Annotated in this window: 107 protein-coding genes, 3 tRNA genes, 3 pseudogenes and 1 other annotated feature (1 of these 114 running past the window's edge); of the genes and pseudogenes, 44 read left to right on the forward strand and 69 right to left on the reverse strand. The window is 51.9% G+C overall.

The genetic code is table 11. From position 1 onward, the window contains the following. From J4728_RS17630 to J4728_RS17645, 4 genes and pseudogenes are all read left to right on the forward strand, one after another. Window positions 1-805: pseudogene (locus J4728_RS17630) on the forward strand (biotin/lipoyl-containing protein); the annotation flags it as partial. Between the two features lie 15 nt (window positions 806-820). Then, window positions 821-2,122: an oxalacetate decarboxylase subunit beta gene (locus tag J4728_RS17635; RefSeq protein ID WP_208212153.1), complete on the forward strand. Its 1,302-nt coding sequence runs from the start codon at window positions 821-823 to the stop codon at window positions 2,120-2,122. A gap of 134 nt (window positions 2,123-2,256) precedes the next feature. Then, a complete protein-coding gene (locus J4728_RS17640) occupies window positions 2,257-3,876 on the forward strand; it encodes a sensor histidine kinase (RefSeq protein ID WP_031622268.1) in 1,620 nt (539 codons plus the stop codon). Window position 3,877: 1 nt separating this feature from the next. Continuing rightward, complete coding sequence (locus J4728_RS17645) at window positions 3,878-4,564, forward strand: response regulator (protein ID WP_000377406.1); 687 nt, start codon at window positions 3,878-3,880, stop codon at window positions 4,562-4,564. 21 nt (window positions 4,565-4,585) lie between these two features. On the opposite strand, the gene rihC is transcribed toward J4728_RS17645, so the two are convergent. The 8 genes from rihC to J4728_RS17685 all read right to left on the reverse strand — a co-directional run bounded on the left by rihC (window position 4,586) and on the right by J4728_RS17685 (window position 13,021). Beyond that, a complete protein-coding gene (gene rihC / locus J4728_RS17650) occupies window positions 4,586-5,506 on the reverse strand; it encodes a ribonucleoside hydrolase RihC (RefSeq protein ID WP_208212154.1) in 921 nt (306 codons plus the stop codon). Between the two features lie 15 nt (window positions 5,507-5,521). Continuing rightward, window positions 5,522-6,724, reverse strand: coding sequence for an XAC2610-related protein (locus tag J4728_RS17655; protein ID WP_208212155.1), 1,203 nt, complete (start codon window positions 6,722-6,724; stop codon window positions 5,522-5,524). A 199-nt stretch (window positions 6,725-6,923) separates the two neighbouring features. After that, a complete protein-coding gene (gene ispH, locus J4728_RS17660) occupies window positions 6,924-7,874 on the reverse strand; it encodes a 4-hydroxy-3-methylbut-2-enyl diphosphate reductase (RefSeq protein WP_001166422.1) in 951 nt (316 codons plus the stop codon). A gap of 2 nt (window positions 7,875-7,876) precedes the next feature. Continuing rightward, entirely contained in the window at window positions 7,877-8,326 is a 450-nt protein-coding gene (fkpB, locus tag J4728_RS17665) for an FKBP-type peptidyl-prolyl cis-trans isomerase (RefSeq protein WP_208212156.1), read from the reverse strand. Window positions 8,327-8,480: 154 nt separating this feature from the next. After that, a complete protein-coding gene (gene lspA, locus J4728_RS17670; protein ID WP_000042736.1) occupies window positions 8,481-8,981 on the reverse strand; it encodes a signal peptidase II in 501 nt (166 codons plus the stop codon). Next, window positions 8,981-11,815, reverse strand: a complete 2,835-nt coding sequence (gene ileS / locus J4728_RS17675; RefSeq protein WP_001674865.1) for an isoleucine--tRNA ligase — start codon at window positions 11,813-11,815, stop codon at window positions 8,981-8,983. Before ileS ends, lspA begins: the two co-directional genes overlap by 1 nt. Window positions 11,816-11,859: 44 nt before the next feature. Then, on the reverse strand, window positions 11,860-12,798 hold the full coding sequence (gene ribF / locus J4728_RS17680; protein WP_000767311.1) for a bifunctional riboflavin kinase/FAD synthetase: 939 nt from the start codon (window positions 12,796-12,798) through the stop codon (window positions 11,860-11,862). A gap of 7 nt (window positions 12,799-12,805) precedes the next feature. Next, window positions 12,806-13,021, reverse strand: coding sequence for a DUF2575 family protein (locus tag J4728_RS17685; RefSeq protein ID WP_001538903.1), 216 nt, complete (start codon window positions 13,019-13,021; stop codon window positions 12,806-12,808). A 105-nt stretch (window positions 13,022-13,126) separates the two neighbouring features. On the opposite strand from J4728_RS17685, the gene rpsT reads away from it, so the two are divergent. From rpsT to J4728_RS17700, 3 genes are all read left to right on the forward strand, one after another. Further along, the gene (gene rpsT, locus J4728_RS17690; protein ID WP_001518655.1) at window positions 13,127-13,390 is read left to right on the forward strand and encodes a 30S ribosomal protein S20; all 264 of its coding nucleotides are present in this window, start codon (window positions 13,127-13,129) and stop codon (window positions 13,388-13,390) included. Window positions 13,391-13,846: 456 nt separating this feature from the next. Beyond that, window positions 13,847-15,220, forward strand: a complete 1,374-nt coding sequence (locus J4728_RS17695) for an MFS transporter (protein WP_000099989.1) — start codon at window positions 13,847-13,849, stop codon at window positions 15,218-15,220. Between the two features lie 39 nt (window positions 15,221-15,259). After that, a complete protein-coding gene (locus J4728_RS17700; RefSeq protein ID WP_001647565.1) occupies window positions 15,260-17,299 on the forward strand; it encodes a TIM-barrel domain-containing protein in 2,040 nt (679 codons plus the stop codon). A 54-nt stretch (window positions 17,300-17,353) separates the two neighbouring features. Here the strand turns inward: J4728_RS17700 and nhaR are convergent, their stop codons facing one another. The 8 genes and pseudogenes from nhaR to J4728_RS17740 form a co-directional block, all read right to left on the reverse strand. Continuing rightward, the gene (gene nhaR, locus J4728_RS17705; RefSeq protein ID WP_000062872.1) at window positions 17,354-18,253 is read right to left on the reverse strand and encodes a transcriptional activator NhaR; all 900 of its coding nucleotides are present in this window, start codon (window positions 18,251-18,253) and stop codon (window positions 17,354-17,356) included. A gap of 61 nt (window positions 18,254-18,314) precedes the next feature. Further along, complete coding sequence (nhaA, locus tag J4728_RS17710) at window positions 18,315-19,481, reverse strand: Na+/H+ antiporter NhaA (protein ID WP_000681340.1); 1,167 nt, start codon at window positions 19,479-19,481, stop codon at window positions 18,315-18,317. 162 nt (window positions 19,482-19,643) lie between these two features. Further along, window positions 19,644-19,871: pseudogene (locus tag J4728_RS17715) on the reverse strand (arylsulfatase); the annotation flags it as partial. Next, complete coding sequence (locus J4728_RS17720) at window positions 19,793-20,050, reverse strand: hypothetical protein (protein ID WP_000528983.1); 258 nt, start codon at window positions 20,048-20,050, stop codon at window positions 19,793-19,795. The gene J4728_RS17720 and the pseudogene J4728_RS17715, both read right to left, overlap by 79 nt. Window positions 20,051-20,168: 118 nt before the next feature. Beyond that, window positions 20,169-21,422 (reverse strand): hypothetical protein, encoded by a 1,254-nt coding sequence (locus J4728_RS17725; protein WP_000457885.1) that lies wholly within the window; start codon window positions 21,420-21,422, stop codon window positions 20,169-20,171. A gap of 17 nt (window positions 21,423-21,439) precedes the next feature. Continuing rightward, the gene (locus tag J4728_RS17730; protein ID WP_001189145.1) at window positions 21,440-22,636 is read right to left on the reverse strand and encodes an anaerobic sulfatase maturase; all 1,197 of its coding nucleotides are present in this window, start codon (window positions 22,634-22,636) and stop codon (window positions 21,440-21,442) included. Between the two features lie 103 nt (window positions 22,637-22,739). After that, window positions 22,740-24,233, reverse strand: coding sequence for a sulfatase (locus J4728_RS17735; RefSeq protein WP_000754366.1), 1,494 nt, complete (start codon window positions 24,231-24,233; stop codon window positions 22,740-22,742). 20 nt (window positions 24,234-24,253) lie between these two features. Continuing rightward, window positions 24,254-25,018, reverse strand: coding sequence for an outer membrane protein OmpK (locus J4728_RS17740; RefSeq protein ID WP_000052612.1), 765 nt, complete (start codon window positions 25,016-25,018; stop codon window positions 24,254-24,256). Between the two features lie 440 nt (window positions 25,019-25,458). Between J4728_RS17740 and J4728_RS17745 the strand changes: the two are divergent. Further along, a pseudogene (locus J4728_RS17745) lies at window positions 25,459-25,856 on the forward strand (5'-nucleotidase C-terminal domain-containing protein); the annotation flags it as partial. Between the two features lie 137 nt (window positions 25,857-25,993). Here J4728_RS17745 and J4728_RS17750 read toward each other — a convergent pair. After that, window positions 25,994-26,185 carry a hypothetical protein gene (locus J4728_RS17750; protein WP_012218477.1) on the reverse strand — a complete coding sequence of 64 codons (192 nt, stop codon included), beginning with the start codon at window positions 26,183-26,185 and terminating at the stop codon, window positions 25,994-25,996. A gap of 747 nt (window positions 26,186-26,932) precedes the next feature. On the opposite strand from J4728_RS17750, the gene J4728_RS17755 reads away from it, so the two are divergent. Continuing rightward, a complete protein-coding gene (locus J4728_RS17755) occupies window positions 26,933-27,382 on the forward strand; it encodes a transcriptional regulator (RefSeq protein WP_001248820.1) in 450 nt (149 codons plus the stop codon). 99 nt (window positions 27,383-27,481) lie between these two features. On the opposite strand, the gene J4728_RS17760 is transcribed toward J4728_RS17755, so the two are convergent. The 12 genes from J4728_RS17760 to J4728_RS17815 form a co-directional block, all read right to left on the reverse strand. Further along, window positions 27,482-27,769, reverse strand: a complete 288-nt coding sequence (locus J4728_RS17760) for a hypothetical protein (protein ID WP_000839832.1) — start codon at window positions 27,767-27,769, stop codon at window positions 27,482-27,484. 38 nt (window positions 27,770-27,807) lie between these two features. Then, the gene (locus J4728_RS17765; RefSeq protein WP_000291399.1) at window positions 27,808-28,653 is read right to left on the reverse strand and encodes a DsbA family protein; all 846 of its coding nucleotides are present in this window, start codon (window positions 28,651-28,653) and stop codon (window positions 27,808-27,810) included. Between the two features lie 64 nt (window positions 28,654-28,717). After that, entirely contained in the window at window positions 28,718-29,449 is a 732-nt protein-coding gene (gene bcfG / locus J4728_RS17770; protein ID WP_077910634.1) for a fimbrial chaperone BcfG, read from the reverse strand. Further along, window positions 29,415-29,933: a fimbrial protein BcfF gene (locus J4728_RS17775; protein ID WP_001243234.1), complete on the reverse strand. Its 519-nt coding sequence runs from the start codon at window positions 29,931-29,933 to the stop codon at window positions 29,415-29,417. The genes bcfG and J4728_RS17775 overlap by 35 nt, the downstream gene beginning before the upstream one ends. 15 nt (window positions 29,934-29,948) lie before the next feature. Further along, on the reverse strand, window positions 29,949-30,494 hold the full coding sequence (locus J4728_RS17780; protein WP_001082042.1) for a fimbrial protein BcfE: 546 nt from the start codon (window positions 30,492-30,494) through the stop codon (window positions 29,949-29,951). Continuing rightward, a complete protein-coding gene (locus J4728_RS17785) occupies window positions 30,495-31,502 on the reverse strand; it encodes a fimbrial protein BcfD (protein ID WP_000701247.1) in 1,008 nt (335 codons plus the stop codon). It lies immediately after the preceding gene. After that, entirely contained in the window at window positions 31,503-34,124 is a 2,622-nt protein-coding gene (gene bcfC, locus J4728_RS17790; RefSeq protein WP_001245867.1) for a fimbrial usher BcfC, read from the reverse strand. Between the two features lie 4 nt (window positions 34,125-34,128). Then, window positions 34,129-34,815, reverse strand: a complete 687-nt coding sequence (bcfB, locus tag J4728_RS17795) for a fimbrial biogenesis chaperone BcfB (RefSeq protein WP_000742551.1) — start codon at window positions 34,813-34,815, stop codon at window positions 34,129-34,131. A 100-nt stretch (window positions 34,816-34,915) separates the two neighbouring features. Further along, a complete protein-coding gene (locus tag J4728_RS17800; protein WP_000743357.1) occupies window positions 34,916-35,458 on the reverse strand; it encodes a fimbrial protein BcfA in 543 nt (180 codons plus the stop codon). A gap of 429 nt (window positions 35,459-35,887) precedes the next feature. Then, a complete protein-coding gene (locus J4728_RS17805; RefSeq protein WP_000738617.1) occupies window positions 35,888-36,592 on the reverse strand; it encodes a winged helix-turn-helix transcriptional regulator in 705 nt (234 codons plus the stop codon). 280 nt (window positions 36,593-36,872) lie between these two features. Further along, entirely contained in the window at window positions 36,873-39,869 is a 2,997-nt protein-coding gene (locus tag J4728_RS17810; protein WP_208212157.1) for a chitinase, read from the reverse strand. Window positions 39,870-39,960: 91 nt separating this feature from the next. After that, on the reverse strand, window positions 39,961-42,051 hold the full coding sequence (locus J4728_RS17815) for a glycosyl hydrolase family 18 protein (protein WP_208212158.1): 2,091 nt from the start codon (window positions 42,049-42,051) through the stop codon (window positions 39,961-39,963). Window positions 42,052-42,431: 380 nt separating this feature from the next. Here J4728_RS17815 and J4728_RS17820 point away from each other — a divergent pair, with 380 nt between their 5' ends. Next, complete coding sequence (locus J4728_RS17820) at window positions 42,432-42,875, forward strand: transcriptional regulator (RefSeq protein WP_000860681.1); 444 nt, start codon at window positions 42,432-42,434, stop codon at window positions 42,873-42,875. A 16-nt stretch (window positions 42,876-42,891) separates the two neighbouring features. Next, window positions 42,892-43,425 carry a glycoside hydrolase family 108 protein gene (locus J4728_RS17825; RefSeq protein ID WP_001068132.1) on the forward strand — a complete coding sequence of 178 codons (534 nt, stop codon included), beginning with the start codon at window positions 42,892-42,894 and terminating at the stop codon, window positions 43,423-43,425. A 60-nt stretch (window positions 43,426-43,485) separates the two neighbouring features. Here J4728_RS17825 and J4728_RS17830 read toward each other — a convergent pair whose 3' ends face one another. The 4 genes from J4728_RS17830 to dnaK all read right to left on the reverse strand — a co-directional run bounded on the left by J4728_RS17830 (window position 43,486) and on the right by dnaK (window position 48,326). Then, window positions 43,486-43,830: a phage holin family protein gene (locus J4728_RS17830; RefSeq protein ID WP_000026889.1), complete on the reverse strand. Its 345-nt coding sequence runs from the start codon at window positions 43,828-43,830 to the stop codon at window positions 43,486-43,488. A 126-nt stretch (window positions 43,831-43,956) separates the two neighbouring features. Then, window positions 43,957-44,904: a LysR family transcriptional regulator gene (locus tag J4728_RS17835; RefSeq protein WP_000534911.1), complete on the reverse strand. Its 948-nt coding sequence runs from the start codon at window positions 44,902-44,904 to the stop codon at window positions 43,957-43,959. 280 nt (window positions 44,905-45,184) lie between these two features. Next, the gene (gene dnaJ, locus J4728_RS17840) at window positions 45,185-46,324 is read right to left on the reverse strand and encodes a molecular chaperone DnaJ (RefSeq protein ID WP_001119009.1); all 1,140 of its coding nucleotides are present in this window, start codon (window positions 46,322-46,324) and stop codon (window positions 45,185-45,187) included. Between the two features lie 85 nt (window positions 46,325-46,409). After that, on the reverse strand, window positions 46,410-48,326 hold the full coding sequence (gene dnaK, locus J4728_RS17845; RefSeq protein WP_000516125.1) for a molecular chaperone DnaK: 1,917 nt from the start codon (window positions 48,324-48,326) through the stop codon (window positions 46,410-46,412). Window positions 48,327-48,674: 348 nt separating this feature from the next. Between dnaK and J4728_RS17850 the strand changes: the two genes are divergently transcribed. The 3 genes from J4728_RS17850 to satP all read left to right on the forward strand — a co-directional run bounded on the left by J4728_RS17850 (window position 48,675) and on the right by satP (window position 50,544). Next, window positions 48,675-49,079 (forward strand): DUF2541 family protein, encoded by a 405-nt coding sequence (locus tag J4728_RS17850; protein ID WP_001258090.1) that lies wholly within the window; start codon window positions 48,675-48,677, stop codon window positions 49,077-49,079. A 35-nt stretch (window positions 49,080-49,114) separates the two neighbouring features. Continuing rightward, on the forward strand, window positions 49,115-49,828 hold the full coding sequence (gene msyB / locus J4728_RS17855) for an acidic protein MsyB (protein ID WP_001103477.1): 714 nt from the start codon (window positions 49,115-49,117) through the stop codon (window positions 49,826-49,828). Between the two features lie 149 nt (window positions 49,829-49,977). Beyond that, entirely contained in the window at window positions 49,978-50,544 is a 567-nt protein-coding gene (gene satP / locus J4728_RS17860) for an acetate uptake transporter (protein WP_000528527.1), read from the forward strand. Between the two features lie 56 nt (window positions 50,545-50,600). On the opposite strand, the gene mog is transcribed toward satP, so the two are convergent. After that, window positions 50,601-51,191: a molybdopterin adenylyltransferase gene (gene mog, locus J4728_RS17865; RefSeq protein ID WP_000380373.1), complete on the reverse strand. Its 591-nt coding sequence runs from the start codon at window positions 51,189-51,191 to the stop codon at window positions 50,601-50,603. Between the two features lie 110 nt (window positions 51,192-51,301). Beyond that, window positions 51,302-52,255 (reverse strand): transaldolase, encoded by a 954-nt coding sequence (gene tal / locus J4728_RS17870; protein WP_000130175.1) that lies wholly within the window; start codon window positions 52,253-52,255, stop codon window positions 51,302-51,304. A 268-nt stretch (window positions 52,256-52,523) separates the two neighbouring features. Between tal and J4728_RS17875 the strand changes: the two genes are divergently transcribed. After that, a complete protein-coding gene (locus J4728_RS17875; RefSeq protein ID WP_208212159.1) occupies window positions 52,524-53,954 on the forward strand; it encodes a sodium:alanine symporter family protein in 1,431 nt (476 codons plus the stop codon). 78 nt (window positions 53,955-54,032) lie between these two features. After that, on the forward strand, window positions 54,033-54,806 hold the full coding sequence (gene yaaA / locus J4728_RS17880) for a peroxide stress protein YaaA (RefSeq protein WP_017466062.1): 774 nt from the start codon (window positions 54,033-54,035) through the stop codon (window positions 54,804-54,806). A gap of 93 nt (window positions 54,807-54,899) precedes the next feature. Here yaaA and thrC read toward each other — a convergent pair whose 3' ends face one another. The 6 genes from thrC to yjjY form a co-directional block, all read right to left on the reverse strand. Continuing rightward, window positions 54,900-56,186, reverse strand: coding sequence for a threonine synthase (gene thrC, locus J4728_RS17885; protein WP_001748841.1), 1,287 nt, complete (start codon window positions 56,184-56,186; stop codon window positions 54,900-54,902). 3 nt (window positions 56,187-56,189) lie between these two features. Further along, a complete protein-coding gene (thrB, locus tag J4728_RS17890) occupies window positions 56,190-57,119 on the reverse strand; it encodes a homoserine kinase (RefSeq protein ID WP_000241685.1) in 930 nt (309 codons plus the stop codon). Window position 57,120: 1 nt separating this feature from the next. Continuing rightward, a complete protein-coding gene (gene thrA / locus J4728_RS17895; protein ID WP_001264677.1) occupies window positions 57,121-59,583 on the reverse strand; it encodes a bifunctional aspartate kinase/homoserine dehydrogenase I in 2,463 nt (820 codons plus the stop codon). A 25-nt stretch (window positions 59,584-59,608) separates the two neighbouring features. Next, window positions 59,609-59,729, reverse strand: a sequence feature (Thr leader region). Beyond that, window positions 59,665-59,730, reverse strand: coding sequence for a thr operon leader peptide (thrL, locus tag J4728_RS17900; RefSeq protein ID WP_001575544.1), 66 nt, complete (start codon window positions 59,728-59,730; stop codon window positions 59,665-59,667). (Overlaps the previous feature by 65 nt.) A gap of 213 nt (window positions 59,731-59,943) precedes the next feature. Next, a complete protein-coding gene (locus tag J4728_RS17905; RefSeq protein ID WP_001266769.1) occupies window positions 59,944-60,630 on the reverse strand; it encodes a tRNA/rRNA methyltransferase in 687 nt (228 codons plus the stop codon). A gap of 399 nt (window positions 60,631-61,029) precedes the next feature. Further along, window positions 61,030-61,170, reverse strand: coding sequence for a protein YjjY (gene yjjY, locus J4728_RS17910; protein WP_001541509.1), 141 nt, complete (start codon window positions 61,168-61,170; stop codon window positions 61,030-61,032). 95 nt (window positions 61,171-61,265) lie between these two features. Between yjjY and arcA the strand changes: the two genes are divergently transcribed. The 8 genes from arcA to sthE all read left to right on the forward strand — a co-directional run bounded on the left by arcA (window position 61,266) and on the right by sthE (window position 69,541). After that, window positions 61,266-61,982, forward strand: coding sequence for a two-component system response regulator ArcA (gene arcA, locus J4728_RS17915; RefSeq protein ID WP_001194359.1), 717 nt, complete (start codon window positions 61,266-61,268; stop codon window positions 61,980-61,982). A 266-nt stretch (window positions 61,983-62,248) separates the two neighbouring features. Further along, entirely contained in the window at window positions 62,249-62,563 is a 315-nt protein-coding gene (locus J4728_RS17920) for a hypothetical protein (protein ID WP_000749514.1), read from the forward strand. A gap of 384 nt (window positions 62,564-62,947) precedes the next feature. After that, the gene (locus J4728_RS17925) at window positions 62,948-63,619 is read left to right on the forward strand and encodes a winged helix-turn-helix transcriptional regulator (RefSeq protein ID WP_000811635.1); all 672 of its coding nucleotides are present in this window, start codon (window positions 62,948-62,950) and stop codon (window positions 63,617-63,619) included. A 338-nt stretch (window positions 63,620-63,957) separates the two neighbouring features. After that, the gene (locus J4728_RS17930; RefSeq protein WP_000482239.1) at window positions 63,958-64,503 is read left to right on the forward strand and encodes a fimbrial protein; all 546 of its coding nucleotides are present in this window, start codon (window positions 63,958-63,960) and stop codon (window positions 64,501-64,503) included. Between the two features lie 70 nt (window positions 64,504-64,573). After that, window positions 64,574-65,257 carry a fimbrial biogenesis chaperone SthA gene (gene sthA / locus J4728_RS17935; RefSeq protein WP_208212160.1) on the forward strand — a complete coding sequence of 228 codons (684 nt, stop codon included), beginning with the start codon at window positions 64,574-64,576 and terminating at the stop codon, window positions 65,255-65,257. Between the two features lie 45 nt (window positions 65,258-65,302). Then, window positions 65,303-67,840: a fimbrial outer membrane usher protein gene (locus tag J4728_RS17940; protein ID WP_001160707.1), complete on the forward strand. Its 2,538-nt coding sequence runs from the start codon at window positions 65,303-65,305 to the stop codon at window positions 67,838-67,840. Window positions 67,841-67,857: 17 nt separating this feature from the next. Continuing rightward, entirely contained in the window at window positions 67,858-68,415 is a 558-nt protein-coding gene (locus tag J4728_RS17945; protein ID WP_001056984.1) for a fimbrial protein, read from the forward strand. A 40-nt stretch (window positions 68,416-68,455) separates the two neighbouring features. Then, a complete protein-coding gene (gene sthE / locus J4728_RS17950; RefSeq protein WP_001253761.1) occupies window positions 68,456-69,541 on the forward strand; it encodes a fimbrial major subunit SthE in 1,086 nt (361 codons plus the stop codon). A 57-nt stretch (window positions 69,542-69,598) separates the two neighbouring features. Here the strand turns inward: sthE and creD are convergent, their stop codons facing one another. Genes creD through creA form a run of 4 tightly spaced genes read right to left on the reverse strand, consistent with a single transcriptional unit; the run spans window position 69,599 to window position 73,605 of the window. After that, the gene (creD, locus tag J4728_RS17955; protein WP_000920394.1) at window positions 69,599-70,948 is read right to left on the reverse strand and encodes a cell envelope integrity protein CreD; all 1,350 of its coding nucleotides are present in this window, start codon (window positions 70,946-70,948) and stop codon (window positions 69,599-69,601) included. A 57-nt stretch (window positions 70,949-71,005) separates the two neighbouring features. Then, the gene (gene creC / locus J4728_RS17960) at window positions 71,006-72,430 is read right to left on the reverse strand and encodes a two-component system sensor histidine kinase CreC (RefSeq protein WP_208212163.1); all 1,425 of its coding nucleotides are present in this window, start codon (window positions 72,428-72,430) and stop codon (window positions 71,006-71,008) included. After that, window positions 72,430-73,119 carry a two-component system response regulator CreB gene (gene creB, locus J4728_RS17965; protein ID WP_001187046.1) on the reverse strand — a complete coding sequence of 230 codons (690 nt, stop codon included), beginning with the start codon at window positions 73,117-73,119 and terminating at the stop codon, window positions 72,430-72,432. Before creB ends, creC begins: the two co-directional genes overlap by 1 nt. Before the next feature lie 12 nt (window positions 73,120-73,131). Then, entirely contained in the window at window positions 73,132-73,605 is a 474-nt protein-coding gene (gene creA, locus J4728_RS17970; protein ID WP_000875811.1) for a protein CreA, read from the reverse strand. A 211-nt stretch (window positions 73,606-73,816) separates the two neighbouring features. On the opposite strand from creA, the gene robA reads away from it, so the two are divergent. Further along, entirely contained in the window at window positions 73,817-74,686 is an 870-nt protein-coding gene (gene robA, locus J4728_RS17975) for an MDR efflux pump AcrAB transcriptional activator RobA (protein WP_000371685.1), read from the forward strand. Here robA and gpmB read toward each other — a convergent pair. Then, window positions 74,683-75,330 carry a 2,3-diphosphoglycerate-dependent phosphoglycerate mutase GpmB gene (gpmB, locus tag J4728_RS17980; RefSeq protein ID WP_000942363.1) on the reverse strand — a complete coding sequence of 216 codons (648 nt, stop codon included), beginning with the start codon at window positions 75,328-75,330 and terminating at the stop codon, window positions 74,683-74,685. The two genes, robA and gpmB, sit on opposite strands and share 4 nt — an antisense overlap. Before the next feature lie 48 nt (window positions 75,331-75,378). On the opposite strand from gpmB, the gene yjjX reads away from it, so the two are divergent. Continuing rightward, complete coding sequence (yjjX, locus tag J4728_RS17985; RefSeq protein WP_000554310.1) at window positions 75,379-75,894, forward strand: inosine/xanthosine triphosphatase; 516 nt, start codon at window positions 75,379-75,381, stop codon at window positions 75,892-75,894. A 101-nt stretch (window positions 75,895-75,995) separates the two neighbouring features. Here the strand turns inward: yjjX and trpR are convergent, their stop codons facing one another. Both trpR and sltY read right to left on the reverse strand, forming a co-directional pair. After that, window positions 75,996-76,322, reverse strand: coding sequence for a trp operon repressor (gene trpR / locus J4728_RS17990; protein WP_000192003.1), 327 nt, complete (start codon window positions 76,320-76,322; stop codon window positions 75,996-75,998). Between the two features lie 57 nt (window positions 76,323-76,379). Beyond that, complete coding sequence (gene sltY / locus J4728_RS17995) at window positions 76,380-78,317, reverse strand: murein transglycosylase (protein ID WP_208212165.1); 1,938 nt, start codon at window positions 78,315-78,317, stop codon at window positions 76,380-76,382. A 208-nt stretch (window positions 78,318-78,525) separates the two neighbouring features. Here sltY and ettA point away from each other — a divergent pair, with 208 nt between their 5' ends. Beyond that, window positions 78,526-80,193, forward strand: a complete 1,668-nt coding sequence (gene ettA / locus J4728_RS18000) for an energy-dependent translational throttle protein EttA (protein WP_000046770.1) — start codon at window positions 78,526-78,528, stop codon at window positions 80,191-80,193. Between the two features lie 117 nt (window positions 80,194-80,310). Here ettA and nadR read toward each other — a convergent pair whose 3' ends face one another. The 3 genes from nadR to serB form a co-directional block, all read right to left on the reverse strand. Continuing rightward, complete coding sequence (gene nadR, locus J4728_RS18005) at window positions 80,311-81,543, reverse strand: multifunctional transcriptional regulator/nicotinamide-nucleotide adenylyltransferase/ribosylnicotinamide kinase NadR (RefSeq protein ID WP_001519486.1); 1,233 nt, start codon at window positions 81,541-81,543, stop codon at window positions 80,311-80,313. A gap of 150 nt (window positions 81,544-81,693) precedes the next feature. After that, window positions 81,694-83,076 carry a DNA repair protein RadA gene (gene radA, locus J4728_RS18010; RefSeq protein WP_001029720.1) on the reverse strand — a complete coding sequence of 461 codons (1,383 nt, stop codon included), beginning with the start codon at window positions 83,074-83,076 and terminating at the stop codon, window positions 81,694-81,696. An 83-nt stretch (window positions 83,077-83,159) separates the two neighbouring features. Beyond that, window positions 83,160-84,128 (reverse strand): phosphoserine phosphatase, encoded by a 969-nt coding sequence (serB, locus tag J4728_RS18015; RefSeq protein ID WP_001132984.1) that lies wholly within the window; start codon window positions 84,126-84,128, stop codon window positions 83,160-83,162. A gap of 116 nt (window positions 84,129-84,244) precedes the next feature. Here serB and J4728_RS18020 point away from each other — a divergent pair, with 116 nt between their 5' ends. Together J4728_RS18020 and lplA are read left to right on the forward strand one after the other, a co-directional pair. Next, on the forward strand, window positions 84,245-84,889 hold the full coding sequence (locus J4728_RS18020) for a YtjB family periplasmic protein (protein ID WP_000090067.1): 645 nt from the start codon (window positions 84,245-84,247) through the stop codon (window positions 84,887-84,889). Window positions 84,890-84,922: 33 nt separating this feature from the next. Then, the gene (gene lplA / locus J4728_RS18025; RefSeq protein ID WP_154023194.1) at window positions 84,923-85,939 is read left to right on the forward strand and encodes a lipoate--protein ligase LplA; all 1,017 of its coding nucleotides are present in this window, start codon (window positions 84,923-84,925) and stop codon (window positions 85,937-85,939) included. A 4-nt stretch (window positions 85,940-85,943) separates the two neighbouring features. Here lplA and yjjJ read toward each other — a convergent pair whose 3' ends face one another. The 5 genes from yjjJ to deoC all read right to left on the reverse strand — a co-directional run bounded on the left by yjjJ (window position 85,944) and on the right by deoC (window position 91,879). Beyond that, a complete protein-coding gene (gene yjjJ, locus J4728_RS18030; protein ID WP_208212167.1) occupies window positions 85,944-87,272 on the reverse strand; it encodes a type II toxin-antitoxin system HipA family toxin YjjJ in 1,329 nt (442 codons plus the stop codon). Window positions 87,273-87,450: 178 nt separating this feature from the next. Then, window positions 87,451-88,170 carry a purine-nucleoside phosphorylase gene (gene deoD / locus J4728_RS18035; protein ID WP_000224865.1) on the reverse strand — a complete coding sequence of 240 codons (720 nt, stop codon included), beginning with the start codon at window positions 88,168-88,170 and terminating at the stop codon, window positions 87,451-87,453. Between the two features lie 209 nt (window positions 88,171-88,379). Next, window positions 88,380-89,603, reverse strand: coding sequence for a phosphopentomutase (gene deoB / locus J4728_RS18040; protein WP_208212170.1), 1,224 nt, complete (start codon window positions 89,601-89,603; stop codon window positions 88,380-88,382). Window positions 89,604-89,654: 51 nt separating this feature from the next. Next, entirely contained in the window at window positions 89,655-90,977 is a 1,323-nt protein-coding gene (gene deoA, locus J4728_RS18045; protein ID WP_208212172.1) for a thymidine phosphorylase, read from the reverse strand. Window positions 90,978-91,099: 122 nt separating this feature from the next. Further along, window positions 91,100-91,879 (reverse strand): deoxyribose-phosphate aldolase, encoded by a 780-nt coding sequence (gene deoC / locus J4728_RS18050; RefSeq protein ID WP_208212174.1) that lies wholly within the window; start codon window positions 91,877-91,879, stop codon window positions 91,100-91,102. Window positions 91,880-92,138: 259 nt separating this feature from the next. Here deoC and J4728_RS18055 point away from each other — a divergent pair, with 259 nt between their 5' ends. Continuing rightward, window positions 92,139-93,689 (forward strand): YjjI family glycine radical enzyme, encoded by a 1,551-nt coding sequence (locus J4728_RS18055; protein ID WP_208212176.1) that lies wholly within the window; start codon window positions 92,139-92,141, stop codon window positions 93,687-93,689. Beyond that, window positions 93,661-94,524 (forward strand): YjjW family glycine radical enzyme activase, encoded by an 864-nt coding sequence (locus J4728_RS18060; RefSeq protein ID WP_208212178.1) that lies wholly within the window; start codon window positions 93,661-93,663, stop codon window positions 94,522-94,524. Before J4728_RS18055 ends, J4728_RS18060 begins: the two co-directional genes overlap by 29 nt. 32 nt (window positions 94,525-94,556) lie before the next feature. Here the strand turns inward: J4728_RS18060 and J4728_RS18065 are convergent, their stop codons facing one another. The 8 genes from J4728_RS18065 to J4728_RS18100 form a co-directional block, all read right to left on the reverse strand. Beyond that, window positions 94,557-95,330 carry a metal-dependent hydrolase gene (locus tag J4728_RS18065; RefSeq protein WP_000119005.1) on the reverse strand — a complete coding sequence of 258 codons (774 nt, stop codon included), beginning with the start codon at window positions 95,328-95,330 and terminating at the stop codon, window positions 94,557-94,559. Beyond that, window positions 95,327-96,400, reverse strand: a complete 1,074-nt coding sequence (locus tag J4728_RS18070; RefSeq protein WP_000531546.1) for a patatin family protein — start codon at window positions 96,398-96,400, stop codon at window positions 95,327-95,329. The genes J4728_RS18065 and J4728_RS18070 overlap by 4 nt, the downstream gene beginning before the upstream one ends. 123 nt (window positions 96,401-96,523) lie before the next feature. Next, window positions 96,524-96,685, reverse strand: coding sequence for a DUF1328 domain-containing protein (locus J4728_RS18075; RefSeq protein ID WP_000490276.1), 162 nt, complete (start codon window positions 96,683-96,685; stop codon window positions 96,524-96,526). A gap of 128 nt (window positions 96,686-96,813) precedes the next feature. Beyond that, window positions 96,814-97,431 carry a molecular chaperone OsmY gene (gene osmY, locus J4728_RS18080; RefSeq protein ID WP_000178962.1) on the reverse strand — a complete coding sequence of 206 codons (618 nt, stop codon included), beginning with the start codon at window positions 97,429-97,431 and terminating at the stop codon, window positions 96,814-96,816. A gap of 401 nt (window positions 97,432-97,832) precedes the next feature. Next, window positions 97,833-99,422 carry a peptide chain release factor 3 gene (gene prfC, locus J4728_RS18085; RefSeq protein ID WP_000175966.1) on the reverse strand — a complete coding sequence of 530 codons (1,590 nt, stop codon included), beginning with the start codon at window positions 99,420-99,422 and terminating at the stop codon, window positions 97,833-97,835. 91 nt (window positions 99,423-99,513) lie between these two features. After that, window positions 99,514-100,191 carry a pyrimidine 5'-nucleotidase gene (yjjG, locus tag J4728_RS18090; protein ID WP_000870686.1) on the reverse strand — a complete coding sequence of 226 codons (678 nt, stop codon included), beginning with the start codon at window positions 100,189-100,191 and terminating at the stop codon, window positions 99,514-99,516. 21 nt (window positions 100,192-100,212) lie between these two features. Further along, entirely contained in the window at window positions 100,213-100,659 is a 447-nt protein-coding gene (gene rimI / locus J4728_RS18095) for a ribosomal protein S18-alanine N-acetyltransferase (protein WP_079798440.1), read from the reverse strand. Beyond that, the gene (locus J4728_RS18100) at window positions 100,604-101,041 is read right to left on the reverse strand and encodes a DNA polymerase III subunit psi (RefSeq protein ID WP_000203998.1); all 438 of its coding nucleotides are present in this window, start codon (window positions 101,039-101,041) and stop codon (window positions 100,604-100,606) included. Before J4728_RS18100 ends, rimI begins: the two co-directional genes overlap by 56 nt. A gap of 102 nt (window positions 101,042-101,143) precedes the next feature. Between J4728_RS18100 and rsmC the strand changes: the two genes are divergently transcribed. From rsmC to J4728_RS18120, 4 genes are all read left to right on the forward strand, one after another. Next, complete coding sequence (gene rsmC, locus J4728_RS18105) at window positions 101,144-102,172, forward strand: 16S rRNA (guanine(1207)-N(2))-methyltransferase RsmC (protein ID WP_001272273.1); 1,029 nt, start codon at window positions 101,144-101,146, stop codon at window positions 102,170-102,172. Window positions 102,173-102,362: 190 nt separating this feature from the next. Further along, a tRNA-Leu gene (locus J4728_RS18110) sits at window positions 102,363-102,449 on the forward strand. A 27-nt stretch (window positions 102,450-102,476) separates the two neighbouring features. Next, window positions 102,477-102,563, forward strand: a tRNA-Leu gene (locus tag J4728_RS18115). 31 nt (window positions 102,564-102,594) lie between these two features. Then, window positions 102,595-102,681 (forward strand) — tRNA-Leu (locus J4728_RS18120). Window positions 102,682-102,712: 31 nt separating this feature from the next. On the opposite strand, the gene J4728_RS18125 is transcribed toward J4728_RS18120, so the two are convergent. After that, the gene (locus J4728_RS18125; protein ID WP_000941876.1) at window positions 102,713-102,949 is read right to left on the reverse strand and encodes a DUF1435 domain-containing protein; all 237 of its coding nucleotides are present in this window, start codon (window positions 102,947-102,949) and stop codon (window positions 102,713-102,715) included. Window positions 102,950-103,199: 250 nt separating this feature from the next. Between J4728_RS18125 and J4728_RS18130 the strand changes: the two genes are divergently transcribed. From J4728_RS18130 to J4728_RS18140, 3 genes are all read left to right on the forward strand, one after another. Then, entirely contained in the window at window positions 103,200-104,264 is a 1,065-nt protein-coding gene (locus J4728_RS18130) for a GGDEF domain-containing protein (protein WP_000211207.1), read from the forward strand. Between the two features lie 120 nt (window positions 104,265-104,384). Beyond that, window positions 104,385-105,173 (forward strand): siderophore-iron reductase FhuF, encoded by a 789-nt coding sequence (gene fhuF, locus J4728_RS18135; protein WP_000331539.1) that lies wholly within the window; start codon window positions 104,385-104,387, stop codon window positions 105,171-105,173. A gap of 150 nt (window positions 105,174-105,323) precedes the next feature. Beyond that, window positions 105,324-105,782: a YbaK/EbsC family protein gene (locus tag J4728_RS18140; RefSeq protein ID WP_000058276.1), complete on the forward strand. Its 459-nt coding sequence runs from the start codon at window positions 105,324-105,326 to the stop codon at window positions 105,780-105,782. A gap of 50 nt (window positions 105,783-105,832) precedes the next feature. Here the strand turns inward: J4728_RS18140 and bglJ are convergent, their stop codons facing one another. Continuing rightward, complete coding sequence (gene bglJ / locus J4728_RS18145) at window positions 105,833-106,507, reverse strand: DNA-binding transcriptional activator BglJ (protein WP_000431553.1); 675 nt, start codon at window positions 106,505-106,507, stop codon at window positions 105,833-105,835. Further along, entirely contained in the window at window positions 106,468-107,193 is a 726-nt protein-coding gene (locus tag J4728_RS18150; protein WP_000936657.1) for a response regulator transcription factor, read from the reverse strand. The genes bglJ and J4728_RS18150 overlap by 40 nt, the downstream gene beginning before the upstream one ends. A 712-nt stretch (window positions 107,194-107,905) precedes the next feature. Between J4728_RS18150 and J4728_RS18155 the strand changes: the two genes are divergently transcribed. The 6 genes from J4728_RS18155 (at window position 107,906) to opgB (ending at window position 113,611) form a co-directional block, all read left to right on the forward strand. Next, window positions 107,906-108,682 (forward strand): threonine/serine exporter ThrE family protein, encoded by a 777-nt coding sequence (locus J4728_RS18155; protein WP_001674846.1) that lies wholly within the window; start codon window positions 107,906-107,908, stop codon window positions 108,680-108,682. Continuing rightward, the gene (locus J4728_RS18160; protein WP_000511329.1) at window positions 108,673-109,146 is read left to right on the forward strand and encodes a threonine/serine exporter; all 474 of its coding nucleotides are present in this window, start codon (window positions 108,673-108,675) and stop codon (window positions 109,144-109,146) included. Before J4728_RS18155 ends, J4728_RS18160 begins: the two co-directional genes overlap by 10 nt. Before the next feature lie 92 nt (window positions 109,147-109,238). Beyond that, entirely contained in the window at window positions 109,239-109,778 is a 540-nt protein-coding gene (gene dnaT, locus J4728_RS18165) for a primosomal protein DnaT (protein WP_000098578.1), read from the forward strand. Between the two features lie 2 nt (window positions 109,779-109,780). Further along, entirely contained in the window at window positions 109,781-110,518 is a 738-nt protein-coding gene (gene dnaC, locus J4728_RS18170) for a DNA replication protein DnaC (RefSeq protein ID WP_000799929.1), read from the forward strand. 57 nt (window positions 110,519-110,575) lie between these two features. Continuing rightward, window positions 110,576-111,037, forward strand: coding sequence for a DUF2501 domain-containing protein (locus tag J4728_RS18175; protein WP_001090314.1), 462 nt, complete (start codon window positions 110,576-110,578; stop codon window positions 111,035-111,037). Between the two features lie 282 nt (window positions 111,038-111,319). Continuing rightward, window positions 111,320-113,611, forward strand: coding sequence for a phosphatidylglycerol--membrane-oligosaccharide glycerophosphotransferase (gene opgB / locus J4728_RS18180; protein WP_208212180.1), 2,292 nt, complete (start codon window positions 111,320-111,322; stop codon window positions 113,609-113,611). Between the two features lie 133 nt (window positions 113,612-113,744). On the opposite strand, the gene J4728_RS18185 is transcribed toward opgB, so the two are convergent. Continuing rightward, the gene (locus J4728_RS18185; RefSeq protein ID WP_208212182.1) at window positions 113,745-114,755 is read right to left on the reverse strand and encodes an SIS domain-containing protein; all 1,011 of its coding nucleotides are present in this window, start codon (window positions 114,753-114,755) and stop codon (window positions 113,745-113,747) included. A gap of 17 nt (window positions 114,756-114,772) precedes the next feature. Further along, window positions 114,773-115,343: the 3' portion of an SIS domain-containing protein gene (locus J4728_RS18190; protein WP_208212183.1), read on the reverse strand. It continues 491 nt past the right edge of the window; the window shows 571 of its 1,062 coding nt (coding positions 492-1,062); the start codon falls outside the window, past its right edge; it ends in the stop codon at window positions 114,773-114,775.

Genomic DNA, 115,343 nt, shown 5'->3' on the forward strand with positions numbered 1-115,343 from the left:
AAATCCCCCGCGTGCGCGAGGACCTCGGCTTTATCCCGCTGGTGACCCCGACCTCGCAGATTGTCGGCACCCAGGCGGTGCTCAACGTCCTGACCGGCGAGCGCTACAAAACCATCGCCAAAGAAACCGCCGGGATACTGAAGGGCGAATACGGCCACACGCCGGTGCCGGTGAACGCCGCGTTACAGGCCCGCGTGCTGGAAGGGGGCGCTCCGGTGACCTGCCGTCCGGCGGATTTACTCAAACCGGAACTGGCTGAACTGGAAGCCGACGTCAGGCGCCAGGCGCAGGAGAAGGGCATCACTCTGGCGGGAAACGCCATCGACGACGTGCTCACCGTGGCGCTGTTCCCGCAAATCGGCCTGAAGCTCCTTGAGAACCGCCACAACCCGGCGGCGTTTGAGCCGGTACCGCAGGCGGAAGCCGCGCAGCCGGTGGCAAAAGCAGGAAGCCTGCCGCTTCCGGTATCTACACCGTGGAAGTGGAAGGCAAAGCCTTTGTGGTGAAGGTCAGCGACGGCGGCGATATCAGCCAGCTCACTGCGGCTGCACCTGCAGCCTCTTCTGCTCCTGCCACCGCCCCGGCAGGCCCAGGCACACCGGTCACCGCGCCGCTGGCGGGCAATATCTGGAAGGTGATTGCCGCTGAAGGCCAGACGGTGGCCGAAGGCGATGTGCTGCTGATTCTGGAAGCCATGAAAATGGAAACCGAAATCCGCGCCGCGCAGGCCGGGACGGTACGCGGTATCGCGGTGAAGTCCGGGGATGCGGTTTCCGTCGGCGACACCCTGATGACGCTGGCGTAAGGACGAGGAGCGGAAATGGAAAGTCTGAACGCCCTGCTTCAGGGCATGGGGCTGATGCACCTTGGCGCAGGCCAGGCCATCATGCTGCTGGTGAGCCTGCTGCTGCTGTGGCTGGCGATAGCGAAGAAGTTCGAGCCGTTACTGCTGTTGCCGATTGGCTTCGGCGGTCTGCTCTCCAACATCCCGGAAGCGGGTATGGCGCTGACCGCGCTGGAAAGCCTGCTGGCGCATCACGACGCCGGGCAGCTGGCGGTGATTGCCGCGAAGCTTAACTGCGCGCCGGACGTGCACGCCATTAAAGAGGCATTAGCGCTGGCGCTGCCGTCGGTGCAGAGCCAGATGGAGAACCTGGCGGTGGACATGGGCTACACGCCGGGGGTGCTGGCGCTGTTCTATAAAGTGGCGATTGGCTCCGGTGTCGCGCCGCTGGTCATCTTTATGGGCGTCGGCGCGATGACCGACTTCGGCCCGCTGCTGGCCAACCCGCGCACCCTGCTGCTCGGCGCGGCGGCGCAGTTCGGCATCTTCGCCACCGTGCTGGGGGCGCTGACGCTGAACTACTTCGGCCTTATCAGCTTCACCCTGCCGCAGGCGGCGGCCATCGGCATTATCGGCGGCGCGGACGGCCCGACGGCGATTTATCTGTCGGGCAAGCTGGCCCCGGAGCTGCTGGGAGCCATCGCGGTGGCGGCGTACTCGTATATGGCGCTGGTGCCGTTAATCCAGCCACCGATTATGCGCGCGCTGACCAGCGAGAAAGAGCGGAAAATCCGCATGGTGCAGCTGCGCACGGTGAGTAAGCGGGAAAAAATCCTCTTTCCGGTGGTGCTGTTACTACTGGTGGCGCTGCTGCTGCCGGACGCCGCGCCGCTGCTGGGGATGTTCTGCTTTGGCAATCTGATGCGCGAAAGCGGCGTGGTGGAGCGTCTGAGCGACACGGTGCAGAACGGGCTGATTAACATCGTGACCATCTTCCTCGGGCTGTCGGTGGGCGCGAAGCTGGTGGCGGACAAGTTCCTGCAGCCGCAGACGCTGGGCATTCTGCTGCTGGGGGTGATTGCGTTCGGTATCGGGACGGCGGCCGGGGTGCTGATGGCGAAGCTGCTGAACCTGTGCAGTAAGAACAAAATCAACCCGCTTATCGGTTCGGCGGGGGTGTCGGCGGTGCCGATGGCGGCACGCGTATCGAACAAAGTGGGCCTGGAATCAGACCCGCAGAACTTCCTGCTGATGCACGCGATGGGCCCGAACGTGGCCGGGGTGATTGGCTCGGCGATAGCCGCCGGGGGGATGCTGAAGTACGTGCTGGCGATGTAATAGTGGATGGGATACGCATGTCGTATCCCATTTTCATCCAAATTTTTTCTGAAAGAAAAGTAAGTATGAACTGGTTCAGGTTCCGGTGATGCCGAATGCAAGAAAATACCGTAATTAAATATCTAAATACCAATATGTTTATACGGGAAATTACACGCTGGTTTGCCAGACGCTCGTTTCAAAACCGGATATTTCTACTGATCCTGTTTACATCCACCATCGTGATGCTGGCAATCACCTGGTATCTGACCGATATCACGAAAGAACGCCTGCATTATCAGGTGGGCCAACGTGCGCTTATTCAGGCAATGCAAATATCCGCTATGCCAGAATTAGTTGAAGCCGTAGAGGCGCATGATTTGTCACGCATCAAAGCGTTGATTGACCCAATGCGCTCGTTTTCGGATGCGACTTACATTACCGTTGGCAACGAAAAAGGTCAGCGACTGTATCACGTCAACCCGGATGAGATCGGCAAATATATGGAGGGCGGCGATAGCGACGACGCGCTGTATAATGCTAAAAGCTACGTATCGGTGCGCAAAGGTTCATTAGGCTCTTCCTTGCGTGGTAAATCCCCGATTCAGGACAGTACCGGTAAAGTCATCGGTATTGTTTCCGTCGGCTATACTCTGGAACAGCTGGAGAGCTGGCTTAACTTACAAATCAGCTCGTTGCTGTTCCCGATGGCGATACTGTTGCTGGTGCTGTTGTACTGCGCCCGCCGCTTCTCGCTGCATATTAAAAAGCAGATGCTTAACATGGAGCCGCAGCAGCTTTCACAACTATTAATTCAGCAAAGCGTGTTATTTGAGTCGGTATTTGAAGGGTTGATCGCCATTGACTCCCATCACCGTATTACCGCCATTAACCAAACGGCTCGCCGCTTATTGAATCTGAGCCAACCGGAATCTGAACTCATTGGCTATGCAATCCACCATGTCGTGTTGCCGGAGGCCTTCTTTTACGATGCGCCGCAAAAAAACAAAAAAGATGAGATCGTCACCTTTAACCAAATGAAAGTCATCGCCAGTCGCATGGCGGTCATTATTGACAACCAGCCTCAGGGCTGGGTTATTAGCTTTCGCAACAAAGACGATATCAATACACTCAGCCTGCAGTTAAGTCAGGTGCGGCAATACGCCGATAACCTGCGCGCCGTGCAGCATGAGCATCGCAACCTTATTTCCACCATTGCCGGACTGCTGTTCCTGAAGCGCTACGATAATGCGCTGGCGCTGATTCAGCAGCAGTCGGAAAGCCACCAGAAAGTACTCGATTTTATTTCCCATAATTTCCGCGACCACCACCTTGCGGGGCTATTAATCGGTAAATATTATCGGGCAAAAGAGCTGGGGCTGGAGCTGATTTTCGATCCTTCAAGCTTTGTTGAACACCTGCCGTCATCGCTCTCGCATAATGAATGGATTTCGATTGTTGGCAATTTATTGGACAACGCCTATAACGCCACCCTGCTCAATCGCGAAGGCTCGCGACAGATTGAGTGCCTGATCAATAGCGAAGGTAATGAAGTCATTATTGAAGTTGCCGATCAGGGATGTGGTATTGACGAAAATATCCGCCAGCATATTTTCGAGCGTGGAGTGACCACCCACAACAACGGCGATCACGGAATTGGATTATGGTTGGTGCACAGCTACGTCAAGCAGGCCAATGGTGACATTATCGTCGATAACAATAATCCTTTTGGCACCATTTTTACCCTCTATATCCCTTTTACCAGAGAAGAATAACATGGATAGCATTACGACACTCATCGTTGAAGACGAACCGATGCTAGCGGAAATCCTGGTGGACACCATCAAGATTTTTCCCCAGTTTTCAATCGTCGGCATCGCAGACAAACTGGAAAGTGCGAAGAAGCAAATACGCCTCTATCAACCACAGTTAATTCTATTGGATAATTTTTTACCCGATGGCAAAGGGATCGATTTAATTCGTCATACCATCAGCACCAATTACACGGGGCGAATTATTTTCATTACCGCCGACAATCATATGGATACCATCAGCGATGCCTTACGCATGGGCGTATTCGATTACCTGATTAAGCCGGTACATTATCAGCGCCTGCAGCATACCCTGGAGCGGTTCACCCGTTACCGCAGTTCGTTACGTTCCAGTGAGCAGGCAAACCAGACGCACGTTGATGCCTTATTTAATATCCAGGCCAAAGAACAAACCGCAGAACCGAATAGCGGACTGCGGGGAATTGATGAAAACACCTTCAACCGGGTACGACAAATATTCGCCGACCCGCAGGCAGTACATACAGCAGACACTCTGGCGCAAATTCTGGGCAGCAGTAAAACCACTGCCCGACGCTATCTGGAACAAGGCGTGAAAAATAACTTTCTCGAAGCGGAGATCAGCTACGGGAAAGTGGGCAGGCCGGAGAGACTCTATCGCGGCAAAGTATGAGATTATGGCGCCAACATGTAATTACGGCGCATAGGCAAACACCTCAGCCACCCACTGACGAAAACCGTCCACATCCAGCGCCAGCGCCACCTGCGCGTTGGCGGGCTGCCCCAGCCGCCCTTCAATATCAACGACCGTCGTGCCTGCGGTATATTCCCCCTGCGTTTCCACCGCCACAAAGCAGGGTTTAAGAGTAAATAATTCCGGACGCACCAGCCAGGCGATCGCGCAAAGATCGTGCATCCGGACGCCAGTGCGCATACTACCGCTGCGATAATTGTTGAACAGGCTGTGCAACATCTTACCGGTACGATTCAGCGCGGGCAGTTTATTCAGAAAATCTGGCGAGAGCATTGCCTGATTCGTGACGTCCAGCCCACACATCACAATCTCAATGCCGCTACGAAATACGTGGGCGGCGGCCTCCGGATCGACAGCAATGTTAAATTCAGCATTAGGCGTAAAATTGCCGCGCCCTGCGGAACCGCCCATCAACACCAGACGGCGAATGTTACACGCACACTCCGGATAGTGCATCAGTAGCAACGCAATATTGGTCAATGGCCCAATCGCCACTAATGTCATGGGCTCCGGGGCGTTCATCAACACATCCCGGATAGCGATAAACGCAGGCTTCGCCAACGGTTGGCGCTGATGGTCGACAAAATCATAGCCTTCCATACCGGATTCGCCGTGGACGTATGCCGCATCGCGTAACGGACGCAGCAGCGGCGTCGCGGCCCCTTGTGCAAGTGGCACATCGGCGTCCCAGAAATGCAGAAGCTGCAACGCATTACGGGTGGTTTTTTCGACCGAAACGTTGCCGGCAACGGTGGTTATTAGTTGCAGATCCAGCTCGGGGGCGAACAGCGCAGCGGCAATCGCAGCCGCGTCATCAATGCCCGGATCGGTATCAAGAATAATGTGTAGGGATGCTGTCATTAACGCTCTCCTGACCTATTGTTTTATATCTTCATACTCAGCGCGACTGATACAGGTATCAGGCACATCGTCATCCGTCACCAGACGCGGACTTAGCTTATCACCTTCGATAAACGGAACTAATGGGCAAAAACGCCCTGGCGATGCTTTGTTTTCCTGCCACTGAATCTCAAGCGATTCGGGCTCAGCGCCGGGTTTTTCTGCCTGAATCACGGTACGAACATTACCGGTTAGCCAAAAAGGTTGACACGTCCCATCAAGGCTAAGAGGCGGCGTCAAATGACCATTTTTACGTACTAGCGGATAAATAATACGCCCATCAGCGTAGGAAGGTGTCATGTAGCAGTTATACATTTTGCCTTTACTTATCACAGGCTGAAAGTAGCTTTCACCGCGCTCGATCAGTTCAATCGTTTTTCCTTTCCAGCGATACACATTGACGCCATGGCTGCAGCAACCGCCGCGCCAATAGCTGACAATCTGTTTATGTTCAGCATCGATCTCTGGTGAAGTGATTTCCTGATAAGACGCTGGCGCATCAACATAACGCTGTTTGGCGGGGTCATAGAGCCATGTTTGTACTGGAGCATCCGGCCCAGCAAGTAACTCTGTTACAATCGATAGATCCGGGTAGCCATCAAAATTGACATCCCCCCATTGAGGCATAAACGGGCTACAAGTGCCCACCGAGGCGGTATCTAAGGTCTGTATGAGTTTACCATCACGGTATAATTTTATCGCCGAAATGGCCGGCGTATTGCCGCAATCAATCTCTTTGGAAGGGTCGTAACCCCCTGCATCATTCGTGTTCGTGACCAGCACAATATCAGGGGAGTTTTTAGGTTTGTAATAGATAAGGGCAACAGGAAAATGTCGTTTTTTATCTGCGGACGTCCATTCGCCTTTAATCTCACTGCTGGAGATTTCCGCATTCCAGTAACCCGAAAGCGCCTTTACGCGTTCTTCAAGATGCACCTCTTTATCCTGGAGTGAGCCGCGTAGAACAATCACTGCCTTGTGCTGATTGCAAGGTTCATAGCAGTAATACCCATTAAGAGAGTTACCAAATCGCGTGATATTAACGTTTACCGGTTTCCCCGCGATAGTCCCGGTATAGTTTCGCTCCCAGGCAGGTAGCTCCAGCACCGTGGCGCTTGTTGCGTCCATCCAAAAGCCGATGGCGAGTAACGTTGGCAATCCATATTTTATTTTGCCCATTTCCCTTATCCCTGTAGGCATTACAACCAAAAAACCAGCAACGATTGTGCTGGTTTTTCAGATGAATAGCAAAAAGGTGGGGCATTAGCAACGGATGACGACTACGCCTTATTCTTCCTGTCGCACATTGAATATCAAAAGAAATTCTTAAGATCTGGTCAACGTAGCGTCATCAGGCAGATTTCTGAATTATGAAATCTTATTCGACCTCACGAACATCCACACGCAGCTCTTTCGGCACTTCAAAAACAATATTTTCTTCGCGCCCCTCAAGCGTGACGGCTTCGCCGCCGCCAAACTCGCGCAGACGCGCAATAACATTCTGCACCAGAATATCCGGCGCGGAAGCGCCAGCAGTGACGCCGACGCAGGCGGCTTCTTTCACCCACGCCTCCTGGATATCCGCCGCATCGTCGATAAGAAACGCGGTTCTTCCCATCCGTTGGGCCAGTTCCGCCAATCGGTTAGAGTTAGAAGAGTTTTTCGAGCCGACCACCAGCACTACGTCAGCCTGCTCCGCAAGCGCCCGCACCGCTTCCTGACGATTAGTTGTGGCATAGCAAATATCGTCTTTGCGCGGGCCGACGATTTTCGGAAAGCGTTTACGCAGCGCATCAATCACATCGGACGTATCGTCCACGGAAAGCGTGGTTTGCGTCATGAAGGAGAGCTTGCCTTCATTTTTGACATTCAGCGTCCAGACGTCCTCTGGCGACTCCACCAGGTACATCCCCCCTTCCGGGTTGCTGTACTGGCCCATGGTGCCTTCCACTTCCGGGTGCCCGGCGTGGCCGATGAGAATAGATTCTTCACCGCGACGGCTGGCGCGCGCCACTTCCATATGGACTTTCGTCACCAGCGGGCAGGTGGCGTCAAAAACGGTAAGATCGCGGCTTTTCGCCTCGTTACGCACCGCCTGGGAAACCCCATGAGCGGAGAAAATCAGAATGGCGCCATCCGGCACTTCGCTAATTTGTTCTATAAAGATCGCCCCGCGCTTGCGCAGGCTGTCCACTACATAGCGGTTATGCACGACTTCGTGCCGAACGTAAATTGGCGCGCCGTAAATGGCGAGCGCATTTTCAACAATGCTGATAGCGCGGTCTACCCCGGCGCAAAAACCGCGTGGGTTGGCCAACAGGATCTGCATGTTTATGCCTCCAGCGCCGGATCGATTTCCAGCACTTCAATATCAAAGTGAACGGCATGCCCGGCCAGCGGATGGTTAAAATCAACGGTAATCGAGTCGCCGTTGATTTCGCGAATCACGCCAGGCATTTCGCTGCCATCCATTGCGGTAAAAAGCATAATCGCCCCGACTTCCGGTTCGCCCGCCGCCATAAACTCACGGCGCGAGAAATACTGGATCAAGTCCGGACTGGGGACGCCAAACGCGGCGTCAGGCTCCAGCGAAAACGCTTTCTTTTCCCCTTCTTTCAACCCCAGAAGCTGCTGCTCCAGACCTTCGGAAAGCGAGGTATCGCCAAGGCGGAACAGGGCTGGCTTGCCGTTATTGCGGGTAGATTCCGCCGTTGAGCCATCATCCAGTTTCAGGGTGAAGTGAACGAGGATCGCGCTGTTGCTCTGTACGGATTTAGACATGCAAATTGCTCACGTGTTTTGCCCGGAGGCATAAAGAACGATAAAACCGTAGGCCGGATAAGGCGTTTTCACCGCCATCCGGCACCACGTTTGCCTGATGGCGCTGCGCTTATCAGGCCTACAAAACCGGATAAGCGCCACCCGGTATTTACGCTTATGCCTGTTCTTTCGCTGTCGGCTTCGGCAAAAAGCCTTCCAGTACAATCAGCGCCGCGCCGATACAGATCGCGCTATCGGCAAGGTTGAACGTCGCGAAATGCCAGTCGCCGACGTAAAAATCGATCATATCGACAACAAAGCCGTGCCACAGGCGGTCGAACAGGTTACCCAGCGCGCCGCCGATGATTAACGCATAAGCGATGTTATTCAGCTTCTGCGTCGCTTTCGAGCGATACATCATCACCAAAAGAATTACGCAGATCCCTATCGCAATCCCGGCAAAGAACCAGCGCTGCCAGCCGCCGCTATCCGCCAGGAAGCTAAAAGCCGCGCCGTAGTTACGCGCATAATGCAAATTAAGCGACGGGAACAGCCCTACCGTATCCCCCAGAGCGAAATTCTGGAGGATCAGGTATTTGCTGCCCAAATCGATAATCAGCACGACTACTACCAGCCATAGCCAGCGTAGTCCTGTTGAACAGAGTGGTTTACTCATCAGGCAAATTTACGTTGTTCGCCATTACCGGCGATGTTGCTGACACAGCGTCCGCAGATATCTGCATGTTCCGCCACCTTGCCGACATCAGTAGTGTAGTGCCAGCAGCGCGGACACTTATCACCCTCGGCACGCGTTACCACTGCCTGAACTGTCGTATTACCAGCATTGTACTGAATATTTTCATCATCAATACCCCCCGCTTGCTCAGAAATCACGAACTGGGAAGTAATGAAGATAAATCTGACCTCTTCACCCAACAGTTTCAGCTTCTTGATCGTACCGTTAGCATCGTCAGCATATTTCAGCGTCACTTTTGCTTCCAGGTTCGATTTGATGCCATTGGCTTTCTGATTTTCCAGCTCTTTGTTGACCTGGTCCTTGATATAGCGGACATCGTCCCAGAATGCGTCATTAAATTCTTCATTCTCTTCCAGGCCAAACAACCCGTCGTACCATTCGCCGGTGAAGACATATTTTTCACGCTCGCCCGGCAGGTAGCCCCAGATTTCATCAGCCGTGAAGGACATGATCGGCGCCATCCAGCGAACCAGCGCCTCTGCGATATGATACAGCGCAGTCTGGCAGCTACGACGCGCGACGCTATCGGCCTTCGCGGTGTACTGGCGGTCTTTGATGATGTCGAGGTAGAACGAGCCCATTTCAACGGAGCAGAAGCGCATCAGGCGCTGTACCACTTCATGGAAGTCGTAAGCTTCGTATGCCTTCAGAATCTCTTGCTGCGCCGTTTTCGCGCAGCCCACCGCCCACCGGTCCAGCACCACCATCTCTTCCGGTTTGACCATATCGGTGGCCGGATTGAAGCCATTGAGGTTCGCCAGCAGGAAGCGCGCGGTATTACGGATACGACGATAGCTGTCGGCAGCACGTTTCAGGATTTCGTCAGAGACCGCCATTTCGCCGGTATAGTCAGTAGACGCTACCCACAGACGCAGGATATCCGCGCCCAGTTTATTCATCACATCCTGCGGCGACACGGTGTTACCGATAGACTTGGACATCTTGCGCCCCTGACCATCGACGGTGAAACCGTGAGTCAGTACCTGGCGATATGGCGCTTTGCCTTTCATCGCCACGCTAATCATCAGGGAGGACATAAACCAGCCGCGATGCTGGTCAGAGCCTTCCAGATACATATCGGCAGCGTGACCGGCGAATTCCGGACGTGCATCAACCACGGAATAACTGGTGGAACCGGAATCAAACCAAACGTCCAACGTATCCGGAACTTTCTCGTATTGATCAGCATCTTCGCCGAGGATCTCTTTCGGGTCGAGATCCCACCACGCCTGGATACCGTCAACTTCGACGCGTTTCGCCACCTCTTCCATCGCCGCCAGAGTACGCTCAATCGGCAGCAGCTCCTGCGTTTCTTTATGCACGAACAGCGACATCGGTACGCCCCAGGTACGCTGACGTGAGATACACCAGTCAGGACGGTTAGCGACCATTGATTCAATACGCGCCTGACCCCAGTCCGGGATCCACTGAACGCCTTTGATCTCTTTCAGGGACTGTTGACGAAGCCCTTCTTTATCCATGCTGACGAACCACTGCGGGGTCGCGCGGAAAATGATCGGCGTTTTGTGACGCCAACAGCACGGATAGCTGTGCTGCATTTTTTCGACATGCAGTAGCGCGCCTTTTTCTTTCAGCAGTTCAATAACGATATCGTTCGCCTTGAAGACGTTAACACCGTCAAGCGTTGGATATGTGCCTGGCAGGTAAGCGCCGTCCGGCCCAACCGGGTTAGCCGTTTCCAGGCCATACTTTTGGCCGATCACGTAGTCATCCGGGCCGTGACCAGGGGCGGTATGTACCGCGCCGGTACCGGCGTCCAGGGTGACGTGATCGCCGAGGATCGCCGGCACGTCAAAGCCCATAAACGGATGGGTAAAGCGCAGCAGTTCCAGCTCCGCGCCTTTAACGGTGCCGAGAATGGTGTATTCAGCCGCGCCAATACGCTGCATGACGCTTTCAACCAGATCTTTCGCCAGAATCACCGCCTGGCCGTCAATCTGCACCAGCGCATAATCAAAGTCCGGCGCCAGGGAGATGGCGCGGTTAGCCGGGAGTGTCCACGGCGTGGTGGTCCAGATAACCAGCGACACAGGGCCGCTCACGCCCGGCAGACCGAACTTCGCTTTCACCGCATCCTGATCGACGGCGCGGAACGCCACGTCGATAGACGGTGAAGTTTTGTCGTAATATTCAACTTCCGCTTCCGCCAGCGCGGAACGGCAGTCAACGCACCAGTGCACCGGCTTAGCGCCTTTGTGCAGATGACCGTTTTTGATAATTCTGCCCAGCGCGCGGATGATGTTGGCTTCGGTTTTGAAGTCCATGGTCAGGTACGGATGCGACCAGTCGCCCAACACGCCCAAACGAATGAAGTCTTTACGCTGGCCGTCAACCTGCGTAGCGGCATATTCGCGGCACTTGGCGCGGAATTCAGCGGCAGTGAATTTCTCGCCCGGCTTACCGAACTCCTGCTCGACTTTCAACTCGATAGGCAGACCGTGACAGTCCCAGCCCGGCACGTAAGGCGAGTCAAATCCCGACAGTCCTTTGGACTTCACGATAATGTCTTTCAGAATCTTGTTAACTGAGTGACCAATATGAATGCTGCCATTCGCATATGGAGGGCCATCATGCAGAATGAAGGTTTTTTTGCCTTTTTTGGCCGCACGAATGATGCCGTACAGATCATCATCGGTCCAACGCGCCAGCATTCCCGGTTCACGCTTGGCGAGGTCGCCGCGCATCGGGAACCCTGTTTCCGGCAAATTCAGGGTCGATTTATAGTCACTCATCAGATTCTCGGTTCCGTATTTCGGTTTGATAAACACCGTCAGGGTTACACCTGCCCGGCTAGCCCAAAAAACTTGCGGGCCGTTAACTCATCGCGTGCGATTTGCGCTTTTAGCTCATCAAGCGACGCAAATCGCTGCTCATTACGTATCTTTTTACGCAGTATTACATCTATATGGCGACCGTAGAGGTCCATTACAACGTCCAGCAGATGCACTTCCAGTTGTTGACGCACGCCAGCCACCGTTGGACGAGTGCCAATGTTCGCTACGCCGGGTAACGGCTTATCGCCAAGCCCGGTGACTTCCACCGCATAGACCCCTTTGACCGGGGAGACCTGACGGCGCAGCGGTAAGTTCGCCGTCGGGAAGCCAATGGTACGCCCCAGCTCGTCGCCATGAACGACACGCCCGGAAATAGTAAAGGGATGTCCCAGCAGACTTTCGGCAAGCGCCAGGTTATCCTCCGCCAGCGCCTGTCTCACTGCGGTACTACTGATACGCACGCCGCCTTCACAAAAGGTTTGGGTGCTGGAAACCGCAAAACCATACTCCGCCCCCGCCTTCTGTAATAACAAGAAATCGCCCGCACGGCTAGCACCAAAGCGGAAATCATCGCCGACGGCAAGAAATTGCACGCCAAGTCGCTCCACCAGCAGTTCGCTGATAAACGTTTGCGCCGTCAAAGCGGCAAAGCGGCGATCGAATTTCACGCACAGCACATAGTCCACGCCGCACTGCGCAAGGTAATGCAGTTTTTCACGCAGGCGCGTCAGGCGGGCGGGCGCTTTATCCGTCGCGAACAGCTCCAGCGGCTGCGGTTCGAAAATCATGACCACCACCGGCAGACCGCGTCTGCGTCCTTCTTCCTGCAAACCCTGCAGTAGAGCGCGATGCCCCCGATGTACGCCGTCGAAATTACCAATGGTCAGCACACACCCATGCGGGGCCTGACTGAGATTATGTATGCCGCGTATCAGCTTCATGTCTGACTCAAAACAGTGAAAATCGCAAGAGTATACCTTGTACAGCGGTCAAGGTTAACCGACTATTGCCCTGAGGAAACATAAAGAAGATGCTTTTCATCGCCATGCGGCAAACTCCGCCCCAAAACCCGCCGCTTAATGCAATTTTTCTCATGGAAAGGCTGTATTCACAGCACGCAAGCTGGTAGAATCCTGCGCCATCACTACGCAACGAGTGCTGCAATTTAAACGGCGCTTATTTGCACAAATCCATTGACAAAAGAAGGCTAAAAGGGCATATTCCTCGGCCTTTGAATTGTCCATATAGAACACATTTGGGAGTTGGACCTTGGCTAATATCAAATCAGCTAAGAAGCGCGCCGTTCAGTCTGAAAAGGCTCGTAAGCACAACGCAAGCCGTCGCTCTATGATGCGTACTTTCATCAAGAAAGTATACGCAGCTATCGAAGCTGGCGACAAAGCTGCTGCACTGAAAGCATTTAACGAAATGCAACCGATCGTGGACCGTCAGGCTGCTAAAGGTCTGATCCACAAAAACAAAGCTGCACGTCATAAAGCTAACCTGACTGCACAGATCAACAAACTGGCTTAATCGCCTGCTTGTTATCAGCTTTGTAGAAAAACCCGCGTAAAGCGGGTTTTTTTATGCCTGCTATCTGCCGCTTTTCTCGTCAACCGCTGGCCGCTGACCTCACTCGTTCACGCTCTTCCTGACCAGCCGATTTTTTCAGCTACCCCTCCCTTAGTCACGTAATACTTGAAAGTTATTTTCTTTCACTATTTTCCTTTTTTTATTTCATTACTGAAAAAATTGTGACCACCTTAGCAAATAAAAACATCGCTCATTCAAAAACTAATAAACGCAATCCTGATGTAAGATTTAATAATTGATTGATGCCGTCGGGTTAACTACTTTTCATGTACACCTTACTTACTCATTTTAATCTGAGGTTAAATTCAAAAACGACATAAAAATAATATTCAAAACTTGCTTAGAAAGTAGAGGTTGTTTTTCTGGGCGTATCGTACCAATATCGGAGTTATCATTATGAGTTCTGTCATTGAGGATACCCAGCCTTCCGGGTCAGCATCATTGTCTTTACTACAGCGTATTAGCTACGGCTCTTTGGATGTGGCGGGTAATCTGCTGTACTGCTTCGGTTCAACGTACATTTTATATTTCTACACAGACGTTGCGGGCATTAGCCTTGCCGTAGCAGGCGTTATCCTGCTGCTGGCGCGTATTATCGATGGCATAGACGCCCCCATATGGGGGATCATCATCGATAAAACGCGTTCACGCTACGGTAAATGTCGTCCCTGGTTTTTATGGTTACCGCTGCCTTTTGCGGTATTCAGCGCGCTGTCATTTTGGTCTCCTGATATCAGTATGACAGGAAAAGCCATCTATGCAGCAATATCTTATATGATTGCCAGCATTCTATTTACCGGACTTAATACACCACTCAGTGCAATATTACCCCTGATGACCTTATCTCCCAAGGAAAGACTGGTTTTAAATTCCTGGCGAATGACCGGTGGGCAAATTGGGGTTTTATTAATGAACGCGACCGCCTTGCCGTTAGTCGCTTTTTTAGGTAACGGTGATGATCACGCTGGTTTTATTTATACGGCAATTACGTTTGCCATTATATCCTGCGCGCTAACGCTCTTTGCGTTTAAAAACATTCGTGAAATGGATACGGATAAAATACAGCATGAACCTAAGTTGCCGATGAAAAAAAGTTTCGCGGCGATGAAAGGTAACTGGCCGTGGATCCTGATGGTGCTGGCTAATCTGATCTTCTGGATTGCCCTACAGCAGCGCAACACGACCATTGTCTATTATCTGACCTACAACCTCGACCGTAAAGATCTGGTACCGCTGATTAACAGCCTGGCGACGATTCAGATCCTGTTTATCATCGCTATCCCCTTCTTTAGCAAATACCTGGCTAAAACCTGGATATGGGTAGGCGGTCTGCTGGTCGCCACGTTTGGCGGCGTCATGATGTGGCTGGCAGCGGACAACATTACTTTCCTCATCGCCGCCTGGATACTCGGCAATATCGGCAGCGGTATCGCCTGCTCAATGCCGTTTGCCATGCTGGGCTTCGCCGTCGATTTCGGCGCCTGGAAGACCGGTATTAAGGCTACCGGCATTCTTATCGCCTTCGGCAGCACCTTCTGCATCAAGATGGGTAGTGGCCTCGGCACCGCTTTCGCCGCCTGGATCATGAACAGTTTTGGCTATGTCCCCAACCATGCCCAGAGTGCTGCGGGTCTGGAGGGCATTATCTGGGCCTTTATCTGGGCACCCGCCCTACTCTTCGCGCTCGCAGCGATCCCACTACTTTTCTTTCGCAAATACGAAGCGATGGAAGAGAAGATTCGCCACGATCTGGAAACCGTCAACTCATAACGTTCTTTACCTTCACCCTCGAATATGGGAGGCACCACCATGCCATTTATGCAACAAGACCCGCGTCGTCTGGTCTGGCAGCAAAACGATCGCTATTTATGGATTGAACCCTGGGGCGAGAACAGCCTGCGCGTACGCAGTGGCCGTCATCTGCCGGTAATGAGAAATGAAGACTGGGCATTGACTGAGCCAGTCGCAGAAAGCCAGTGCCACATTGATTATGAGCACCACCAGGCAACGCTGACCAACGGCAAAATTATCGCTATCGTCAATCAAAAAGGACAAGTTACCTTTTACCGCCATCCACACAAACCCCTGTTGCAGGAGTTTTGGCGCCTGCGGGGCGAAATTGGCGAGGATGAATCATCTCACGGCCAGTACGTCAGCGCACTCAACCTTGAGGGACGCGAGTTCCGCCCGATTCAGGGTGGGAAATATTCACTGAAAGCCCGCTTCGAAGCCACCGAAGGGGAAAAAATTTATGGCATGGGGCAGTATCAACAGGCCAACCTGGATCTCAAAGGATGCGTGCTTGAGCTGGCGCAACGTAACTCCCAGGCCTCAGTACCATTTATGCTCTCCAGTCTGGGCTACGGATTTTTATGGAACAACCCGGCAGTCGGACGCGTAACCTTTGCCCAAAACGTTACCGAATGGGAAGCGCAGGTCAGCGAACAGTTAGACTACTGGATCACGGCAGGCGATACCCCGGCAGAAATTAGCCGGGCTTACGCGCTGGCTACCGGCACGCCGCCGATGATGCCGGACTACGCCATGGGCTTCTGGCAGTGCAAACTCCGTTATCGTACGCAGGAAGAGCTGCTGGAGGTCGCCCGCGAATATAAGCGCCGCAATCTGCCTATCTCAGTGATCGTTATCGACTTCTTTCACTGGCCGAATCAGGGTGACTGGATGTTCGATGCGCGCGACTGGCCCGATCCTGATGCCATGATTGCCGAGCTGAAATCGCTGGGAATTGAGCTGATGGTCTCCGTCTGGCCGACGGTGGATAACCGTACCGAAAGCTATCGGGAGATGCGCGAAAACGGCTGGCTGGTACAAACGGAACGTGGCTTGCCGATCAATATGGATTTCCTCGGCAATACCACTTACTTTGATGCGACTCATCCGGGCGCGCGCGACTACGTCTGGGGCAAAGCCAAACGCAACTATTACGATAAAGGCGTGAAGTTATTCTGGTTAGATGAAGCCGAACCTGAGTTCAGCGTTTACGACTACGACAACTATCGCTACCATGCCGGGCCGGTACTGGAAGTGGGCAATATCTACCCACGTATGTACGCTAAAACCTTTTTTGACGGCATGAAAGCCGATGGCGAAGACCAGGTTATCAACCTGCTACGCTGCGCCTGGGCCGGCAGTCAGAAGTACGGCGCTCTGGTCTGGTCAGGGGATATTCACTCCTCGTTTAGATCGCTGCGCAACCAGTTTGCTGCCGGACTCAATATGGGAATCGCGGGGATACCGTGGTGGACGACGGATATCGGCGGTTTTCATGGTGGCAATATTCACGACCCAAAATTCCATGAATTGCTGATTCGCTGGTTCCAGTGGGGCGTCTTTAGTCCGGTGATGCGTCTGCACGGCAACCGCGATCCGCAGATTTTACCCGCGCAACCGTACCGGGATGGCATTGCTCAATGCCCTACAGGTGCGCCGAACGAGGTCTGGAGCTACGGTGAGGAAGTATGCGAGGTACTGACAGGTTGCCTGGCGTTGCGAGAAAAACTCAAGCCCTATATCAAAGCGCTGATGGAGGAAACCCATAAGCACAATACGCCAGTGATGCGCCCCCTGTTCTTTGAATTCCCCGAACAGGAAACAAGTTGGGCAATCACCGACCAGTATTGTTTTGGTCCTGACCTGCTGATCGCCCCCGTCATGCATGAAGGTATGCGCGAACGTGATATCTGGCTACCGGAAGGGGAAACATGGACGGATCTTGCGACCGGTGAAAGCTATTCAGGAGGGCAGACGCTGCAGTACGCTACGCCACTGAACAGAATTCCGGTGTTTATCCGCGAAGGTGGGCAGTACCGTAGCCTGCTGAACTTGTAGAATGATTCCGGCTGCGGGTTAGTACCGCAGCCGGAAGTATTACGGTAGGTATGTCTACTGTAGTTTAAACAATGCCGAGTAGTCCGCATTGCAAATACGCTGCACCGCCGGATGCTGGATCATTCTCTCGGCAAAAATCGCATGATATTCTTCCATGACATTCTCCACGCGCCCAATCTCTATTACCGACTCATCGGCATAAAAATCCAGTGAATAAAGGCTCGGCGCCACAAAAATCGCATCGTGCGTCGCGCCAAACGCCTTCATTAAGGCCGCGTCATCAAATTCACCGAGGATCTCAACCTGCAACCCCTGTGAATTAAACCAGTTCAACAACTTACGCCCCAGCATTGAGCGCCGTCCCGGCACCAGCAACCGTCGCTCTTCCAGGCAGGCAGGGAACGCTTTTTCGGGAAGCGGATTCGTACACCAGAAACTGACGCTGCATTCGCCGATTTTGACTGAGAATAGCCCCTCCTGCTGCGTGGAATCTATCGGGCAGTCGGAGATAATCATATCCAGCTTGTGCTGGCTGAGCTGTTCGAGCAACATTTCGTGCGTCGACTCAAAGCAACGCAGATGTATGGGTTCATCCACCACCACCGCCGCATCCAGAACGCTGCTGACCAGACGCTTGGATAAAGCATCGGCGACGCCGACGTCAAACAACAGGTTTGATTCTTTGCGGTAATTGACGATATCCAGCATCTCCTGGCTTAGCGTAAACATTTTATCCGCATAGCGAAAAACCAGCTCGCCCAGTTCGCTGGGCTCAAGACCGCGTCCCTTACGTTTAAATAGCTTCCCCTGTAAACGCTCTTCCAGGGCTTTAATTTGACCAGTAATGGTTTGCGGCGTCAGAAAAAGCGCCTCTGCGGCGCCCACGACAGAACCTTCTTTATAGACATGCCAGAAGTAATAAAGATGGTTGTAGTTAATATGAGACATGCTCATTCCTCTCCCTGTTCAATGTCGTAAGGGAGCGATACATCGCTCCCCCTTTCCTTCGTACTGGTTATGCCGGCGCGTTCAAACGCGCGCGCAACCAGCTATACCCCACCACTGCGGAGAGCAATGAACCAATCAAAATGCCCAATTTCGCCCAGTTAATAAGTTCCGGATCGACATTGCCAAATGCCAGGCTGGCGATAAAGATGGACATCGTAAAGCCAATGCCACACAAAATGCCGACCGCCATGATTTGCTGATAAGTGGTCCCCTGCGGCAGATGCGCCAGCTTGAAACGCAGCGCCAGCCAGCAAAACAGACTAATCCCCAGCGGCTTACCAATCAGCAGACCGGCAATAATTCCCAACGGCAGCATGGAGGTCAGACCGTCAATCGTGACGCCCTGAAGAGAAACGCCAGCATTCGCAAAAGCGAAGAGCGGCAGGATCAGGTACGCGACCCACGGGTGCAGAACATGCTCCAGACGCTTCGCCGGCGAGCGACCGTGTTTTTCTTTCAGCGGAATAAAGAAACCGACAATGACGCCTGCCAGCGTCGCGTGAACGCCGGACTTCAGTACCGCCGTCCACAGCACTGCCCCGACCAGAATATATACCCCAGTCCGTCTGACGCCGCACAGGTTCAGCAGCGCCAGCACGGCAATCGCGAACGCCGCCACGCCCAGCGAGACGATAGAAAGATCGCTGGTATAAAACAGTGCGATAATAACGATGGCGCCGAGATCATCGATGATCGCCAGCGCCATCAGGAAAATTTTCAGCGCCAGCGGAACCCGGCTGCCCAACAGCGCCAACACGCCCAGCGCAAAGGCGATATCCGTCGCGGCAGGAATAGCCCAGCCCTCGCGAGTGACCGGATCGGAGTAGTTAAAGGCCAGATAGAGCAATGCCGGTACAATCATCCCGCCGATGGCGGCAATCACCGGAAAAGCGGCCTGGCGCAGACTGGCTAACGAGCCTTGCATCAGTTCGCGCTTAACTTCCAGGCCAATCAACAGGAAAAACACGGCCATCAGCGCATCGTTGATCCACAACAGCATGTTTTTGTTGATCTCAAGCGCCCCAACCCGTAGCTGAACCGGCGTCTCCAGAAAATCATGATACCATCCACTGGTCGCGCCCATATTGGCCATCAGCATAGCCAGCGCAGCGGCGATGATGAGAATGATGCCCCCAGAGGCATCGCTGCTAAAAAATCGGTGCAGATGTTTCACTTTTTATTCTCTCAATCAGGTGAATTCTTCGGATCTACTATCTTACCTCGCCTGACTCATCGTTAAAATTAGATTATATATGATGAATAGCTCGTTTTTTACGAAATGAAGTCCGACTTACGCCGGACTTTTTTAGTGCAGTCAGTCATTGATGATAGACCGCTACGCGTACAGATCCATTTTATACACCCGGAAACTGGTAATATCGTAGCGATAGCCTTCCCCGTTCGTTTCCGCGTTTTTGTAGTAACCTGACGTCATGGTCGCTTCAAAAAGCACGGTTTTCTCCGTAGGCGCAATCTCCTGTAAAATTAGCAGCCCCATCGCCTCGCTGCCCGCCTGCGGATCGATAATATCGCTCTCGCCAGGCTGGCAAGAGATGGCGCGGCCATAAGCGGATTAAGAATAATCAGCGCATTTTGTACTGTATTACTTTCTGTAATCTGGCTGAGGCTGTGCTCATAAATCGCCGTATGGTTGAGCACCATCGCATTTTGCTTATCAAGCCTCTGATTGACGGCAAGACACGGGGCAGGAAGCGTATTCTTTTGATGTTTGAACGGCCCCATGATCTCTCCAGTATATCGTTGTCGTTCCTTGCTGGAACAACGAAATAGATACGCTGGAGAGGGTTGGGCTGATAATCAAAAGCCATCGACTCAGCTCTATCACACGGCATGCGATGCGTTATCCGACCTTACGGGATTGATTATATTCATACTTCAGATAATCCAGCGTTGCCGTCACATTTGCCGGTGACAGACGATTAAGCTGCGCCAAAAAAGGATGCGCATACAGATAATTAATGAACGCCGTCGCGCCTTGTAACGTAGCATAACGTTGCTGGGTAATTTTTTTATTACCGGTGAGATTACACACCGCCATAGCATAATCGCGGGTAGAAAAAGTACGCCAGACATTGTTACGGATACCGCCGCTTAAAAACAGGCGTGGCGGAATATCTTTTTGCAGCGGCGTCGTACCGCGTTCTTTGACAAATGAAATATGGCAACGGCCCTGATGGACATGCGGCATATTCGCCATCATGCATCCCCCCAGAATAAAGCATTCATGATCGAGGTAATGCTGAACGTTTAAGGAGCGTTCGTCCGTCAGCATCCGCACCAGTTCAAAATGGCGGTAGGCAGGCAACACCGGCTTTACGATCATTCCGGAGTCATTCTTATATAACGAGGCCGGACCGTAGTCGATATCAAATAAAGTTTCGCGGCGCGCTGTAATCGCTTCCTTACGTTGCACCATATGCGCCAGCGTACCCGGAGGTAGCCGTTCTTCATAATACGACTGATACTGCCAGGCTTTATCCAGCGGCTGTGCTGAATAATTTGACGAAATCGCCACCACCCTTCCGCTTTGTTCTTCTGCCGTCACCAGAACATACAGGCTGCTGTCTCCACCGTTATAGTTCACCCTGAAAGCGCGGGTGCTGAGTGCGATATCGAAGGCCGGAAACTGCTGGCATCGCTCTGCAAGGTTTGCATTACGGGATAGTTTAAACAGCGCCCGGTTAAGACCTGTGCTGTCTAATTTCAGCTGTGAGCGGATCCCGGCAAGCGACGTCCCTTCCTCAATTAGGGTTGCCAGCTCGTCCTGTCGGCAATCGCTTTTTGCCTTTTCGGGGACGATGAACGTTTTCCGACACTGACTACACGCCATGCGGTGTTCGCCCTGAGTCGAGAAGCCGTATTTCTTTAATGAGGTGCTGCCGCAGGCAGGACACTGTTTGACCAGGCCTTTCCATCCCCGGTTTACCGTGTGGCGAAAAAGATTTAACGCCCCAGCGGAAATAACAGGAAACAGGAAACCACATTCCCGACAAAGAACATCTTTTCCCTGGCGGACATAATCCGGACTGTTCAACACGCCCAGATTTTTACATCCCGGCGTTTTACAGCAGTCCACATTAATATTGGCAAACATGCGTTCCTCCTTGAGCATTACTTAAAAAAAACAGACCGGATCTCCGCCGGTGACAGGTTATTTACGTAAAGGGTTTTCATCGCTTTCATCATTGGCGCGGTATGAGAGAAAAAGCACTGATAGCCGGCACAAAGATAGTTTTGCTTCATCGGTCCGCAAGCCGAAGGCAAAAAGCGGTGTTTAGGGCAACCGCCATAACAGGCGAATTGCCACGGGCAGGTATGGCATTCCTGCGCCATCGTGCGGCTTTTATCGAGACCAAACTGCTGGTTTTGCGCGCTATTATTCATCTGACGCAGCGGCGTGTCGTTAATATTGCCGAGCTTATATTGCGGGTAAACGAAATGATCGCAGTTATACACATCGCCATTCATTTCCATTGCAAAAGCGCTACCGCAAACGGGCGCAAAAACGCAAACCTGAGGGGGGAGTCCACACCATGCCGCCAGCGTTTGTTCAAAGAGTTGAATGCCGATATCACCAATATCTTCGCGGATCCAGATATCAAAAATGGCATTCAGGAACTTTCCAAACTGTAATCCGTCCACTGACCAGGGGGTTACTGCGGTTTGCTCGTCCTGCGGATGCGCCAGCATTCCGTCTTTATTTGCCGCTCTTTCCACTAGCGGAATAAACTGCATATAGCGGCTGCCGATAGATTTCAGATACGCATAAACCCGCTGCGGGTGCAGCATATTGCTCTGACTCACCACCGTGAGAGTATTAAATTCAACGCCATGACTCGCCAGGCATTTTATCGCCTGTTCAACTTTATGATGGGTAGGTTGCCCTGCGCGAGTTACTCGCCATTCGTCGTGCAGCGCCGCATCGCCATCAATCGAAATACCAACCAGAAAGTCATGCGCCCTGAAGAATCTCGCCCATTCATCATCAATCAGAATGCCATTGGTCTGAAAAGTATTAACGATGGCTTTTCCATTAGCATAACGTTGCTGGAGCGCTACAGCCTGGCGGTAAAATGGCAGCCCCATCAGCGTCGGTTCCCCACCCTGCCACGCAAAAATCACTTCATCCACGTCCTGCGCCGCAATATGCTGTTGCACAAACAACGCCAGCGTTTCTTCCGTCATCTTGTAATGGTTTTTTCTATCGGGATAGAGCATTTCCTTTTCCAGATAGAAGCAATATTTACAATCAAGATTACACACCGACCCGGTCGGTTTGATCATTACCTGACAGCTTTTCCGTTGCATATTTTCCGTATCCCTAAAATAAAAGAACCTGACTCAGCACGAGGGCGCTGAATCAGGCGGGCAGAGCCCTAAGTGGCATACTTAATTTTTTATAATTATCCTTTTAGCCCCAGGTCACCGGCGTTGGTTTGTCGCCACGGGCTTTCATTAATGAGTCGTTATCGATGTCCTGTTTCATTTTCAGGAACTTGCCATACAGCTGTTTTTCAATTTCAGGCTGTTTGCCAATTTGGTTCAGCGTTTCGAACCGATCTTTTTTCAGGTTATAGAGGTATTTAGGTTTATTTTCACGATCGATGATCATTTTCCAGTCACCGTCGCGGATCGCCCATTCATCGGTCGGATCATCCTGGAACGGCATATCAATACCGAAGATCAGCGGCTTATTACGTTTTAACGTTTTCTGCTCCAACAGCGGAACCAGCGATTGCCCGTCGTATGTACGATCAGTAGGCAGTTTGAAATCCATCATGTTCGCCAGCGTCGGCATCCAGTCCAGACCATACACAGGCGTATCGGTAACGACGCCCTGTGGAATGTGTTTACCGTATTTGATAATTGCCGGAACGCGAATACCGCCTTCCCACAGGTTATCTTTACGTCCGCGCAGACCGTCAGTCTCGCCTGCGAGGTTCAGCTCGTAGACTTTACGCGCTTCACGCGTCACCGGGCCGTTATCACTGGTGAAGATGACAATGGTATTATCTTCTTCCCCCATCGCTTTAATTTTATCCAGTACTTTACCGACTTGCGCATCCATATAGCTGATATTGGCGTAATATTCACCGGTACCGCGCCACGGTTTATCCGCCCAGTCGCCGTAGAACAGATCGGGATGCTGCTTCTGGTATTCGCTCATGTATTGTGAATACATATCGAGGTATTTTTTCGGCGAGGCCAGTGGGCTGTGAACTTCCGTAAAGGCAACGTATAAGAAGAACGGTTTGTCGTCTTTCTTGTTATCTAGCCAGTTCACCACTTCAGAACTGACAAATTCGCCGCTGATGCTATCGGCACGATCAATATGTTTGCCGTTACGCATCCAGCCGGTTGGGTGGACGACGCCGTAACGCGGGCGCTCTTTGGCATTATCCAGCGTAGCATCGGTCACAAAGCCAGCCGGGTTCACCAGAGAGTAATCAAAACCTAACTCTTTCGGCTGCGGCTGATCGGTACGATCGCCCCCGGCGTTGAGATGCAGTTTACCCATCATCGCGGTATCGTAACCCTGCTGTTTCAGCAGATTGGCTATGGTCAATTCGTTACGTCCAATAGAAACATTAGTACCTTCAGGGATCCAGGAGCGTACACCGGTGCGGAAGGGCATACGGCCTGTTAACATCCCGGCGCGGGAAGGAGAACACAAAGGAGCCGGCGCATAGTATTCAGTGAATTTGACCCCTTCTTTCGCCAGGCGGTCAATATTCGGGGTTTTCACTATCTGGTGACCGTAAGTCGCCAAATCACCATAGCCAAGATCATCTGCCACAATAAAAACTAAGTTCGGGCGTTTTTCGGCAGCCGCGTGCACGACAGATAACGTACTTGTCGCACAAAGCGCCAGTCCAATCATGCTGGCAATGACTGTTTTTTTCATTTCAACTCCTTTGATTTTATTTAAAATGAATATCCGACCATATAAATCATCTGGTCTCCATATCCGTCATAACCTAGTTTGTTCGCGAAATAACGATATGTCACAGTAGCTTTCCAGCGGGGATAAAATTTCCATGCCAGTGTTAATCCACCATTTAATCCATTTCGACCGAATTGCTGCTCCGTATAAGCGTCATTTCTATCTAGTTCGATTTCATTCCAGTCAGATAAAACAAAATCTTCACCAAATAAATTAAAATTATAGGCTGCAGTCCAGCCAATAACATAGCCATTCCAGCCGCTTGTCTGCCCATATTTCTGCGAGACATAATCACCAGATTGATTATGCAGACCAATATAGGGTTTGAAGAACCCCCAACTCCCGCTCCAACCTAAATACCCCGCTCCATAAAACATATCGAGGTCATCGCCCCATGAGTTATCCCATTGACCATATATCTTACCGAAGAAAGTATAATCTGAATCAAAGAGTCGTACATGAGTCATGGCAGAAACAGTATGATTTCTTCCAGCAACAGCGTGATTTAACACGTTGCTTTCAATAAATGAATAGAATTCTGCCTCTTTGAAATTGACACCAAAGTCAGCAGTTACTTTCCACACCTCCCCACGATGTACATTGACGAATCCACTATTCCAGTCAGCATAACCGGCATTAATTGATCCAAATGAATTCTTATATTCCAGTGCATGTACAGAATGGCTAAAAACAGTAGATATTGTAAGTAAGAGACTAAATAATACTGTTCGCTTTATCAGAGACATTGAATATATTTCCCATAGTTATATTTTATTCATCAATGAATATGTTTTACTCCGGTGTCGAAGTTTAACCAAATCTAGTTATAGAATAGTGATATAAATCTCACATCACGCAGGATAAAAGTATTTAAAAATAATGTGTCGAGAAATGTTTTTTTATAAAAAATAACTCAATGTTTATTATTAAATCAACACTTCATCTTTTTAGGTCATACCGCAGATTTAGTGTTGTACTAAGCTTTACCTTTTGGATAACTGATAGCAAAGATTGATGTGATTTGCCCCGCTGTTCCGTAACTCAGGGGGTGATCCGAAACGGTCATTTCCCCCTCAGGAGTGCAACTCTATCGCTGTAAGCAATACCTGAAAACCTGCCAGCACAGCCATCACAACAACGGTGCCCTCCATCACACCATTATTGATATGACGATGATTACCTGCTCGGCGATGTTCTGAGTATGTATCCTTTTACTAACGACGTAATGAACGTGGAAATTAGCGGTAAAGATCTGAAGGCGATGATGTCTCATGCAGCCGATCCGAAGAACGGCATGCTGCATGTGTCGAAAACGGCCAAATTCAAACACTACAACACAAAACCGCTGGGACAGCGTATTGTCGAATTTGATATCAAAGGTAAACAGGTCGCAGACAAGATATTCAGTACCGTCGCGCTGACTCCTTTATCGGTAAAGGCCGTGGCGGATTTGACTTCACGAAAGGTAAAAATGTCAAAGACATTAAAGGGCTGTAAACCTCGCAGGCAATTGCTGATTATATGGAACATATCAATAACATCGTTCCGGATCACACCATGCGTGTTGACGACATCAGTAAATAAAACAACTCTCATGCGGTCGTTACCCGGTGGCGGCAGATTGATATTATCTTCGCGGAAACGGTAATTACCGTTGTCAAAAACCAGAAACTCCACGATACCCGGTTCGCTGCTTTCAACTCAGACACCAGGATAAAGGCTTAACGGCGCGGTGCCATAAGGATTAAGGTAATAACGGCATGTGTATATGTATTGTCATCACGAATTTGGTCGAGGAGCTGTTGGTATATGGCGTTATGGTTTTGCACCATCGCGTTATCGGTATCAATTTTCTGATTCATCGGCGCTCTTGGTGCAGGCATGGCGAGTGAGGACTGTTGGTTTACGTACATAATGCTCTCCAGACTATACGTTATGAGACTTCTGCAATGCAGAGGCAATTTCTCTGCCCGTCCAACGTAATATTCCGAAGATGTTCAGCATAGTTATCATGTATAACGCAATAACAAAAAAAATCATAAAAATATTTTATATCGCCATCTACTCATAAAATTTCATCCTGAGAAAGCAAGTCATCATCGAATATTTATTTAGTTCTTTTTACCTATATCCTATAGCATCCATAAGACCGACCAATAGGCCGAAATAAAAGTTACACCAGATAACATAAATTATCATTCAAGCACATAAAAAATGCTTAACCTAAAATCATAGCACCACTTAATAAAATTAATCATAAACGGTGGCAAAATATTATTTTTATGTCCTTTTTTGTAACTAACCGCATTTTCAAATTAATGAATCACAACAGACAATTCTCATCAACTGAATAAAAAATAATGACATACATATTATTTACCGCTCAAAAACATGGTTTGAGAATCCTTAAACGACACGTTATATGCATACCTCATTAAATATTGATAAAACAGAATCAACATGCTTATAGAAAGAACACAAAAACAATAACACAATAACATTTATTTCACTTAAACAATTTAGCCAATTTAATGACAGTTGATTTTTCAGGCCTGTCGCCCCAACCTATCCTTGCTCATAGCATAGCGGACACGTTGCAACGATGCTGACTATACGGAACAAGTGGGATGTCATGGCCTGAAAGCACAAATGGAGTAATCATGAGACAGCATAAAATAAATAATGAGTTTATTTACAATGAATCATTAAGGGAAATCACGTCCTTGCGCAGCAATGCAGCGTTCAAAATGACATTTATGCGGGCCTGGTGCCTGAGCTATTTAATAGAAAACGCACATCAGGAATTGATTATCCGTGAAGGTGTCGCGTACGCAGTTTGGGGAGAGCGAAGTCAATTTGTTAGCGATGCTAATTTGACGCAACTTCTTTATCTGCTGCGACGAGATTTACAACAAATCGGGCTTTTCGAACTGTTCGTTACGCTCCCCAGGCAGGGGATAAAAATCGATGAAAGATTTATCATTGACGCTGCTGACATACCGCCACAAGCTATTCAATATCATACTCACCGATGTAATAAAATTATATCTATTGGTATTCCCATCCTTTTTTTATTGATGGTACTTTTCTTTTTAGCGCCGTTTATCTGAAGATAAAGTCTGTAGACCGTGTCCCGGGAAGGTGAGAACATTTTTCATAATATCCTCACACGACACTGACGGGACACTACCTGCGGTCTGCTACGCGGTTCAGTCATAGACAATGCGTAGCACTGTTAATTGCTTATCTTCATCCAAATAATCTCGTTTTACCATTGCATGAGGAGATGATATCGGCGTGATAATATTCTCGACAATAATATAACGTTCAACTCCCTCTTTATTATGGCATTGAATTTCTAAGGTTCCCACGTCATTCCAGCAGCCTGCCTCAACAACCGATCCCATAAAATGAATCTGAGCGGTCGGTTTCGCTGTCCCTTCATGAACGATAAAGGAAAGTAAAATCACCGGTATGACGCAACGCATAGACTTCATTTTACTTTCACTCCTGTGCGTTCTCCTCTGAGCGAATATCACCCCTTCGCTTTCTGAATCGCCATTTGCAACATATCCTGAGTCGTGCTTCCCGGGATCACGGTCACCCGTTTTACATCACCGTTTTGCGTTTGAGGCATGACGACAAAAGCAGGCGTGCCGCTAAAGTCCATATGCTGCGCCAGTGCCTGGTTAGTGAGGAGCGCATCATGTACTGCACCGCTGCTTTGCGCTTCTTTTACGGCGGCCAGCTGCGTCGGCGTTAGATAATGTTGCGCCAGGGTGTAGACATCGTGTTCCGTTAACGCGCCTTCCACCTTCCCTGTGGCATAAAGCGCATTATGCCAGTCGAGATATTTCGCCCCGCCCTGTGTAAGCCATACCTGTTCGCCGACTCTTGCCGCCAGTCCGGATACCGGCCAGCGGGAGGAAAAAATAGGAAACTCTTTGAAAATAAACCGAGTATCCGGGTTCGCCTTAATCAGGTTTTCGACCACAGGCGCCATTTTGCTGCACCACGAGCACTGGTAATCAAAGAACATTACCACCGCCGCTTTTGCCTCGCTGGGCCCAACGGAAGGACTGCTGCTACTGAGCAACTCAGCACGATACTGTAATGCCAGTTGAACATACGCCTGTTGTTGCGCAATCTGCTGACGCTGATGCAACGTCTCGCTGGCGGCGACCAAAAATTCCGGATGTTCGGCCAAATACGTTGCCACCACCTCTCCCACTTTATCCGGATGACTGACGATGTAGGCTTCCGCCGTCGGGCCAATTTGCGACGTCGGGGCAGAATCGGCGGCGATTGCCGAGGCGGATACGGCAACGCCTGCCAACGTCAACATCGCCAGTCGGGAAAGTTTTAACGCGTGATAATACATAATAAAAGTCTCGTTCGATAAGATCGGAAAGCCTCCCGCTATCGGGAGACGCCTGAAAAATAGGTTAATGAATACGCGTCAGATCCACGGTTTGCGCTGTCATTACCCGCCCATAGTCATTAATACTTTGCCAGCGCACAGTGCAGCGAACCGCGTGCCGGCACCAGTCCGTTTGACGCGTTGCAAAGGGAGCCACGACCCCGGCGTTGTCCTGGGCGCGCTCGTTAGCGCGTAATAAAAAGAGCGTAACGTAATAGGGTGTCGGATTGCGTACCGTCGCGCCATCGGGGGTAAGCGACCAGATCAGATGCCGGTAGGCCTGCTGCGGATTGCCGGCGAGTCCCTCAGGGCGATAGAGCAATTTTAAAGCCGAACGAAACGCCATTTGTACACGGTTCGCTTCCGGTTTACCGGAGGGAATAGCGGCGATACTCAAGGTAAACAGACTTTCCCTGTCGGCGGGTAGCGGTGCGCCGGTATAAACCACCCGCATTGAGTTTTCCTGGCGCGCTGAAAGCATAAATAATGGCGGCGTGACTACGAAGGGCGTGATATTCCCTTCGTTTTTGGTTCCGGGCCAGCGGCCGCCTGGTAAAATATGCGTATCGATTAACCAGGACGCTTCTGAATGGTTACTTACCGGTACGCTTAATGCCGGGGCGCCCGCATGATAGATAAAGCGAGTACCGCCAATTACCACGCCAGCCTGCGCCCATGATATGGGAAGCAAGCACCAATATATCGCGCAGCGTAAAAAGAACTTATTCATAGGCAAGAATGAAGGTTGCGGAGGCATTGGCGTCCCCGGGCGTTACCGTGCCGCCATCGGCAAGATAACGCGCGTAAAATTGCAGATGCGCCGACGCCTGGCCCGGACTGAGCGTCACCACATCACTCTCCTGCCCCAGTGGGATTAAAGTTTTATTTTGATCATAAAGCGCAATCCCAATGCCTGAAGCGTCGCTTTCCCCTGCGGTAAGCGCCAATAAATCCGTATTACGACTGTCCGCCGCACCGCTAAAACTGACCGTTACGCCGCTGGCAGTGCTGCCGCAGTTCTGTAAATCGATAGCAAAAGGTTGCCATGCGGAACCGTCGCCCGCGCGATAAAACTGCCGTTGAGAAACCGCGCCCATCGCCACGTTAATATTTTCCGAGCCTGGAGAGAGCGAACACGTATTGTCCGTGATGGTTCCGGAGACATAGACCCGGCCATCGTGCGCCTGGACGCCGGATGCCGCCAGCAGCATCCCGATGCCGTACAGGATATCGTTACGCATAATTACGATGGCTCCTCATTCATACTGCATATCGAAATACATGACCGCCGTCGCGTTCCCGGACGTGACCGTCGGCCGGGTCGATTTATAGCGAATATAAAAAGACAGCGTGTTGCGTCCGGCTTTCAACGGATAGACCACTGAGTCGGCATTATTGATACTGATGGTATCCTGATCATCATTCAGAATTTCCACCCCTACCCCGCTTGCTAACATGTTTCCGCTTCCCATTCCGGTATCGGTTATTGCCAGTAGCGCGGGATTGTCCGGATCGGGTTCGCCGGTAAACCAGATCTTCGCCCCGGTAATTCCTCGGGAACAATTTTTGAGGTTGATATTAAAGGGCTTAAATTTTGTCGTTGTTCCTGTCGAAGGAAAATCGCCAACTGCAAACTGCCCTAAATCAATACTTTGACTGAGGCTGGAAATATCTATGTCGCAAGTTTGCGCCACAATAGTGCCGGTAAATTCGAGGTTATAAGCGAGGTCGTCAGCGCTGGCATTGATTTGTGGACACAGGATTAGTCCCATGACAAAAAGAGCGCAGTGTGATCTGTTCATTTAGTCAAAGTCCACTCGCAGGCTGGCCAGGGCGGTAAACGCCCCTTCCGCTGGCGTTTCACCTGTTGTACTCACCGGGTAGGCTTGCAATGTGATGTTAGCGCGTCCGGCGCTATCGGTGATAAAAGGCGCGACGCTCTGTACATCATTGGGGATAAGCGCGTTTCCTTCATCGGTTTCGACCACTACGCCGACATCCGCATTATCCGAAGCGATAGCCTGGGGAACGTGGCTATCCGGCGTAGCGATAAGACGCATTGTTAAATTGACCTGCGAATCCAGACCGCTGCACTTTACCGGTACGCTGAATTTTTTCGCTCGTACCCCCTCCGGCTTTTGGCCTGCATGGTTGAAATTGCCGCTGTATAATGCGCCGAAATTCACCAGAATCGTTTGTCCGGCGTTGATTTCGCAGCTTTGCGGAACGGTCACCGTTCCACTATAAAGAATGCTGTACACGACATCTGTCAGCGGATCGCCTGCGGCGGTCATGACATAAACATTGAACATAGTCTTAGGACTAATATTCACCGTGCCGACGAACGGTTTAACAATTTTGAGCTGAAACTCCAGATTTGAGTCACGAACGTAAAACGGTTGACCCGCTTTCACATTTTCATCATATCCCATCAGGACATTGTTCATTGGCGGATAGATATCGCCCGCCGAAGAATCCTCAATTCGCATTCCGCCTTCAAGGTAGTCCGGGTCCAGCTTTAAATATTTCCAGTTACCGCTCGTTTCTACGACCGGATATGGCGACACATAGGAGCGATAAGTCTGGCTATAGGTCGACGCGCCGGCGGGACACACCGCCTGTACATTAACTTCCTGGCTTTTTTCCAGTTGAACCGTCTTTCCCACCTGGTTTTGTTCTGCCGTCAGAGTGGTCGTTAAATCGTAATTAATACTGGAAGGTACACCGTTAACGTTTTTACACACGTCTGCGAAGGCGTACTGCGATACGACACTTCCCGCCAGCAGAGCAAATAAAAGAGGTATTTTCATTTAATGACACTCCGCATGTTGTCGACTCAGAATCTGACGGGAGGAAGAGAGATGATAGGACGCGACGCACTGTTGATCCGGTAGGTTCCCCCAGCGAACGTGCAGAACGCCTTGCGCTGACAACCCGGAAAGATAGACCTCCCCGGCCTCGTCAACAATCGCCTCCGCATGGCGATCATTCACCGTCACCGTTGCGCCAAAGGGTACAGGCTTACCGTTATGATTCAGCGTTACCAGGGCACGCGCGCCGACTCGCGCTTTAAATCTGGCCAGAACCAGCGCGCCTTCGGTCGGCACAACGCGAGTCACCGCGTCATCAATATCGACATCATCAGCCATGGCGTTAACGTCCAGCGCCATACGGTTTTGGCGATATGTCGTCGCATACGGCACCACCGCATAGCCACGCGCGTCCGTATGAATACCCGGCTGGTCGACAACGCCGACATTGGCTGCGCCCGGCGCGGCAATCAAAATATTGGTATTGCCTAACGGCTGGCTTAGCGTCACTCCATGCGCGTGCGCCACCAGGCCGCCGCTCAGGCCATAATTCACCTGCTGGTAATCGCCGTTATCGCTAACGTTATAGCCAATGTTGGCATTGCCTTTCGCGCCATCGTATTCCAGGCTGGCGGCGCCGCTTTCGCCAATACCGTGATTCTGATAGCCTTGCTGTATGTTGTAACTAAGATTGTTTTCGTCCAGTAGTGTGCCGCTAAGGCCCGCATTCTGCGTAACGTTATGCTGTTTGTCCGTACTGGTGCTAAAGGTAGCGTAAACATTGTGATGGCGCGTGACCTCATCATCGTGTTGCAGCCATTGACTTAGCGGCACCGAGATATTCAGCGCGAAAATTTGATCGCGCTCCGCATCGCCTGCGGATTTGTTATTGTTGTAAGAAACGCTCCATGCAATACCCGCCAGCGTATCGCTGTATCCCACCTGCAACAAAGAATCCTTTTCATCAGTGTGCCAGTAACTTTGCTGGCTGCCGGTAATAAAAAGCGATCCCAACCCGCCTAGCTGTTGATTGATATCGAGTTGTACTTTCCCCCTCCTGGTGTAATAAAGGTTGTAATAATCCGCCCATTCCGGCCTGCTTTTATCGCTGTCAGTCCGACTGTCATCGTCATAGCCGCTCATCCGTTTCCACGTGGTATCATCCAACGTGTAAAAGCCCGAGGTTGAATAGCGATAGCCCATAAGCTGTAAATTGGTTCCTGACTGTGCAAGCGATTTGGCATACAGGAAACGCAGCGATTGCCCCTGGTAGGTGTTATTATCCGCCAGCGTACTGGTAGCCTGGGTGACATCCAGCGACACCGCGCCCCAGTCGCCCAGATTTGCGCCGCTGCCGATCGCCAGCGCGTGATAATGACTGGAAAGTTGTGTTCCGCCATACAGCGTAAAACCATGCGGTAACCCCCATATCAAGGTCGCCTGACTGAATTTCACCTTCTCTTTTTGACTACTCTCGCTGCGATACTCCGCCACCGTCGCCGCATACTTCAGCCGCCCTTCTCGTTGTAGAATCGGCACGGCGGAATAGGGCACGTTATAACGATTAATAGAACCGTCGGACTCTTTGACTTCCACAGTCAAATCGCCGCTGGCGGCGGTAGGATAGAGATCATTAATAGTAAATGCCCCGGGCGGCACATAGCGCTGATTAATGATGTAGCCGTTTTGCCGAATGGTCACTTGCGCGTTGCTTCTGGCAATGCCGTGAATGGTCGGCGCGAAGCCCTTCATGCTGTCTGGCAACATATTGTCGTCAGACGCCAGTTGTAGCCCGCGAAAAGGAAGGCTGTCGAATAATGCGGAGGGGGTATAACTATCGCCTGCCGTCAGTTCTCCCTGCAAAAAGACCACATCACGTTCCAGATAAGTACTGATGTGCTGCCAGTCGCTGTCGCTATTCTGATCGCCGCTATTCGCGTTCCATGTGGAGTAGTCGCGTAACCGCCAGGCCCCCAGATTAAGGCCGCTATTCAATCCAAGAAAATAGCTGTTCTCCGCACTGCCGCCTGGGCTCCGATCCTGACTATTCGCGCCGGTAAAGGTGTAATTCAATAGCAACGCGTTAATACCTTCATCCCAGTATTGCGGTGGGATATAGCCTCTGGCGCTGGCAACCATCGCCGCCTGCGGGATGCTAATGTCGAGACGTTGCTGCGCAAAATCAAAGCGGGTCCGGGCGGCCGGTATCGCACTGGCGAGATCCGGGCAACTTCCCGCCGCCGCCTTCGCCAACAGTGGAAACGCCCCGGTGTTTACCCCCATATTTTTAAGCATTTCAGGCGTCAGGCAGGCGCGTAATCCGCTGTCATCGGTGGGCGCGCTTTTTCCCGTCGTTTTCACCGCCTGGAAGGCAATGTCTCTGGTCGCGAGAAACGTATTGTTCAGGTAAACGTCAACGCGATACATCCCTGCCGCCTGGGCATTACGGGAAAAGGTCGATAGGTCGGCCACCGCAGACGGGTCGTCAGACAGAAATGCCGGGTTGAAATAGTTTTCCGCCCACCCCGGCGCAGGCGCCAGTGCGATAGCCAACGCCAGCGGGGTTAATACGGGTTTAGTTACGCTGGAGTAATATCGCGTCATGAAAAGCTGATTACGCATAACATCATGAAGCTGGACAAACGCGTGCTGGCGTCGTTGCGCCAAAATCGTTTACCGTGCGCAAAGATACCTGGCCGGGCGTCGCCGGGAGAGTGATCGCGCCTTTCGGCGGAACCATAGTATTCGGCAGTTTTTTCCCCGCGCTGTACAGTTCAACCATCGAAACGTAGTACGGCGAAGGGTTAGTAATCGTTAGCTGGCCGCGCTCGTTACGGCAGCGAAGCGTCGACGGGGCATGAGCTGGCGCCTCCGCCAGATTTTTCGGGCGGATAAATAGCTTAATCACGCTTTGCGTCGCAATTTGCAGGGAGTTGCCGGTCAATTTATTTTTATCGACAGAGGGTATCGCTTTACTGTTTAAATAAAATACGCTTTCGCGATCGGTCGGTAATGACGGCCCGACATACATAATACGTAATATATTTTCTTTTTTAGGCTGGATCACAAAGAGAGGCGGCGTAATGATAAAATCCGTCGAGCGTGAACCATCGGCATTGGCGACCCATGACTGAATTAAAAAAACATTGCTGGCAGAAGAATTAATAATCGGCAAGGAGGTTTGCTTACTTCCCTGCGGATAAATCACCCTGGTCGCGCCCAGCGCAATGCCTCCCGCCTGCGCGGCAAACGACAGGCCGGCCGCCGACAGCAGTAGCAATAATCGAAGGAAAATCGGTACGTTTTTTTTCATCTGCGTAATATCCTGATGCCGTCGGTTTGTTACGCGCAGTGACGCGCGTAACGCCCCTTTCTCGCCTCCCAACAGACGAGAAAAAAATCCCGATAAGGAATCAGGAATAAACCATGCTAAATGTCGCCGTCGCGGTAACATTACCGGCAGTCGCCGTACCGGTAGCGATATAATCCACGCTAAGCGGAATAACGTTTTCGCCATCGTTCAAGGTAACAGTACTGGACGATTCACCGATATTCAGCGCCTGGCCATCTGGTCCATAAAGTTGTAATGCCACATTCGTCGCCGAACCTGCCCCAGCGGTATTCGCCAGCGACCCCGGCTGGTTTGCGTCCTGTTGACCATTAAAAATCACCGCCGCATTCTGGCTGGTCTGAGTATCGCAGTCTTCCAGTTTGATGGTGAAATCTTCTTTTTGATTCGCCACCATACCGGCCTCGGTTAATTTACTGGCGCGAACCTGGCCTAATGTCACGGTCTGATCGACAGAGTCAGCGGAAACAGAACAGGCGGCGTCAACGACCTGTCCGACAAAATTTACCGTACCGCCAGTGACGGTTGTAGTATCCGCTTGCGCGGTGGACAACATTCCGCCAAAGGCAATGGCAGAGACCATTAATGCTAGTACAGGCTTTTTCATTCAAGCTCCTTTTAAATATAAAAATGAGGGTAATCAGATTTTTTAACGAAACGGCTGCTGATATTTCTTCACAGCAATATCACGACTTTTTCTTATGCGAAAAAAAGTGTCTTCTTGTTCTGATATAAATGTCAGAGGCAATAAAACAGCCACTCAACGTCGTGAGTTAATCTTTACGTTATAATGAGATAACGATGTTATTAATTATTAGCAAGCCAACGGCAAGTTGCAATCATCGACATTTGGTTTTATAGGACCAGGCATAACCTGTTGTTTTATATTAACTTTACACCAGTCGTTCGGCCTATCTCCTTTAGCCATATTGACTTTTTAAAAATAGCTTTCATAACAACCTTCAGTAAAACATTCTATTAACGATACCAGGCAAATTCAGTCGAGATATGTAAATATATCGTTGCGTATAGTACATTAATACGCCACTGGTAGTTTTCCGAGCGCCGTCAGCCGCCCATTATCAATATGGATATACCCGCCTTTTTTTAGTTCAGACAGAATCTTCATAGTCCGACTGCGCGATATCCCGGTACGCCGTTGAATAAAATTCAACACGATAATGCTTTCCCGGTAGGCCTGTGGATAAGCCCAGATTTCAGTCAGCAGCGCCCGAACTTTCAGATAAGAATCGACGCCGACTAATTCACGATCGCGCGCGCTCATCACCATCAGACGGTAAGCCAGACAACGGGCCACGTCGTGCCACAAATCGCATTCATCGGCGATTTTTATAAAATCCGGCAGGCGAACAAATCTACCGGTACAAACCGTTTCTGCGAGCAAAAAGTGTTCCGGTCGCGCGGGGACGTTATAGGTAGCGCCATAGCTGTCAACCATACCCACGACCGATGGCGCAAACGATGAAGATATATGGAGTCGTTTGTCATCATGACAGAAAGAAACAACGCCTGACTCCAGTAATACAATGTAGTGTTCATCATTTGCCTGTAAATAAAACTCATCGCCGATACCCAGCGTAAACGGTTGACCAAATGGCAACAAGGCCGAAAATAAGGCATCAATTGCCGCGTGAGGTTTAGCCTGCTGAGAAAAAAGAAAAGAGTGTAATGAATTCTCATTATTATCTTTAGCAAAAGCGTCGTTCATCATTTTTTTCATTAACGGTTGTCTACTCAATGTAGCGTCACAGTATAACCTCTCAAAAAGTACTTAAATTAATAATAAATAACATCGCTATGCAGTATTTCTGTATTCACAACGCACTAATACGCAATATTTTTAAGATTAAGACAATTCTTAATACAAAATGATTACAGAAAATTAATAACAAATTACGCATAAAGAATGAGAGGTCAGGGGGCGCAGGAAAAGAGATTCGAAAGAACGCGCCTTCGAATCTCAAACTAATAGTCCAGATTAATGCAAATAAGCAGTGATATTATCTGAAATAGCGAGGGGTAGCATAATACTCTACCATTTTATCCGCCAGCCAGCCGCCGTCTTCACCGTTAGAATGGATTGTCGTAATACTGATAGTAGAACCACCGCCCCATAAGATCGAAAAGACGTTAAAGTCCGGTAGGTTCAGCGCCTGCATCTGGCCCCAGTCATACCCTTTATCTTTACGTAAAAAGTCGCCGACGGTCGGGACGCCGTAAGTCGCGCTATTTAAGGCCGTATTGAGTAGCTGCAAAGAGAGCGTGTCAGGATCGCTGCCAATACGGGCGTCACCCATAAAAAAGGTTCCGCCGGATGCAAAGTGCGCAGCGCTGATTTTACTGACGCCCTCTTCTACTGTAGGCATATGGCCGCCAGGGATTTGCCACAGCATGGCGGGCGTCAGCAGCGCTTTCGTCACCTGTTTGACCATCGCCAGGTAATTAAGCCAGCATGTCGCATTCCAGCCATAGTGGGCAAGCGCATCAGGACTGAAACAGTCACGCTCAAATTTATCAAACGCAATAAAGTCCGGCGCATATTCTCCGCTATAAACGCCCAGTTCATGAATAAATCCGGCGATCGCCTGCCCTTCTGCTACCGGATCAGCGGTATCGCGCAGCACCCAGTCCGCCGTTCCTGTCGCCCAGACATTCGTCTGCCAGCCAAAAGCCACATCCGGGGCAAACTGACGAACAAGATAGTTCACCGCCTGAATATAGCCGTAGAGATCGTCGCTAAACGTCGGCAACGAAGGCACGATAAAGCCAGCCATCGCCGGTAATGCTTGTATCGCCGCCGCCAGTTGGGCATTCACCGGCACACTGTTTTTTTGCCGTACTACGGTATAGCCATACGGTCCTTGCTGTAGCGCCCCGAGGAAATCCGGGTTAAGCACAAAGGTGGCCGGGACAGGATGCGTCTCATCTTTGTATGACTGCGCCGCCAGACACTGGGTAATAAAGTTACCAAAATGGTTACGTAGCTTTTGCGCATCCTGTAAATCCGCCAGCGCGCTACCGCCGCTGGCATTCGCGGTATAAATGACCATTACCGGCATGACGCTACGCCCGGCTTCTTTTTCTATCTGGCGCACCAGCGCAACGGTTTTATGGATCGGTAACGTCGCGTAATCCAGAAAACCATCCCCGTTCACGTCAACCTCCGCGGCCGGAACCGGATCGCCGCCGCCGTCAAAACCATCGTATTTAAACAACGCGCTAAACGGTATATCGCGATAAAGAGAAACCGTCTCTGGCGCGTTAACCGTCACGCCGCCATGAGCAAGGTAATCAGGCCAACCTTTTACCTGTAGCGTCACGCCGGGCAGAAACTCCAGCGCCACATGGTTGACCTTTTGCAACAACCGTAGCGGCCCGGCCTGTTCACAACGCCACGGCACGCTGTCGATGAAAATATCGTCCGTCTGAACATCATACAGCCCAGGCGCAAAGCGTAATGCCAACGTCTGCCGATCGCTGCCGCTCTCCAGCATTAATGAGTATTGATATTTACCGCTGCTGAACAGATAACGCTGCGGCGCGACGCCATCGGGCAGACCCAGTATAGTGGCATCCACCGTCACGAAACTCGCCGTGTCGAGCGCTGACTGTTGGTAAGCGACAGCAACCTCGGCAACCTGCGCCGCAGCAGGGATAAAACCCGTAAGCTGTATGGGTGCCGCTATAAAGCGGTTATTAATCATCGCAGGCTGTAGATTGACCGTATAATGATGCCCCGCCAGTAGCCGGGTGATTAACTGCGGTTGGTTGGCGATCAGCGTGACGGTACGCTCATCCGCTTGCGTAACATCGGCGATCTCAACGGTCAATTTCGCATTACCAAGCGCAGGGGCGTCAATCATCAGACGCGCGCTGGCATAACGGACAATTGGCAGACAGGATACCTGGACCTGCGCGGCGGCATCGCCGGATTGCAGCGTAACGGTAAAAGAGGACTCGACTGGCGCGATTTGCATCTCATCATTCGCCAGTACCGGTACGGTAAGCCGATACGTTCCTGCGCTAAGATCGCCTATTGTCAGAACCTCTCCCCACTCACCGACAAAGCGCCGGGTTTCGCCGGCAGGAAACAGCAGCTCAATCACCGGTTTGAGCGCCACGGTCTGCGTCATGGCAGGAAAATGAACGCAAACTTTTCCCTGACGGGCAGGATCATGGGCCAACGTCGCGCTCAAATCGCTGATGGCAACTGGCGTCTGCGTGGCGGCCAGATAGCACTGTAATTCGGCGGTATCCCCCGCCGCCAGCATCAGCGCGCCGTCATGATTAATGGTGATGGTATTCTTCTCGATGGGCCATCCCCCATCGCTGGCCAGCGTCACGGCCTGATTCCCCAACATTGTTCCCTGAAACGGGCTGTAGGGATCGGGGTGCGCGCTGGCCGTAAAATTCAGTTGAAGCTGATTGAGATCTACCGCCTGGGCGTAGAGGTTGGTCAGCGTAAAGGTGACGCGTTGATACCAACTTGCGGTATTCAACTCGCTAACGTTAAGCGTAAGGCCGTGTTCCTGAAGGTCATTGTCCTTTTCCGGCACATCGGGTTCGGCGGGTTGTTCGTCTGCGGCGGGTATCGCTGGCGTCTCCTGATCGGATGGGGTTGCAGACTCTGCGTCTTCGGATGACGATGACGCCAGCGTCAAGGTGATGGCGGACATTTTTACCGGCACCTGCGTCGCCGCGAGGCTGAAAGAGAGCGTCCCGCGTTCGCCCGGCTGAAGAAGTAATGCATCGCTGTTATTAATGATGATGTTGTTAGTTTCCAGCGTGCCATACGAACTATCATTCAGCGTAAGCGGCAGGTTCCCTTTGAGCGTACCGCCGCTATTTCCCCATGGGTCGATGTGCCCGGAAGCCGTGAATGATATTGCGGCATGGTTCATATCGACCGCATTACCGCTCTCATTGATGAAGGTTAAGGTAATTTTTTGATACCAGCTGTTGACGTCAAATGCGCTGGCGTGAATGGAAATGGTCATGGTCTACTCTTCCTCTGTCCCTGGTGGAGAAAAGCCCCGGTAAACCGGGGCTTGAATCATGAAGCCCAATACATCGGCTTAATACCGTGTATTAGTAAGCGCCAAGATCGGTCCATGCACCGCCGACACCGCAGTTCAGGTCAGGCTGGTTGCCCATAGACCACCATTTCACCTGATAGTTATGGCCTTTCCAGCTAACGATTTCGAAAGAACCCCAGTTTGCGCCATAAACGGTAGAAGCATCCCACTGCGCGTAAGGTGACGTTTTGTCATCTGCTGGCGTATCATCCTCAGCCGGCGTGGTCTCTTCTTCCTCGTCCGGTACAGGAACGATAATCTCTTCTTCCTCTTCCGGTTCCGGTTGAACCTGAGATAGCGCAGGCACAGCCGTCAGAACAAAGCGCTGTTGAGAGGACGGTTCGTTGTAGCAGTCGCGTACAAACAGGGTGAACTGGAAGGCTGTTTTTTCGCTAACTTCCGGTACCACAACCTCAATGATTTCAGCCGTTTTGTCTGCCACAGTGATTTGAGAAGGCACGCCCCAGCTAAAGGACAGCTCATCGTTATCTTCATCAGAAGAACCTGCGCCAGACAGCTGTACCGTAGATCCGCCTACGACCAGCAGTTCAATCGCCGCTTTCGGCGCGTGGTTGACCTTCTGCGCGTCGTCGCTGTCGCTCTGCTCTTCATCTTTTTCTACATTGATACCTTCAAAGTAGAACGGTTCCATATCGATAACTTCAGATTCGATTTCATAACCCAGACCTTCACGCACGGCGTTAACCAGTACGCCGTTGTCCTGATCGATAGTCCAGGTAAACACGCCGCCCAGGCCCAGTTTCGCTGCATATTCGCCTTTTGCTTTGACAGTACGCGGCGTATCCAGGGATAAAAACAGTTTGGATTCCGGGCTATACAGGTAGTCAGCATCAGCGACCTGGTCGGTGTAAACGTTGAAACCGTTACGGCCTTTCTGGTTTTCCAGATCCAGGTAGCTATAAATGACGTCATACCATTCGCTGGTGCCGGATTCGAAGGAACCGGTAGTAGGGCCTGAACCTGGGTTGTAAGAACCTTTCAGCGGCGACAGGGATTCAATTTCTACCTGACGAGCGTTACGGGTATAGCCGGCATAACCGATGTTGATACGGTCAGCGGAGAAACCTTCCGCCAGCAGGTGATCAACGATAGTTTCGACACCCTCTTCCAGCGCTTTGCGGTTGGTGTGGTGGCCCAGCGTTTCCGCCCACGGCGTACCGAAGAAGTCATAGGTCATCAGGTTGATGCCATACAGGCCGGCAGCCATCAGATCTTTTACTTTCGCATAGTCAAAAATAGTAGTGACAGCAGAAGCGGCAATAGAGATCTTCACATTGCTCAGACCCGCGGAATCCAGCTGTTTACGCAGTTCGGCAATCAGCAGCGCGTAGTTAGCGCCATCTTCCGGACCAAACGGGTTGCCCGCCCCTTCATTGTTCGGGTATTCCCAGTCAATATCCACTTCGCTGAACATCGGGAACTGTTTGAACAGTTTCACCACGCCTTTGGCGAAGATTTTACGAGAAGAGTCAGAAGCGGCGGTTTCGTGGAACCCGTTACTCATGCTCCAGCCGCCGATACTCATGGAGAGCGCCAGCGTGTGACCTGCGGCTTTCGCTTTTGCCTGCATATCACGCAGCGCGCCCAGCAGCCCCTTGGCGTTAGACTGAGTTACAGTCTTCGGATCCACATCCCAGCCGCTGACATCAAAGCCGAGGTTGATATAAGACTGGAAGTCGCCCCATGGGTCGAGGAAGGTCGGCTCATATTTCACTTTGCCGCACAGCGCTGCCGCTTCTGCTACGACATCGCGGTCTTCTGTATCAATTTTTCTGAAACCGGTGATGCCAACAAAGCCAAAAATCAGTTTGTCATAAGCCGTCGGTGAAACGTTGGTTAAATCATAACCACGGCCCGGTTGGGACATATTGCCTTGCAGACGGCTGTCATACTGTGACCAGTCGGTGTAATAACCGAATACCTTCGGTTTAGTCGTGGAATTTTTATATTTATTGTATACCGGTTTCGCAACACGAGCGGAAGTATAGCTTATTTTATCATCGCTTGTTGCAGGGTCAAAACCATTCGCTGCATGGGTAGTTTCAGTAATCGTATCGCCTTGAATCAGTTTGCTTGTAGCCATTTTCAAATTTCCTTTTACGTTTCAAAATTGTCGCAGCTCGTTCTGCGGGGTCCATAATCGTTACAGGCATAAAAAATAGCTAATCACAAAACATCATCTTTTTAGATGATATAAAAATCATAAAAATGAGGTTAACAACACCGTCTATCGAAGAGAAAACAATACCTTTCAGCGCCCGCTTACTCCGTTCTGGTGAGAGCATAGTAAATATCATTTATCATGTAATTAAATATCATTTAATTTCAATGAAATAATGTGATTACACTCGCTATAGACAATGACAATACAATAAAACCAGTGACATTTATTGGATTAAGACATTTCTCATACAATATAGTCACCACAGACAACCAGGATGTACATTTCTAAAGGAAGACGTTATGAAAACTTATATCATTAATAGCAACTGCATTTACAATGAAGGTAAATATGAACTGAGGACGGTCTCAAATTCACAGGTTATTAAAATGACTGCGATGAGAGCCAAATGCCTCAGTTTCATCATCGAGAATGCTCATCTGGAGATTATCGAGCGACAAAAAATAACCACTGCGTTATGGGGAAGTCGAAGCCACTATGTTAATGATGCAAATCTAACGCAGATTCTCTATTTAATCAGACGTGACCTTAAAGCGCTTGGTATTAACGATCTTTTTATTACCATTCCAAGACAAGGTCTCAAAGTGAATAGTGATATCGCCATTATCGCGACGGATAGCGAAACAAAGGGAAGAAAAAAACAGATTGTACGGCAAACCATCGCCGCCCTGACGACCGTATTTTCAGTAACGTTAGGTTCTCTCATGTATCTGCATATTCACTAAGCGAAGGAAAGGGAAGATGAATCCAATTATAGATGGAATTATTGCGCTTGAAGGCGGTTACGTATTTAACCCTAAAGATAAAGGCGGCGCCACCCATTGGGGCATTACCGAAGCCACGGCGCGAGCGCATGGCTATGCTGGCGATATGCGGGATCTGACCCACGCTGAAGCCTACGCGATTCTCGAAGAGGATTACTGGATAAAACCAGGCTTTGACGTCATCTCGACGCTATCGTGGCCAGTCTCCTTCGAGTTGTGCGATGCGGCAGTCAACATAGGCGCTTACCACCCCAGCGCGTGGCTGCAACGCTGGTTGAACGTCTTTAATCACGAAGGTAAACGCTACCCGGATATTCATGTGGATGGCAATATTGGCCCGCGGACGCTTGCCGCTCTCGAACATTATTTGGCCTGGCGAGGCCAGGAAGGGGAAGCCGTTTTGGTGAAAGCCCTCAATTGCAGTCAGGGCACGTACTACTTAAACGTTGCTGAAAAAAACCACAATAACGAACAATTTATTTATGGCTGGATCAAGAATAGAGTGACCTAGACCCGGCTGAAAAAAGACGCGTAAAAGGCTCACGGATGAGCCTGATACTGCGAATGATAATTAATCTGAATTATTTCCTTCGATAATTTTTTTAATCCGTCGCCCAAGAATTTTTAAGATCGGACTCGCGAAAACACCGCCTAAGCCTGCCGCCAACAGAACAATGTTGAAACTGCATTCTTTTTCGATTGCAATCGCGCTTAACAAGAAACTGGTGAAGCAGGAAATCACGATCTGCGTTAAGCAATATTTAATACTTTCATGAGAACTATTATATTCTGTCTTATCTTTGCGTAAAAGATAGCTGACAAAGCCTCCCCACGCGCCAATCGAAATAATAGTGAGTAAGATCTCTAGCTCCAATAGCACAACTTCCGTTGTCGACACATGGTTGGGAATAGACATTTTAACACTCCGAAATCATTATAAATGAATAATTAACACAAGGAGTGTAAGCGCCCTGTCAGAAGGGTAAAAATCAAAGCACATCATTTAAAACCATATTAAATCAAAGCGTAAAAATGAGGTGTATTAACGACGGAAGGAGGAAAGCGTTTGTAACATACTTACCATCTCATTAATCGTCGATATATTTCTACTATTTTTATTCCAGGATGCATAAACCTGAACTGACTTCAAAGCCAGTTCGGGCGGAGGCTGAATAAATTTAATGTCATATTTACGATGATTTTTATAAAAAAGCGCTAATTTCAAAGGCATCAATGCAATCAATGAGGTTCGTTCGATCATGCTCATCAAACCGTTAAGCGAATCACTGCGATAGCCGACAATACGCCTGCCAGTATAGTAAAGCTCATCCTTAAATAACTCGCTATCATGATATATCACTGAAGCCCCCATCCCCGGCTGATATAACGCATGACGCGAAGAATAAAAATGATGTAGCGACAGTTGTGAGAGGGTACTCAGCATGTGTTTACTGCTGCAGATACAAACAAATGATTTAAAACTATCAATGATTTGATTCTCTATGCCGGACTCCAGCAAAGGTTCGGCACTAATCAACAGATCGCCTTGCGCAGTAAACAGAAGTTCGCTGATATGCTCCCGACTCATATTTCTGACAGTGAAATGATTTATCAAAATACGGTCAAATATATCGCTGTTATAGAGCTGAGAAAGATAATAGCTTTCAACAATATCACTGCCTAATAACGTTATCTGGAACGCTTCATCTTTTTTGCTATTACAGAGAAATGTGTCATCCACCAGTTTCATCACCTGACTGAAATTTTGGTGAATGTCGACAGCCTTAGCTGTGGGGATGAGCCCGCCTTTCCCTCTGCTAAACAGTTCTTCCGGGTAATAACTCTGCAGGCGCTTTAACGCCAGAGAAACGGCAGCCGGTGTAATGCCTAACTTTTTTGCCGCCATAGCCGCATTTCCTGACAAAATAACAGCGTCAAGAATTTTGATTAAATTATAATCAAAGCTCTTGTTGGCACCTTTCGATCCCATTCGCTGTCTGCCTCCGGAAACTAAAAAAAGCAATATAGATAATACTCAAGATAAATCAATTCACAGCATCTAAAAAAGCAATCATTAATGTCATCACATCACGTTTTTTTAAAGAATAAGCGTATACAAAACTGCTGATTAACATCAATTTGTTTATCAGTAAAAACAAAATATCAACAAATGAGAGGATACGATGCGTTTAACAGAAGCCTGGGCGCGTACAGGCAGAAAAAAGCCCGGATATACACCCGGGCTGAAGAAAAATACAACGGGAAAAAGATTAGCGAGTCAAATCGTCAAAGAATTTTTTCACGCCGTCAAAGAAGCTTTTTGAACGCGGGCTGTTTTTCTCTCCCGTCGGGCCGCCAAAACTTTCCTGAAGATCTTTTAGCAATTGCTTCTGTTTTTCGCTCAGACCGACCGGCGTTTCAACCACCACACGGCACAGCAAATCGCCCTGCGCGCCACCGCGTACGGACTTCACGCCTTTGCCGCGCATACGGAACAGCTTGCCCGTTTGTGTTTCGCTCGGTACTTTCAGCATCACACGACCATCTAACGTCGGCACTTCAATTTCACCGCCCAGCGCCGCCATCGCAAAGTTGATCGGCACTTCGCAATAAAGATTATTGCCTTCACGCTCGAAAATAGGGTGTTGTTTCACCTGGACCTGAACGTACAAGTCGCCTGCCGGTGCGCCATGCTCGCCCGCTTCGCCCTCGCCTGCCAGACGAATACGATCGCCGGTATCCACGCCCGCCGGGATTTTAACGGACAGAGTTTTACTCTTTTCAACACGCCCATGACCGTGACATTTATGGCACGGATCTTTGATCAGCGTACCGCGGCCCTGACAGTGTGGGCAGGTCTGCTGTACAGCAAAGAATCCCTGGCGCATCTGTACCTGACCAGAACCATGACAGGTCGGACAGGTTTGCGGTTGCGTACCAGCTTTCGCGCCGCTGCCGTGGCAAACGTCGCACTCCTCCAGCGTCGGAATACGGATCTCTTTGGTCACGCCACGCACCGCTTCTTCCAGGGTGAGATCCATGTTATAACGCAAATCAGCCCCACGCGCCGCACGTTGGCGACCACGCCCGCCGCCAAAGATATCGCCAAAAACGTCACCAAAGATATCACTGAAATCAGCGCCGCCATTAAAGCCGCCGCCAAATCCGCCGCCCATACCGCCTTGTTCAAACGCGGCGTGACCATACTGATCGTAGGCTGCGCGTTTTTGCGCATCGGTCAGCACTTCGTAGGCTTCTTTAATCTCTTTAAACTTAGCTTCGGCCTCTTTATCACCCTGATTGCGGTCCGGATGATATTTCATGGCCAGGCGCTTATACGCCTTTTTGATTTCACGCTCTTCCGCTGTTTTGGAAACGCCTAAAATCTCGTAGTAATCTCTTTTCGCCATCTCTTTTTATCTGCCCTTAACATGCATACACGGGCGGAGAGGAAACCTCTTCGCCCGTGCCAGTAATTACCCGTTCAAAGGGCGATTATTTTTTATCTTTTACTTCTTCAAACTCAGCGTCGACAACGTCGTCATCTTTCGCGTTGTTTGCAGAAGCGTCAGCGGAGCCAGCCTGCTGCTGCGCATGTTGCTGCTGAGCGATTTCCATCAGTTTCTGAGAAACCTGCGCCAGTTCCTGCATTTTCGCTTCGATAGCGGCTTTATCTTCGCCTTTCAGGGCAGTTTCCAGCGCGTTCAGGGCAGACTCGATAGCGGTTTTGTCATCAGCCGGCAGTTTATCGCCTGCTTCTTCAACCTGCTTACGGGTGCTGTGCAGCAGATGGTCGCCCTGGTTACGGGTCTGAACCAGCTCTTCGAACTTACGGTCGGATTCAGCGTTCGCTTCTGCATCGCGAACCATTTTCTGAATTTCTTCCTCGTTCAGACCAGAAGATGCCTTGATGGTGATCTTCTGCTCTTTACCGCTATTTTTGTCTTTCGCGGAGACGTGCAGGATACCGTCAGCATCGATATCGAAGGTGACTTCGATCTGCGGCATACCGCGCGGCGCCGGGTTGATGCCATCCAGGTTGAACTGACCCAGAGATTTGTTATCAGACGCACGCTTACGCTCACCCTGCAGCACATGGATGGTTACCGCAGACTGGTTGTCTTCCGCAGTAGAGAACACCTGGCTGTGCTTGGTCGGGATGGTGGTGTTTTTGGTGATAAGCGGAGTCATCACGCCACCCATCGTTTCGATACCCAGAGACAGCGGGGTAACGTCCAGCAGCAGTACGTCTTTCACATCACCGGTCAACACGCCGCCCTGTACCGCTGCGCCGATAGCCACAGCTTCGTCCGGGTTAACGTCTTTACGCGGCTCTTTACCAAAGAACTCAGCCACTTTTTTCTGCACCATTGGCATACGGGTCTGACCGCCAACGAGGATCACGTCGTTGATATCAGACACGGACAGGCCAGCGTCCTGCAGTGCGACTTTCAGCGGCTCGATAGAACGGTTCACCAGATCTTCAACCAGGCTTTCCAGTTTCGCACGAGTCACTTTGATGTTCATGTGTTTCGGACCGGTGGCATCTGCGGTAATGTACGGCAGGTTCACGTCGGTCTGCTGCGCAGAAGACAGCTCGATTTTGGCTTTTTCTGCGGCTTCTTTCAGGCGCTGCATGGCCAGCGGATCGTTACGCAGGTCAATGCCCTGATCTTTCTTAAACTCGTCAACGAGGTAGTTGATCAGGCGGGTATCGAAGTCTTCACCACCCAGGTGGGTATCACCGTTGGTTGCCAGAACTTCAAAGGTTTTTTCGCCATCAACTTCGTCGATTTCGATAATAGAGATATCGAAAGTACCACCACCGAGGTCGTAAACCGCGATAGTACGGTTGCCGACTTCTTTATCCAGACCGTAAGCCAGCGCTGCGGCAGTCGGTTCGTTGATGATACGTTTAACCTCCAGCCCCGCGATACGACCAGCATCTTTGGTTGCCTGACGCTGCGCATCGTTAAAGTAAGCCGGTACGGTGATAACCGCTTCAGTTACCGGTTCGCCCAGATAATCTTCAGCCGTTTTCTTCATTTTCTTCAGCACTTCGGCAGAAATCTGCGGCGGCGCCATTTTCTGACCTTTCACATCAAGCCATGCGTCGCCGTTGTCGGCGCCGATGATTTTGTACGGCATGATAGAAACGTCACGTTGAACTTCTTCGTCCTGGAAGCGGCGGCCAATCAGGCGTTTAATCGCAAACAGGGTGTTTTGCGGGTTTGTCACTGCCTGACGTTTAGCCGGCTGACCAACCAGAGTTTCACCATCCTGGGTATAAGCAATGATAGAAGGCGTAGTGCGATCGCCCTCGGCGTTCTCCAGCACGCGTGCCTGCGTTCCATCCATAATCGCTACACAAGAGTTGGTAGTACCCAGGTCGATACCAATAATTTTACCCATCTAAACGTCTCCACTAAAAATTCGGTCATCATGTGGTTGTGAATCTGTAATAAGGGCGAAACGTGCGGTTTCAACTACCCTGAATCGTTTTTTTTCAGACTCACCACTGCGGTTGACTACAAGATGGGGTCGTAACCCACGTCATCAAGGGGGAGATGAAAAAATTTTTTAGTGACGAGAGGGCGCGATGGAAAACCAGACAGATAAATATTCATGAAATAAATTAAAAAACGAATACCATTCACAGAAAAATTGTAATAAAAAGAAAAGATTACAAAACTGAATCGTTGCCATGAGCAGAGTATGATAGACGGTAATTGCTTATTGAACCCGTCAAAGAGAAATTTCATGCGATCTGTGTTAACGATTTCCGCCAGCCTGCTTTTCGGCCTGGCGTTAAGTAGTGTCGCGCACGCGAACGACCATAAAATACTGGGTGTTATTGCCATGCCCAGAAATGAAACGAACGATCTCACGCTGAAAATTCCCGTCTGCCGCATCGTGAAGCGCATTCAACTCACGGCGGATCACGGCGACATCGAACTTAGCGGCGCATCCGTCTATTTTAAAACTGCGCGTAGCGCCAGCCAAAGCCTGAACGTCCCTTCCTCAATCAAAGAGGGCCAGACAACAGGCTGGATCAATATTAATAGCGATAACGACAACAAACGCTGCGTATCAAAGATTACCTTCTCAGGCCATACGGTAAATTCTTCCGATATGGCGAGACTTAAAGTCATTGGCGACGATTAATCGCTGTTATTTCTATTCCAAAAGCCAGACTGAAAATGAACGTCACCTATTTACACGACGAGGATTTAGACTTTCTTCAGCATTGTAGCGAAGAACAACTCGCCGATTTCGCCCGTTTGCTGACGCATAACGAAAAGGGCAAGGCTCGCTTGTCGAGCGTCCTTAGTCATAACGAACTGTTCAAAGCGATGGAAGGTCACCCGGAGCAACACCGCCGTAACTGGCAGCTCATTGCCGGCGAGTTTCAGCATTACGGCGGCGACAGTATCGCCAACAAATTGCGCGGACACGGAAAACAGTACCGCGCGATTCTGCTGGATGTCGCAAAACGGCTAAAACTCAAAGCAGATAAAAGCATGTCGACGTTTGAAATAGAACAGCAACTGCTGGAGCATTTTTTACGTCATACCTGGCAGAAGATGGACGCGGCGCATAAGCAGGAATTTCTGCAAGCCGTAGACGCCAAAGTTTCTGAACTGGAAGAACTGCTGCCGCTGCTCATGAAAGATCGCAGTCTGGCAAAAGGGGTCTCCCACCTGCTTTCCACCCAGCTTACCCGCATTTTGCGTACCCATGCCGCAATGAGCATCCTGGGCCACGGATTGCTGCGCGGCGCAGGTCTTGGCGGCCCGGTCGGCGCGGCGTTAAACGGCGTCAAAGCGATGAGCGGCAGCGCGTATCGCGTGACTATTCCGGCGGTCTTGCAAATAGCCTGCCTGCGACGAATGATGGCAGCCGTTCAGGCGTGAATGCCCTCACTGGGGGAAATATTTTCTTTTCCCCCTTATTAGATCATAGACAGTCCTCTTCCCCCTGATTATTATGCCGCGCCCCGAATACGGAACTCGTTATTCTGGGAAACTATTTCACCATTCAATTATGATGATTTTGAGGAATTATGGGCAACACTAAGTTGGCTAATCCGGCACCGCTGGGCCTGATGGGCTTCGGCATGACCACCATTCTGCTTAACCTGCACAATGCCGGTTTTTTCGCCCTGGACGGTATTATTCTGGCGATGGGGATTTTCTACGGCGGTATCGCGCAAATTTTTGCCGGTCTGCTGGAGTACAAAAAAGGCAATACCTTTGGTTTAACGGCCTTTACCTCTTACGGTTCGTTCTGGCTGACGCTGGTCGCTATCCTGCTGATGCCGAAAATGGGTCTGACGGATGCGCCTGACGCTCAGCTACTCGGCGCTTATTTAGGTCTGTGGGGCGTGTTCACGCTGTTTATGTTCTTCGGTACGCTGAAAGCCGCCCGCGCGCTGCAATTTGTTTTCCTGAGCCTGACCGTACTGTTCGCTCTGCTGGCGGTCGGCAATATCACCGGTAACGAAGCAACTATCCATATCGCAGGCTGGGTTGGTCTGGTTTGCGGCGCCAGCGCTATTTATCTGGCGATGGGTGAAGTGCTAAACGAGCAATTTGGCCGCACTATTCTGCCAATCGGCGAGGCGCACTAAATCTCTTTTATTCCTCCCGCACCGGGAGGAATAACCCTACTATCAGTATTTTCCGGTCAGGACGACATATTCTCACGTCTGGCGCTCTTCGGACGGAAAGCGGCAACCACTTCCGGCGCGGTTTCGACATACGGCCCGTCAAGCAGCTGTATGCAATACGGCACGCTCGCAAAAATGCCCGGCACGCTAACGCTGCCATCGTCCGCTTTTACGCCTTCCAGCGTTTCTTTGATCGATTTTGGCTGTCCAGGCAGATTAAGAATTAACGCCTGTTTACGGATAACGCCCACCTGGCGGGAAAGAATGGCGGTCGGCACAAAGCGCAGGCTGATCTGGCGCATCTGTTCGCCAAAACCTGGCATTTCACGGTCGGCGATGGCAAGGGTCGCGTCCGGCGTGACGTCGCGACGCGCCGGACCGGTACCGCCAGTGGTCAGCACCAGATGACAGCTCATCTCATCAACCAGTTCACACAACGTTTGCTCGATAATTTCCTGTTCATCAGGAATTAAGCGCCGTTGGACCTCGAAAGGCGTGGTCAGCGCAGAAGCGAGCCACTCCTCAAGCGCAGGAATGCCTTTATCCTGGTAAACGCCGCTTGAAGCGCGGTCGGAGATAGAAACTAAGCCAATACGTAAGGTATCCATGATTATTCCGTTTAAACAGTCTCGTTAAACAGAATGATACACTGCGAAGGGAAGGACAGACAGGTTTCAGAAGAGGTAGCGTGACCCATATCAGGGCCACGCGTTAATGATTACAGCAGATCGCCGATCATTTTTTCCAGTTTTTCCTGGTCTACCGCAAACTTACGGATACCATCCGCCAGTTTGTCAACCGCCATAGGGTCCTGGTGATGCTGCCACAGGAACTCGGCTTCGGTAATGCGTTCCGGACGCGCTTTGACTTCGCCGGAGAAAGAGAGCTTACGCTCAATCGCCCCTTCGCTTTCCGCCAGTTCTTTCAGCAATGCCGGCGCGATAGTCAGACGGTCGCAGCCCGCCAGCTCCAGAATTTCGCCTACGTTACGGAAGCTTGCGCCCATAACGACGGTTTCGTAACCATGCTGTTTGTAGTACTCGTAGATTTCCGTTACGGAAACCACGCCCGGATCTTCAGCTGGCGCATAGTCTTTCTTGTCGGTATTGGCTTTATACCAGTCAAGAATACGACCTACGAACGGCGAGATCAGGTAGACGCCCGCTTCGGCGCACGCACGCGCCTGCGCGAAGGAGAACAGCAGCGTCAGGTTACAGTTGATGCCTTCTTTTTCCAGCTGTTCGGCTGCGCGAATGCCCTGCCAGGTGGACGCCAGCTTGATCAGGATACGATCGTTGCTGATACCCGCATCATTGTAGAGTTTAATGATACGTTTTGCTTTGGCGATAGACGCTTCAGTGTCATAAGACAGACGCGCGTCAACTTCGGTAGAAATACGCCCCGGCACCAGCTTCAGGATTTCCAGGCCAATATTCACCGCCAGCTTATCGGTCGCGTCAACAACCTGCTGCGCGCGGTCGCTGCTCTGCTGCTTCGCCCAGGCGACAGCATCGTCAATCAGCTTACGATATTCCGGGATTTGCGCTGCGTTAAGAATGAGAGAAGGGTTAGTTGTAGCATCCTGCGGCTGGTACAGCTTCATTGCCGCGATATCTCCGGTATCAGCCACTACGGTGGTGAACTGACGAAGGGAGGTCAATTTGTCCGTCATGATAGAGTTTCTCTTTAAACAGCTTGTTAGGGGATGTAACCGGTCTACCCTGATGATAACACGACGCACTCACAGCGCAACCGCCTACATGCACCTGGCTGCCCTTGTGAACTGTTTGCGTATCTGCCGACGGTTGATGCGCAATTAAAGGATACCGCCGTATTTATGGTAAACTGCCGTTAATATTAGTCTGACAAGGTCATCTACATCATGGGTCACGCTTATACAGGATCATCAAAGCGTGACGGCATCAACAAGAGGGACGTTAATGCCTGAGTTTTTCAGTTTTATTAACGAAATACTCTGGGGCTCGGTAATGATTTACCTGCTGCTCGGCGCAGGATGTTGGTTTACCTGGCGTACCGGATTCATTCAATTTCGTTATATTCGCCAATTTAGCCGCAGTCTGAAAGGCAGCCTTAGCCCGCAGCCAGGCGGCCTGACGTCATTTCAGGCACTGTGTACCAGCCTCGCGGCGCGGATTGGCAGCGGTAATCTGGCCGGCGTGGCGCTGGCTATCGCCGCAGGCGGTCCCGGCGCGGTATTCTGGATGTGGGTCTCGGCCATCATTGGCATGGCGACCTCCTTCGCCGAGTGTTCGCTTGCCCAGCTTTATAAAGAACGTGACCCAACAGGCCAGTTCCGCGGCGGCCCGGCGTGGTATATGGCGCGCGGGCTGGGAATGCGCTGGATGGGCGTGGTTTTCGCCCTCTTTCTGCTCGTCGCCTACGGGTTGATTTTTAATAGCGTGCAGGCGAATGCCGTCTCACGCGCGCTCCATTTCGCCTTCAACATTCCGCCGCTTATCTCCGGCATTGCTCTGGCGTTCTGTGCCCTGTTAATTATCATCCGCGGCATAAAAGGCGTCGCCCGCCTGATGCAATGGCTGATTCCCCTCATCGCGTTATTGTGGGTCGCCGGCAGCGTATTCATTTGCCTCTGGCATATTGAGCAAATGCCTGGCGTTATCGCCTCGATAGTCAAAAGCGCATTTGGCTGGCAGGAAGCCGCGGCAGGCGCAGCCGGATATACGCTCACCCAGGCTATTACCAGCGGTTTTCAGCGTGGGATATTCTCTAATGAAGCGGGAATGGGGTCAACGCCTAATGCAGCCGCAGCGGCAACGTCGTATCCACCTCATCCTGTCGCGCAGGGGATTGTGCAAATGATTGGCGTATTCAGCGACACCATTATCATCTGTACAGCCAGCGCGATGATTATCCTGCTGGCGGGGAATCACGCGTCCCACTCGTCAACAGAAGGCATTCAGCTTCTCCAACATGCAATGGTTTCGTTGACCGGTGAATGGGGCGCCAGTTTTGTCGCGCTTATCGTCATTCTGTTCGCGTTCAGTTCTATCGTCGCCAACTATATTTACGCCGAGAACAATCTGTTTTTTCTGCGGTTACATAACGCAAAGGCCATTTGGCTATTACGCCTTGCGACGCTTGGCATGGTCATCGCCGGTACGCTCATCAGTTTTCCGCTGATATGGCAGCTTGCTGACATGATCATGGCCTGTATGGCTATTACCAATCTGACGGCGATTTTGTTGCTCTCACCGGTGGTGTATACCCTCGCCGGCGATTATCTGCGACAACGGAAACTGGGCGTAAGACCGCAGTTCGATCCGCGGCGCTTCCCGGATATCGAACCACAACTGGCGCCAGATACCTGGGATGCGGCATCGCGCGATTAAGCCGACAATCGCAACCATCGGTCAACTCTGCGGCGTTTTTTTGCTAAAGTCGCAGAAAATTCCCTGCAAGGACTGGATATGCTGATTCTGATTTCGCCTGCAAAAACGCTTGATTATCAAAGCCCGCTGGCCACGACCCGCTATACCCAGCCGGAGCTATTGGATCACAGCCAGCAGCTTATTCAACAGGCCCGCCAGCTTTCGGCGCCGCAAATTTCCAGGCTGATGGGAATTAGCGACAAACTGGCGGATCTCAACGCCACGCGTTTTCATGACTGGCAGCCTCATTTTACGCCGGATAATGCACGCCAGGCGATTCTGGCGTTCAAAGGCGATGTTTATACTGGCCTACAGGCGGAAACGTTCAACGACGCGGATTTTGATTTTGCTCAACAACATCTGCGTATGCTCTCTGGCTTGTATGGCGTATTGCGCCCGCTGGATTTAATGCAGCCTTATCGTCTGGAGATGGGGATTCGCCTGGAGAATCCGCGCGGCAAAGATCTTTATCAATTCTGGGGCGATATCATTACCGATAAGCTCAACGAAGCGATTGAAGCGCAGGGCGATCGGGTGGTAGTGAATCTGGCCTCCGAGGAATATTTTAAATCGGTGAAGCCGAAGAAACTGAATGCCGAACTGATTAAGCCCGTGTTCCTTGATGAGAAAAACGGCAAGTTTAAGGTGGTAAGCTTCTACGCCAAAAAAGCGCGCGGACTGATGAGCCGTTTTATTATTGAAAACCGCTTAACGAAGCCGGAACAGCTTACCGCGTTTGACCGTGAAGGGTATTTCTTTGATGAAGAAACCTCCACACAAGACGAGCTGGTCTTTAAACGCTACGAGCAGTAACGACATCGCCGGATGGCGGTTACGCCTTATCCGGCCTACAAATCGGCGCCACCCCATAGGCCCGGTAAGCGACAGCGCCACCGGGCGCAATGGTTACTGGCGGGTCATCATTAGCTTACGCAGGGCGGCAAAATCCGCAGGCAGATGATGTGAAAGCAGCGGCAGATCGGCGCGTTCGGCGAGCGCTTCAGGCAAGGCCAGCGTTTCTCCCAGAATGGACTCCACGCTTTCTTTAAACTTCGCCGGATGCGCCGTTCCGAGAAACAAGCCATACTCGCCAGGGTTTAACTGGTCGCGTAATGCCCGATACGCTACCGCCGCATGAGGTTCCGAGATATAACCTTTCGCTTTCAGCTCGCGCATCGTCTGTTGTGTCGTAGAATCATCCACCGCCGCATAGCCCAGCTCAGTCAGACGCCAGATTTTACGGCGGAATAGCTCCTCCACACGCGGCCAGTTATTCGGCTGGCTGACATCCATCGCATTCGACAGGGTCGCCTGCGTCGCTTTCGGCGCCCACTTCCCGTCATGCAGAAAACGCGGCACCGTGTCGTTGACGTTGGTGGCGGCGATAAAACGTTTCACCGGTAGGCCTAACGACTTCGCCAGCAGCCCTGCCGTCAAATCGCCAAAGTTGCCGCTGGGGACGGAGATCACCAGTTGGTTACGCGCCCCCTGCGGCAGTTGCGCCACGGCTTCAAAGTAGTAGCAAATTTGCGCCAACAGGCGGCTGATATTAATCGAATTAGCCGAATTCAGCCCCAGCGCCGTTTTCAGCTCTTCGTCATCAAATGCCTGTTTCACCAGCGCCTGGCAAGCGTCGAAATCGCCGTCGATCGCCACGGTTTCAATGTTGCCGCCCAGAGTACAGAACAGTTTTTCCTGCAACGGACTGATTTTACCGCGCGGGTAGAGAATGACGACCCGCACATTTTCCAGGCCATAGAACGCGTGAGCCACCGCCGCGCCGGTATCGCCTGACGTTGCGGTCAGAATCGTCACCGGTTTGTCGCCGCTGATATGCGTCAGCATTTGCGCCATAAAACGCCCGCCGAAGTCTTTAAAGGCCAGCGTCGGACCATGGAACAGCTCCAGGCAGCCGACATCGCTTTCTACCTGCGCTACCGGCGCCGGGAACGCAAACGCCGCGCGGACGCGCTCTTCCAGAATTTGCTGCGGTATTTCATCGCCAATAAATGCCGAGAGGATCTTTGCGCTACGGCTGACAAAGTCCTGGTTGAGCATCTCATCAATTTCCGTCAGGCTAAACTCCGGCAGTTCGTGCGGAAAAAAAAGTCCCTGCTGTTTGCCCAGTCCTTGCGTGACGGCCTGCGCAAAGCTGACCTGCTCATTATGGTCTTTCAGATTATAGAGTTTCATTGATTATCCCACTACTCGTGCGCCCGCCGTATCCAGCCGGCAAATATGAACGAAGCCTTCCTGATTTTGCAGATAATGTTTGCTCAGCCAGTCCGCGACGCGCTGCGCCGTCTCCGGTTTATCGCATAGCGCAAACAGCGTCGGCCCCGATCCTGAAATCCCGCTCGCCAGCGCGCCGATCTCCGACACCGCCTGCCGCGCCTGGCTAAAGCCCGGCAGTAAACGCGCGCGGTATGGTTCGGCAATAACATCTTTCATCAGCGCGGCGGCAAGCTGCGGCTGCCGCGAGTAACAGGCGTGAATAAAACCGGCCAGATGCCGTCCATGCGCAATGCAATCCTGACGGCGATACTGCGCAGGCAAAATGGCCCGTGCTTCTGCGGTAGAAACTTTAATGCCCGGATAAGCCAGTACCCATAGCCACTCATCAAAGCCCGGCACCTGCTGACTAATAATGCCGTTTTCTTCAATCATCAACTGCATACCGCCAAGAAAGCACGGCGCGACGTTATCGTAATGGATGCTGCCGGAGATACGGCCTTCCAGCTCGCCCATCAGCGCCAACAGACGCGTGTCGTTTAACGGTTTGCCGCAGTGCTCATTCATCGCGACCAGCGCAGCGACGACGGAACAGGCGCTGGACCCTAACCCGGAACCAATCGGCATATTTTTTTCCAACGTCATCGCCACCGGGATGGTTTTCCCCAATGCCTGGCAAAAACGTTCCCAGCACTGATAAACAATATTTTCACGCGGCTCCGGCGGCAGTTTATCGGCAAATCGCCCCAGGTTATGCAGACGGAAATGGTCCGCTGCTTCAACGGATACCACATCGCCCAGCAACGTGCCGTCAACGGGTGTGACGGCTGCGCCCAACACGTCGAAACCGACGCTCATGTTCGCGCTGGAAGCCGGGGCATACACTTTCACCATGTTAAACTCCTAACTTCCATGAGAGGGTCCGTAACAGATCGGCAAACACGCCCGCCGCCGTCACATCATTGCCTGCGCCGTAGCCGCGCAGCACCAACGGCAAGGGCTGATAATAGTGGCTGTAGAACGCCAGCGCGTTTTCACCGTTTTTCACTTTGAAGAGCGGATCGTTACCATCAACTTCGGCAATTTTCACGCGGCACACGCCATCCTCTTCGATATTGCCCACATAGCGCAATACCTTACCTTCATCACGAGCTTTCGCCACACGGGCGGCAAACGCGTCGTCAAGCTGCGGCAGATGCGCCATAAAGGCGGTCACATCGCCGGAGGCGTCAAACTCGTCCGGCAACACCGGTTCAATCACAATATCGGAAAGCTCCAGCTCGCGGCCCGTCTCGCGGGCGAGGATCAACAGTTTACGCGCCACATCCATACCGGAAAGATCGTCGCGCGGATCGGGTTCGGTATAGCCCATCTCGCGCGCCAGCGCGGTCGCCTGTGAGAGACTCATCCCCTCTTCCAGTTTACCGAAAATAAAAGAGAGCGACCCGGAAAGAATGCCGGAAAATTTTTGCAGTTCATCACCGGCATTCAGCAGGTTTTGCAGGTTTTCGATTACCGGCAAACCGGCGCCGACGTTGGTGTCATACAAGAATTTGCGCCGTGATTGCGCGGCGGCGAAACGTAGCTGATGGTAGTAGTCCATCGACGAGGTGTTCGCTTTCTTGTTTGGCGTCACCACATGGAACCCTTCACGCAGGAAGTCGGCATATTGGTCGGCCACCGCCTGACTGGAGGTACAATCAACAATCACCGGATTGAGTAGATGATATTCTTTCACCAGGCGAATTAAGCGTCCCAGATTGAACGGCGCGTTCGCTTGCGCCAGTTCCGCCTGCCAGTTGTCCAGATTCAGGCCATGCACATTGGTTAGCAACGCCTTTGAGTTCGCCACGCCGCACACGCGTAGATCGATGTGCTTGTTCTTCAGCCAGGTTTGCTGACGTTTAAGCTGTTCCAGTAGCGCGCCGCCGACGCCGCCGACGCCAATGACAAACACTTCAATCACCTGATCGGTATTGAACAGCATCTGGTGCGTTACCCGCACGCCGGTGGTGGCATCGTCGTTATTCACCACCACAGAAATGGAACGCTCAGAAGATCCCTGAGCGATCGCCACGATATTGATATTGGCCCGCGCCAGCGCGGCGAAGAATTTCGCTGAAATGCCGCGTAGCGTGCGCATACCGTCGCCGACAACAGAGATAATCGCCAACCGCTCAGTAACCGCCAGCGGCTCCAGCAGCCCCTCTTTCAGCTCCAGATAGAACTCATCCTGCATCGCACGGCGGGCACGCGCGCAGTCACTCTGCGGCACACAGAAGCTGATGCTGTACTCAGAGGAGGACTGGGTAATGAGCACCACCGAGATCCCGGCGCGAGACATGGCGGCGAAAACACGCGCCGCCATCCCAATCATCCCTTTCATTCCCGGGCCGGAGACGCTAAACATCGCCATGTTGTTAAGGTTAGAGATCCCTTTAACCGGCAGATTATCATCGTCGCTGGACGCGCCGATCAGCGTTCCTGGCGCCTGCGGATTACCGGTATTTTTAATCAGACAGGGGATCTGGAACTGGGCGATAGGCGTTATGGTGCGAGGGTGAAGGACTTTGGCGCCGAAGTAAGAGAGTTCCATCGCTTCCTGGTAGGACATCGATTTCAGCAGTCTGGCGTCCGGCACCTGGCGCGGGTCACAGGTATACACGCCATCGACGTCAGTCCAGATTTCACAGCAGTCAGCGCGTAAACAGGCGGCCAGCACGGCGGCGGAATAGTCGGAACCATTACGGCCCAGCACCACCAGTTCTCCCTTTTCATTACCGGCGGTAAAGCCCGCCATCAGGATCATGTGATCGGCCGGGATCTGGCTGGCGGCGATACGGCGAGTCGATTCCGCGATATCGACGGTAGATTCAAGGTAATGGCCCACCGCCAGCAATTTTTCTACCGGATCGATCACCGTGACGCGATGCCCACGCGCCTCCAGAAGTCCCGCCATAATCGCGATCGACATTTTTTCGCCACGGCAAATCAGCGCGGCGTTGATGCTATCCGGGCACTGACCCAGCAGGCTGATACCATGCAAAACATGTTTGATCTGAGCGAATTCTTGTTCGACAACCATTTTCAACCGTGCAAGCGGGAATCCCGGCTGCGCGCTGGCAAGTCCTGCGAGCAGGTCAGAAAAAATACGTTCGGCATCGCTGATATTCGGCAAAGCATCCTGACCGCCGATAGTTTTTTCAATCATCGCCACCAGATGGTTGGTAATTTTCGCGGGGGCGGAAAGTACGGTCGCTACCTGCCCTTGCCTGGCATTGCTTTCCAGAATATCGGCAACACGCAGAAAACGTTCTGCATTTGCCACTGATGTACCGCCGAACTTCAACACTCGCATGGTTGTTACCTCGTGATCTCTGGTCGAAAAAAAAGCCCGCACTGTTCAGGTGCGGGCTTTTTTCTGTGTTTCCTGTACGCGTCAGCCCGCACCGTTACCTGTGGTAATGGTGATGGTGGTAATGGTGGTGGTGCTGATGCGGTTCATGGATGTTGTGTACTCTGTCATTTTTATTTGTCTGTCTTGTATTCCTATATTGGTTAAAGTATCTGCCCGCCTAAGTCAATAAATTTTTAAATTGATCACATTCCGAAATTTGTTCATGTGCTGCTGGCGATATATTTATTTTCAACCAATTCCCCCTGTTATGATCTCTTGAAACCAGACGTAATCTCTTATTATTTTAAAAATTACAGCACGTTATTTTGTTAGTTTTTTTTCAATATCATGAACCAAACGGTGCAACATTACCGTATCTCGCTGTCCCAGCAGGCCGATTCGCTGTTGTAGCCAGTCGGTTAATTTGTGGTCATCGGCCGCCTCCAGAGTCGTTAACAGACGTAAAAGGCGCGCGCGTAACGCCTGTAACTGCGATTCATCAGCAATATCAACGGATTCAGTGGTCTGTTGCATTAAACCTGCTAATTGATAGCAATACACCATGACCGCCTGACCCAGATTGAGCGAAGGGTAATCCGCCGCCATCGGCACGCCGGTCAATACATCCGCCAGCGCCAGCTCGTCATTGGTCAGACCGGAATCCTCACGGCCAAAAACCAGCGCGGCATGACGCATCCAGCGTGATTTTTCCTGTAATAAGGGAACCAGTTCAGCGGGCGAAGCGTAGTAATGAAATTTTGCCCGGCTGCGGGCTGTCGTCGCGACGGTAAAATCCACATCGTGGAGCGCGTCGGCAAGGGTGTGGAAAACCTCAATATTATCAATAATATCTCCAGATCCATGTGCGACCCAACGGGTGGCGGGCTCCAGGTGCGCCTGGCTGTCGACAATACGCAGGTCAGTAAATCCCATGGTCTTCATAGCCCGGGCGGCTGCGCCGATATTTTCCGCTCTGGCGGGAGCGACAAGAACGATTGTTACACGCATTTCATTACTCTTTTTGACTAATTTACAGGAAATTAGCTGGCGTTTGTAAGCATATTACGCTTCGCAAATTTACAAAATTTTAACGGATATCACTGAAAAAGCATTTTTGATTTCGTAAAAGACGCTACACTATTGCGTATCTGTACTATTGCTGTTTATGTTAACAGAACATCGTTATCCTGCTGTTTATTTAGGATAATTTAATTTAAAATAGATCCTGTTCTTTGGATTCATCACATTTATTAGTTGGCTTACGTAACTAGTTGGAATATTGCAAATTTGTGATGAAAGCTAGCATTTAGCTACGATGATTTCATCAAACTGTTAACGTGCTACAATTGAACTTGATATATGTCAACGAAGCGTAGTTTTATTAGGTGTCCGGTACGTCTTAGCCTGTTATGTTGCTGTTAAAATGGTTAGGATGACAGCCGTTTTTGACACTGTCGGGTCCAGAGGGAAAGTACCCACGACCAAGCTAATGATGTTGTTGACGTTGATGGAAAGTGCATCAAGAACGCAATTACGTACTTTAGTCATGTTACGCCGATCATGTTAATTTGCGACATGCATCAGGCAGGTCAGGGACTTTTGTACTTCCTGTTTCGATTTAGTTGGCAATTTAGGTAGCAAACATGCAGACCCCGCACATTCTTATCGTTGAAGACGAGTTGGTAACACGCAACACGTTGAAAAGTATTTTCGAAGCGGAAGGCTATGATGTATTCGAAGCGACAGATGGCGCGGAAATGCATCAGATCCTCTCTGAATATGACATCAACCTGGTGATCATGGATATCAATCTGCCAGGGAAAAACGGTCTCCTGTTAGCGCGTGAACTGCGTGAACAGGCTAACGTTGCGCTGATGTTCCTGACGGGCCGCGATAACGAAGTCGACAAAATTCTCGGCCTCGAAATCGGCGCGGATGATTACATCACCAAACCGTTTAACCCACGCGAATTGACCATCCGTGCCCGCAACCTGCTGTCCCGTACCATGAACCTGGGTACCGTCAGCGAAGAGCGTCGTAGCGTTGAAAGCTACAAGTTCAACGGTTGGGAACTGGATATCAACAGTCGTTCACTGATCGGCCCGGACGGCGAGCAGTATAAACTACCGCGCAGCGAGTTCCGCGCGATGCTTCACTTCTGCGAAAACCCTGGCAAAATTCAGTCGCGCGCAGAGCTGTTGAAGAAAATGACCGGCCGCGAGCTGAAGCCGCATGACCGTACTGTTGACGTTACCATTCGTCGTATTCGTAAGCATTTCGAATCCACGCCGGATACGCCGGAAATCATCGCCACCATTCACGGCGAAGGTTATCGCTTCTGCGGCGACCTGCAGGATTAATTCGGCCCAGGCGCCAAACCGTAAAAACAGCCGGTAAGTTATTCTTACTGGCTGTTTCTTATGTCCCCCTTCCGCTAAGCGGCCTCGCTTTCCCTCCTGACCTGCCGTTATGACGTACTCTTTTACATAAAAATTGTCGTATAGCGCTGTTTATCTCAGCTTGCGAAAGTTAAGGTAGTTTGTGTATTTACATTAAAGAGTAATACACGGGATTTGTTAGTCCCCAAAAAATAAGGGGATGCTCACAGGACGTGAGGTTTCAAAGGATGAAAAAATCACCATTATGCTGCTACCTGTTTTGTGCAGCGATGTCAGCTTCACCAGCCGCGCTGGCTGCTACCGCGCCGGTCTCCGCAGGCGTTATTCATTTCAAAGGCCAGATTGTCGAATATGGTTGTAATCTTGCGCCTCACGATCGCAATATCGAGGTATCATGTTTGCGGAATAATATCCCCCATTTACAGACAGTCGCCACACCGTCTGGAAACGCTATTTCGTTGATGAATGGAATCGCCACGGTACGGCACGTGTCGTTAAAAGATCATCCGGAGATTCAAAGCCTGATCGTCCAGTACCGCTAACCGCTTATGGCTCCCGCCGGGAGGAGTTCCGGCAGGCGGCGATTTCGCTCAGTAAAACGCCGCCTGCCTGCATTTTGTACTTTTCTCTCATTCGTATCCTACAACAGCGATGTTCATCGCTTCGCTATCCTGTACGCTCTACGCGCTCGTTAAGCACGGTACCTATGATAGCTGTCATAAAATGATTGCAAATAAAATCATCACATTTACTATGGTTAACCTTACAAACAGCGTTGTCGCTCATGCATTGATAAGGTGAATACATTGACTTAAATATTCTTGTTGGCTATTTTAATTTACTTAATTATAATTTTAAGTGAATATTAAATTTATGTTTACCTTTTAATAGTCAACCACTTTATCAGCCATAATAATGGGGAAGATATGAAGCAGTTAAACGGCGGGAATGTGTATCGTCCCACAGGGAAAGAAAAAAACCTGCAAGCCATTTTAAATATTCATCGGCACGTTATTCAAAACATCTCCCCTGTCACTATTACGGCCGGTAAAACACTGGATATCAAGATTGATAATCAATCCCACATCCTGTTAATCACTAAAGGCGCTATTAAAGTATGTCGGCGTATCGACAGCATTGTAATGGGCTGCGGTGTCTCACCAATGATTTTAGGCCTTGTAGATGCCTATGCTGACTTATACCAGTTAGAAGAGAATTCAGACGTCTTTTTTATCGCCGAAACCACCTGTGAATATTATCCTGTCCCAGTAAAAGATTTTGTGGAAATAGCCGATGAAAAGCATCTCTGGCGTGACATTTCGAACATCCTGATGTACCGCATTGCTTTCATGACTAACCGTGACAGAAACCTTATCGGGCAGGACGCCTATAGCCAGATAAAAGCGCTGTTACTTGAACTGTGGTCGTATCCTGAAAGCTCACGATTTGAGATCAACGCACAGAACTTCATACAGCAGAGAACCGGGCTTTCACGCAGCCGTATCATGCAGGTACTTTCAGAACTAAAAGCGGGGGACTATATAAAAATACTGCATGGAAGACTGTTAGAGCTTCGAAACCTGCCGGTTTCATTTTAAACGGACAAGCGTCGTATATTCTTAAAAATAAAGCAATATAGAGTTAAATAAATCCTCCAGGAAATAATAACTATTATCAAAAAAGAGATCTTGCTCTATAAATCTAGTCATCAACCATACTTCTTTAGTGGTATTTTATTAAACTTTGTTACCGGGTCCGAAACTGGACTGCCGTTCAATATTGCATCAGAATTTTTATTGAGTTCATAGTTGATATACGTAGAATAGCCGCCTGCTTATCTACAGAACAGAAAGAAGCGCATACAGAGTAAAATATAATATTTTATTTTATATAGCTATCTTTATTTTTCAGCGAATAGAATCAGGCAACAATTAATATGTTTAATAAGAAAATTATCATCCTGGCAATGTTAACTGCCGTAGCATCCACACCGGTATTTGCCCAGAACACGATTACGTTCAATGGCAAAATTTACGATCAGGCGTGTACGGTTCAGGTTAATGGCTCCACGGATACCACCATTGATTTAGGCAATTACAGCAAAGAACGCATCGCGGAAAAAGGCGCCACAACCGATTACGTGCCGTTTACCGTAAGCCTGGTTAGCTGCCCGGAAGCAGGGACTGGCGTACCAACCCAGGCCATGTTCCGCTTCCACGGCGCAACAGATGATTCCAACCCAACGTACTTCAAAAACGCGGACGAAGGATCGGAAACGGGCGCCGCGGGTGTCGGTATTTCTATTCAGAACGCTTCACATAGCGATGTGACAGATAACACGGATGATGCCGCAGTAAACCTGCCAACCGACGGCTCGACAGCAGACTTTACCTATTACGCCGCCATGGCAAACGATGGTTCCGCAACCGTAACCGGTGGAGATGTTAGCACTCAGGTTACGTATACCGTTTCGTATCAGTAAGGCATTCTCATCCTGATGTGGACAGGCAGGATGCCAGTCCATAGCGTAAAACATCTTTACAGAGTAAAAAATGAATCACATAAAGAAATCCGTGTTGGTCGTATTACTGACAAGCCATGTTGCCTATGCCAGCATTGTTGTTGGCGGAACCCGACTGGTTTTCGACGGCAATAATGATGAGTCGTCAATCAATGTAGAGAATAAAGACAGCAAAGCGAATCTTGTTCAGTCATGGTTATCGGTTGCCGATCCCCAGGTCACAAATAAGCAGGCGTTTATTATCACCCCGCCTCTTTTTCGCCTTGATGCCGGGCAAAAGAACAGTATTCGGGTTATTCGCTCTGGCGCCCCCCTACCTGCAGATCGGGAGTCTATGTACTGGCTCAATATTAAGGGTATTCCTTCTATTGATGATAATGCCTCCGCGAACCGCGTGGAAATCTCCATTAATACCCAAATAAAGCTTATATATCGACCGCCAGCATTAACAAAATCAACGCCTGATAGCCAGAGCCAACAATTAAAATGGCAGACGGCAGGTGATGTTATTACCGTAAATAACCCCACTCCCTATTATATGAACTTTGCCAGTGTGACGCTTAACAGCCATGAAGTGAAATCAGCGACCTTCGTTCCGCCAAAATCATCAGCGTCATTTAAATTGAGTTCTACTGCCGCCCCTCATGGCACGGTAACGTGGCGATTAATCAGCGATTATGGGATGAGTTTAGAGCCGCATTCCGGTTCATTCTAGCCATTAACGACTTCACTTTACTTTTACCCTTTCAGGACTTTTACTGTGCAATTCTCCAGAGTAGAGCCCCGTTCTCAATTAGCGTTATCGTTTCTCTTTATATGCTGTTCCATAAAACCAGCGTTAGCGCATGATCATTTTAATCCATTATCGTTGGAAAATGATGAACCGGGCGTGGAGAATGTCGATCTATCGGTTTTCGAAAAGGGGGGGCAGGCAGAAGGCACCTATAATGTTGATATTTATATTAATAACACCAGTGTTGAAACAAAAAATATTGCCTTTAAAAATAAAAAATCAGCAGATAATAAGCTCTCCCTACAGCCGTGTCTTAGCGTTGAACAACTCAAGCAGTGGGGCGTAAAAACAGAAAACTTCCCCGAGCTTAAAAATGACCCAAACGGGTGTACCGATCTTAGTCTGCTGGCTGGCGCTGTAGCAAAGTTTAATGTCATCGGTAACCGGCTGGATTTAGCGATCCCTCAAATCGCGTTGATCGCCGACCCGCGAGAATTCGTCCCTACCAGCGAATGGGATGAAGGCATTAATGCTTTTTTGCTGAACTACAGTTTTACCGGATCGCAGGATCACGATATTGATGAAAACCGGACGGAAAATAGCGAATACGCTAACCTGCGCCCTGGTATTAACATTGGCGCATGGCGTTTTCGTAACTACTCAACCTGGAATCATGATAGCGATGGGCAAAATAGCTGGGATTCTGCCTACACCTATGTTTCTCGCGATATCGAATTTTTAAAAGGACAGCTGATCGCCGGGGAAAATAACACGCCCGCGGACGTCTTTGACAGTATTTCATTTAAGGGCGTACAGATCTCTTCTGATGACGATATGTTGCCGGACAGTATGAAAGGGTTCGCCCCGGTCATTCGCGGGGTGGCCAAAAGCAGCGCGCAGGTAACCGTTGAACAAAACGGTTATACCATCTACAAAACTAACGTTCCGGCGGGTCCATTCGCCATCAACGATCTTTATCCAACCGGCGGTTCGGGCGACCTGTACGTCACCATCAAAGAATCCGATGGTTCTGAACAGCATTTCATTGTGCCCTACGCCAGCGTTCCGGTATTACAGCGTGAAGGCCACCTGAAATACGACCTGACGGTAGGCCGCACGCGTTCATCAGATACGCATTCCGCGCAACAGAACTTCGCTGAACTGACGGCCTTATACGGATTAGCAGGCGGCATAACCGCCTATGGCGGAATAGAGAGTACGCTGAGCAATGATGTTTATCATGCGGCGCTCATCGGGACAGGCTTAAACCTTGGCGATCTGGGCGCATTGTCTTTAGACGTCACCAACTCATGGTCAAAAATTAAAGCAGGCGATGTGGTTAGCGATACGCTTACCGGACAATCCTGGCGTATTCGTTACAGCAAAGATATTCAGTCAACAGGCACCAATTTCACTGTCGCCGGCTACCGTTATTCGACCAAAGATTACTACGCTCTTGAGGATGTGCTGGATACCTATAGCGATAATAGTCACTATGATCATGTACGTAATCGCACCGACCTGTCGTTATCGCAAGACATTATCTACGGTTCCATTTCACTCACTTTATATAATGAAGATTACTGGAATGACACTCATACCACATCATTAGGTATTGGCTATAACAACACATGGCATAACGTAAGCTATGGCATTAACTATTCTTATACGCTGAACGCCGATAATTCTCAGGATGAAGACGACGATACGGAAGACAGTAATGACCAGCAAATTTCAATCAATATTAGTATTCCGTTAGATGCCTTTATGCCGTCAACGTATGCCACCTACAATATGAACTCCGCGAAAGACGGCGATACCACGCATACTGTCGGTTTAAACGGAACAGCGCTGGCACAGAAAAATCTCTCATGGAGCGTTCAGGAAGGTTATTCCTCTCAAGAGAAAGCCACCAGCGGTAATGTGAGCGCAACCTATAACGGGACGTATGCGGATATTAACGGCGGATATAGCTACGATAATCATATGCGTCGCCTGAATTATGGCGTTCAGGGCGGCGTACTGTTACATCGAAATGGCCTGACACTATCCCAGCCAATGGACGACACCATCATATTGGTTAAAGCCCCTGGCGCAGCGGGTGTCCCCGTGAATAACGAAACGGGCGTGGACACCGATTTTCGGGGTTATGCCGTCGTACCTTATGCTTCGCCTTACCATCGTAATGAAGTCTCTTTAGATACGACGGGCATTAGAAAAAATATTGAGCTCATTGATACCAGTAAAACGCTGGTGCCTACCCGTGGCGCGGTGGTCAGGGCTGAATATAAAACCAATATTGGTTACAAGGCATTGATGGTATTAACCCGCATAAACAATCTTCCTGTTCCTTTTGGCGCGACCGTCTCGTCTTTAACAAAACCAGACAATCACAGCAGTTTTGTTGGTGATGCGGGGCAAGCCTGGTTAACCGGACTGGAAAAACAAGGGCGGTTATTAGTGAAGTGGGGACCAACAGCAGCAGACCGGTGTCAGGTCTCCTATCGTATACCGAGCTCCCCCTCCGCTTCTGGCGTAGAAATCTTACACGAGCAATGCCAGTGATTCTGGTGGGATAAAAGATGAATATGAACAGATTTGCTGCATTAGCCGCCCTGTTAACGTTCACGGGTCTGGCATTATGGTCGCCATCGATCAGCGCGGCATACAATACCGCAGATGCCGTAGACATTAACGTTACGGGATTAATTTATGCCGATCCGTGTACCGTGACGGTCCCCGACACGCTCTCTCTTGGACAATATGCCCGGGCGGATATCGCCGTGGCCGGCGGCAATACCGCCACCATTCCTTTCACCATAAAAATGACGAATTGCCCGGCAACGACCACAAAAGCCGCGATTTCATTTAACGGCGTACCTTATCCCGATCCAAATTATGCTTCTGCGATTTATGCAAACAGCGCGGCCAATCCGGCGCAGGATTTAGGATTACAGCTTTTTAACCTGGACGGTAAAAGTCTGGTCAATCTGGCCAACAACGTCACTTACACGGTGGATATCAACAGTAATACCCATGAAGCCAATTTGCCTGTCGCCGCAAGGATGTATACCCCGTATGGAAAAGTCACGGCAGGGGATTTCACGTCCGTTGTGACGATCACTATCGCATGGCAATAACATCTTTCTATTTCACCTGGTATAAAAGCAGGAATTTTTCATGAGAAGGTTATATCTGGCGCTTATTCTGCTGTTCGCGTATTCCGGTCATGGTTACGCCTCCTGTAAACGTTCCGGAAATGAAGGCGCGATCACTATCACCCCGCCGTCGCAGCTTGTGGTGGATAGCCACGCCTATACCGCAGGCGAAGTGTTGTGGCAATCGGGCTGGGTTTCCACCTCCGAAGTCACAATGGATGGCTGTAGTCGCGATTATAAGGTCGGTTTTTTATATGAACCCGGTAGCGCGCAGTCAAATACATCAGCGACAATCAATGCGAATGACGGGAACAACACACCGGTATTTAGCACCGGCATTTCCGGCGTGGGCATTGCGATTAAAACCCAAACGAATGCTGGCCCTTACGATAATGTCATGCCAATCGATAATACCTACCATAATGGCGATGGCAATAAAACACACCATGCGATGGCTCCCGCCTACAATGTTGAACTGGTCGCCTTAGGCGGTCCGATCACCTCCGGTACCGCGACATTCCAAAGCCCACTGGCGCGCGTATCTTTTCGCGATAGCGCAACGGAAGACTCCGGCGGCGATATCCTGACCCATCTGTATTTGGGGAATACGCAATTGATTATGAAAGCGATGGGATGTCGGGTAGAAACACCTGCCATCACCGTTGATTTAGGCAGCGTCAATTTAGGCAGTTTCGCTAACAGTCAAACTGCGGGCACAGGCGAGCAGGATATCTTATTGACCTGCGAACAAGGCACCGCTATCTCCGCATCGTTAAGCGCCCAACCGGCCAGCGGAAATAACCCTGATAATTCAGTCATCCAGTTGAGCAATGCGAGCGCGCCAACCAGCGCAACCGGCGTTGGCGTACAGTTGGGTATTCAGGCGCCGGACGCCGGTTTCTTTACCGACAGTTTGCCAATTAATCAAAAAATTGATCTCTTTACTCACACGATTACCACCAATGCCGATGGCAGCCAGACGGTTAACGGCGGAACCATGAATATGTCCACCACCCTGAAAATTAGCGCGCGCTACTATAAAACCGCCGCCACGGTAACGGCCGGGCAAGCGAATGCCACGGCAACATTAAACCTGACCTATAACTAACGGCATCACATTTTCTGGCGCTGCGCGGGAAAACGTTAACGCGCGCGCCCGTAAAATTTATTTCCACAAACGTAATTCGTCATCTTTTACTGGCGGTAATGACTTACGTTGCTGACAAGAGAGCGAATACCAGTCCAGATGGCGCGTCAGGAACATCACGCCGCCAAGCGCCAGTAGCAGAACGCCGGTCCCCAGAAGCAACGAGCTATCTTCCGAACGCAGCAATCCCCACATCACGCCATCCAGCGCCAATAACGCTAACGTAAACAGTACGCTATTGCGCCATCCTTTCAGCACCGCCTGCAAATAAACGCTATTCATCAACGCGCCCACCAGGCTTGCGGCGATCCAGGCTGGCGTGAAACCGATATGTTCCGACAGTGCCAGCAACAGCAGGTAGAACATCACCAGCGATAACCCCACCAGCAGATACTGCATCGGGTGTAACCGCTGCCCCGTCAGGGTTTCGAAGACAAAGAAAGCCATAAACGTTAGCGTAATCAACAAAATGGCATATTTCGTCGCTCTGTCCGTCAGTTGATACTGATCGGCTGGCGTCGATACAGCGACGCTAAACGCCGGTAAGTTGTCCCAATCCACCTTTTGCGCATCAGCAAACTGTTCGCCGAGATTCGTGGCAAACCGGCTGGTTTGCCACTGGGCCTGAAATCCTGAACCGCTGATTTCGCGTTTACCGGGAAGAAAATCCCCCACAAAATTTGGGTGCGGCCAGTTACTGGTCAGGGTCATTTCACTGCTACGCCCGACGGGAACCAGTGAAAAGCTGCCGGTTCCGCTTAAATTTAACGACATCGCCAACGTCAGGTTGCGCGTCGCCCACTGACTGTCCGGCAGCGGGATATGAATGCCCTCTCTACTTTCCGGTAAGCCGGTCCCCGGTTCTACAGTGAGCATTTCACCATTCACCTGCGGCGCTTTTACTGCGCTGATACCGCGCGCATCGCCGACGCCCACGACGATAAAGGGCTTTCCAAGGGTAATGTTCGGTCTGTTCAGCTCATGCAGACGGGCCACATCAAACTCCGCCTTTATCGCCATATCGGTATGCCACACCTGCCCCTGATAAATACCTATTTTTCGCGCTTCAACGTTTTGATTGCCTTCGACCAATAGCGACTCCGGCAGCCAAAAATAGAGATAGCTGCGCTTATACTGGACCTCTTTCTCCTCTTCCAGCACGGTATAGAGCTCTGTCACCGGAATCGCCACCAGCGGGCCGACAACCTTTTGTGGGCCGCTGGTACTCTGACGAATAGCATTCTCCACATGGCTTCGATAATCAGCACGCTCCACGATGGTGTGCCGTACCATCATCAGGGGAATTAACAGCAGGATCATGGCGCCGCCTAACGTAATCATTTTCCACAACAGGGGGGATTTCAACATAGCGTTCTCCTTTGCAATGCCAGCAGTGTAAGAACGCGATGTGGGGAGAATTTGAAGTTATGTGAAGTGACGGTGAAGTGTCAACGAGGCCAGCACGCCGCCTTCGGGACGGTTGCACAACGTCACCTCACCGTTGAGGAGCCGCGCCGCCTCGCTGACAAACGCCAGCCCAAGCCCGCTGCTTTTACGCCCGTTTTCACGGGGCAACGAATAGAATCGGTCGAAAATGCGCGGCAGCGCAAAATCAGGAATACCACAGCCGGAATCCGTCACCTGCAGGATCGCTTTCTCCCCCATCGGCTGAGCGTTTAATGTGATAACGCCATTTTCAGGCGTAAAGTCGATGGCATTGTCCAACACATTGCCCAACGCCTGCGCCAGAAGCTCCGCGTCGGCGACGACAACCAGCGAGGAAGGCCGTAGAGTAAGCGTGATCTTTTTTGCCGCCAACTGAATACTGCGCGCCTCGCTAAGCTGCGTAAATAGCTCATCAACAGCAACCGGCGCGAGAGGGATATCCTGTCGGTTTTCCAGCCGCGCCTGGCGCAGCAGGGTTTCTACCAGCGCCTGCATTCGCGTATTTTGCGCCAGTATATTCTCTGTAAAGCGGGTAACCACATCCGCGGGCGGTCCTTCACGCAGAATCTCCGCCGCGCCGCGTATCGCCGCCAGCGGACTTTTCAGCTCATGAGTCAACGCATACACGTACTGCTCAATGTCATTCTTGCCTTCCAGCTTAATGCGCATACTCTCCAGCGCCTGCGCCAGTTTACGCAGCTCGCTGCTGCCTAATGCAGGTAACGCAAGCGGGCGGTTTTCGGTGACAGAATCCGCATAGCGCGTCAACCGGGCGATGGAGCGGTTAATCCACCAGACCATCCCCGCGCCAATCGCCAGCGCAATTCCCAGTAAAACGGCGCTGGCCCACAGAATGCGCCGTTCGCTGCGCTTAATCACCGGCGCCATTGCCGCATTCGGTTTACCGACAGACAGGACGCCGATAATCCGTCCATCGCTGATTATCGGCGCGGCTACGTACATCACGGTGCTATTGGGATCGGCAGAATCTTTTGCCGTGCTGCGGGCGCCATACTGTCCGCGCAGCGTAAGCCAGACGTCATTCCAGCGAGAATAATCCTGTCCCACCGCTTTGTTTTCCGAATCAAACAACACCTTCCCCTGCGCATCCGTCATATAGACATGGTATTCATTGCGCACTTTGACGATCCCGCTGATATTGGCGCGAAACGGGCGATGTTGCAGTTGGGCGAATGCTTTCGCCAACTGGCCGTCAGTCGGGTTGCCGGAAAGGAGATCGTCGCGGGCCAGCGCCGCCAGCAGCGTCGCGGTGTCAATCAGCGTCCCTTCCGTCGCGCGGCGGACGCCCGGCTTTATCTCCTGAACGAAGATAGACAGCACAAACACGGCGGCGACGGCGACAATAAGAAAGTAGCCCAGCAGCAAACGCATTCCGATGCGCATCAGACGCTCCTCAGGCTGTATCCCATTCCACGATGCGTGTTAATTGGCGAGAGATCCGGGTTGATCGCGCGTAGCTTAGCGCGCAGGGTTTTGATGTGTGTATCGACCGTCCGATCGAAGGTCTCCTGGGCATCAGACCAGACAATATCCATCAATTGCTGGCGCGAGTACACGCGCTCCGGCGACAGCAGCAGGGTTTTAAGGAGCAGAAACTCATAACGCGTCAGCGAGAGCGGCGTACCAAACCAGGCGATCTGCGCCGCCGGTTCATTGAGTTCAAAATGTCCGGTACGCACCACCGGCGACGGCGCAGCAAACTTTTTCACCCGGCGCAGCAGCGTGCGCACGCGGGCGCTCACTTCGCGCGGCGAGAACGGCTTGGCGACATAATCATCTGCGCCAATCTCCAGACCAAGCAATCGATCCACTTCATCGCTACGGGCAGTCAGGAAAAGAATCGGCAGCGCAGGATGGCGTTCCAGCAACTGCCGACACAGCTCAAAGCCGCTGATATCCGGTAGTCCCACATCGAGAATCACCGCATCCGGCCGTTGCTGACGCGCTTTTTCCAGCGCGGGCAGCCCGCGAGCGAATAGCTCAACGGTAAACCCTTCCAGTTGCAGGGTGTAGATGAGCGTATCGGCGATTCCCTGTTCATCCTCGACTAACCAGACCTGCGGTTGCTGCATACTCTTTCCCTGTTATTGTCGCCACGGCATGACCGGCACCGCGCTGATGGCGTTCTTCGGCGACCCGTCGACTACTTTGTCGGAGTAGGCCAGATACGCCAGCGTGTTGCGTTTCTCATCATAGAAACGCACGACCTGCAATGACTTAAATATCAATGAGGTGCGTTTTTTGAACACCACCTCTCCCTGCGCCTTGCCGTTCTTAATTTTGTCGCTCAGTTCAATAGGCCCGACCTGCTGGCAAGAGATAGCGGCGTCAGACGTATCTTCCGCCAGCCCCAATCCGCCTTTTATGCCGCCCGTTTTCGCCCGGCTAACATAGCACGTCACGTTTTTGACATCAGGATCGTCAAAAGCTTCCACCACGATTTTATGGTCAGGACCGAACATTTTAAATACCGTATCGACTGAACCAATTTGTTCCGCGCGGGCGCTCTGCCCCAGCAGCAACAAAATTGAGAAAAGTACTAAGCTCTTGTATTTCATATTGTTACCATTCATAAAAGTTACGTTGCGTAATTATTAGACATTCTAAAATAAAATGGTTATAGATCACAGGATTAGAATAATTACCTGTCACGTTGCCTAAAAAAAGCATTTAAGCTCAAAAAAAACACTGAATGCTAAAAGAACAAAAAATGCTATTATCCTCTTACCTGATATCGGGTGCTCGTTGTTGAAAGGATGGGGATATTTTATGGATCAGGCTGGCATAATTCGCGACCTGTTAATCTGGCTGGAAGGTCATCTGGATCAGCCGCTGTCACTTGACAATGTGGCGGCAAAAGCAGGCTATTCCAAGTGGCACCTGCAGAGAATGTTTAAGGACGTGACGGGCCACGCCATTGGCGCTTACATCCGCGCCCGTCGTTTATCGAAATCAGCAGTAGCGCTGCGTTTGACCGCGCGTCCAATTCTGGATATTGCTCTTCAGTACCGCTTCGATTCTCAGCAAACCTTTACGCGCGCCTTTAAGAAACAGTTTTCCCAGACGCCAGCGCTGTATCGTCGCTCCTCGGAATGGAGCGCCTTTGGCATTCGCCCGCCATTACGGCTGGGCGAGTTTACCGTGCCGGAACATCAGTTCGTTACGCTGGAAGATACGCCGCTCCTTGGCGTCACGCAGAGCTATTCCTGCTCGCTGGAACAGATTTCCGACTTCCGCCACGAAATGCGCGTGCAATTCTGGCATGATTTCCTCGGTCATTCGCCAACTATTCCGCCAGTGCTTTATGGGCTTAATGAAACGCGCCCCAGCATGGAGAAAGACGATGAGCAGGAAGTATTCTATACCACCGCACTGCCGCAAGAGCAGGCCGATGGCTATGTTCAGTCGGCGCATCCCGTGCTGTTGCAGGGCGGTGAATACGTCATGTTCACCTATGAAGGGTTAGGAACCGGCGTGCAGGATTTTATCCTGACCGTTTACGGCACCTGTATGCCAATGCTGAATCTGACCCGTCGTAAAGGGCAGGATATAGAGCGATACTACCCGTCAGAAGATACCAAAACCGGCGATCGCCCTATCAACCTGCGCTGCGAATTTCTGATCCCGATTCGTCGTTAACGCTGTAGCTCATCCAATGCAGGGGCGTCCAGATGCGAAACGTCCCCTGCGGTTTCTACCACCCACCCAGACGCCAGCCACTGGCTTTCCTGGTAATCGATGCGGGAAATAGAGCAGTTGCGCAAACGTAACCGGCGTTCCGCCCAGGCGGGTAGTCCCAGTATAGTACTGACCAGACAGCCCAACGCGATACCGTGACTGACCAATAAAGGTCGGCTGCCCTGCGGTAGCTCCAGACAGGACGCCAGCGCGGCATGAACGCGATCGCTCAACTCCTGCATCGATTCCCCACCGGGAATGCGGCCATCCTGCGTGCCGTTGACCAGCTGACGGCGCCAGCCCTCTTCTTCTTCCGTCAGCGAATCGATCTGGCGCTTTTCCAGCACGCCCATATCCAGCTCGCGCAGGCGGGAGTCAAAGGTGATATCACACCCGCACGCCTGGGCGATAATCTCCGCCGTGCGTTTTGTGCGGCCTAAATCGCTGCTGATGATATGGGTGATGCCGAGGCTGCGGGCGCGTTCTCCTACCTGCATGGCCTGCTGCTCGCCTTTTGCTGTCAGGGGACTGTCCGATTGGCCCTGAATACGTCGCTCGGCGTTCCACTGCGTTTCACCGTGGCGAACAAGGTATACCTGTAACATGTTTTTTTTCCGTTATACTGCGATAAATTTTTAAAACTGAGCTTAATTATGCACCAGGTTATCTCTGCGACCACCAATCCTGCCAAAATTCAGGCAATTCTACAGGCATTTGAAGAGATTTTCGGCGAAGGATCGTGCCATATTACGCCCGTCGCCGTCGAGAGCGGCGTACCGGAGCAGCCCTTCGGAAGCGAGGAAACGCGTGCTGGCGCACGAAATCGCGTGGATAATGCGCGACGCCTGCATCCACAAGCTGATTTCTGGGTAGCCATTGAAGCCGGAATTGACGATGATGCCACCTTCAGTTGGGTGGTGATTGATAACGGCGTTCAGCGCGGTGAAGCGCGATCGGCCACGCTGCCGCTGCCCGCCGTCATTCTCGACAGAGTCCGCCAGGGAGAAGCGCTTGGCCCGGTGATGTCCCACTATACCGGTATTGACGAGATTGGTCGCAAAGAGGGCGCCATTGGCGTATTTACCGCCGGAAAATTAACGCGCTCCAGCGTTTACTACCAGGCGGTGATTCTGGCGTTAAGCCCGTTTCATAACGCGGTGTATCGATAATTATTTGCGCTATGTTGTAGGCCTGATAAGCACAGCGCCATCAGGCATTTCGTGGCGATATTGCCGGATGGCCGCTTCGCCTTATCCGGCCTACGAGCAAATCAGGCGTTTTTCAGCAGTACGTTCTCAAGCCAATGACGCAGTTCAACCGGCGCGGATTTCAGGCTGTTTGACCCGCGCGTGATGGTGGCGATGCCCGCCCCCAGCTCGGTTTTCAACTCGCGCTGGCTCATTTCGCCACGCAGCAACTCCTCAATAATGCGCACGCGCGTTCCTAGCGCTTCACGCTCGTCCGGCGTAAGCATCAGTTGTAATAAAGGCAGATGCAGATCCTCTGCATATGCCTGACGGAGTAACTCCACAAAACGAAGCCACTCCTGATTACGTTGTTCGGCGATAGCCGATGAATAAGGGGAATGCTGGGTCATGTTATACCGCCGTTTGTACTGTTACACGAGTACAAATGATAACATAACCCGTCTGCATTAATACCGTCGCTGCCACTCAGAGTCGCTCATTAAGGCCTCTTTCTGCCCCATAAAGTGGCGATAGTAAGCGTCATAGGCCAGAACGTTTTTCACGTAGCCGCGCGTTTCCGAAAAGGGAATACTTTCGACAAACGCTACGGCATCGATACGCCCGGCGCTATTGCCAAGCCAGGTGCGCACGCGCCCCGGCCCGGCGTTATACGCCGCCGAGGCGAAAATACGGTTATTACCAAACTGCTGATAGACATACTGCAAATAGCTGGTGCCAATGTTGATGTTGGTCTCCGGCTCCAGCAGTTGGCCGGGGCCGCGGTAGTCCGGAATCGAAAACATTTTCACCGTATGGGTGGCCGTTCCCGGCATAATCTGCATTAAGCCGCTGGCCCCTACCGGCGATTTTACTTTCGGGTTCCAGGCGCTCTCCTGGCGGGCAATCGCCATGGCATAGCTTTGTGAGATATCTTTTCCGCGGGTATAGCGGGTAAAAAGATCGTTATACGCCAGCGGGAAACGCTCCTCCAGATGATCCCACAGTTTTCCGGCGATCGTCGCCTGTACGCTCAGATCCCACCAGTGCTGGTTAAACGCATAGCGCGCCAGCTGCGCCTGTTCAGATTTACTACGGCTTTTTACCAGATTCGCCCATTCGCTGCGCGCCGTGTTATCCAGGTTCCAGTACATCAGCTCCCGTACACGCGCCATCTCCGGCCCCTGCGTCAACGCGCTGTTTACGTTGGCGGGCGCTTTATCGATTTTAAGCGTGTACTCTTCGCCTAAACGCTGCGCCGCGACCATCGGATAAAAACCGCGCTTCTGCATTAAAGCATGAAGGATCTCTTTCGCTTCGGCGTCACGACCGCGCTCCAGCAATAAATCCGCCTGCCAGTAACGCCACTCGTCTTTCTCTTTCGCCTCCATTGGCAGTCGGGCAAGCCAGGTATTGAGACCGCGACGATCGCCCATCCCCAGCGCCATACGCACGCGCCGCTCGATAAGCGACGTCGATTGCGAGCGCATAATCGCGTCATCGCGCCATTTCGCTTGCGCATCGGTCACATCGTTGCCCATCAGTCGCCAGGCAACGATATCGCGCAGCGCCTGCGTTTGTTCCTCATTAAGTTTCTGCGCCTGTACCAGCGAGGGGATCATCAGACGCGCATTTTCCGCGTCCTGGCGGGCGACGCTGGCAAACGCGACTTCCGCCATCTGGCGGGTAAAATCGGTGGCGCCGGTGGTGCGTGCGAAGGTCAACACGTTATTAGGGTCATTAGCCAGGGTAATGATCGCTGAGGCGATCGTTTGATATTCCGCCGGCATCTGTCCGGCCAGCACCGTAACCAACCCCGTATTCCCGGCTTTCATCGCCAGCCGAATACGTTCCAGATACGCCAGCGGGTCTTGCTTGCCGGAGGCCCGCCAGACGCTGAAAAGTTTATCGCAGGCATTCGGCTGACTTTTGCCGGTCAGCCAAAGGTCTTTCGCGCCCTGCCAGGCCGCTTCCGTTTGCCCGGTACTCCATTTCGCGTAGTAATAGTTACATTGCGCTTCCGTGGTGCCGGGTTTCTCCGGGCTAAATGCCAGCAAGCCGCGCCAGTCTTCACGACGCGCCAGCTCATTGACGAAGCGTGATTGCAGCGTACGCGCAGGCGGAAGCGTAGGATTGGCGCGCACAAACTGCGTGACAGCAATCGCCGGTTGGTTCATCAAATCGTCGGTGATCTTACGGTATTCCAGATACGGGTAGAGCGGATAATCTTTCAGAACCGGCATCATCTGCTCTACCACATCCATCTGGCGGTTGTCCCAGGCCTGCTTAATCTGCGCATAGCGGTTACGCTGCTCTTCCAGTGAGTCGGCCCGCGCGAGGTGACAAAAGGTCAGCAGGCATACGCTGGCGGCGACGAGACGCCAGACAAATGGTTTGGCTCTATCCACAAGCACTTCCTCAATTGTTATCCAATGCAGCATCATGCCGCGTAATGAATTTATGCTAACCAGTCATAGCCATTTGCGCCACGTTACGGACACTTTTTTACTTTTATTGCGAGTGCGATCTGCTGGCTGGGCTTAGGCAGGGAAAAAGGCTACACTTCGCCTTTGACATCTATTCACCATCACGATAAACATAGAGGCGAAGTCCAACGTGGCTCAATTCGTTTATACCATGCATCGTGTCGGCAAAGTGGTTCCGCCGAAACGTCATATTCTGAAAAACATCTCGCTGAGCTTCTTCCCTGGCGCCAAAATCGGCGTGCTGGGCCTTAACGGCGCCGGTAAGTCTACCCTGCTGCGCATCATGGCGGGTCTCGATAAAGATATCGAGGGCGAAGCGCGCCCGCAGCCCGGCATTAAGATTGGCTACCTGCCGCAGGAACCTCAGCTAAACCCGGAACACACGGTACGCGAGTCGATTGAAGAGGCCGTTTCGGAAGTGGTTAACGCCCTCAAACGTCTGGATGAAGTGTACGCGCTGTATGCCGATCCGGATGCCGACTTCGACAAGCTGGCTGCAGAGCAGGGCCGGCTTGAAGAGATTATCCAGGCGCACGACGGTCATAACCTGAACGTGCAGCTTGAGCGCGCTGCTGACGCCCTGCGTCTGCCGGACTGGGATGCCAAAGTCGAAAAACTGTCCGGCGGCGAGCGCCGCCGCGTGGCGCTGTGCCGTCTGTTGCTGGAAAAGCCGGACATGCTGCTGCTCGACGAACCCACCAACCACCTGGATGCCGAATCTGTTGCGTGGCTGGAACGTTTCCTGCACGACTTCGAAGGCACCGTCGTGGCGATTACCCACGACCGTTACTTCCTCGATAACGTCGCCGGCTGGATTCTGGAACTTGACCGCGGCGAAGGTATTCCGTGGGAAGGCAACTACTCCTCCTGGCTGGAGCAGAAAGATCAGCGTCTGGCGCAGGAAGCGTCTGCCGAAGCGGCGCGCCGTAAATCCATTGAGAAAGAGCTGGAGTGGGTGCGTCAGGGCGCGAAAGGCCGTCAGTCGAAAGGTAAGGCGCGTCTGGCTCGCTTTGAAGAACTGAACAGCGTTGAGTATCAGAAACGTAACGAAACCAACGAACTGTTTATTCCACCAGGACCGCGTCTGGGCGACAAAGTCATTGAAGTCAGCAACCTGCGTAAATCCTACGGCGACCGCGTACTGATCGACGACCTGAGCTTCTCGGTGCCGAAAGGCGCTATCGTCGGGATCATCGGGCCAAACGGCGCGGGTAAATCGACCCTGTTCCGCATGATGTCCGGTCAGGAGCAGCCCGATAGCGGCACCATTACGCTGGGTGAAACCGTCAAGCTGGCCTCGGTCGATCAGTTCCGCGACGCGATGGACAACAGCAAAACCGTCTGGGAAGAAGTGTCCGGCGGGCTGGATATCATGAAGATCGGCAACACTGAAATGCCAAGCCGCGCCTATGTAGGCCGCTTCAACTTCAAAGGCGTCGATCAGGGCAAACGCGTTGGCGAACTGTCCGGCGGTGAGCGCGGTCGTTTGCACCTGGCGAAACTGCTGCAGGTGGGCGGCAACGTCCTGCTGCTCGACGAACCGACGAACGACCTGGATATCGAAACCCTGCGCGCGCTGGAAAACGCCCTGCTGGAGTTCCCTGGTTGCGCGATGGTTATCTCGCACGACCGTTGGTTCCTTGACCGTATCGCCACCCACATCCTGGATTATCAGGATGAAGGTAAGGTGGAATTCTTCGAAGGCAACTTTACCGAATACGAAGAGTACAAGAAACGCACGCTGGGCGCCGAGGCGCTGGAGCCGAAGCGTATCAAGTACAAGCGTATTGCCAAATAAATGTCTGAATGCCGGGTGGCGCTTGCGCTTACCCGGCCTACAAACCCAGCAATTCCAATACGTTGTGAAACTGTAGGCCTGATAAGACGCGGTAAGCGTCGCATCAGGCACTGGTTCTTATCCCTGCTCGCCCATCATCTCTTTCACCAGTTCCACACAGCGCAAAAAGCGGCCATCGTAATCAGCCTCTTTAACGTGAACGAACTCAATGTTGTTTTCTTTCAGCATCTCGACCAACAGGCTCTGGAACGCTTTGCGATCCACTGAACTGCCCAGGCTTCGCAGTCCGTCAGCTACCCACGGCGTATTATTCTCCAGCAAAATCACCAGGTCGAAGCGATACTCGTCGATCAGCGCCTGGACAAAGGGATGCTCGCGCCCTTCGTATTTTTTGCAAAATGCCTGGGTGGTGACGAAATCGGTATCGATAAACGCCACTTTATTCGCATATTTTACTGCGAAATCAATATATTGCGCATGACCCAGCGCGATTTTATCGTAGTCGGAATACTGTAACGCCATCTCATCGCCGCCCAGATGCGAAAAGACATAGTCGCGGCCATATTCCCAGGCGCTGGTGGTATTAAAAATATTGGCGAGCTTATTGACCAGCGTAGACTTGCCGCTTGATTCCCCGCCCAGAATCGCGACGGTACGCACGAAAAACGGCTTCACTTCGGTAGGAATATATTCCCAGTAACGAAACGGATTTTCGCGGATTTGCGCCCCGCTGATATTCATAAACGTGCGTTCAGGATCGACCAGCACCGTCTCAATCCCTAAATGCTCAAGGTACTGCGGCGCATCAGCCTCTTCGGAAGTGTAGATCCAGCTCGGCTGTATTCCCTTCTCTGCCATAAACGCTTTAATGCCGTTGCTCCAGACGTCCCAGCCATGCGGATAAGGCTCCATCCCCTCTTCATTAAAGGCGTGGATGCGAATATTTTTTTGGTATTTGAAGGTTTGCAGCAACCAGCGCAGGCGATCCGACACGGTGGGCTGCTGCGACATGGCGCTATCCTCAAACAGCCCGCGGTCGCGCGTATCGTCATATCCCATAATGATATGCAACTCATCCACCTGGCTACAGGCGCGCTGGATCAAGTAGATGTGTCCGGTATGCAATGGATAAAATTTACCGAACACCACGCCAATGTTTTTCTGTCGGCGGGGAAACTCCAGCCCGAGAAAACGGTGTAGCGCCTCCAGTTTTTGCGCGCTGGGGCTTTTGATTTTGGCGTTAAGTAACTGACTCAGATACCCCTTGGTCATACCGCTGGCGTCAGCCACCTGTTGCAGAGTGCAACCTTGCTGCTTAATCGCGGTTTTGAGATAGTCGAACGATGACACAAGAGCCTCCTGCTGGAAAAATCGCATAACACTGCCTGACGGCGCTTCGCTTATCAGGCCTACAACATCAATCCGTATCAATCCGTAGGCCGGATAAGACGCATTGCATCGCCATCCGGCAAATTATACAACATCACTACATACAGAGAATTATAAGTCGTCAAACACGCTTAACGCATCTGCGAGCTTTTTAACACCGAACACCTGCATTCCTTCCGGCGGCTTTTTCGGTACGTTGGCGGCAGGCACAATCGCCCGACGAAAGCCGTGTTTCGCCGCCTCGGAAATACGCTCCTGCCCGCTCGGCACCGGACGAATCTCGCCTGCCAGCCCCACTTCGCCAAACACCACCAGATCCTGCGGCAACGGCCTGTCACGCAGGCTGGAGACCATCGCCAGCAGTAAAGCCAGATCCGCGCTGGTTTCGGTGACTTTCACGCCGCCGACCACGTTAACGAAGACGTCCTGATCCGACATTTGCAGACCGCCGTGTCGGTGTAGCACCGCCAGCAGGATTGCCAGACGGTTTTGTTCCAGACCGACCGCCACGCGTCTGGGGTTCGCCATCATCGAGTGATCGACCAGCGCCTGAATCTCCACCAGCAACGGTCGCGTGCCTTCCCAGACGACCATCACTGAACTGCCGGAAGTGACCTCATCGCCACGGCTTAAAAAGATGGCGGACGGATTGCTCACTTCGCGCAACCCCTGTTCGGTCATGGCGAAGACGCCCAGCTCATTGACTGCGCCAAAGCGGTTTTTGTGGCTGCGCAGCGTGCGAAAACGAGAATCGGCGTCGCCGTCGAGCAATACTGAGCAATCGATACAGTGTTCCAGCACTTTCGGCCCGGCCAGCGACCCGTCTTTGGTGACGTGGCCGACCATCACGATCGCCACGCCGCGCGTTTTGGCGAAGCGCGTCAGGTAGGCTGCCGTTTCGCGGACCTGGGCGACACTGCCCGGCGACGACTGGATGTCCGCCATATGCATCACCTGTATGGAGTCGATCACCATCAGTTTCGGCTGTTCTTCTTCGGCAATCAGGCAAATTTGTTCGATGCTGGTTTCCGACAGCATATTCAGATTCGCCGTCGGCAGGCCAAGCCGATGCGCGCGCATCGCCACCTGCTGTAGCGACTCTTCGCCGGTGACGTACAGCGTTTTCATCTGCTCGGCGAGCTTGCACAGCGTTTGCAGCAGCAACGTTGATTTGCCCGCGCCGGGGTTACCGCCAATCAAAATGGCGCTGCCGGGTACCACCCCGCCGCCCAACACACGGTCAAACTCTTTAAAACCGGTAGAAAAGCGCGGCAGTTCCTCAAGACTGATGTCAGACAGTTTCTGCACTTTTGATACGCCCGCACTGCCGGCGTATCCGCTCAGACGTTCGTTACGCGCCACCGTCGGCGACGCGGCAAGGCGCACCTCAGTAATGGTGTTCCAGGCCTGGCAGGCGCTGCACTGCCCCTGCCAGCGTGGGTAATCGGCACCACATTCATTACAAACAAAGGCGCGTTTTGGAGCTTTTGCCACGTTTTACCTCTTTCGTTAACGCTGTTGCCGGATGGCGCTGATGCTTATCCGGCCTACGGTCGCCTTGCCATTGGGCAGGTTAATCATTTCTGGTTCATGCTGCCGGAGAGAATGCAAAACACGCCCATCAGGTCAGCGTGGCGGATCGTAATCTCCGTCTTTTCGTTTACTTTTGGCTTGGCATGGAAGGCAATACCTAACCCTGCCGATTTGATCATTGGCAGATCGTTAGCGCCGTCGCCAATCGCCACCGTCTGCGCCAGCGGGATGTCATGCTCTTGCGCCAGACGAAGCAAGGTATTGGCTTTATACTCAGCATCCACAATATCGCCGATAACGTGACCGGTAAATTTACCGTCCATGATCTCCAGCTCATTGGCGACCGCCGCCGTCAGGCGTAGCTGGTCACGCAGATAGTCGGCGAAGAAAGTGAAGCCGCCGGAGGCGATAGCGATTTTCCAGCCAAGCGCTTCCAGTTTTAGCACCAACTGCGTTAATCCTGGCATTAGCGGCAGATTCCCGCGCACCTGACGCAAAATATCGGCATCCGCGCCTTTCAGCGTCGCCACGCGGCTGCGCAGGCTGGCGGTAAAATCAAGCTCGCCGCGCATCGCGCGCTCCGTCACTTCAGCCACCTTCTCACCGGTACCGGCCAGCTTCGCGATTTCATCAATGCACTCAATTTGGATCGCCGTGGAATCCATATCCATCACCAGCAGCCCCGGCGTGCGCAGATGCGGAATTTTACCCAGCGGCGCGACATCCAACTGCGCCTCATGCGCCAGCCGCGTCGCACGCGGCGTCAGCGACCCCGCCAGACGAATGACCTGATAATCCTCCACGCACCAGGCGGCGACAATCACCATTGCGGCGCCCAGTTTGGTCTGATATTGAGTTAAACGCTGCTTATCCAGCCCGCGCCCATACAGCAGCCAACCGCTGCGGCCTGCATGGTAATCCAGAGGCATCACCTCGTCGCCGCTTAAAGAAAGAGGCAAACCAGGCCATAAAGAGACATCTTCAGGCAGATCGCACCAGGTAATGTTAGGCATTAAAGCTCCTGTAAATCGTTCAGGCCGGTAACCGCCCCGCGGAAAATAACGCATGAGGCTACCTTGTAACCATCGCTTCTGGCAACATTAAGCCTCAAATTTTCAGCAGGTGGAATATGGCTCGCGCAAAACTGAAATTTCGGCTGCATCGTGCAGTCATTGTATTGTTCTGTCTCACACTGCTCGTCGCGCTTATGCAGGGCGCGTCCTGGTTTAGTCAAAACCACCAGCGACAGCGCAACCCGCAGCTGGAAGAGCTGGCCCGCACGCTGGCGCGCCAGGTGACGCTCAACATCGCCCCGCTGATGCGCAGCGAAACACCGGATGAAAATCGCATCAACGCCGTGCTGCGTCAGCTCACGCAAGAGAGCCGTATTCTGGATGCCGGCGTCTATGATGAACAGGGCGATCTTATTACTCGCGCTGGCGAAAGCGTCAATGTGCGCGACAGGCTGGCGCTGGATGGCAAAAAAGCGGGCAGCTATTTTAACCAACAAATTGTCGAGCCTATCCAGGGGAAAAACGGCCCATTGGGCTACCTGCGTCTAACGCTGGATACCCACACGCTGGCCACCGAAGCAAAGCAGGTCGATAACACCACCAACATTCTACGCCTGATGCTGCTACTCTCGCTGGCGATAGGCGTGGTGCTGACGCGTACCTTGCTACAAGGTAAACGCACCCGCTGGCAGCAGTCGCCCTTCCTGTTAACGGCCAGCAAGCCTGTTCCGGAAGAGGAAGAGCGTGAGGAAAAAGAGTAAAATGACGGCTTAATAAAGGTAAGGAAAACCACCATGACAACATTACGCCTGCTTATTTCTGACTCTTACGATCCCTGGTTTAACCTGGCGGTCGAGGAGTGCATTTTCCGCCAGATGCCCGCCACCCAGCGCGTGCTGTTCCTGTGGCGCAACGCGGATACGGTGGTCATTGGACGCGCGCAAAACCCGTGGAAAGAGTGTAATACGCGGCGTATGGAAGAAGATAATGTCCGTCTGGCCCGCCGTAGCAGCGGCGGCGGCGCGGTATTCCATGACCTCGGTAATACCTGTTTTACCTTTATGGCCGGTAAACCGGAATACGATAAAACCATCTCCACCCATATTGTGCTCGCGGCGCTGAATTCGCTGGGGGTCATGGCCGATGCTTCGGGACGCAACGATCTGGTCGTAAAAACGCCGGACGGCGATCGCAAAGTCTCCGGTTCAGCCTATCGCGAAACCAAAGATCGCGGCTTCCATCACGGCACGCTGCTGTTGAACGCCGACCTCAGCCGTCTGGCGAACTATCTGAATCCGGATAAAAAGAAGCTTGCGGCGAAAGGAATCACCTCCGTTCGCTCCCGCGTGGCTAATCTTACCGAGCTATTACCGGGTATCACCCATGAACAGGTCTGCCAGGCGGTGACGGAAGCCTTTTTCGCCCATTACGGCGAACGCGTCGACGCGGAAGTGATCTCACCGGATAAAACGCCGGATCTACCGAATTTTGCCGAAACCTTTGCGCGCCAGAGCAGTTGGGAGTGGAATTTCGGCCAGGCACCGGCGTTCAGCCATCTGCTGGACGAGCGTTTCACCTGGGGCGGCGTCGAGCTGCATTTTGACGTCGAGAAAGGTGTGATTACCCGCGCACAGGTGTTTACCGATAGCCTGAACCCGGCACCGCTGGAAGCGCTGGCCGAGCGGCTGCAAGGGTGCCAGTATCGAGTGGATGTGTTGGAGCAGGCCTGCGAATCTTTAATTGCTGAATTCCCGGCTCAGAAAGGTGAGCTGCGGGAACTGGCTGCGTGGATGGCTCAAGCTGTACGCTAAGCGTCTACGCCAGCCGCCCGATGGTCTGCGCGGCTAACTTCAATTTTCCCACCATCGCGCGGGCAATCTCCTGAAAGCCCGCGCTGATGCGTTTATCATCAGCGACCAGCACCCAAAAGCGCTCGGCCAACGGCAAGGCAAATTCCCACGCTTTCTTGTCGATTGTGGCCTCCACACGAATGTCGACAGGCGCGTAGCGCAACATGCCCGATGCCGCCGGAGCGTAAGCCATCGGCAACATATCATAGACAGGCGCGAGCGCCATCGGGGCATCGGAGTAATAAAACGAGAGGTTACCCGCATGCATATCGCTGTTGGCGATAAGCCGACCAAACGCCCAAATTTTCTCAATTTGCTGATGGGCAACAGCATCTATAATGCCCTGCCCGGCAAGCCGATGCGTGACCACCGGCCAGATGCCTGGCGAAGATGCATACTCGCCTTGCAACGCCTCCAGGGAAACAATTTGCCGACGACCACGTATCCCGGTGCAGTCGAAGCGAATGCTTTCCAGAAAGACCTGTCCTCCCTCGCTGCAAATAGCCGTGGCTAAGCTGGCGTTGATGCTGGCGGCAGAAAGCACGGCTAATGCGATGGACTCGGCAATCAAGAGGTCGCTCCAGCGTTCAGAAACGGCGTTCCTTTCACGCGCACTGAATTTCACCAGTACGTTCTGATTGCCCCATCTTGCTTCTGCAAAACAGGCAAATTTAGGCTGCTCACCACCAGCTGAAGAGCCAATGACCTCACCTGCGAGCGCGTCTTCCGCCAGCTGCTGATAGCGATTGAGTTTTTCGGACTGCGTAATCGCCGTCGCATCCGGCGCGGTCACCCAACGCTGGTAATTCTCCTCACCCACGATCCAGCCGCCCGCATTTTCACCCTGATACGCCCGCAGCGCATACAGGACTTCATCCTCTTGCCACAACCGGATGTCATCAGGCAGATGCGCATACCCAGCCACGGCCCTTCCCCAAGCTCGCCCAAGGAATCCCTGTGGCCTAAGATCGGTCAGATACCATGGCAGGCTGTCAAACCATTGCCATTCACCTGTATCAAGCGCAACCAGGCAACTCCCCTGAGGCCAACACGGATAAAGAACGCCAAACTTAGCGGCCTGTCCTTGTGCATTGACCTGCCAGAGGGGAAAGGCCGCGACGCCGCGAACAGGCCGAACAAGCGCGTAGCGCGTAGCACGAGCTTTACCAAACTGGATGACGTCCTGATGCGCGGAAACCAGACGAGAGAACGTCGCCTGACTAACGGCCAGCGATGATCTTAATTCAGCGGCGGAACTCGGCCCCTGTAAGAGCAAATCGGTTAATGCGCTCATAGATGAATAGATTAATGAATAGATACTTGAATGGATTTAAGGACACAGCCCTTTGATTGTCAATACAAACAAAGAAAGAGCGAGAGGAAAGATGAATAGATTATCAGAAGAGAGTGGATATAGCGCTGGCATTACCCGGACCAGGCCTTGACGCACCTCGTCCGGGTCGATTTGCTGCTTACTCCTGGTCGCCCAGCAGTACGGATTCCAGCGCGATTTTGATCATGTCGTTGAAGGTCGTCTGACGTTCAGCGGCAGTGGTCTGCTCGTGGGTACGGATATGGTCAGATACGGTGCAGATGGTCAGCGCTTTCGCGCCAAATTCAGCCGCAACGCCGTAGATACCCGCCGCTTCCATCTCTACGCCCAGTACGCCGTATTTTTCCATCACGTCGAACATTTCGCCGTCCGGAGAGTAGAACAGGTCAGCGGAGAACAGGTTGCCTACGCGCGCGTCAACGCCCAGCGCTTTTGCCGCATCAACTGCGTTACGCACCATGTCGAAGTCAGCGATAGCCGCGAAGTCATGATCTTTAAAACGGATACGGTTCACTTTGGAGTCGGTGCAGGCACCCATACCGATCACCACGTCGCGCAGTTTGACGTCCATGCGCACAGCGCCGCAGGAGCCGACGCGAATGATTTTCTTCACGCCGAAATCGGTGATCAGCTCTTTGGTGTAGATGGAGCAGGACGGGATACCCATACCGTGGCCCATCACGGAGATCTTACGGCCTTTGTAAGTCCCGGTGAAACCTAACATGCCGCGAACGTTGTTCACTTCGCGAACATCTTCGAGGAAAGTCTCAGCAATGTGCTTCGCGCGCAGCGGGTCGCCCGGCATCAATACGACGTCAGCGAAATCACCCATTTCTGCATTAATATGTGGAGTTGCCATCTTCAGTTCCCTTTAAATTTGTTGTTATTGCCTGATGGCGGCTACGCCTTATCAGGCCTACAAAACGTGTGTCAAAACAGTGAAATACCCTAAGTATTTCGCGTTGCAGGAAGGCGACGAATTCGTGAATCCCCGGGAGCATAGATTAACTATGTGACCGGGGTGAGCGAATGAAGTCAACGCATCTACAGCGCGAAAGACAATGGGTATCACAGCATGTTTTTACCGTAGTCCATCGGCGATGTGCCAAAGTAGGTCGCCAGCGTCTGGCCGATATCCGCGAAGGTTTCACGGTGACCTAAAGAGCCCGGTTTGACTTTCGGACCGTAGATCAGCACCGGAATGTGCTCACGGGTATGGTCAGTACCGGTCCAGCTCGGGTCACAGCCGTGGTCAGCGGTCAGGATTAGAATGTCATCTTCCCCCACCAGCTCCATCAGCTCCGGCAGACGGCGGTCAAACAGCTCCAGGCCTGCGGCGTAGCCCGCGATGTCGCGACGGTGGCCCCAGGAAGAGTCGAAGTCGACGAAGTTAGTGAAGACGATGGTTTTATCGCCCGCTTCTTTCATCTCTTTGAGGGTCGCGTCGAACAGCGCGTCCAGACCGGTCGCTTTCACTTTCTTAGTGATGCCGCAGTTGGCGTAGATGTCGGCAATCTTACCGACGGACACCACGTGGCCCTGTTTTTCATCGACCAGTTTCTGCAGCACAGTCGGCGCTGGCGGTTCTACGGCCAGGTCGTGACGGTTGCCGGTACGCTGGAAGCTACCGGCCTTGTCGCCGATAAACGGACGCGCGATCACGCGGCCAATGTTGTAGCCGCCTTCGGTCAGCTCTTCACGGGCGATTTCGCACAACTCGTAGAGTTTATCCAGGCCAAAGGTTTCTTCGTGGCAGGCAATCTGGAACACGGAGTCAGCGGAGGTGTAGAAAATCGGCTTGCCGGTTTTCATGTGCTCTTCGCCGAGCTGGTCCAGAATAACGGTGCCGGAAGAGTGGCAGTTACCGAGATAGCCCGGCAGGTTGGCGCGTTTCACCAGCTTATCCAGCAGTTCCTGCGGGAAGCTGTTTTCGTGGTCGCTGAAATAGCCCCAGTCGAACAGCACCGGCACGCCGGCGATTTCCCAGTGGCCGGACGGCGTATCTTTGCCGGAGGACAGTTCGTGCGCCCATGCGTATGCGCCAATAACGTCCGCGTTGCCGTCCATGCCGGCGGCAATTTTACCGGTAGAGCCTTCATGCGCTTTCACCAGCCCCAGACGAGTCAGGTTAGGCAGATTCAGCGGGCCTTTACGGCCATTGTCAGCTTCGCCTTTGGCGCAAGCTTCTGCGATGTGGCCCAGAGTGTCGGAACCTACGTCGCCAAAACGATCCGCGTCTTCAGTAGCGCCGATGCCGAATGAGTCCAGCACCATAATAAATGCACGTTTCATATCTTCTCCGTACTTAGTGCTTCAAAAATAATTGATCAGATCAGTATACAACTATTCAGTAATTCGACGATAGACCGAAGGTGTGCTTGCTGGCGCTTTATCGTCAAGGATAATTGCCGCTTTGACGGCCTTCGCCGCTTCCTGCCAACTGGCTTCGTCTTTGGCATGAATCACCGCCAGCGGGCGCTGCCCGTCGATGCTGTCGCCCAGACGGGCCATGTCGGTAAAGCCAACGCTGTAATCAATGGTATCTGACGCCTGACGACGGCCGCCGCCCATCGAGACGACCGCCATCCCCAGCGCACGCGTATCCATTGCGCTGATAAACCCTTCGGTATCAGCATATGCCGCTTTGCTCAACATGGCGGTCGGCAAGTATTTATCGTAGTTCTCAACGAAATCGCTTGGCCCTTTCTGCGCGGCCACCATACGACCAAAGACTTCTGCCGCTTTACCGTTATCCAGCACCGCCTGTAATTTCGCACGCGCTTCGGCGTCGTCTTTCGCCAGCTGGCCGGAGATCAGCATCTCCACGCATAGCGCCATAGTGACGTCAAACAAGCGCGGATTGCGGTATTCACCGGTCAGGAACTGCACGGCTTCACGCACTTCCACCGCGTTACCGGCGCTTGAAGCCAGCACCTGGTTCATATCGGTTAACAACGCCGTAGTGCGAACTCCCGCGCCATTTGCCACGCCGACAATCGCTTCAGCAAGGGCTTCAGAAAGTTCATAGGTTGGCATAAACGCGCCGCTGCCGACTTTTACGTCCATTACCAGCGCATCCAGCCCTTCGGCCAGTTTCTTGGCGAGGATGGAGCCGGTGATCAGCGGAATAGAGTCCACCGTCGCGGTAATATCGCGGGTGGCGTAAAAACGTTTGTCCGCCGGTGCAAGCGAGCTGGTTTGCCCAATAATCGCCACACCCACGTCTTGAATAATTTCGCGGAAACGGTTGTCGTCCGGGAAGATATCGAAGCCCGGGATCGCTTCCAGTTTGTCGAGCGTACCGCCGGTATGTCCGAGGCCGCGACCGGAGATCATCGGCACATAACCGCCGCAGGCCGCTACCATTGGCCCCAACATCAGAGACGTCACGTCCCCTACGCCGCCGGTCGAATGCTTATCGACAATCGGGCCATTGAGATTCAGGCTTTTCCAGTCAAGGACAGTACCGGAATCCCGCATCGCCATGGTCAGCGAAACACGCTCCGGCATGGTCATATCGTGGAAGAAGATGGTCATCGCCAGGGCGGCAATCTGCCCTTCAGAGATAGTATTGTCACGAATACCATTGATAAAGAAACGAATTTCTTCGTCACTCAACGCATGACCATCACGCTTTTTACGAATAATTTCTTGTGCGAGAAACACGGTACCCTCCTGAGGGAAAAGAGTAGAAGGCTTACATCGCCGGATGGCGGCTAACGCCTTATCCGGCCTACAGGCCTGGATTTGTAGGCCGGAAAGCGCAGCGCCATCCGGCAAATCAGAGCTTAGTAGCTGCTGGCGCTCTTACCGTCGCCGTGACCCAGCGCTTTCAGCAGGCTTGCCAGCAGGCTGGATGCGCCAAAGCGGTAGTGACGAGAATCTGCCCAGTCAGCGCCAAACAGTTCGTCTGCAATCGCGAGGAATTTCTGCGCGTCTTCCGCCGTACGTACGCCGCCCGCCGGTTTGAAGCCAACGGTTTTGGAAACGCCCATGTCGCGGATCACTTCCATCATGATGCGCGCGCTTTCCGGCGTAGCGTTTACCGGCACTTTACCGGTAGAGGTTTTGATGAAATCCGCACCGGCTTTAATGGAGATTTCAGAAGCTTTACGAACCAGCGCCTCTTCTTTCAGCTCGCCGGTTTCGATAATCACTTTCAGCAATACGTTCGCTGCGGCACAAGCGTCTTTACAGGCTTTTACCAGATCAAAACCCACCTGCTCGTTACCGGCGATCAACGCGCGGTACGGGAATACCACGTCCACTTCGTCAGCGCCGTAGGCGATCGCCGCACGGGTTTCCGCCAGCGCAATATCGATGTCATCATTGCCATGCGGGAAGTTAGTCACCGTTGCAATGCGGATGTCCGGGGTACCTTGTTCTTTCAGAGTTTTACGCGCAATCGGGATAAAACGCGGGTAAATGCAAATCGCCGCCGTATTCCCGACCGGGGTTTTTGCCTGATGACACAACGCGATCACTTTTTCATTGGTGTCGTCATCGTTCAGAGTGGTCAGATCCATCAGTTTGAGCGCACGCAGGCTGCTTGCTTTTAAATCAGTCATGACATTCTCCAACGGCATTGCCGTATAAAATTTCACCTTGCGAGTCTGTTAATATTCTAACATTCACTCGCGATTACACTTCGATATACATCACAGTTAATGAAAACTACGTACAAATTTGCATTACTGTAATGAGATCTGAATCAAATTATCCCGCCGTCACCGCCTGTTCTTCGAGCGATAAGCGCATCAGGATCAAAGTCGGTTTGCCGCCATTTTCTACAATAGCGCATCGTCCCGGCATAAAGAGGAAACGAAGATGCCTGCCTCATGCGAAACTGCGCTCCAGCAGCGTTGCCAGCAAATTGTGACCAGCCCGGTGCTCACGCCTGAACAAAAACGCCATTTTCTGGCGCTGGAAGCTGAAAACGCCCTGCCTTATCCCACCCTGCCGGAAGATGCCCGCCAGGCGCTGGATGAAGGCGTCATTTGCGATATGTTTGAGGGGCACGCCCCCTTCAAACCGCGCTACGTGTTGCCCGATTACGCCCGATTTCTGGCTAACGGTTCACAGTGGCTGGAACTGGAAGGCGCGAAAGATCTGGATGATGCGTTATCCCTACTCACCATTCTGTATCATCACGTTCCTTCCGTGACGTCCATGCCGGTTTATCTCGGCCAGCTTGATGCGTTGCTGCAACCGTATGTTAGAATTCTAACACAAGATGCGATCGATATTCGAATAAAACGTTTCTGGCGTTATCTCGACAGAACGCTGCCAGACGCCTTTATGCATGCCAATATTGGCCCTGCCGATACGCCTGTCACACGAGCGATTTTGCGCGCTGATGCCGAGATAAAGCAGGTGGCGCCTAACCTGACGTTTATCTACGATGCGGAAATTACGCCGGACGATCTGCTGCTGGAGGTCGCCAAAAACATTTGTGAATGTAGTAAGCCACACATTTCCAACGGCCCTGTAAATGATAAAATTTTCACAAAAGGCCATTATGGCATCGTCAGTTGTTATAACTCGCTACCGCTTGGCGGCGGCGGCAGTACGCTGGTACGTCTCAACCTGAAAGCCGTGGCAGAACGCAGTACGTCTGTCGATGACTTCTTTTCACGCACGCTACCGCACTACTGCCGACAGCAGATCGCCATCATTAATTCACGATGTGAATTCCTCTATGAAAAGTCACATTTCTTTGAGAATAGCTTTCTTGTACAGGAAGGTTTGATCGATCCCGAACGTTTTGCGCCGATGTTCGGTATGTACGGGCTGGCGGAAGCCGTGAACCTGCTGTGCGAAAACGCGGGCCTGACCGCCCGTTACGGCAAGAATGAAACGGCGAACGAGCTGGGCTACCGTATTAGCGCCCAACTGGCGGATTTCGTCGAAAATACGCCAGTGAAGTATGGCTGGAAGCAACGGGCGCTGCTCCATGCTCAGTCTGGCATCAGTTCCGATATTGGCACTACGCCGGGCGCGCGTCTGCCGTATGGCGATGAACCGGCCCCTATCACCCATTTGCAAACCGTCGCGCCGCACCATGCCTTTTACCATGCCGGGATCAGCGACATTCTGACGCTGGACGAAACCATCAAGCGTAATCCGCAGGCGCTGGTTCAGCTTTGTCTTGGCGCGTTCAAAGCCGGGATGCGGGAATTTACTGCCAATGTCAGCGGCAACGATCTGGTGCGCGTCACCGGTTATATGGTGCGCCTGTCGGATCTGGCGAAATTTCGCGCCGAAGGCTCGCGTACGAATACCACCAGGCTGGGAGAAGAAGCCGCACGTAATACCCGCATCCTGGAACGACAGCCACGCGTAGTCAGCCATGAACAACAGATGCGCTTTAGTCAGTAAGATCATTGCGTTTTCCTGCGTCGATGGGCCAGGCAGCCGCCTGGCATTATTCTTACAGGGCTGCAATTTGCGCTGCAAGAATTGCCATAACCCGTGGACGATGGGACGCTGTAACGACTGCGGAGAATGCGTATCGCAGTGTCCGCATCACGCCCTCAGCGTTGATGGCGGGAAAGTGGTATGGCGGTCGGACGTCTGCGAGCAGTGCGATACCTGCCTGAAAATGTGCCCACAGCAGGCAACGCCAATGGCGCAGACCATGAGCGTTGACGATGTGCTGCGTCATATTCGTAAAGCATCGCTGTTTATTGAAGGTATTACCGTCAGCGGCGGAGAGGCGACCACGCAATTACCGTTTATTGTGGCGCTATTTACGGCGATCAAAGCCGATCCGCAGTTACAACGGCTGACCTGTCTGGTGGACAGTAATGGTCAGTTAAGCGAGACCGGCTGGCAAAAACTACTGCCGGTTTGCGACGGCGTAATGCTCGATCTGAAAGCTTGGAAGAGCGAGTGTCATCACCGTCTGACCGGACGTGATAACACGCATATTAAGCACAGTATCCGCTTTCTTGCTGCGCGGGGAAAACTGGCGGAGCTGCGGTTGCTGGTTATCCCGAATCAGGTGGACTATGCGGCGCATATTGATTCACTGGCGGCGTTTATTACTTCGCTGGGCGAGGTTCCGGTGCGTTTGAATGCCTTTCATGCGCATGGCGTCTATGGCGAAGCGAAGGCCTGGCCAGGCGCGACGCCGCAAGAGGTGGAACGGCTGGCTGACGGATTGCGCGCGCGTAGGGTGGCGAAGCTGATTTTGCCGGCGCTATATCTGTAAGCGTCGCCTGCCGGACGGCGGCTGCGATGCCATCAGAGCCGAAACAAGGTAATGGTATTGCGATACAGCGTATCGGCTATCACCTCTGCGGGCTCCGGACGTAATTCGCAGAGCGCATCAAATACGCGCGCCGCCTGCTCCGGGCGGTTCGGCTGCCCCTGAAACCCCTTTAGCGGCATATCCGGCGCATCGGTCTCCAGCAACAGCGCGTCCAGCGGCAAGCGCGCCATAACATCACGGGTTTTACTGGCGCGCGGGTAGGTGATGGTGCCGCCGACGCCGATTTTATAGCCCAGTCGCACAAAGCGTTCGGCCTGCTGCAGACTGCCGGCAAAACCATGCACCACACCGGTTCGCGGCAGATCCTGGCGCTTTAAGTGCATCGCCAGTTTGTCATGCGTGCGCCGCGAGTGCAGGATCACCGGCAGATCGTAGCGTTTTGCCAGTTGCAGTTGCGCGTCTAAAAATCGCTCTTGCCTGGCGAACTGCGGGTCGTCGCGATAAAGATCGAGCCCGATCTCGCCTACCGCCACGACGTTCTGTTGCTGCGCCAGCGCCTGTTGCAGCTTATCAGGATCGTCATCGGCATGACGCTCAATCACAATGGGGTGCAATCCCAGCGCAGCATAAAGCGACGGGAAACGCGCCGCCAGCGCCAGCACGCGGGGAAAGTGAGCCGCCTCGGTCGCCGGCACGATGATTTTTTCAACGCCCGCCTCACACGCACGCTGAATACTGGCGCGCTCATCGCCCGTAAAGGGCGGGAAATCAAAATGGCAGTGTGTATCGATAAAGCGCCAGCTCACGCCAGATCCTCGTCGGTAAATGTGGTGTCGTTTGCCTGCGGCGCGCTAATGACCTCCGCCACATGCGTATCATTGGCCACCGGCGCCGGAGGCACGACCACCGTTTCCGGCACGGCAATCCGCGACGTATGGCGCAAGAGAGGCGGCGTTGCGGTGAGCAATTTACCAACGGTGGCAAGGAAATAACGCCCGCATAATCGCCCGGTTTTGTAATCCTCACGCAGCGCCGGGATACGGCTGCCCAGCGCCATGCTGTGCAGCGGTTTCGGCGGATAAATTTCAATGATCCGCAGCTTACCCGGCGGCTTTTCAATAAATTGTTGGATCGCGCTGTAGGACGTTTCATGATGCTGCACCAGGTTGACCAACGGCTGTAGACTGCTCTCTCCCAGCCAGCGCTCCATACGCTTAAACCACTGCGGCGTGTAATACATTTGCGAGGGTACGGTACGGATCACCACAATGGTTTTCGCCCCCCGCTTTGCCGCCTCCTGAACCGGAATGGCGTCGCTAATGCCACCGTCCAGATAGTTGATGCCCTCTAACGTAACGCCGGTACGGTAGAAACCCGGTATGGCGCTGGAGGCGCGAATGATATCAAGCCAGTTTTGTTTTGTCGGCGAGAAATAGCCCGGCGTGTAATCATCCCCCCGGCAGGCGCACATATAAAAGGATTTTCCGCTGTCGAACAGGCGCGCTGCGGTATCCATCTGCAGCGGCATTCGGGCGGCGGTGGATTCCACCAGCCAGTCGAGGTCAATAAGGTTTCCTCCGCGTACAAATCGCAGCGGATCAAAAAATTCGCGCCTAGTGGTATAGCGCATAATAACTTTGCGCCCGTAGCCGGGCTGGTTGCAGAGATACGCCGAGAGATTTTGCGCACCGGCTGATGTGCCGAAGTAGAGATGGAAAGGATTAAACTGCGCACGCATAAACTCATCCAGCACGCCTGCGGTAAAGATGCCCCGCTGCCCCCCGCCCTCACAGACCAGCGCCATACGGCCTGGCCGGAACGGTGTTAATGATAACGGCGCAATATTGCCGAGCGTAACCGGTATTCGCTGGCCCACCTCTGCCTTCCTGTTTTTCATTTTTTTCCAAGCTGACAAGGTAACGCAAAACGTTAACGGCTAAAACCGTAAAAGCCAGTCCGCTGGACTGGCTTGATAGCAATATATCTTTACAGATGCCTGCTAGGGTCGTTTACGGCCCATGAACAGGCTGACCAGGAAGAGCACGATCCCGACGACGAAGACGATTTTCGCCGCGCCGGCAGCCGTACCAGCCAGTCCACCAAAACCCAATGCGGCGGCAATTAACGCGATAACCAGAAATATAATGCCCCAACGAAACATAAGCCTCTCCTTTACCATAGTTAATGTCGACCGCTAAATATGAGCGCTCAGGCTACTCATTCGCGATATTTTTAGTGTGGTGCACATTACGCCTCCCGACAAACGTCGGGAGGACGAATTACGACGAATTACTGAACTTTCAGATCGTTTTTAACACTTTTTACGCCATCAACGGCTTTCGCGATGCTTTCAGCGCGGTCGCTTTGTTCCTGAGTTTCAACGGTACCGGAGAGCTGTACGACGCCATCGGTCGTTTCCACTTTTACTTTACGGGAAGGGACGAGATCGTCCGCCAGCAACTTGGCTTTGACTTCACTGGTCGTGGCCGTATCGCCGGCATAACCTTTCACGGAACCATCTTTATTGTCGCGAACGTGAAGTTTGTCGCTAACGGAGGTCACGCCTTCTACGCCTTTCGCCACTTTCACGGCGGCTTCAGCCTGCGCCTGGCTTTCTACAAAGCCGCTCAGGGTGACAACTTTCTGATTGGTTTCGACAGAAATATCGGTGCTTTTAATATTGTCATGGTCTACCAGCGCAGCTTTTACTTTCGCAGTGATGGCGCTGTCATCCATGAAGTTACCGACTTTATTCATAGAGCTATCGACTTTTTGCCCTGCGGTTTCGGTCCCGCTTTGCGCCTTGTCCGTTGTTGCGTTTTCTGCAAAGGCAGAACCTGTCGCAACGGCAGAGGTCAACATTACGGCCAGCAGAGTTTTAGAAATCTTCAGTCTTGTCATAGTCATCGATTTTGTCCTGTATAGTTTGCTCGTAATTTGAGCTCAGGCAACACGAGGTTGCATTGCTGAATGCGGTGAAACTCACCGGTTTCTGAAGTCAATGACTGGCATCACATTCGTGAATTTGTAACGACGCGTCGCCTGCCACCCTTCCGTTTCAGTTATTAATATCGTGACTGAAACAAATCTCAGCTTTAAGCTCTCATATTCACGCATTGAACAGGCATTAAAGCCGACATTTATGTCATCACTTTGTTAAATATAGATCACAATTTTAAAATCGCTTGTCGGTGCGTATAAAAAACAGGCAGATCGGAGAAAAAACGCGGGATTTAAGAACATTCCGTAAGCGGTTAAAAAGGCAGGGAAAGTACGAAGGCGCGGCGGATGCCGCGCCCGGAAAGGGATCAGTGTTCGCGCGTTTTACGGAACTGAACGTCAGGGTAACGTTCCTGGGTCAGGTTCAGGTTAACCATTGTTGGGGCGATATAGGTGAGGTTGTCGCCGCCATCCAGCGCCAGTTGCGTTTCATTCTTACGCTTAAACTCTTCGAATTTCTTCGCATCGGTGCTTTCCACCCAGCGCGCCGTCGCCACGTTGACGGATTCATAAATCGCCTCAACGTTGTATTCGCTTTTCAGGCGCGCGACAACAACGTCAAACTGCAGAACGCCCACGGCGCCGACAATCAGATCGTTGTTGGAGATGGGACGGAATACCTGTACCGCCCCCTCTTCAGAAAGCTGCACCAGCCCTTTCAGTAGCTGCTTCTGCTTGAGCGGATCTTTCAGGCGAATACGACGGAACAGTTCCGGCGCAAAGTTCGGGATACCGGTAAACTTCATCATCTCGCCCTGGGTGAAGGTATCGCCGATCTGAATGGTGCCGTGGTTATGCAGACCCAAAATATCGCCCGGGTACGCTTCTTCAACGTGCGAACGGTCGCCCGCCATAAAAGTTAACGCGTCGGAAATCACCACATCTTTGCCGGTACGGACCTGGCGTAGCTTCATGCCCTTCTCATACTTACCGGAAACCACGCGCATAAACGCCACGCGGTCGCGGTGTTTCGGGTCCATATTGGCCTGAATTTTAAAGACAAAACCGGTGAACTTCTCTTCCGAGGCTTCCACTGTGCGGGTATCGGTTTGACGCGGCATCGGCGCGGGCGCCCACGCCACTAAACCATCCAGCATATGGTCAACGCCAAAGTTACCCAGCGCGGTACCGAAAAATACCGGGGTAATTTCCCCTGCCAGGAACAGCTCTTCATCAAACTCGTTAGACGCGCCCTGCACCAGTTCCAGCTCGTCGCGCAGCTGCTGCGCCAGATCTTCACCGACGGCAGCGTCCAGATCCGGGTTATTCAGCCCTTTAACGATGCGCACTTCCTGAATGGTGTGGCCCTTACCGGTCTGATACAGATAAGTTTCATCTTTATAAAGGTGATAAACGCCCTTAAACAGCTTGCCGCAGCCAATCGGCCAGGTGATCGGCGCGCAGCCGATTTTCAGCTCGTTCTCGACTTCATCCAGCAGCTCCATCGGGTCGCGGATGTCACGGTCGAGTTTGTTCATAAAGGTCAGGATCGGCGTATCGCGCAGACGGGTAACTTCCATCAGCTTACGAGTCCTGTCTTCAACACCTTTTGCGGCGTCGATCACCATCAGACAGCAGTCCACCGCCGTCAGGGTACGGTAGGTATCTTCGGAGAAGTCTTCGTGCCCCGGGGTGTCCAGCAGGTTCACCAGACAGTCGTGATACGGGAACTGCATCACCGAGGTGGTGATGGAGATACCACGCTGTTTTTCCATCTCCATCCAGTCAGATTTTGCATGTTGGCTGGAGCCACGGCCTTTTACCGTACCGGCGGTCTGAATCGCCTGTCCGAACAGCAACACTTTTTCGGTAATGGTGGTTTTACCGGCGTCCGGGTGAGAAATAATGGCAAAAGTGCGGCGTTTGGCCACCTCTTGCAAATAAGGAGACAACGTCATAGTCAAATCTTCTTGAGTAAGCGCGGCGTTTGACCACGCATGTTGAATACGAAAAATGCGGCTATTTTACCCATCAACCTGGGGGAGGCAATCAGTGTTTACACAGGAGCTGCTCCAGTTCGCTTAATGACGCCACAGTCCAGGTTGGATGGATACCCGCGGGCTGCTCGCGATGATGCGCGTTAAGCCAGCAGGTCGACAGTCCGGCGTTAATGCCGCCAAGAATATCGGATTCCGCGGTATCGCCAACCATTAATACGCGCGAGCGGTCAGGATTCCCTGCCTGCTCCAGGGCGTAGTTAAAGATTTTCGGATCGGGCTTCGCGACGCCAACCTGCTCGGAAATCACCAGCAGATCGAAATACTCGCGCAGCCCGGTGCGCTCCAGACGAGTTTGTTGTAGCGCGGTAAAACCATTAGTAATAATACCGATTTTAGCCTGCCCGCGAATCGCATTAAGTAGCGAAACGGCGCCCGGCAAAGGAGAACAGATCTCCGCCATCGCACTAATAAAAGCGTCATTCAGCAGCCCCGGCGCAACGTTTAGCCGTTCAGCCCAACTTTGAAAGCGCGCGTGCTGCAATTGTAATGAGGTAATCGCGCCGTTCTGATAATCCACCCATAGCGGCTTATTCACGGCCTGGTAATCCTGGAAATCCTCAGCGGTAAAGGTGACGCTATAGTCAAGGAACATCCGCTGTAAGCCGGTAAAAGAATCAAACGTAAACAGCGTTTCATCGGCATCAAAGAAAATCCAGTCCCACTTCATCATTACACCTTGCCTCTTTTATTACATGCTTATCGGTAACGCCATGATGATGGCGTCCTCATGCCCTTGTGCCGTGGGATAGTAATTGCGGCGAATCGTCGCCTCGTTAAACCCCAGACTTTCATACAGCGCGATGGCGGCAGCGTTAGAGGCGCGTACCTCCAGCCATAGCGTTACAACACCACGTTTTTCCAGTTCATCAATCAGATACTCAAGCAGCATACGCCCCAGCCCCCGACGCTGAAAATCCGGATCGACGGCAATATTGAACAGCGTCGCTTCGTCCAGCACCACCTGTGTAATGGCAAACGCGGCCATTCTATCATCAGCGGTCAGCTTAAGGTTGAGATACCGTTCACCCAGGTTGCCGAAAAACGTTTTTTCGCTCCACGGAAACGCATGAGCGCGTTGCTCAATCTGCCAGGCTGCGGGGAGATCGGTCGTGCTGAGGATAGAAATCGTGTTCATGTTCGCAGATTTGTTGCCATAGTGCGGCGCGTGCCGCCGGGTTTGCCCGGAGTTCATTAAACGCCGGCGTCGTGACCTGAGCGCCTTCGAGTTGGAGCGGCGCGTCAGTTCCTAACCGCCAGCTATTACAACGGCTGCCCTGCGGCAGCATGGCGACGCGCTCAGGCGTCAGCGGTAAAACCTGATCGGGACTCACGGTCAACGCGCGTAAGATATCGCGCATTAGCGGCTCGTTCAGCGCGGGTAATTCCTCTGCAACCACGATCAGACGAACGTGCGCGGGAAGGGAAATCGCAATCTCGCCCTGTAGCGCGCCAGGACGTCGCAGCGCCCACTGCGTAATACCCAGTTGCTGTAACTGCCAGTCTCGTCGGGATGTCATAGCGAAACGCTCCTGTAATCAGGGGCGCAAATATAGCAAATCTGTCGAATCTGCGCCATCAAACTACTATAATCGCCGCCAGTCTGAATTAAGGAGCATTCCATGTCTGCTTTTACCCCGGCAAGTGAAGTCTTGCTGCGCCACAGTGATGATTTCGAACAAAGCCGTATTCTTTTTGCCGGAGATTTGCAGGATGACCTGCCCGCGCGCTTTGAATGCGCCGCCAGCCGCGCGCATACGCAACAGTTTCACCACTGGCAGGTATTAAGCCGCCAGATGGGCGATAACGTCCGTTTTAGCCTGGTCGCGCAAGCCAGCGATGTCGCCGACTGCGATACGCTGATCTACTACTGGCCGAAAAATAAACCCGAAGCGCAGTTCCAGTTGATGAATATTTTGTCGCTGATGCCGTCGGGCAGCGATGTTTTCGTCGTGGGGGAAAACCGCAGCGGCGTGCGTAGCGCCGAACAGATGCTGGCGGACTATGCGCCGCTGAACAAAGTAGATAGCGCGCGACGTTGCGGCCTTTACCATGGTCGTCTGGAAAAGCAGCCGCAGTTTAGTCTCGAATCCTGGTGGGCCGAGTACAACATCGACGGGCTGACCATCAAAACATTGCCGGGCGTATTCAGCCGCGACGGACTGGATGTTGGTAGCCAACTGCTGCTGTCTACGCTGACGCCGCACACCAAAGGTAAAGTGCTGGATGTCGGCTGCGGCGCTGGCGTGCTTTCCGCCGCGCTGGCCAGCCATTCGCCGAAAGTGCGCCTGACGCTGTGTGACGTCAGCGCTCCGGCGGTGGAAGCCAGCCGCGCTACGCTTGCCGCTAATGGTCTTGAAGGCGAGGTATTCGCCAGCAACGTCTTTTCGGAAGTCAAAGGACGTTTTGACATGATCATCTCCAACCCGCCGTTCCACGACGGAATGCAAACCAGCCTCGATGCGGCGCAAACGCTCATTCGCGGCGCGGTACGTCATCTCAACAGCGGCGGGGAGTTACGCATCGTGGCGAACGCCTTTCTGCCCTATCCTAAGATTCTGGATGAGACTTTTGGCTTCCATGAAGTCATCGCGCAAACCGGGCGCTTTAAGGTTTATCGTACCGTGATGACCCGTCAGGCGAAGAAATAGTTGGCCTGATAAGCGCAGCGCCATCTGGTTGCATGTGCCGGATGGCGACGCAAAGCGTCTTATCCAACCTACGTCTCGCGCCCATTTTTGCAGCAATCAATCTATCCCATGCAATTAACTATTGACGAATAGCTGAAAACCACTAGAATGCGCCTCCGTGGTAGTGATTCTTTTCAAGAATCGATGGTATGCGAAGGTGGCGGAATTGGTAGACGCGCTAGCTTCAGGTGTTAGTGTCCTTACGGACGTGGGGGTTCAAGTCCCCCCCCTCGCACCAAAACCACGTTGATATTGCTCGCACTGGGCGAAGGTGGCGGAATTGGTAGACGCGCTAGCTTCAGGTGTTAGTGTTCTTACGGACGTGGGGGTTCAAGTCCCCCCCCTCGCACCAACGAGGCGATATCAAAAAGTAAGATAACTGTGCGAAGGTGGCGGAATTGGTAGACGCGCTAGCTTCAGGTGTTAGTGTCCTTACGGACGTGGGGGTTCAAGTCCCCCCCCTCGCACCAATTATCTTATCCTTCCTTTGTCTCTTCATTTTCATCCCTGATTCCAGTTCATCATTGCCAACATCATGCCGCCAATAAGCGCTATACACGATGGCAGCAGTACAAAATGCCGTAATTGTTTGTGATACAACATCAGCGCAGACAGTAGCAATCCTGATACAATCAACAGCTTCAGCGCATCAGCTGACAGGCCGATAAACGCCAGTCCAACGATAATCACTCCAGGCAATAATACGCCCCATCCGCTGCCTAACGTCCGCTGCAACATGGTTTCACCTCTGGAATTGATAATGATAACCAATATCATATGATATATTTTCTCATTTGTCAGCCAGGGAGAAAGCTAAAGAGATGAGTTTTACTTAACGGTTGATGACACGTATTCAGTAAGGTGATAAATTGTCCGACTGTTAACGTAAAAACAACAACACCTCGCTTTAGGCGACCTTTTCTCATACGTTATTTTCATGTTGGCGCCCGATTCCGTGTATATCACCGATAAATAACGACAATTACCCATGACAACACCATCCTGGCGGTCGCTTCGTATTAAGAAGTATCAGTTTTCTTTACGTCTTTTCTTGTTTCTCAACGCCGTGTCGGCGCTATTTACTCTCGTTTTCCCCCTTTATCAGATCAATGTATTTTGCACGCCAATGATCGGGATAGTGGTCCTGAGCGTATTACTGTTGATATGGCATGGGAAATATGGACAAAAAAGAATTAATCTCCCCTTTATCTCCCTACTCTTTGGGGGAATATGGGCGGCGCATATTGCGCTAAAGTATCCGGCGTTAGGCCATTATGATTTCTCTTTTTTACTGATTTCCCTGCTTAGCGTTCTGTTTATCGGCTCGATAGCCTTTGCCGCGAATATCGTCGCGTTTACGCTCTATTCGCTACCGCCAGTCGCGGTCTGCCTGTGGCTGAACGGTAATGAACAAGGTTTGCGAATTCTCTATTTGCTGGCCCTGCCAATGGTGGGAATCGCTATTCAACATGTTATCCAGAAACGCTACGATAATTTTGCCCAACAGCTCATGTTTAAGCTGCTGGCCGAGCGGGAAACCCTCAATGGCCTGAGTATGCTTGATCCATTAACCGGCTTATATAACCGCCGTGGCCTGCAAAATCGGCTGGATACGTTACAGGCGCCGGGCAGCCATGAACACTACGTCCTGCTATTGGATATCGATCATTTCAAAGCGTATAACGATCACTACGGTCATATGATGGGCGATCAGGCGTTAATTCGCGTCTCAGCGGCAATTCGGGACGCCGTGCGATCGCGCGATGTCGTCTGCCGTTTTGGCGGGGAAGAATTTCTGGTGTTGCTGACCACCGCCGAACCACAGCAAGCCCGCGCTACCGCAGAACGTATCCGACAGGAAGTATACGATCTTAAAATCCCGCATATGTTTAACGAAAGCGTCGCCACCAATGTCACTGTCAGTATCGGCATTGCGCCCCTGACGGATCGCAATATCGGAGACGCTATCGAAAAAGCGGATAAAGCGCTCTATGAAGCCAAGCATCTTGGACGTAACCACATTCTGGTCAGCGACGACATGCGCGCCCTATGAATCCTGTTGGCGTAATCGTGCTACGCCAACAGCGTTAACCATAAACCGCTTGCCATCGTTTATCGCTATCGATAGGATTAGCAATCATTATCATTTAGATTAACATCATTAAACTGCGCTATGGCCTACCGTTCCGCACCGATTGCTGACGATATTATCTGGCGAGCCGCTCCCCAGCCGGAAGACGCCTCGCTGGCGGACGCAGTACGCGAGACGATCGCCTCTACCCGTAAGCACCTGTTGGACTTCATCCGGCTGGATGAAACGCCGCCGCCAGCGGCGATGACTCTTGCCCAGTGGACGCGCCCCGCGACGTTTCGTTCATTGCTGGCCGCCTATTCCGATCACATCTATCGGCACACGCCAGGCCTGCCACGTGAAAATAAGCCGTTACTCTCCCTATGGGCGCAATGGTATATCGGGCTGATGACGCCGCCGCTGATGCTGGCATTACTGACGCAAGCGCGCGCTATCAATGTCTCGGCAGAACATATTCACGTTGAATTTCATGAAACCGGGCGCGCCGCGTGTTTCTGGCTTGATGTGCATCAGGATAACCTGGCAACGGAGCGTTCCCCGGAAGAACGAATGGAAACGCTAATAGTCTCCGCACTACAGCCGGTCATTCAGGCGCTGGAGGCGACTGGCGACATCAACGCGAAACTTATCTGGAGCAATACCGGTTATTTAATCAACTGGTATCTGACTGAGATGAAACCGCTGCTTGGCGAAGCCCTACTGGCAACGCTACGCCAGCGCTGTTTTTTTGAAAAGCAGCTATCCGACGGTCAGGATAACCCGCTGTGGCGGACCGTCGTAATGCGCGACGGTCTTCTGGTTCGCAGAACCTGCTGCCAACGTTACCGCTTACCTGACGTACAACAGTGCGGCGACTGCACGCTAAAGTAAACCGCGTTACGTTGCCTTCAGTTATCGTCACGGCTTACTGCTGCTGGCCTGTCACATTATTATATTTACAGCGGCGCTCTCCGTATGCCAAATTACGTTTTGCCATTTTTGGGTCTACCGTGGCTATTAGTAAGGTCTCAGGAGAGAAGAATGAGTCTGCAATCTGTACGGCAATTTCTGGCCGATCATGCTCCCGATATTGAAATTATCGAATTAAATCAAAGTACAGCGACTGTCGAGCTGGCAGCCAAAGCGCACAACGTAGAGCCAGGGCAGATAGCTAAAACGCTCTCGCTTAAAGTAAAAGACACCATTATCCTGGTGGTCGCGAAAGGCGATGCCCGCCTGGATAATAAGAAGCTTAAAACCACTTTCGGCGCAAAAGCCCGTATGTTGAGCAGCGATGAAGTGGTCAATGCAACCGGACATCCTGTCGGCGGCGTATGTCCTTTCGGGCTGGAGCACCCGCTGCCCGTTTATTGCGACATCTCTCTGAAGGGGTATAACGAAGTATTGCCTGCCGCAGGCGCCACGCACAGCGCGGTACGCATCACGCCGGAAAGAATGGCTGAACTGACATCGGCGACCTGGGTAGACGTGTGCCAATAACGTGCCTGGCCCCCGGATTCCCCGAACAAGCACGGCGCATCCGGCGCGGGCTATACCCGATGCTGGAGCGCGGTAGCATCTCCGGCGCGCAGATATAACAGAATATCCGCCGCATCGAGTAACCCGGCATCAGAACTCACGCCCAGCTTGGACATCACATTAAACTTATGCGCCCGGATAGTCTTAATGTTACGTTCTAACTGGACGGCAATTTGCGGCATTGAGTAGCCGTTCGACATGAAACGCAGAATCTCCCGCTCGGTTGGACTAAGCATACAATTCTGGTGAAGCTCCCAAAGATTGTCTGTACGCTCCGTTGTCCGCCGGGCGCTATTAAGCGATGTAAATAAGGCATCCTGTAAAACATCCAACGGCGACGCTTTGCTGATGACCCCATCCAGCGGCAGCGGGGATAGCGCGCTGATTAAGCGGGCTTCAGCATCATCATCGGCAATCACCAGACGCCGCATATGGGGATAATTTATCGCCAATTCCGTCAGACTGGATAATCCTGTCCGGCGTTCAGTTCTTAACGCAGAAAGAGAAAAAATAACGGCAGAAAACGGCGTCTTTAGCGCAGCCTTATAAAACGTGGATGGTTTTGAAAAAATATGAAGCGTATGTCGGCAATCCGGCATTGCATCAAATAGCCCTTTAATACCAATGGTGCTCATCACGCATTTTTCTACGAGCGCAACATTTCTCTTGCTGATTCTGTTTTCCATTCCATGGTTTCTCCATATACCGAAGGTAGGTTCAATTCTCTGGCTCCCTGAGAACTGTTTATCCATGCATACATCTCTGCATTACTGTGTATTGATAAGCGTCGCATGGCGCTATTTTTTTGGGCGCTAATTGTTTTATTACTTTTTTTAAGTAACGCCGCAATTTGGTTAATGCCCCACCCTTTTCCTAAAAGGCGTAATACTTTTCGTTCAGACAGCGTAAGGACAATCGGCCTGTCGTGGGACTGCTGAATTTCAGACGGTACCTGAGGCGATAATAATGTTTTGCTTATTCTTTCTGAGCGAGCGTTTCCCGCATGGATAACGCTAATAAGATTCTCGATTGGCTCTTCGTCTGAAAGCAAGGTGCTGACGGGGCCCATCAGGAGATCAACTGCATGTGGATAGCAGGATTTAGGAACCAGAAATACCCAATGTATGTCGCGATATTGCGAGAGTAAGCTATAAAAATATTCGCAGATAGCGCGGGGAGAGGCATTGTTAACTGCTAAATCAGCAATAACTAAATTACTTCGGCGTAGCTGTAGCAGCGTTAGCTCTTCTATCGTACGGCAATACGCCAGTTTATAATCGGGGAAATTACCTGTTATAGCCCCTTTAAGGCCTTCCTGTATAAGGGGGGTTTTACTGATAATAAGTCCATTTTTGCAGCATCCTGGCAGCATAATTCCTCCGCACCCACGCCGCCCCCTTTCATTGCCCCATTAATAAAAACACTATTAACAATGAGCGCAAAGAAATATAGGCCGAGTGGATTAATTATCCTTGTTTTATTTTTAAATATCTAACATTGATTGCGCTACAATCCACATAACACAAAAACATGAAATCACTATCGCATAGTTACTCATAAAACCAGAAGCAAGACAATTAAATTAACTAAATTTGCACATTAGTAATTCTAACGAAAACTCATCATATTAATAAATTTAAAATATGAGTTCGCTCTTTATTCATATTGCTAAGTCCTAAAACAAAAGCCCAACAATACTGTCTACAATCCATAAAACCCATGTAATATCTGCGAATTACACTAAGTCATGCCTAATTTTACGCCCGCTGCTCACGCCATTGTGGTTAAACCATTAATGCATATCGTTGATAAAATTCACCACATCATTGATTCAAAAATGAGCGGCCAGGCTGGCATAATGCCTCTATTCTGGAAACGGACATACGAGAACCGTCGCCCATAAGGATATCCTGCCTGTGACGAAGCGCACGTCTCAAGAAGCTTATGCGTTGCGTCTGGCGGCTGACGTTTTTATCAACAAGAAATTGATCTTAACCAACGCCATCATGCCTGCGCTTCGTGTTAAAAAGGAAGCCTCTGTCATAGTGGCGGCGCATAGAATGTCTTTTTGGACAGGACGAGTCATGCAAGAAGAGCAATCAATTCAACGAGCAGTAACACGGTTATGTATTCAATGCGGGCTGTTTTTATTGCAGCACGGGGCGGAAAGCGCACTGGTTGATGAGCTTTCCACCCGCCTCGGTTTGGCGCTCGGTATGGATAGCGTCGAAAGCGCGATCTCCTCTAACGCCATTGTCCTGACGACCATTAAAGACGGACAATGTCTGACATCGACACGTAAAAACCAGGATCGCGGCATTAATATGCACGTCGTCACGGAGGTTCAGCATATCGTTATCCTCGCGGAACATCGTCTGCTGGATTACAAAGGCGTGGAAAAACGCTTTAGCCAGCTCCGCCCGCTGCGTTATCCGCGCTGGCTGGTGGCGTTTATGGTCGGTCTTTCCTGCTCCTGCTTTTGTAAGCTGAATAATGGCGGCTGGGATGGCGCGGTTATCACCTTTTTCGCCAGTATGATAGCCATGTATATTCGCCAGATGCTGGCGCAGCGGCATTTACATCCGCAGATCAATTTTTGCATTACCGCCTTTGTCGCTACCACGATTTCCGGGCTGATGCTCACCCTTCCCGCCTTTAGCCAGACGCCCACTATCGCCATGGCGGCGAGCGTACTGCTACTGGTGCCGGGCTTTCCGCTGATTAATTCCGTCGCAGATATGTTTAAAGGACATATTAATACCGGGCTGGCGCGCTGGGCTATCGCCAGCCTGTTGACACTGGCCACCTGTGTGGGCGTAGTGATGTCAATGACAGTATGGGGGCTACGAGGATGGGTATAATCGACTTTTTACTGGCGCTAATGCAGGACATGATCTTGTCTGCGATCCCCGCCGTCGGGTTTGCGATGGTCTTTAATGTTCCCCACCGGGCGCTTCCGTGGTGCGCGCTACTGGGGGCGCTGGGTCATGGCTCGCGTATGCTGATGATGAGCGCTGGCTTTAATATCGAATGGTCGACGTTTATGGCTTCGCTGCTGGTCGGCAGTATTGGTATTCAGTGGTCACGCTGGTATCTCGCTCACCCTAAAGTGTTTACCGTCGCGGCCGTGATTCCGATGTTTCCGGGGATTTCCGCCTATACCGCGATGATTTCCGCAGTAAAAATTAGCCATCTGGGCTATAGCGAACCGATGATGATCACGCTGCTGACCAATTTTCTGAAAGCCTCTTCCATTGTTGGCGCACTCTCAATTGGCCTCTCTGTACCGGGATTATGGCTGTACCGCAAACGCCCCCGCGTGTGATTGGTGGAACGCCTCCTGCTGTTCTTACAGGTCTGTGTGGTACTATAAAAACAGTCGCCCTTCTCGGTTGTTGTTCCATATTGAGAAACATTATGTCTTCCAGAATTTTAACGTCGGACGTCATCGGTATTGACGTCCTTTTACACGATCATCATGCTGTGCTGGCGAAGTCAACGGGCGGCGCAGTGGCGGTATTCGCTAATAATGCGCCTGCCTTTTATGCCGTGACGCCTGCACGCATGGCTGAACTGCTGGCGCTTGAAGAAAAGTTATCACGTCCGGGAAGCGATGTGGCGTTAGACGCGCAATTTTACGAAGAACCCGAAGCCGCCCCCGTTGCGATTCCCTGCGGAAAATTCGCCATGTATCCCGCCTGGCAACCGGATGCGGATTTTCAGCGTCAGGCTGCCCTTTGGGGCGTGGCGCTTCGGGAGCCGGTCACCGCAGAAGAGCTGGCGGCGTTTATCGCCTACTGGCAGGCGGAAGGTAAGGTTTTTCACCATATCCAGTGGCAGCAAAAGCTGGCGCGCAGCGTGCAAATCAGCCGTTCCAGCAATGGCGGAATGCCGCAGCGCGACATCAATAGCGTCAGCGAACCTGACAATCATATTCCACCAGGTTTTAGGGGGTAACGATGAAAAATGTTGGCGACCTGATGCAGCGTCTACAAAAAATGATGCCTGCGCATATTACGCCGGCGTTTAAAACGGGCGAAGAACTGCTGGCCTGGCAGAAAGAGCAGGGCGAGCTCCGGGCGGCAGCGCTGGCGCGGGAAAACCGGGCGATGAAAATGCAGCGCACCTTTAACCGTTCCGGCATTCGACCGCTGCATCAGAACTGCTCGTTTGATAACTATCGGGTTGAGTGCGACGGACAAATGAACGCGTTAAGCAAAGCCCGACAGTACGTTGATGAGTTTGACGGCAATATCGCCAGCTTTGTCTTTTCCGGCAAGCCGGGAACCGGTAAAAACCATCTCGCCGCGGCTATTTGTAACGAGCTGCTGCTGCGCGGAAAGTCGGTACTGATTATCACCGTAGCGGATATTATGTCAGCGATGAAAGACACGTTCAGCAATCGGGAAACCAGCGAAGAGCAGTTGCTTAACGATCTGAGTAACGTTGATCTGTTGGTGATCGACGAGATCGGCGTGCAGACCGAATCTCGCTATGAAAAAGTGATCATCAATCAAATTGTCGATCGTCGTTCCTCGTCAAAACGCCCCACCGGCATGTTGACGAACAGCAATATGGAAGAGATGACGAAAATGCTTGGCGAACGCGTCATGGACCGTATGCGTCTCGGCAACAGTTTATGGGTTAATTTTACCTGGGACAGTTACCGCAGCCGGGTGACGGGTAAAGAGTATTAAATTGCAACGTGCGCCAGGGCGATACGACGCCTGACTGGCATAACACAGGTGATTACCATGAATACAGCGAAACATGTTCTGTGCTGCGCGGCGATCGCCAGCGTACTGATTTCCACCAGCGGTATTGCCGCCAGTCAGTTAAGCGCTCAGGGCGCGAACGCACAACAGGGCGGGATGTCGCTTTCTGCGCTAACCGGTCTGCTCAGCAGAGGTGCCCAGTCGCTCAGCGCCGATAATATGAATAATGCCGCCGGTATTTTGCAGTACTGCGCCAAACAGAAACTGGCGTCCGCTACCAACGTGGAAAACGTTAAAAATCAGATTCTGAACAAGTTGGGGTTGGATACCACACAGCAGGAGCAGGACACTAACTACCTGAACGGCCTGCAAGGGTTGCTCAAGACGAAGGACGGCCAGCAGTTGAACCTCAATAATATCGGCAGTACGCCGCTGGCGGAAAAGGTGAAAACCAAAGCTTGCGATCTGGTGTTGCAGCAAGGGCTGAATTTCCTCTCCTGACTGCGTTTTTCTGACCGTGCGCCACGCCGGGACGCCCTGATAAAAGCCGTGTTTTGGCCCTTTACCCGCCAACACGGCATTAACCCGATTTTTCTCTTCGTCTTTTCCTGTTATTAACCGCTATGGCAGGAAGTGATGCCGATCAAAAAACCAACTTTCTAAACTCATTCTAAATAACAGCGCCGTGTAAAGTTATTAGAATTGCAGCAATGTGACATCGCTATTACATTGTTAGAAATTTTTTCCTGCCAGCGATAAGCTTGGTTTATTGAGGATCGTCAGTTGTCCGAGTTGCTCTCTGTCGCTCTGTTTCTCGCCTCTGTGCTGATATATGCCTGGAAGGCGGGCCGTAACACCTGGTGGTTTGCCGCCACTCTCACGGTGCTGGGACTTTTTGTCATTCTGAATATTACCCTGTATGCCAGCGACTATTTTACCGGCGACGGGATCAACGACGCAGTGCTTTATACGCTCACGAATAGTCTGACGGGAGCGGGAGTCGGCAAATATATTCTGCCGGGAATCGGCATTGCCCTGGCATTAGTGGCGGTATTCGGCGCGCTGGGATGGGTACTACGCCGCCGCCGTCACCATCCTCATCATGTCGGTTACAGCCTGCTGGCGTTACTGCTGGCGTTGGGTTCGGTCGACGCCAGCCCGGCGTTTCGCCAGATTACCGAACTGGTAAAATCACAAATGCGCGATGGCGATCCGGATTTTGCCGTTTATTATAAAGAACCAGCAAAAACCATTCCTAATCCGAAGCTCAATCTGGTCTATATCTACGGCGAGAGCCTGGAACGGACCTATTTTGATAATGACGCGTTCCCCAATCTCACGCCAGAGTTGGGCGCGCTGAAAAATGAGGGGCTGGATTTCAGCCATACCATGCAACTGCCGGGAACGGATTACACCATCGCCGGGATGGTGGCTTCCCAGTGTGGTATTCCGCTGTTTGCGCCGTTTGAGGGCAATGCCTCAGCGTCGGTTTCCAGCTTCTTCCCGCAGAATATCTGCCTCGGCGATATTCTGAAAAACTCCGGCTACCAGAACTATTTCGTGCAGGGCGCTAACCTGCGTTTTGCCGGGAAAGACGTGTTCCTGAAATCACACGGATTTGATCATCTGTACGGCGCTGAAGAGCTAAAAACGGTGGTGGCGGACCCGTCTTATCGTAACGACTGGGGCTTCTACGACGATACGGTGCTCGATGAGGCATGGAAGAAATTTGAAGCGCTTTCCCGCTCAGGCCAGCGGTTTTCGCTGTTTACGCTGACCGTAGATACTCACCACCCGGACGGGTTTATCTCACGCACCTGCAACCGCAAACGCTACGATTACGACGGCAAGCCCAACCAGTCCTTTAGCGCCGTAAGTTGCAGCCAGGAAAACATCGCCGAGTTTATCAACAAAATCAAAGCGTCACCGTGGTTTAAAGATACCGTTATCGTCGTCTCTTCCGACCATCTGGCGATGAACAATACGGCCTGGAAATACCTGAATAAGCAAGATCGCAACAATCTGTTTTTCATTCTGCGCGGCGATAAACCACAGCAGGAGACGCTGGCGGTCAAACGCAACACGATGGACAACGGCGCAACGGTGCTGGATATTCTCGGCGGCGATAATTTTATCGGTCTGGGACGTAGCAGCCTTTCCGGGCAGTCGCTGTCGGAAGTGTTCCTGAATGTAAAAGAGAAAGTGCTGGCGATGAAGCCGGATATCATTCGCCTGTGGAATTTCCCGAAAGAGATAAAAGATTTTACCGTCGATCGGGACAAAAACATGATCGCGTTTTCCGGGAGCCACTTCCGCCTGCCGTTACTACTGCGCGTATCGGATAAGCGCGTCGAGCCGTTACCGGAAAGTGAATACTCCGCTCCGCTGCGGTTCCAGTTGGCCGACTTCGCCCCGCGCGATAATTTCGTTTGGATCGATCGCTGCTACAAAATGGCGCAGCTATGGGCGCCGGCGCTGGCGCTCTCCACCGACTGGTGCGTCTCGCAGGGGCAGCTTGGCGGGCAGCAAACCGTACAGCATGTCGATAAAGCGCAGTGGCAGGGTAAGACGGCGTTTAAAGACACGATGATCGATATGGAGCGCTACAAAGGCAACGTCGATACCTTAAAGATTGTCGATAACGATATTCGTTATAAAGCCGATAGCTTTATCTTTAATGTCGCGGGCGCGCCGGAGGAGGTGAAGCAGTTTAGCGGCATTTCCCGGCCGGAGTCCTGGGGGCGCTGGTCAAATGCGCAGTTGGGCGATGAGGTTAAAATCGAATATAAAGCGCCGCTGCCGAAAAAGTTTGATCTGGTGATCACCGCCAAAGCCTTCGGCGATAACGCAGAGCGCCCGATCCCGGTACGCGTCGGCAACGAAGAACAGACGCTGGTGCTGGGTCACGATGTGTCCACTATCACGCTGCATTTCAACAACCCGACGGATGCGAATACCCTAGTCATTGCGCCGCCCGCTCCCGTCTCCACCAACGAAGGTAATATTTTGGGCCATTCGCCGCGCAAATTGGGGATTGGCATGGTGGAGATCAAAGTGGTGAATGTTGAAAGTTAAAAGAGAATGTCATATATGCCGGGTGGCGGCTGCGCCTTACCCGGCCTACACATCATCTTTATCAATAAACTGGCGCACAGGCCTGATAAGCGAAGCGCCATCAGGCACTGTATATATTACACGCCCCTTTCTGTTAATAATCGAACTGACGGTAGTAACGACGAATATCCAGACTGTGGCCGGTATACTTCTCAAAGTGCGCCGCCAGCCGATCAACTAACAATGTAGAAACAACACACGGCGCCATGATCCAGCGGAACTCATCATCAATGCCGTCCAGCGCATACGCTTTCGGATCAATCACCACCAGGTTATCGGTAATCTTACTGGCGAAGCGTTCCACACGCTCGTCCAGCTCGCGGCATTTACCCTCGCCTTTGACCAGAAATAACGGCACCTCTTTTTCCAGCAGCTCCAGAGCGCCGTGGAAAAATTCCGCAGAGCTGACGGGGCGCGTGCGCTTCCACTGCATCTCTTCCAGGATACACATGGAGAACAGATAGACCTCGCCCCACATCTCCGCGCCGCCGACCCACATCATATAATCGCTGTTATGATAACGGCTGGCGATAGCATCGGCCTGCGGATCAAATTTGTGTTTCGCTTTCAACAGATTCGCTGGCAGAATTTCCAGTTGGCTGGCGAAGCGATCGTAACTGGCGAATTCGTTATTGCGCGACAGCACGCGGAAAAACAGCCAGTACAGCAGCATATATTCATATTCCACGCCATTTTTGTGACGCATCGGAATATGCCATGTCGCCGCCTGCGCCAGCGGAGAGTCCGCATTTTTGGTAATAGCGACTACGCGTATTCCCTGCGCTTTACACCACTCGGCGATCGCCACCGATTCTTTGGTATCGCCGGATTTAGACAGCGTAATAACCACAGAGTCTTTATTCAGCCGCTTATTTCCTTTATGAATTAATTCTGCCGCCTGCTCAACATAAACCGGCAACGTTGTTAATTCTTTGGCAAATTCATTAATTGCCATCATTGGCGCCAGTGAACCGCCAACAGAGGCGAAAAATAAAGAACTGAACCCGGCCTGATAAATCTCGTCAGCAACCTGTTCTGCCTTCTGGCGCGCAGCGATGATCTCACGAGCACTCGTCAGGTACTCGTCCTGATTAAAACCCAACATATTTTTCTCCTGATTGTTCAGATTTTACTTTTTAAAACGCGATCGAAATCGTCAAAAATGCGTACCGAAAGGTCGATGCCTTTCAGTGAGGCGATATGAAACGCCATGAGTTGTACCGGCACAATCAACAGCAATGGCGAGAAATGGTGATCAACCGCTACATCCAGCGCAAGCGTCTGGCCATCCTGCGCCGCCTTCGCCAGCGTGAGAGTAAAGGTTTTGGCGACCGCAGGCGTCATATACTCCCGTAGCGCCCTGGAGCGCGCGTCGGGCCGGTCCTCAAAGAAGAACATCACGTGTTCCGCATTGGCTTCCAGATACGGGCCGTGCATATAGGCTTCCAGCTCAAACCCGCTTGATGGAACACGTACCGTCTCGGTAAATTTAGTTTCCAACTCTTTTGCCACCCCAACCAGCGCGCCGTAGCCTGTCGCCACAAAACGCGTCCCGTTTCGTAAAACGGCCTGGTGCTGGTGAATAAACGCTTCCGTACGCACGATAACCAACGGCAGGGTTGCCGCGATGCGTTGAAGCTGCGCCACATACTCCTCGACCTGCGATTCCGTCAGTCGCTGCTGCTGACGGGCA

Origin of the sequence: Salmonella sp. 32070601201500089SM, from assembly GCF_017573605.1 — a bacterium.
GTDB lineage: Bacteria > Pseudomonadota > Gammaproteobacteria > Enterobacterales > Enterobacteriaceae > Salmonella > Salmonella enterica.

What these genes read in the sequence shown, in the direction of transcription:
- J4728_RS17655 (WP_208212155.1), bottom strand. Translation starts at nt 6,724, where the DNA reads ATGGGCAAAATAAAATATGGATTGCCAACGTTACTCGCCATCGGCTTT.
- thrB (WP_000241685.1), bottom strand. Translation starts at nt 57,119, where the DNA reads ATGGTGAAAGTGTATGCCCCGGCTTCCAGCGCGAACATGAGCGTCGGT.
- J4728_RS17695 (WP_000099989.1), top strand. Translation starts at nt 13,847, where the DNA reads ATGAGTTCTGTCATTGAGGATACCCAGCCTTCCGGGTCAGCATCATTG.
- J4728_RS17765 (WP_000291399.1), bottom strand. Translation starts at nt 28,653, where the DNA reads ATGTATTATCACGCGTTAAAACTTTCCCGACTGGCGATGTTGACGTTG.
- mog (WP_000380373.1), bottom strand. Translation starts at nt 51,191, where the DNA reads ATGGATACCTTACGTATTGGCTTAGTTTCTATCTCCGACCGCGCTTCA.
- tal (WP_000130175.1), bottom strand. Translation starts at nt 52,255, where the DNA reads ATGACGGACAAATTGACCTCCCTTCGTCAGTTCACCACCGTAGTGGCT.
- J4728_RS17750 (WP_012218477.1), bottom strand. Translation starts at nt 26,185, where the DNA reads ATGTACGTAAACCAACAGTCCTCACTCGCCATGCCTGCACCAAGAGCG.
- arcA (WP_001194359.1), top strand. Translation starts at nt 61,266, where the DNA reads ATGCAGACCCCGCACATTCTTATCGTTGAAGACGAGTTGGTAACACGC.
- satP (WP_000528527.1), top strand. Translation starts at nt 49,978, where the DNA reads ATGGGCAACACTAAGTTGGCTAATCCGGCACCGCTGGGCCTGATGGGC.
- J4728_RS17735 (WP_000754366.1), bottom strand. Translation starts at nt 24,233, where the DNA reads ATGAAAAAAACAGTCATTGCCAGCATGATTGGACTGGCGCTTTGTGCG.
- J4728_RS17780 (WP_001082042.1), bottom strand. Translation starts at nt 30,494, where the DNA reads ATGAACAGATCACACTGCGCTCTTTTTGTCATGGGACTAATCCTGTGT.
- J4728_RS18100 (WP_000203998.1), bottom strand. Translation starts at nt 101,041, where the DNA reads ATGACATCCCGACGAGACTGGCAGTTACAGCAACTGGGTATTACGCAG.
- ileS (WP_001674865.1), bottom strand. Translation starts at nt 11,815, where the DNA reads ATGAGTGACTATAAATCGACCCTGAATTTGCCGGAAACAGGGTTCCCG.
- rimI (WP_079798440.1), bottom strand. Translation starts at nt 100,659, where the DNA reads ATGAACACGATTTCTATCCTCAGCACGACCGATCTCCCCGCAGCCTGG.
- deoD (WP_000224865.1), bottom strand. Translation starts at nt 88,170, where the DNA reads ATGGCAACTCCACATATTAATGCAGAAATGGGTGATTTCGCTGACGTC.
- bcfC (WP_001245867.1), bottom strand. Translation starts at nt 34,124, where the DNA reads ATGCGTAATCAGCTTTTCATGACGCGATATTACTCCAGCGTAACTAAA.
- creB (WP_001187046.1), bottom strand. Translation starts at nt 73,119, where the DNA reads ATGCAGCAACCGCAGGTCTGGTTAGTCGAGGATGAACAGGGAATCGCC.
- J4728_RS17905 (WP_001266769.1), bottom strand. Translation starts at nt 60,630, where the DNA reads ATGCGTGTAACAATCGTTCTTGTCGCTCCCGCCAGAGCGGAAAATATC.
- J4728_RS17825 (WP_001068132.1), top strand. Translation starts at nt 42,892, where the DNA reads ATGAATCCAATTATAGATGGAATTATTGCGCTTGAAGGCGGTTACGTA.
- J4728_RS17730 (WP_001189145.1), bottom strand. Translation starts at nt 22,636, where the DNA reads ATGCAACGGAAAAGCTGTCAGGTAATGATCAAACCGACCGGGTCGGTG.
- yaaA (WP_017466062.1), top strand. Translation starts at nt 54,033, where the DNA reads ATGCTGATTCTGATTTCGCCTGCAAAAACGCTTGATTATCAAAGCCCG.
- J4728_RS17700 (WP_001647565.1), top strand. Translation starts at nt 15,260, where the DNA reads ATGCCATTTATGCAACAAGACCCGCGTCGTCTGGTCTGGCAGCAAAAC.
- prfC (WP_000175966.1), bottom strand. Translation starts at nt 99,422, where the DNA reads ATGACGTTGTCTCCTTATTTGCAAGAGGTGGCCAAACGCCGCACTTTT.
- J4728_RS17835 (WP_000534911.1), bottom strand. Translation starts at nt 44,904, where the DNA reads ATGGGATCGAAAGGTGCCAACAAGAGCTTTGATTATAATTTAATCAAA.
- J4728_RS18155 (WP_001674846.1), top strand. Translation starts at nt 107,906, where the DNA reads ATGCAAGAAGAGCAATCAATTCAACGAGCAGTAACACGGTTATGTATT.
- J4728_RS17925 (WP_000811635.1), top strand. Translation starts at nt 62,948, where the DNA reads ATGAAGCAGTTAAACGGCGGGAATGTGTATCGTCCCACAGGGAAAGAA.
- J4728_RS18055 (WP_208212176.1), top strand. Translation starts at nt 92,139, where the DNA reads ATGCCTGCCTCATGCGAAACTGCGCTCCAGCAGCGTTGCCAGCAAATT.
- osmY (WP_000178962.1), bottom strand. Translation starts at nt 97,431, where the DNA reads ATGACTATGACAAGACTGAAGATTTCTAAAACTCTGCTGGCCGTAATG.
- deoC (WP_208212174.1), bottom strand. Translation starts at nt 91,879, where the DNA reads ATGACTGATTTAAAAGCAAGCAGCCTGCGTGCGCTCAAACTGATGGAT.
- J4728_RS17875 (WP_208212159.1), top strand. Translation starts at nt 52,524, where the DNA reads ATGCCTGAGTTTTTCAGTTTTATTAACGAAATACTCTGGGGCTCGGTA.
- dnaC (WP_000799929.1), top strand. Translation starts at nt 109,781, where the DNA reads ATGAAAAATGTTGGCGACCTGATGCAGCGTCTACAAAAAATGATGCCT.
- J4728_RS17635 (WP_208212153.1), top strand. Translation starts at nt 821, where the DNA reads ATGGAAAGTCTGAACGCCCTGCTTCAGGGCATGGGGCTGATGCACCTT.
- J4728_RS17725 (WP_000457885.1), bottom strand. Translation starts at nt 21,422, where the DNA reads ATGTTTGCCAATATTAATGTGGACTGCTGTAAAACGCCGGGATGTAAA.
- J4728_RS17645 (WP_000377406.1), top strand. Translation starts at nt 3,878, where the DNA reads ATGGATAGCATTACGACACTCATCGTTGAAGACGAACCGATGCTAGCG.
- bglJ (WP_000431553.1), bottom strand. Translation starts at nt 106,507, where the DNA reads ATGGAAAACAGAATCAGCAAGAGAAATGTTGCGCTCGTAGAAAAATGC.
- J4728_RS17755 (WP_001248820.1), top strand. Translation starts at nt 26,933, where the DNA reads ATGAGACAGCATAAAATAAATAATGAGTTTATTTACAATGAATCATTA.
- bcfG (WP_077910634.1), bottom strand. Translation starts at nt 29,449, where the DNA reads ATGCCTCCGCAACCTTCATTCTTGCCTATGAATAAGTTCTTTTTACGC.
- sthE (WP_001253761.1), top strand. Translation starts at nt 68,456, where the DNA reads ATGAGAAGGTTATATCTGGCGCTTATTCTGCTGTTCGCGTATTCCGGT.
- J4728_RS17740 (WP_000052612.1), bottom strand. Translation starts at nt 25,018, where the DNA reads ATGTCTCTGATAAAGCGAACAGTATTATTTAGTCTCTTACTTACAATA.
- J4728_RS17920 (WP_000749514.1), top strand. Translation starts at nt 62,249, where the DNA reads ATGAAAAAATCACCATTATGCTGCTACCTGTTTTGTGCAGCGATGTCA.
- J4728_RS18130 (WP_000211207.1), top strand. Translation starts at nt 103,200, where the DNA reads ATGACAACACCATCCTGGCGGTCGCTTCGTATTAAGAAGTATCAGTTT.
- bcfB (WP_000742551.1), bottom strand. Translation starts at nt 34,815, where the DNA reads ATGAAAAAAAACGTACCGATTTTCCTTCGATTATTGCTACTGCTGTCG.
- J4728_RS17815 (WP_208212158.1), bottom strand. Translation starts at nt 42,051, where the DNA reads ATGGCTACAAGCAAACTGATTCAAGGCGATACGATTACTGAAACTACC.
- nhaR (WP_000062872.1), bottom strand. Translation starts at nt 18,253, where the DNA reads ATGAGCATGTCTCATATTAACTACAACCATCTTTATTACTTCTGGCAT.
- J4728_RS18075 (WP_000490276.1), bottom strand. Translation starts at nt 96,685, where the DNA reads ATGTTTCGTTGGGGCATTATATTTCTGGTTATCGCGTTAATTGCCGCC.
- robA (WP_000371685.1), top strand. Translation starts at nt 73,817, where the DNA reads ATGGATCAGGCTGGCATAATTCGCGACCTGTTAATCTGGCTGGAAGGT.
- yjjY (WP_001541509.1), bottom strand. Translation starts at nt 61,170, where the DNA reads ATGACTAAAGTACGTAATTGCGTTCTTGATGCACTTTCCATCAACGTC.
- J4728_RS17720 (WP_000528983.1), bottom strand. Translation starts at nt 20,050, where the DNA reads ATGGGGCCGTTCAAACATCAAAAGAATACGCTTCCTGCCCCGTGTCTT.
- trpR (WP_000192003.1), bottom strand. Translation starts at nt 76,322, where the DNA reads ATGACCCAGCATTCCCCTTATTCATCGGCTATCGCCGAACAACGTAAT.
- J4728_RS17850 (WP_001258090.1), top strand. Translation starts at nt 48,675, where the DNA reads ATGCGATCTGTGTTAACGATTTCCGCCAGCCTGCTTTTCGGCCTGGCG.
- fhuF (WP_000331539.1), top strand. Translation starts at nt 104,385, where the DNA reads ATGGCCTACCGTTCCGCACCGATTGCTGACGATATTATCTGGCGAGCC.
- yjjX (WP_000554310.1), top strand. Translation starts at nt 75,379, where the DNA reads ATGCACCAGGTTATCTCTGCGACCACCAATCCTGCCAAAATTCAGGCA.
- creC (WP_208212163.1), bottom strand. Translation starts at nt 72,430, where the DNA reads ATGCGCATCGGAATGCGTTTGCTGCTGGGCTACTTTCTTATTGTCGCC.
- yjjG (WP_000870686.1), bottom strand. Translation starts at nt 100,191, where the DNA reads ATGAAGTGGGACTGGATTTTCTTTGATGCCGATGAAACGCTGTTTACG.
- J4728_RS17775 (WP_001243234.1), bottom strand. Translation starts at nt 29,933, where the DNA reads ATGCGTAACGATATCCTGTACGGCATCGGGATGCTGCTGGCGGCATCC.
- creA (WP_000875811.1), bottom strand. Translation starts at nt 73,605, where the DNA reads ATGAAATACAAGAGCTTAGTACTTTTCTCAATTTTGTTGCTGCTGGGG.
- creD (WP_000920394.1), bottom strand. Translation starts at nt 70,948, where the DNA reads ATGTTGAAATCCCCCCTGTTGTGGAAAATGATTACGTTAGGCGGCGCC.
- J4728_RS18125 (WP_000941876.1), bottom strand. Translation starts at nt 102,949, where the DNA reads ATGTTGCAGCGGACGTTAGGCAGCGGATGGGGCGTATTATTGCCTGGA.
- ribF (WP_000767311.1), bottom strand. Translation starts at nt 12,798, where the DNA reads ATGAAGCTGATACGCGGCATACATAATCTCAGTCAGGCCCCGCATGGG.
- J4728_RS18150 (WP_000936657.1), bottom strand. Translation starts at nt 107,193, where the DNA reads ATGCTGCCAGGATGCTGCAAAAATGGACTTATTATCAGTAAAACCCCC.
- rihC (WP_208212154.1), bottom strand. Translation starts at nt 5,506, where the DNA reads ATGACAGCATCCCTACACATTATTCTTGATACCGATCCGGGCATTGAT.
- dnaJ (WP_001119009.1), bottom strand. Translation starts at nt 46,324, where the DNA reads ATGGCGAAAAGAGATTACTACGAGATTTTAGGCGTTTCCAAAACAGCG.
- J4728_RS18175 (WP_001090314.1), top strand. Translation starts at nt 110,576, where the DNA reads ATGAATACAGCGAAACATGTTCTGTGCTGCGCGGCGATCGCCAGCGTA.
- lplA (WP_154023194.1), top strand. Translation starts at nt 84,923, where the DNA reads ATGACAACATTACGCCTGCTTATTTCTGACTCTTACGATCCCTGGTTT.
- J4728_RS18060 (WP_208212178.1), top strand. Translation starts at nt 93,661, where the DNA reads ATGAACAACAGATGCGCTTTAGTCAGTAAGATCATTGCGTTTTCCTGC.
- J4728_RS17820 (WP_000860681.1), top strand. Translation starts at nt 42,432, where the DNA reads ATGAAAACTTATATCATTAATAGCAACTGCATTTACAATGAAGGTAAA.
- deoB (WP_208212170.1), bottom strand. Translation starts at nt 89,603, where the DNA reads ATGAAACGTGCATTTATTATGGTGCTGGACTCATTCGGCATCGGCGCT.
- J4728_RS18185 (WP_208212182.1), bottom strand. Translation starts at nt 114,755, where the DNA reads ATGTTGGGTTTTAATCAGGACGAGTACCTGACGAGTGCTCGTGAGATC.
- rsmC (WP_001272273.1), top strand. Translation starts at nt 101,144, where the DNA reads ATGTCTGCTTTTACCCCGGCAAGTGAAGTCTTGCTGCGCCACAGTGAT.
- serB (WP_001132984.1), bottom strand. Translation starts at nt 84,128, where the DNA reads ATGCCTAACATTACCTGGTGCGATCTGCCTGAAGATGTCTCTTTATGG.
- J4728_RS18140 (WP_000058276.1), top strand. Translation starts at nt 105,324, where the DNA reads ATGAGTCTGCAATCTGTACGGCAATTTCTGGCCGATCATGCTCCCGAT.
- lspA (WP_000042736.1), bottom strand. Translation starts at nt 8,981, where the DNA reads ATGAGTAAACCACTCTGTTCAACAGGACTACGCTGGCTATGGCTGGTA.
- J4728_RS18020 (WP_000090067.1), top strand. Translation starts at nt 84,245, where the DNA reads ATGGCTCGCGCAAAACTGAAATTTCGGCTGCATCGTGCAGTCATTGTA.
- J4728_RS17800 (WP_000743357.1), bottom strand. Translation starts at nt 35,458, where the DNA reads ATGAAAAAGCCTGTACTAGCATTAATGGTCTCTGCCATTGCCTTTGGC.
- thrA (WP_001264677.1), bottom strand. Translation starts at nt 59,583, where the DNA reads ATGCGAGTGTTGAAGTTCGGCGGTACATCAGTGGCAAATGCAGAACGT.
- ispH (WP_001166422.1), bottom strand. Translation starts at nt 7,874, where the DNA reads ATGCAGATCCTGTTGGCCAACCCACGCGGTTTTTGCGCCGGGGTAGAC.
- gpmB (WP_000942363.1), bottom strand. Translation starts at nt 75,330, where the DNA reads ATGTTACAGGTATACCTTGTTCGCCACGGTGAAACGCAGTGGAACGCC.
- J4728_RS17830 (WP_000026889.1), bottom strand. Translation starts at nt 43,830, where the DNA reads ATGTCTATTCCCAACCATGTGTCGACAACGGAAGTTGTGCTATTGGAG.
- yjjJ (WP_208212167.1), bottom strand. Translation starts at nt 87,272, where the DNA reads ATGAGCGCATTAACCGATTTGCTCTTACAGGGGCCGAGTTCCGCCGCT.
- J4728_RS17805 (WP_000738617.1), bottom strand. Translation starts at nt 36,592, where the DNA reads ATGAAAAAAATGATGAACGACGCTTTTGCTAAAGATAATAATGAGAAT.
- J4728_RS17945 (WP_001056984.1), top strand. Translation starts at nt 67,858, where the DNA reads ATGAATATGAACAGATTTGCTGCATTAGCCGCCCTGTTAACGTTCACG.
- fkpB (WP_208212156.1), bottom strand. Translation starts at nt 8,326, where the DNA reads ATGTCTAAATCCGTACAGAGCAACAGCGCGATCCTCGTTCACTTCACC.
- J4728_RS17640 (WP_031622268.1), top strand. Translation starts at nt 2,257, where the DNA reads ATGTTTATACGGGAAATTACACGCTGGTTTGCCAGACGCTCGTTTCAA.
- J4728_RS17785 (WP_000701247.1), bottom strand. Translation starts at nt 31,502, where the DNA reads ATGAAAATACCTCTTTTATTTGCTCTGCTGGCGGGAAGTGTCGTATCG.
- thrC (WP_001748841.1), bottom strand. Translation starts at nt 56,186, where the DNA reads ATGAAACTCTATAATCTGAAAGACCATAATGAGCAGGTCAGCTTTGCG.
- J4728_RS17760 (WP_000839832.1), bottom strand. Translation starts at nt 27,769, where the DNA reads ATGAAGTCTATGCGTTGCGTCATACCGGTGATTTTACTTTCCTTTATC.
- J4728_RS17930 (WP_000482239.1), top strand. Translation starts at nt 63,958, where the DNA reads ATGTTTAATAAGAAAATTATCATCCTGGCAATGTTAACTGCCGTAGCA.
- J4728_RS17810 (WP_208212157.1), bottom strand. Translation starts at nt 39,869, where the DNA reads ATGACCATTTCCATTCACGCCAGCGCATTTGACGTCAACAGCTGGTAT.
- J4728_RS18160 (WP_000511329.1), top strand. Translation starts at nt 108,673, where the DNA reads ATGGGTATAATCGACTTTTTACTGGCGCTAATGCAGGACATGATCTTG.
- msyB (WP_001103477.1), top strand. Translation starts at nt 49,115, where the DNA reads ATGAACGTCACCTATTTACACGACGAGGATTTAGACTTTCTTCAGCAT.
- dnaT (WP_000098578.1), top strand. Translation starts at nt 109,239, where the DNA reads ATGTCTTCCAGAATTTTAACGTCGGACGTCATCGGTATTGACGTCCTT.
- dnaK (WP_000516125.1), bottom strand. Translation starts at nt 48,326, where the DNA reads ATGGGTAAAATTATTGGTATCGACCTGGGTACTACCAACTCTTGTGTA.
- sthA (WP_208212160.1), top strand. Translation starts at nt 64,574, where the DNA reads ATGAATCACATAAAGAAATCCGTGTTGGTCGTATTACTGACAAGCCAT.